The following is a 115,077-nucleotide window of genomic DNA, read 5'->3' on the forward strand; positions in this document are numbered from 1 at the left end:
TCATTCTCCTTCCCAACCGTTGCCACGGCTGGATTAGCGATGGATCAAATACTCTAAGGACTCATCTTTCTGCATTCGTCCCCATTTTGAATCACAGGGCTGGTTGAAGCTGCAATCAACCAGTCGGTTGACTGTTTGGTCCATTAGATAAAGAGGAGGCCGACCCTCATTAGGGATTTCATCAATAACCACCGCATCCTCCAAACACCCGCTCAAGGGTCCTAAAAATTTACTGCACGTTTACATCGATCCCAAGTTTTCTTAACTTCAGTACAGTTAGATTGATGTTCCTGATCACTACTCTCTCTGGAGGAACTCCCACGATGAAGTCGAAGCACACTTCTCTCTCTGCCATAGCCCTTGCTTCAACCGTCCTTCTTACTTCGTGCGGCGAGCCTGCGTCCGACCAAGAAGATTCACAGGCAACCAGCGATTCAACCTCCATAACCGTCTATACCTCCGAACCAGAAGAAAAGGTCGATGAAATCAATGCGGCCTTCAATGAGGAATACCCCGATATCGAGGTCAATGTATACCGCGCTGGCACTGGTGATTTGAACGCCCGCATCTCTTCAGAGAAGCAATCTGGCGACATTGAAGCAGATGTTTTCTGGGCGGCCGATGCGCCTACCTTTGAAAATTACGCCGAGGATGGCGACCTCATTGAGCTGGCCGATGTCGATTCCGATGGCATCATCGACGAAGCCAAGGACGACGAGAATTTTTATGTTGGCACGCGCATAATCCCTACTGTAATTGCTTATAACACCGACGAAATCGCAGAAGGGGATGCCCCGACCTCGTGGGCGGATCTCACCGATCCGAAGTACAAGGACAAACTCGTCCTGCCGAACCCAGCGGTCTCAGGTGCAGCGGCTTTCAACGCCTCTGCGTGGAAGAATAATTCGGATCTCGGAGAAGCGTGGATCGAAAATCTGGGCAAGAATTCCCCGATGATCGCAGAGTCCAATGGCCCTACCTCCCAGGAAATCGCCTCCGGTTCCAAGCCCGTGGGCGTGGTCGTCGATTACTTAGTCCGCGACCTGGCGGATAAGGGGTCCCCAGTTGCCCTCGCCTACCCCACCGAAGGATCACCGTATATTTCTGAGCCTGCGGGCGTATTCAAGGACTCCAAGGAACAAGAAGCAGCACAGAAATACATCAACTTCCTGCTTTCAAAGAAGGCACAAGAAATCGCCGTCGAGCAGTCGTACCTCCCGGTGCGTGAGGACGTGGGAACCCCAGCAGGCACCCCTGAACTCACAGACATTGAGCTCATGGACCAGGACTTGGGGAAAATCACCAAGGATAAAGACGCCGCCGTCGAGGTATTCCAAAAGGCAGTGTCTTCCTAGTTCTTGGTGGCCCACTTGTTGAAAAATCCCTCCGTATCCGCGCTACGCGTTGGCGTGTGGCTGATTGCCATTGGCCTGTTCATCGCGCCTTTGACCCTTGTTGTCTCCCTTGCACTGGGCGGAAACCAAATTCCCGTCTTGCTAGAGCAAGGGCTCGGCATCGCCACATGGAATTCGTTATTTACCACGGCGCTTTCGGCTCTCGCTGCCGTCATCATCGGCACCGTTATTGCCATCGCGCTAGACCGCACAGATATCTACGGCTCTTCGGTACTGCGCCTATTCTTGCTTTCGCCTCTCTTGGTTCCGCCATTTATCGGAGCGATCGCCTGGATTCAACTCTTCGGCCCGAATCAGGGCTTGAATAAGCTTTTTGAGTTCGAAATATGGAATATCTACGGCGCAGACGGGGTCATTGCGCTGATGACTATCCATTCTTTTCCCACGGCATATGTCATCATTTCTTCAAGCTTGCGCTCCATCTCCCCCGATTTTGAGCTAGCCGCCCGAGTATCTGGGGCTTCCGTGATGACAGTTCTGCGCACGGTCACCCTTCCACTCCTGCGCCCCGCGCTATTGTCCGCGTTCACTCTCACAGCAATTGCTAATCTGGCTGATTTCGGCATTCCCGCTATTATCGGCTCGCCGGCTCGGTTCGAAACGCTCGCGACGATGATTTACCGGTTCATTGATTCCGGCACCGTATCCAACCCCTTACAAGTGGTCTCGACCATCGGCGTTGTCCTCTTATTTTTGGGAATCGGCGCAGTAATCATGGACTATCTCACCTCCCTGAAAAACTCGTCTTCTACACATGACTCCGGAAGTCCGGCGCGTTTCGCACTGCATTCGGCGCGCTGGCCGGTCACGATCATCATGTGGGTGTGCGGGCTCGCCATTTCCATTGGCCCAATTCTCGGTTTGGCCTACCGCGCATTGCTGCCAGCTCCTGGGGTTCCATTTACCTTAGAAACCATCTCGCTGGCGAACTTTAGCAGCGCTTTATCCAACCCGCGCGTCATCGACGGACTCAGTAATTCCGCATTTCTGTCAATAACCGCCGCGATAATCTGCGGGGTTCTTGGTTGGGTCATCGGAATTCTAGTGACCCGGACTCAGGCACGAGGAAATACGCTTTTAACCCTTTCTGCGCTGCTACCGAGCGCGCTGCCTGGGCTTATCATCGGTGTCGCCTGGCTGATTGCCGGGCGCTATACCGGGCTGTATAACACCATTTGGATAATCCTTATCGCCTACGTCTGTGCTTTTACCGCACTCGTTGTCCAGGCCGTGCGTGCCCCGCTAATAAGCACCCCGGTCACCGTGGAAGAAGCAGCGCGCATTTCCGGCGCCACGCCGCTTAAGGCGCTATTTACTACCACCGGCGCGATGACCATTCCAGCGGCGATATCCGGTGCGGTGCTCGTAGCGGTGACCGCGATTCGAGAACTTACTATTTCCGTACTCCTCGTCGCACCCGGAACGACAACACTGGGTGTCCAAGTCTTCAACCTGCAACAGGCAGGAAATTATAACCAGGCATCGGCACTCGCCCTGCTCTTTGCGCTACTTGGCATCATTGCCGTCGCACTGACTATCCGTGCTCCCAAGGTAAGGACTTAATAATGGCGAAAATTGCAACTTCCCACCTCACGGTCACTTTTCCGGACGGAACCACCGGCCTGCGCGATATCAACCTCTCCATCGAACCTGGGGAACTCATTGCACTCGTTGGCCCGTCAGGCTCCGGTAAAACCACGCTCTTGCGCACCATCGCTGGTTTTATTTCTCCATCGTCAGGTGAGCTTTACATAGATGGCCGGCAGATGACTGCTATTCCTCCCGAGAAACGCAGCATCGGCATGGTCTTCCAACAGCACGCGATCTGGCCGCACATGTCTGTTAAAGACAATGTTGGCTACCCGTTGCGCCAGGCGAAAGTAGCAAAGCCCGAGCGCGAAGAGCGCATTTCTGAGACTTTAGCTCTCGTGGGCCTGCCAGGATTCGAGAACCGTACTCCGGACAGCCTTTCTGGTGGGCAGCGCCAGCGCGTTGCGCTGGCCCGGGCGATCGTTGCTAATCCCAAGGTTTTATTACTGGATGAAGCTCTTTCAGCCCTCGATGAACCATTGCGCGATAATTTGCGCCGCGAGCTGGTAACCCTGACGCAAAAGCAACGCCTAACCACGGTGCACGTCACCCACGATCGCGCCGAGGCGCTGGCAATCGCAGATAGAGTCGTGGTTCTAGATGGCGGCGAAATCCAGCAGATTGCTACCCCACAACAGCTGCTGGAAAATCCCGCAAGCCCGCTGGTCGCGGGATTTATTGCGGATGCCACAATAGTCCAGGCCGCTATCTCAGGAGGCCGCGTCGAGTGCCCAACCCTTGGCATTTCTTGGCCATTGAGTGAAGTCTCCGTGCGGGGCGAAGGCACTAAGGCCGCCATCTTACCGCACCACGCAACAATCGTGGAGGAAAACCATCCAGGTGCCACGGTTCCAGCAGTAGTTGACTCTGCCATTTACGAAGCCGGCCACTACTCCGTTACCGCCACCCATGGATCGGGAACCACATTCCGCACCACCGCGGACGATAAGCCAGCGATGGGACAAACGGTGCGCATCCGCTTCGCGCCGCCCTTGGTTTTTTAGATCACCACCCCGCAAGAACTATGACCAGCTCAGCGATTGCACGGTGCCGCCGTTTTGCAGCGGTTACACCCGCCGTCTTAAGCATAAAATTTTAGGCTAATACCGATCACAGCCGACACGGAACGCTGGTTATCACACCCATCTTCATCACCATGCTCTCGGAAGGCAGTGTCGTATATTGTCTGAATCCGCTTGAGCTCTAAGCCATAAGTGAGAGCACTAAGCAATCTTCCATTGACCTTAACGGCGTGGAAATTTCGGTATATCCGCGCCTTCAATCCGGATGACGCCAGCATCCCGCTCGTCCGCCGGGAAAGGCTAGTTATCGTTGGAGGGGCACATGCTGGCGGCCGTCGCGGGGTCTTCCGAAGTGGAGGCAGACGTCGTAACATCCCAGCGCGCGGAGCCAGAGGCGTTTGACGTGCACGTAGAGGGCGACCGCATAAACGAGGATGGCGCATCACGCCTGTCGGAGGTGCGAGTGGGCTTCGATCTATCGTTCCCGGATACGCCGGAAGGCAACCAAGCGCGCAAGCTGGTGGACAATCTGATCCGCATCTCCCACGAGTAGGACTGCACGGTATCGCGCACGGTTGAGAACCCCACGCGAGTGCTGTTTAGCAATGACTCGAAATAGCTCCCTCAAAGTAAATGTTCGACATGCGGTTTCACTCCGGGGATAATTCCAGACCCCTTGCTATGGTGCAGTTGTTAACTACTGTGACAAATGTGATTACTGCAGGAGCTCAACATGTCACCATCTTTCTCCCGTCGCGGCCTATTTAAGGCCGGCGCTCTCGCGCTGACCGCAGGCGCCATCGGTTCTGCTGTTCCGAATGCAGCGGCACTCGGACCGGTGCGCGGCACCATCATCGATTTCTCCGCCGGCGTACCTTCCCCGCAGGCAATTAAGAATGGCGGCCATATGGGCGCAATCCGGTATGTCTCCGACAAGCGCCCCGGCGCTGCGTGGATGACCGGCAAGCCGGTAACCCTCAAGGAGACTAAGGCCAATGCGGCAGCGGGTCTGCCCACTGCGTCGGTATACCAATTCGGCCGTGCGGAAACCGCCGATTGGAAGCAGGGCGCAGCGGGCGCTGCAATTCACGCACCGAAGGCGATTGCGCTGCACAAGAAGGCAGGCGGTCCTACCAAACGCCCGATCTACATCGCGATCGACGATAACCCCACCCGCGAGCAGTACACCCGCCAAATCCGCCCCTACCTGCAGGCATTCTCCAAGACGCTAGAGCTGGCCGGCTACCAGACGGGCATCTACGGCAACTACAACACCATCGAGTGGGCGATACAGGATGGCATCGGCAAGTACTTCTGGATGCATGACTGGGGTTCCAACGGCAAGATTCACCCGCGCACCACTATTCACCAGCTGCCGCACGGCAAGCAGCAGACCATTGGAGGCGTCATCGTTGACGTCAATGAGGTCTATGCCGAAGACTGGGGACAGTGGACGCCTGGCAAATCCGCGGCACCTGCACCGGCAAAGAAGCCGACCACCAAGAAACCACAGCCAAAGCCGCAGCCGCAGACCAAGGCCCCAAGCAATGGCTCGTCCGACCTAGTCAATCAGCTGAGCTCACAGCTACAGAGCAAGCACCCAGAGCTACCGGAACTGCCCCAGGTCACCGCCAATGGCGTGACCTTTAATGGCAAGACGTTGAGCAACGATCAGGTTCGCCAGCTGGCGAAGATCGTCGCAGAAACGGTCTCTAAGGCGCGGTAATACTATTTCTTAGAGGGCTCGGAGGTTTTCTCCGAGCCCTTCTTTTTGTCTGCGGACTTCTTTTTGGACGTGGTGGATTCGCTAGTGGGCTCCTTGGATGAGGTCTTGTCCTTCTTGTCCTTCTTGCCCTTGCCGGATTTCTCGTCCTTGTCTTTCTTACTGGAGGAGGTAGTAGAGGTCTCCGAGGTGGAAGTCTCAACCGGTGGGACGTCCTCGCCATCTTTGTACTTGAGGAAGCGCTCAGTGGCCTTGCCCAGATTCTTCCCCGTCACCTCGTCCTTGACGTAGTCGGTGAGGTCATCGGATGAGCCGGTGATAGAGGCTGCGGCGACGAAGTTCTCACCAAAGGAGACCGAGGAGTTAATGGACTTGTCATTGGACCAACCCCACTTGCTGCCCACCACGTTGGAGAGCTTGGCGGTGCCGTAATCCTGGCGGTAGCCGTCCTCTGAGATGGGATCGGCATGCGCCATGGCTACGAGCACCGGGTGGGTTTCATCGCGGTCAATGAGCTGCGAGATGAAGCTGGCTACGTCATACGTGGAGGTTTGCGAGTAGCCCCACTTCTCGCCGGCCTTGGTGGATTCGAGGTTGAATTCATCGGCAATCACGTCGATGGAATCCGGGTACTTGTCAAAGAGGTCTTCGGCAGACTTATCGGAGGAGCTGGCGATCATATCCAGCGCCTCATATTTGTCCTCGTACTCGCCCTTTTCCATAACGTAGGTGGCGATATAGAGCTTGATGAGGCTTAGCGCCGGGCGGGCCTCGTGCTCCGAGGCAGAGCCCATGTGCATGCCATCATGCAGGCGGATATAGGTAATTGAATGACCCTCATCGCCCTCCAGGAACTCATTGGTTTCCGGTGGGACATCGCGGTTGGTGTCTGGTGCGGCCGAGGGGGCGTCGGCAAGCGCGTCGCTTTCACGCTCGCTATTGCTGCACGCGGTGGTGGTCAAGGCGAGCATACATACGGCCAAAGCGGCACCAGCCTTAACTGATGCCGCCTTGCGGGTCACAGACGTTCTAAGCACGTCCAACCACATTACCGGGTCTGTGCACTTTTCAAGCAATTAATGCTGCACGGGTGCCTCCACGCCCACGCCAGTAAGGGAGCGAACTTCCATCTCTGCGGAAAGCTCCTCAAAGTTATCCGGCTTGGTCATGATGGACACCAACCAGCCAACGAAGAAGGACAGCGGAATGGAGACCAAGCCCGGCGAGGAAAGCGGGAAGATGGCCCAGTCCGCGCCTGGGAACATGGAGCTCTCAGAACCGGAGACTGCCGGGGAGAAGAAGATGAGCACCAGGCAGGACACCACGCCGGTGTACATGGAGGCCACCGCGCCCGCGGTATTGAACCGGCGCCAGTACAGGGAGTACAGGATGGTCGGCAGGTTGGCGGAGGCCGCAACCGCAAACGCCAGGGAGACCAAGAAGGCCACGTTCTGGGTCATGGCCAGGATGCCCAAGATGATGGAGACGATGCCAAGGATCACCACGGTGGCCTGAGAGACGCGAACCTGCTCAGCCTCGGTGGACTCGCCGCTGCGGATAACCGCGTGGTAGATATCGTGCGCAATGGACGCAGAGGCGGTAATGGCCAGGCCGGCAACCACAGCGAGCACGGTAGCGAAGGCCACGGCGGAAATAATCGCCATGAAGATAGAGCCGCCAATCTCCATTGCGAGTAGCGGTGCCGCAGCATTGGCTCCGCCCGGCGCGGCCAAGATACGGTCCGGACCCACCAGCGCAGCTGCACCGTAGCCCAGGACCAGGGTCATGAGGTAGAAGGCACCGATGATAACGATGGCCCAGGTAACGGAGCGGCGCGCCTCGGTGGCGGTGGGCACGGTATAAAAGCGCATCAGCACGTGCGGCAGGCCACCCACGCCGAGCACCAGGGAAATGCCCAAGGAGATAAAGTCCAGCTTGGTGGCGGTGGTGGCGCCGTACTTCAGGCCTGGGGCCATGATGTCTTTAGCCTCGTAGCCCTTCTCCTTAATCAGCTCGGAGGCGGCGTGCATGTCGATGGCGTTATTAAACAGGGTGCTGAAGCCGCCGCGCAGGGCGATGAAGACCAAGAAACACATGATGACCACGCCGGCTACCAGGAGCACGGCCTTGATCATCTGCACGTAGGTGGTGCCCTTCATGCCGCCGACTAGGACGTAGACAATCATGAGCACGCCCACGATGCCGACGACGAGGGCCTGCCACTTGAAGTCGTGAATATCTAGCAGCACGGCCACCAGCGAGCCGGCGCCGGCCATCTGCGCGATGAGGTAGAAAAGCGTGACGAAGAGGGTGGCGATAGACGCCGCCACGCGCACGGGCTTCTGCTTCAGGCGGAAGGACAGGACGTCCGCCATGGTAAAGCGGCCGACGTTACGCATGGGCTCGGCAACGAGCATGAGTGCGACCAGCCAGGCAACGAAGAAGCCCACCGAGTACAAGAAGCCGTCGTAGCCGTTGAGCGCCACCGCGCCGACGATGCCCAGGAAGGAGGCGGCGGAGAGGTAGTCACCGGAGATGGCCAGGCCGTTCTGGCGTCCGGAGAAGGTGCCGCCGCCGGTATAAAAGTCCGAGGCCTTCTTCGTGGTCTTTCCGGCGCGCAGCACCACCGCCATGGTGATGATGAGGAAGATGGCGAAGATGGAGATATTCAGGATGGGGTTGCCGGCGGAAGTCTCGGCGGCAAGGGTGGTGGTAGTCATTAGTTGCCCTCCAATTCTTCACGGATGGCGGCCGACTTCGGCTCGATATTCTTATTGGCGTACTTCACGTAAATCCACGTGATGATGAAGGTGGTAAGGAACTGAGCAAGGCCAAAGACGAGGCCGATGTTCCAGCCACCGCCGAGCTCGGTTGCCATGAAATCAGGGGCAAACACGGCGGCAAGAACGTAAACCACGTACCCCACGAAGAAGGCCACGGTCATAGGGAAGGTAAAACTCCGGTAGGTGCGGCGCAGCTCGCCGAACTGGGCGGAGTCGCGCATCGCGATGAACTCGCTGCCAGTGGGTTCACGGCGCGAGACAGGAGTTGCAGCTACGTCACTCATAGAGCATCGTCTCCTTGGCTGAGAGGAACTTAGGTCACACGAGATAGTGTGTTACTGCTCACTATCCACGTTGATCTGTAAGTTACAGAACATTTTCTGCAAGGTTGTAAACTCTGCCAAGAAAACCTTCCACTCTCCCACCCTTTTAACCCCATAGGCTTCACTGAACTGGAATAACATCTTTAGCAAACTACCCCCGAAGGAAGAATTTTTTACCCCTTGTAAAGATTGTTAACAGCCGCTTGGCAAAAGAAAAAGCCCCCGTGAGGGGGCTTAATCTGCGATTGATGTTACTCTTCGTTGCCTGGGAATTCGCGCGGGTCATTGAACATGCGGCCAAAGCCCTCCTGGCCCTCAAGGGCGTCAATGGCGGATTCCTCCTCCGCGGTGAGTTCCAGCTCGGTGGCGGCCAAGTTTTCCTTCAGGCGCTCGGTGCGCGCGGACTTCGGGATGACGGAGATGCCCTTAGACATAAGGTACGACAGTACTACCTGTCCCTCGGTGGCCTCGTGGTCAGCAGCAGCCTGCTCAATCACAGGGTTATTGAGCACAACGCCGCGCGCCAGCGGGGCCCATGCCTCGGTAACGATGTCATTATCGTGGTGGAAGGCGCGCAGGCTGGACTGGGTAAAGCCCGGGTGGATCTCCACCTGGTTGAGCACCGGAGAAATGCCGGTGGTGGAAATTAGGTCCTTGAGCACGTCCTCGTAGAAATTAGCCACGCCGATGGACGCAATCTGACCCATACCCTGCAGGCGGGCGATAGCCTCAAAGGTCTCGTTGTACAGGCCACCCTGCGGCCACGGCCAGTGGATAAGATACAGGTCGAGGTAATCTAGCTGCAGATCCTTCAGCGACTGCTGGAATGCCCCTTCCACCTTGTGCGCACCGTGGTGGGAATGCCATACCTTGGAGGTAATAAAGAGCTCATCACGGGTGACGTCGCCGGCATCCATTGCCTGCTTCAGGGCGGTGCCTACCGCCTCTTCGTTCTTGTAGAGCGTGGCGGTATCGAAGTGGCGGTAGCCCAAATCGATGGCCTCGCGGATGACGCGGATGCATTCCTCGTCATATAGCTTGTACGTACCCAAGCCCAGCTGGGGCATTTCGCGGTCATCATTGAAAGTTACGGTTGGCACTGTCATGCCCTCCATTGTGCCGCAGTTTTTCTGACCGCGCCGAAAACGACGAAACCCCAGGGCAAACCCTGGGGTTGAGCGCTTTTAGTCGGCGCGGATGAGGTCAATAATGAAGACCAAGGTGCGGCCGGACAGCGGGTGCGCACCACCGGCGGGGCCGTAGGCCTTTTCCGGCGGGATGATGAGCTTGCGGCGACCGCCCACCTTCATTCCCGGAATGCCCTCTTGCCAGCCGGCGATGAGACCGGTCAGCGGGAACTCGATGGACTGGCCACGGTCCCACGAGGAATCGAATTCTTGGTTGGTCTCGTATTCAGCGCCGACGTAGTGGACCTCCACTACGGCACCAGGCTGCGCCTCAGCACCGTCGCCGACGACGATGTCTTCTACGACAAGGTCGGTCGGCGCTGGGCCAGACTGGGCTTCAATAACAGGCTTATCCATGGGGATTATTCTCCTTGGGAAATCTAGTTTGTTCGTGCGGTCGCATTAAAAACCGAACCGAGCTGCACCTATTATAGGTGCTACCACCCGATTCGGCTTAATTAGGCTGACCGCGGAGCGCTTTAACGCTCGCTACGCGGGGTGACCTTACGCAGGGACTCGCCGGTGTAAATCTGGCGCGGACGGTTGATCTTGGTGTTGATTTCCAGCTGCTCGCGGTACTGTGCAATCCAGCCTGGCAGACGGCCGATAGCGAAGAGGACGGTAAAGAAGTCCGTCGGGAAGCCCATAGCGCGGTAGATCAGGCCGGTGTAGAAGTCCACGTTCGGGTAGAGCTTGCGGGAGACGAAGTAGTCGTCATTCAGCGCAATATCTTCCAGCTTCATGGCCAGATCCAGCATTGGGTCGCCGCCCAGGTGCTCAATGATCTCGTGCGCGGTCTCCTTAACGATGGCCGCGCGTGGGTCGTAGTTCTTGTACACGCGGTGGCCAAAGCCCATGAGGCGAACGCCCTTTTCCTTATTCTTCACGCGGTTCATGAAGTCGGTAGCGTCACCATCGTGGTTGTTCTGGATATCTTCCAGCATCTCCAGAACGGCCTGGTTTGCGCCGCCGTGCAGCGGACCGGACAGGGCGTTGATGCCGCCGGCGATGGAGACGAACATATTGGCCTGAGCGGAACCAATCATGCGCACGGTGGAGGTGGAGCAGTTCTGCTCGTGGTCAGCGTGGAGGATAAGCAGCTTATCCAGGGCCTTAGCTACAACCGGGTCCACCTCGTACTCCTCGGTGGGGTAGCCGAACATCATGCGCAGGAAGTTCTCGCGGGCGTTCAGGCTATTATCCGGGTACATATAAGGCTTACCCTGAGAAGCGCGGTAAGCATACGCAGCCAGCATTGGAACCTTGGCCAGAAGGCGGACGGTGGCCTTATCCAGCTGCTCCGGGTCCAGCGGGTTGAGCTGATCCTGGTAGTACGCGGAAAGGATGTTAAGGGAGGAAGCCAGCACGGCCATTGGGTGCGCGTTGCGCGGGAAGATATTGAACGCGGCCTTGAAGTCCTCATCCAACAGGGTGTGGTGGCGGATTTCGCGGTTAAAGTGACTGAGCTCTTCCTCGTTAGGCAGATGACCCTTGATCAGCAGGTAAGAAACCTCATTGAACGTGGCGTTTTCCGCCAGGTCCGCGATATCGTAGCCGCGGTGGCGCAGGATGCCCTCTTCACCGTTAATGAAGGTGATCTTGGACTCGGTGGAACCGGTGGAGGTATAACCAGGGTCGAAGGTAACGAGCCCGGTCTCGTTACGGAGCTTGGAAATGTCAAAGCCGGAGTCGCCCTCGGTGGACTGCTTGATGTCCATCTCGTACTCGCCGCCTGGGTACTGGAGTACTACCTTGTTGTCTTCAGAAGCCACGGAAGTTCCTTTCTCTATGTGAAGAGTCACTATTAAGCACTAACTTAAGGAAGCTAGCTTGATACCTCTTCACACTTTAGCAAACTTTGTGACGCCGCCAACAGGATTTGGCCGGCTAAAATAACTGCCGTTCGACCGGAACTGTTCTACACTGACTTACATGAGCACACCCGAACTTACGCTGCCTGCCGACCTCCTGCCTGCCGACGGCCGCTTTGGCTGCGGCCCTTCCAAGGTTCGGCCCGACCAGCTTGCGGCCATTGACCCCGCGGTCATGGGCACCTCTCACCGCCAGCCGGCGGTAAAGAACCTCGTAGGTTCGGTGCGAGAAGGCTTAAGCGCTCTCTTCTCCCTGCCAGAGGGCTACGAGATTGTCCTTTCCCTAGGCGGCGCCACCGCCTTCTGGGATGCTGCCGCCTTCGGGCTTATAGAGCGCCACTCCGCCCACCTCACCTTTGGCGAGTTTTCCACTAAATGTGCCAAGGCCGCCGCGGGTGCACCCTGGCTCGATGCCCCATCCATCGTGGAGTCCCCCACGGGCACTGCGCCCGACCCACACGAACTCTCTGCGGAAGCGGACGTCGTCGCTTGGGCACACAATGAAACCTCCACCGGCGCGATGGCAGAAGTCACCCGCCCGCACCCCCGCAATGATCAGCAGCTGGTGGTCGTGGACGCCACCTCCGGCGCGGGTGGTCTGCCCGTGCACATCTCCGATACGGACGTCTACTACTTCTCGCCGCAAAAGTGCTTTGCTTCCGACGGCGGCCTGTGGCTCGCCGCCATGTCCCCCGCCGCACTGGAGCGGATTGAGAAAATCAACGCCTCCGAGCGCTATATCCCCACCTTCCTCAACCTGCAGACGGCAGTAGATAACTCCCGCAAGAACCAGACCTATAACACCCCGGCAATCGCTACCCTGCTCATGTTGGATAACCAGCTCCAGTGGATGAATGCCAACGGCGGCCTGGACGGCATGGTTGAGCACACTACGGAATCCTCCACCACGCTGTATAGCTGGGCCGAATCCCGCCCGGAGACCACTCCCTTCGTCGCGGAGCCGGCGTCCCGCTCGCTCGTGGTGGGCACCATCGACTTCGCCGAGTCCGTCGACGCCGCAGCGCTCGCCGCCACCCTGCGCGCCAACGGCATCCTGGACGTGGAGCCGTACCGCAAGCTGGGCCGTAACCAACTGCGCATCGGCATGTTCCCGGCTATTGAGCCGGCCGATATCGCCAAACTGACCCAGTGCATCGATTACGTCTTGGATGCGAATTAACGCATCACCCCCAACATGCCCCGCCGCCTCGCAGGCCGCGGGGCTTTTTCGCGTTATAGTTGAATGCATCACAGATATGTCCGCCGTCGATAGGCAAAAGGAGCGCCCTATTATGCGCGAGCTGTTCCCAGTTGACAGCGAGTCGACCGAAACCTCTTTGGTGCTGCGCACCGAAGACGGCGAAGAGTTTTTCCTCTCCATCACCGATGAGCTGCGCGAGGCCCTGCAGAGCGAGCAGGAGGAAACCCCCGAAGAGGAACCGGCGACTCCGGCCATCAGCCTGGCCAAGCCCACCAAACCGGAACCGGTGGAAGAGACAAAGATTCGCCCGGCGGAGATTCAAAACCGCATTCGCGCCGGCGCCTCCGCGGCGGAGCTGGCGGAAGAAATGGGCGTGACCGAATCTCGCATCGAGCCTTTCGCCTACCCGGTCATGCTGGAGCGCAATCGCATCGCGGAGATTTCCAAGCAGGCACACCCCGTCCGCGAGGACGGACCGGCCAAGCTCACCTTGTGGGAGGTTCTGGCCACCGCCTTTGCCGCCCGCGGCCACTCGCTCTCCGAGTCCACCTGGGATGCCTACCGCCACCAGGGCGAGGCCTGGATCGTGCGCGTGACGTGGAAGGCCGGCCTGTCCGAGAACGAGGCCGAGTGGTACTTCAAGCAGTCCATGTCCTCGCCTGCCACGGTGGAGGCTCGCAACTCGGTGGCCGCGGACCTGACGGACCCCGATTTCGTGCAGCCGGTGCGCTCGCTGACCTCGCTGGGCAGCGGCCGCTATGACGAAGCTATCGACGGCGACCAGCCCAGCAACGTCACGGACCTCACCGCGCCGACCACCCCTCCGGAAGAGCCGGAGGAAGAGGAGTTCCTGCAGAACCCCTCGCCAGAAGAAAAGCCCACCAAGCGCCGCCGCAAGGCCGTCACCCCGCATTGGGAGGACGTGCTGCTCGGCGTTCGCTCCAATACCAAGCGCCCTAGGGACTAATCGTGGACATCTCTCACGCAGTACTTACTCTCTGGTACATCTCTCAGCCCAATGCGGAAGAGGTGTTAAAGACCGAACCCAAGGCGGATCGGGGCTTTGGGCGGAAATTCCTCGCCCAACTGGACCCGACCTTCCCGGTCACGCCGATTGGGCAATTCCCGCTCAACCGCTCCGCACAGACGGATCCGAACGAGTACTACATCGGCGGCTACCCCGGCATCACCGTGGTGCAAACAGTCTGCGAGGGGGATTCTGTTCTCCTTTCCCAACTGCCAGAAACGCTCCTGAATGCGGTGCCCGCCCAGCGCGTCATTGCGCTGGCGAGCAATGAGAAAGAAGGCTACGCCGGCTTCGCCCTGTGGGAGGGCGGCGATCTCAAGCGCTGCCTGTGCGCTACCCGCGAGCACCTCTACGAGGACACCGGCCTGCCCGAGCCCTTCGAGGCGCCCTACTGGGCGGGCGAAAAGTATGAGCCGCTGGGCGGAATCTCCCTGCCTTTCGAGCCGCAGGGCATCATGGAAGCGGCCCAGGAATACTGGCTCGGCATCAAGGTGGGGCACGATGGCCCGGACCTAGACGTTGTGGGCTACGCGGTCGACGGCCGCCCAGAGCCAAAGATCGACCCGCCGAAACCCAAGCGATCCGTGGGGGAACTAGCCGCACAGTCGGCCAATAAGCTGGGCCTGAACGACTATGACGACTACGAGGACCACAGCGCCGAGCCGGAATCCACCGGCGAGGAAATCATCTCCACCGCCAAGCACTTGGGATCGCTCATTGGCAATTGGAGCGCTCAGACGTTTAAGTCGCTCAAGGAGCGCTGGCGCTCATAAAAGGAAATGGCGGCGGCGGTCGCCACATTAAGAGAATCGGTGCCAGGGGCCATCGGTATGCGTGCGCGTATATCGGTGGCCTTCATTGCGTGTTCGGTAAGGCCGGGGCCCTCCGCTCCGACGAGCATCGCCACCTTATCCAGGCCATGCATGGCCTCGGCCAAGTGCACCGCCTGGGGGTTGGGGGTTAAGGAAATGAGGGTAAAGGAGGCGTCGGCAAGCGCCTGCAAGGAACGCTGCCAGGTAGTAAACCCGCCCTCTAAATGGACAAAAGGCAAGCGCAGCACGTGCCCCATGGACACGCGCACCGAGCGACGATAGAGCGGATCCGCCGCACCGGAGCCCAGCAGCACCGCATCCACGCCCATGCCGGCGGCGTGCCGGAAGATGGCGCCGATATTTTCATGATCGCCCACGCCCTCGAGCACGGCGATGGTCTTTGCGGTCTCTAGAATCTCGCCCACCTCCGGCTCCGGGGCGCGGTCCGCGGCGGCGACCAGCCCGCGGTGCATATCGAAGCCGGCCACCTCCGCTAGGGTCTCGCGAGAGACCTCGTAGATGGGGCACTCGGGTTCGCCGTACTCGGAAAAATAGGCCTCCACCTTTTTGGGAAAGCCTACGAGGCAGCGCATGGGAAACCGGGACTCGGCCAGCCGGGAGACCACCAGCGGGCCCTCAGCAATGACGAGACCCTCGCCGGACTTATCGGATTTGTTGAGGTTCCGAATATCGTCTAGGCGAGGGTCTGCGGGGTCAGTAATCAGCATGCCCTTAGGCTAGCCGATGGCATTGGAAATCGGATCCATGCCAAAGAAAATCACGAAGAGGCCTGCCAAGAGCCACATGATCCAGTGCACGTCCTTGGCCTTGCCGGCGAAGGTGGACATGAGCGCGAAGGAGATGAAGCCCACGCCGATGCCGTTGGCAATGGAATAGGTAAACGGCATGGTCACAATGGTCAGGAAGGCGGGGATGGCGATCTCCATCTTGGTCCAGCGGATCTCGGTCAGCTGCGCGGCCATCATTACGCCGACGATGACGAGTACCGGGGAGGCGGCCTCGATGGGCACGATCTCATAGAGCGGGGTCAAGAACATCGCGGCGAGGAACAGCACGCCGGTCATGAGGTTGGCCAGGCCCGTACGGGCGCCATCGGCAATGCCGGCGGAGGAATCCGCAAAGACGGTATTGGAAGAAGCAGAGCCCAGGCCGCCGGCCACGGCGCCGAAGCCTTCGACGACGAGGGCCTTTTTCATATCGGGGAGGTTGCCGTCGGCGTCGACAAGCTTGCCTTGCTTGCCCAGGCCGGTCATGGTGCCCATCGCATCGAAGAAGTTGGTAAGCAGCAGGGTAAAAATCAGCAGCACCGTGGAGACCACGCCGATCTTGGTAAAGGCGCCCACCAGGTTCACATCGCCCACGATGGACAGATCCGGAATGCCGCCGAGCGCCTCCGGCTTCACGGGCGCGGCCATGCCCCAGTCCTCGGAGCCGGTAAACGCCTGGATAATAAACGCGATGATGGTGGTAAGCACGATGGCGATAAAGAGCCCGCCCGGCACGTTCCGGATGACCATGAAGGAACAGATAATGAGGCCGATGACAAAGACCAGCGCGGGCCAGGTAGAAATCGAACCATTGATGCCCAGCCCCACCGGCACGGTGGTGTGCGCGGCGTCCGGCACGCGGGTGACAAAGCCACCATCCACGAGGCCAATCATGGCGATGAACATGCCGATGCCCACGCCCATCGCCGCCTTCATGGACTGAGGGATGGCGTCAAAGACGGCGGTGCGGAAACCAGAGATGGCCAGCAGGACGATAATGATGCCCTCGATGACCACTAGGCCCATGGATTCCTGCCAGGTCAGCCCGCTAGTGGCGACCATGCTCACGCCCACGAAGGTATTCATGCCTAAGCCTGCGGCCATGGCGAAGGGATACTTGGCAATGGCGCCGAAGAGAATGGACATGACGCCGGCGACCAGCGCGGTGGCGGCGGCGACCTGTGGCACGCCCAGCGCGTAGCCTTCTGCGTCCTCGGTTGTACCGAGGATGAGCGGGTTCAAAAGGATGATATAGGCCATGGCGAAGAACGAGACCGTTCCCGCGCGTAGCTCGGTTCCAATGGAGGAACCACGTTCAGAGATATGGAAGTAGCGATCGAGAGTGGCTTTCAACGCCTGCGCCTTTCACGTACAGCGAGTCTTACGCCATAAGTGTGCTGCCTTAATCCTCGATTTCAAAATCCTGGAAGATGGGCTTTTCATCATCGAAGGCCACTTCCGGGGCCTTTTCTTCCCGCACGCGCGTCTGCGAATGTGCACCGCAGCCATAGCGCGAGTGCACCACCCGGCCATCCGCCGAGTACTCATTGGCGCAGACGCCATAGTTATCCAACAGCTGCACATAAAACGCACAGGTGCGGCATTGCAGGCGCGCCTTGGCCGCCATATCCGTATTGGGGCCGAACTCGGTGCGCCAGCGCTTCTTGGCGTCTTCCAGGCCGGATTTGGACAAAGTTTCCCCATCCAGGCGGGAATCATCCACGGCCGGTGGCATTAGGTCTCCGGGCCCGAGGTCGCCTGGCCGCACACGGTCCTCATAGGGCACCCATTCCGGCGGCTGCAGGGCCTCCCCTCCCGGCACCAGCGCCACCTCATTGACGGTGACGTAGCGCGATCCCTCCGCGCAGGCGAGCACCGCCTGCCATTCCCAGCCAGGGTAGCCAGGCATTTCTGCTTCAAATCGGTGGGTAGCAACGTTTCGGCCCATCCCGGCGACGCCGATATGCTTGCCGACGCCCCCTTCCCCCACCTCATCCAACGCCTCGCGCGCGATGCGCACGGCGCGGGAATCGATCAACGGATTTGCTTTTCGCTTACTCACGCCCCTCATTATTCATTATGGAGCGCACGCGGTGGTACATATGGTGCATGTCGTTTCTTTCCCGCGCCGCCTGCATTCTCCTCCCCTGCACGCTCGCCGCCTGTTCCTCTACACCAGCAGAACCCGAAGTAGAACACCTCTCCGTCGAGGTTCTCGGCACCGCTTCCCTGCCGCCCAACTCCTTTACGCAGGGCCTCGAAACCGATCCGGACGGCAACCTGCTCCTGGGCACCGGCCAATGGGGCGAATCCCGCCTGGAGCGCTTCTCCCCCGAATCCGGCGAAACCTTGGCCGAAACGCGCCTGGATAGCCGCTACTTTGGCGAGGGCATCACCCAAGCCGGCGATTCCATCTGGCAGCTGACTTGGAAGTCCGGCCAAGCCCTGAAATACGACCGAGACCTACGCCAGGTAGATACCGCCACCTACTCGGGCGAGGGCTGGGGCCTGTGCAATACCGGCGAGGAGCTCCTCATGTCCGATGGCTCCGCGACCCTGCGGCACATGGACCCAGAGACCTTCGCGGAGCGCTCCACTACCGACGTCACCCTGGAGGGAAAGCCCCTCGAAGACATCAATGAACTCGAGTGCGTGGGCGATGCCGTCTACGCCAATGTGTGGATGGATGACAACATCTACCGCATCGATCCCTCCACCGGCCGAGTAACCGCCGTCATCGCTACCGACGCGATTGATAAGTCCCGCTATACCGACCCCGATGATGTCCTCAACGGCATCGCACACATCACAGACGATGAGTTCTGGCTTACCGGCAAGCGGTGGGAAGAACTCTTCCACGTTCGAGTAAGGTAAAGGCCCATGGCAACCCGTAAGGAAGCAAGGAAAAAGTCGCTGCTGCAGATCTTGGCCCTCATCGTGGTCGTGGCGGTCATCGTCGCCGCCGTAGTGATCTTCCAAAACTGGTGGAACCAGCGCCCGGGTCCCGATCCCCGCGACATCAAGGTCACCGCCTCCGTGGGCGATAAGTCCATCGACGTCGCCCCGTACATTGCTTGCGAGCCCGGCTCCGAGTGCCCGGAAGGCGAGGTCCCGAACCTCACCGTGGGTGATGATGACACCCTCAAGCTGGATATCCCCGAAGAAATCTCCGACCACGAGTGGAAGATTCTTTCCATCTACGATGACCCCGCCGCCAACGATGAAACCGCGCACGGCGCGAACGAAACCACCGAGGTCTCGATCCCCGGCTCGGTAGACCCCATCAAGGCCTCTACCGGCAAGCGCCCCCGCCTCAAGGTGGTGGAGATTTCCTCCATGATGATCGGCACCGATGACAACGGTGACGAAACCCCTTTGGCCACCGTGTGGTCCCTGACCACGATGACCGATAAAGAACGAGAAGCCTCCGCGGAGGAATCCACGAAGGCTTCTAATTAGCTATCCAAATCCTTCGCGATTGCGCGGAGGATTTCTGCTACCTGGCGCCCAGTCTTGCGCTCCGGGTAGCGGCCGGAATTGAGCACCGGCTGAATCTGCGACTCCAGCAAGGTCATCACGTCAGAGACCATGCTGCCGAGTTCTTCCGGCTTGCGGGCCGGGGTGCGGCGACGCGGCTTATCCAATACTTTGACCCGCAGCGCCTGCGGACCGCGGCGCCCGGCCGCGAAATCGAAGTCGATGCGCTGGCCGGGGAACAGTTCCTCTACTCCCTTGGGCAGCACGTTGCGGCCAACATAGACGTCTTCATCGCCCGGGTTGCTGACGAAACCGAAACCTTTCTCGGCGTCATACCACTTCACTTTGCCAATAGGCATAGGTACCCACCTCTTCTCTAGGGGAAAATCTTTATTTTAGCCGCCTGGTCAAAACAACAGAAGTCGCGCACTCTGCCGCGACACACCCGCGTTACATGACATAGATCACAGATTATTGCTTACCTGGGAAAATGTCCCCTCACCCACCACATTTGTCCCTTTTCTTTCCCGTTTAGTGCCCATAACGTGACACTTTCGTTATAAACCGCTACGCTGTCCCCCAGACACTTAAGAGCCGTTAAGAAAGTTGCCCTCGCCCGCCCTTTCTTTTTGGTACATATTCTTTGCAGTTAATGCGGGCACACAGAGAGGACTAACTACATGGGACGCCACTCCGCTAAGAACCGTATGGCCGCTAAGTTCACCGCCGGCACCGTCGCCTTCGGCGCCGCCGCTGCCATCATGGCACCGACCGCTTCCGCTGCTCCGGATTCCGACTGGGACCGTCTGGCACAGTGCGAGGCCGGCGGCAACTGGCACATCAACACTGGCAACGGCTACCAGGGCGGACTGCAGTTCAACCCGCAGACCTGGCAGGCCAATGGCGGCGGCCAGTTCGCTGCTACCGCTGACCAGGCTACCCGCGAGCAGCAGATTGTCGTCGCTGAGCGCGTGCTTGCTTCCCAGGGCTGGGGTGCATGGCCGGCTTGCTCCGCTTCCCTCGGCCTGAACTCCGCTCCGACCCAGCGCACCGCTCCGTCCGCTGCCCCTAAGGCTCCGGCCCAGGCACCGGCTCCGGTCAAGCAGGCTGCCGCTCAGAAGTCCGACGAGCTGGCTGTTGATGCTCTGTACAACACCATCAAGAACGCCGCTAACTCCTACGGCTTGGCACTGCCTGCACAGTTCACCGAGCTGTACAAGGCTAACCGCCACGACTTCAACAACTTCTACTCTGCCAACCGCAACATCATCGACCCGATTGCGCAGATGATTGAGAACATCACCCGCTAAGACATAGCGATAAAGGGCCCATTGCAATAGCAATGGGCCCTTTTTGTATGAAAGAAAAATCCCCGCACCAAGGCGGGGACATACTCTAGCGATTGATGCGAGTATAAGGGTGAACGTAGTTCAGCTTCTCTGCCGGCATCGGCAAGATCAGAATCATCGCCGTAGGGGCTGGACGCACCAGCAAAAGGCGCAGAGATTTCCGTGATTGCGTGCTCGCGATTTTCGTTCTTCGGCCAAGCCGGGGAAACGTGACCCTTCTTCTGATTCGACATAGCCCTTATTATTTCAAACCTTGCGCAAAAACGTAACTCAAACGATAACTAAACTGGGGTGACATCATGACTCAGTCTTCCCACCTCCCGCATTTCCGCACGTGGCTCGCCTCCCTTGAGGAAGAAGAGCTCGCCACCATCCTCCGCAACCGGCCGGATGTGCTCAATCCGCTACCCCCGAGCATCGCCGCGCTCGCTACCCGCCTGCTACTGCGCACCTCTATCGCGCGGGCGCTCATGAACTGCACTGCACGGCAGCTTGCGGAAATCGAAGACATCGCGCGCCGCGGAGGGGAACTCGAAGAAGTAGAAGACCTTAATCCGGATATCACCCGCCAGCTCAAGGAGCGCGGCCTAGCCTACGGCAACATCCTCATCCCGCCCGAGGTCATGCCTGCTCTTCCCACGGGCTGGTCCCTCCTCGACCAGGTCCAGGTTAGCCTGGAGGACATCGCCGAGCTGCCGGACGAAGAGCGGAAGGTCCTCGAGACCCTGTCGCGTTCCAATGGCCTGGGCACCACGCGGGATGCGGCCATCGATGCGGATCCGGCCCGGCCGATTCCGCGGCTCATCGCCAAGCAGCTGCTCCAACGCGTGGACGCCACCACCGTCCGCCTGCCGCGCGCCGTGCACCTTGCGCTCAACGGCAAGCCCACCGCACCGATCCCGGTGGAGGGAGTCACCGAATCCCCCGCTCCGGATTCCAAGGCCGATGATGCCGGTACCGCGGCCGGCCTTTCCGCCGTGCGTGGCATGCAGCGCGTGATTGACGCGCTAGGCGCGCGGCCGATAGAGCTCCTCAAGGACAAGACCGTCGGCGTTCGCCAGCTCACCAACCTGAGCAAAACCCTCACCATCGATGAAGGAGAACTGCGTCGCCTCATTGAGCTCGGCATGAGCGCCCGCCTGCTCAGCCGCGGCGAGCCGAAAAACTTCGAGGGCAATTTCCTCGCGCCGACGGAGCTCGCCCAGGCTTGGCTTGATGCAAACCTCGCCGAAAAGTGGCAGGTCCTGCTCGAGGCCTGGACTGCTTCCCCATGGACAAAGGAAGGCCGCACGCTAGCGCACACCAATGACCGACTTCCTGGCTTCAGGGACAAAGTCCTGCAGGTCTACCTGCGCGGCGCGAAGCCCACCTTCGAGGAGTCCCTGCGCTTCCACTTTCCGCTCTTTGCCACGCACACTTCGGACGAGACCATCGCCGAACTCCGCGCGGAAGCCGAGTGGATCGGCGCCATTGCCCTTGAGCGCCCCACCAGCGTGCTTATCGACGCCCCCGACGCCGCCGCCCGCCTCACCCCCGACACGGTCGATTACTTCCTCATCCAAGCAGATATGACCGTCTTGGTTCCCGGCCCGCTCGATCCGGAGACCCACCAGCGGCTCGAAGCAGTCGCTGACCTCGAATCCCCCGGACTGGCCAGCGTCTACCGCATCTCGGACGCTTCCCTGCGCCGCGGGCTCGATCGTGGCATGACTGGGGAGGAAATCCAGGCCTTCTTCGCAGCCCACGGGGAGGTACCGCAGACGCTGGAGTTCCACATCGGGGACGTCGCCAAGCGCCATGGCACCCTGCGCTCCGGCCCGGCGCTGTCCTACCTGCGCAGCGAGGACCCGGCTCTCCTCCAGATTGCGCTCAAGGCAGCGCCCTTGCGCCTGCTCGCGCCCACCGTCGCGGTGTCCCAATTGCCGGTGCATGACCTGCTGGAGCGCCTGCGCGAGCACGGACTTTCCCCTGCCGCAGAGGACGAAAGCGGCGCCAGCCTGAACGTCGCGCCCGAACCAGCTACCCTGCCGACCCCGACTGCCCGCCGAGCTACTGCCTCCCCGGATATTGCGAAGGCCATGCGCACCCTGCGCGACGACGCCGCCCCTACTACTCCCAGCCTCGACATAGTCCACGCCGCCGCGCGCACTGCCCGGCCGATCACCATCGGCTATGCGGATAAGAACGGCAACGAAAAGAAACGCACCGTCACCCCGCTGACCGTGGCGGGCGGGCAAATCGACGCTCGCGCGGCCGATGGCTCTACCATCCGGTTCCCCTTGCACCGAATCACCTCCGTTACGCTGGAGCCATGAATGGACCATTGATTGTGCAGTCGGACAAGACCGTCCTGCTCGAGGTGGATCACGCCCAGGCCGCCGAGGCCCGCGCCGCGCTCGCTCCCTTTGCGGAGCTGGAGCGCGCCCCCGAGCACGTGCACACCTACCGCATCACCCCGCTCGCGCTGTGGAATGCCCGCGCGGCCGGCCACGACGCCGAGCAGGTCGTCGACGTCCTAGAAAACTACTCCCGCTTCCCAGTCCCCCAAGCCCTGCTTGTCGACGTCGCCGAAACCATGTCCCGCTACGGCCGCGTCCGCCTCCACGCCCACCCGGCCCACGGCCTCATCCTCGAGTCCGACGATCCGCCCATCCTGGAAGAACTTACCCGCGGCGCTACCGGAAAACTCCTCGGTGCTCGCATCGATGAGAACTCTATCGCCGTCCCGCCCTCCGAGCGCGGCCGCCTCAAGCAGGCCCTTCTCAAGGCCGGCTGGCCGGCCGAGGATCTCGCCGGCTACGTCGATGGCGAGTCCCATCCGATCGCCCTCAATCACGACGGCTGGCAGCTGCGTGACTACCAGCAGTACGCCACCGAGGCCTTCTGGTCCGGCGGCTCCGGCGTCGTCGTACTCCCATGCGGCGCTGGCAAAACCATCGTCGGCGCCGCTGCAATGGCCAAGGCAGAATCCACCACGCTCATCCTGGTTACCAATACCGTCGCCGGCCGCCAATGGCGCGACGAGCTCCTGCGCCGCACCACCCTGACCGAAAACGAAATCGGCGAATACTCCGGCGAAAAGAAGGAAATCAAACCCATCACCATCGCCACCTACCAGGTGGTCACGCGCAAAACTAAGGGCGAATACCGCGCCCTCGAGCTCTTCGATTCCCGCGACTGGGGCCTCATAATCTACGACGAGGTGCACCTCCTTCCCGCCCCGGTGTTCCGCATGACGTCGGATCTTCAATCGCGGCGTCGACTAGGGCTTACCGCTACCCTCGTGCGCGAGGACGGCCGCGAGGGCGACGTCTTCTCCCTCATCGGCCCCAAGCGCTACGACGCCCCGTGGAAAGAACTCGAAATGGCCGGCTATATCGCCACCGCCGAATGCATCGAGGTCCGCGTGGATATGGACGCCGAGGAACGCATGCTGTACGCCACCGCCCAACCTCGCGACCGCTACCGCATCGCCGCCCAAGCCGCCGCCAAGCTCCGGGCAGTGGATAAGATCCTGGCCCGACACCCACAGCAGGCGCTCATCATCGGCGGTTATGTCGACCAGCTCAAGGAGCTCGGCGCGCATCTCGACGCCCCCGTTATCGACGGCTCCACCTCCACCGCCAAGCGCGAACGCCTCTTCCAACAATTCCGCGAGGGCACACTTCCTGTTCTCGTGGTGTCCAAGGTGGCCAATTTCTCCATCGACCTTCCCGAGGCAGCCCTAGCCATCCAGGTCTCCGGCACCTTCGGCTCCCGCCAAGAAGAGGCCCAACGCCTCGGCCGGCTGCTTCGCCCCAAGGAAGAGGAAGCCCTCTTCTATTCGCTGGTCACCCGCGATAGCCTCGACGCGGACTACGCCGTGCACCGCCAGCGCTTCCTCGCCGAGCAGGGATATGCCTACCGGCTTATCGACGCACTAGACTTGGAACAATGAAAATCTTCAAGTTCGACGTAGACGAGTCCTTTGCCAAGGCCAATAACGAGCTCTTGCGCGATTCCAACCGCCTTCGCATCTCCGGCCTCGTGCTGGGCATCCTGCTCATCATCGGCGGCGCGGCCATCTGGTGGGGATTTTCCTGGGGCATTACCATCGGCCTCGGCATGATCCTTTTCGGAATCATGGTGGCTATCGTCGGCTTCGCCGCCGCACGTAAAGTTGGCACCGCCCAACAGCTCTATGACTCCTATCCCCTTGCTCCGGCTGTCATCGCTGAGGTCAACGAACGCGACATGGTCCTGCTCGCCCTAGTCAATACCAATGTGGATCCTTCCCTGCCTCCCCGCTGGGCCGCTTGCCTGCGCACCGTGACCGCTATTCCCGGCACTCAGCGCACCGTAGGCACCAAGGTTCCCGTCGCCGCTGTGTCCGGCCGCGCGGACAACAACCACTGGCAGCAAATCACCCCTATGCCCATCGCATGGGGCACCCCTGACGCCGAAACCGTCACCATTGCCCGAAAGTCCATCCCCCAGGAGGAATGGCAGCGCCTCGAGCGCGCCCGCAAGCGCCTGTCCGACGTGAAGGCCACGAAGTTCGACCTTCTAGTTCTCTAGGGCTCCACAAACCTTTCTGGATACAGCATTACTTCTAGGAGCGGGTCCGGCCACTTGTTGAGAACTATCTGGGCGACCTCTTCCTCCCTTTCGGGGAAATGATCCCTCGCTAGTTCCACCCAGAATTGCCCGCAGGACCGCGCCTGCCAATCTGGTTCAGATTCGGTACCACGCTTCGCGTACTCCCACGCAGCGTCATACTCACCGATTTCTTCTAAGGCTTTAGCTGCCTCTTCGAAATAAACCGCGTAGCTACCCTCAGCCAAGTGTGTACGAATAATTGCTTCGACGTCTTGATCTAAAACCGCAAAGCGCTTCTCCATATACTTACGGCGGATAACATCTGCGTTTTCCGCCCAAGCGCGCACCCGAGCCAGGCCGTCTTCTCCGAGGACCGTTGAATATGCAACAGGGTCAAGATCGAAGTAATCAACCTCGTTGCTCTCATGGAAATCAATGAACCACTCGGCCAGCTCCCTTGGCGCAGGCTTGGCGCGCTGTGCGCTCTTAGCGTGGAGCTCGATAAGCTCTTCAACAACCTCACTTAACATACCAAGTGAGTCATCCGCATTGGCTATCACATCTACGGCAATCTTCAGCGCTTCTTGCACAACCGAGAATACTTGGGCTGGATCCTCCGAAGGGTCCTCCACGGCAAAATCGAGCACGCCAATTCCATCTTGCATTTTCAGTGCACGTCTAGCTGCCCGATCCTCATCAAGAAAGGATCGGGTCCTACTCTGAAAAAATGGCAAGGCGATGGCAGCCAGTGAGCTCATCAGTTCGGCCTCCTCGGTAGGCTGTCAGCCCATTTTAACGGCGTCCCCTACCCTTTGGAGGTCTTCCTTTCTGTTCGTTGTTGTTGGTGTGTGAGGTATTGGGCTGAAGCGTCGGGCCTGACCCCCGGAAAGTGGACACGTCGGGGGTTAGCTATGCTGCTCTAGTCAGTGTAGCTGAATTCTCGGCTTCAAAGACGTCAGGAGCTGAAAGATTGCACCAGGAGTGCCGTCGGCGTGTGTTGTAGCGCATGCACCACCGGAAGACTTCTTGGCGGCAGGAGATCGGATTGTCAAAGACTTTCCTGTCACGCAAGATTTCCCGCTTGAGCGTGGCGTTAAACGATTCTGCTAGGGCGTTATCAGCACTCGTTCCTACCGCTCCCATAGACTGGCGCACACCCAACGACGAGCAATAGTTCCTAAAGGCTTGTGAGGTGTACACGCTGCCGTGATCAGAATGGAAAATTGCCCCTTTAAGGCTTCCGCGGACTTTCCTGGCATGGGACAAAGCTTCGATAACCAGTGATACCCGCATGTGATCGGCGAGTGCATGTCCGACAAGTTTGCGCGAGTAGACGTCGATGACCGTGGCCAGGTACATGTTCTTGCCGCCCTTACACGGCAGGTACGTAATGTCGCCTACATAGACGTGGTTTGGCCTGTCAGCTGTGAATCTGCGGCCTACTAGATCTGGCATGACGCGGTGACCAGGCTTACGCCTGGTAGTGACGCATCGGCGGCGTTTGGTAAAGCCTTTAAGTCCCATGGATTTCATGATTCGTGCGACTTTCTTGTGATTTATCGGGCCAAAGCTCGTATCGGCTTTAAGGCTTGCAGCGATGCGTTTAGCACCATAAAGCCCGTATTCATCATCGAAGATGGTCTTGATTCTTGCACCAATAAGAGCATCCGAACACGTCTTTAACCTGCGTTCTTCGCGGGTTTGCACCCATTTGTAGAACGAGGAGCGATTGAGCTTTAACACCTGGCACATCCGCTTAACCGAGAATTCGGTTCGGTGGTCATAGACAAACTGGAAGCGGATCACCAGTGAGTCTCTTCGGCAAAATATTTCGCGGCCTTGCGCAGGATGTCACGTTCTTCGCGCAGCTTTGCGTTCTCTTTTTCTAACTGGCGGATCCGTTCGGAATCATTCGCTGCTTGGACCTTGTCGCGCATGCTTTTTGTGCGGGCACGTTTGCCGGTGCCGTACTTCTTGATCCAAGAATGCAGCGAGGCACGGTTGATACCGAGCTCTGCTGATGCTGAGTTCAGTGAGAGGTCCTCATTGTTTTCGTAGAGGGCCACGGCATCGCGTTTGAACTGTTCGGAGTACCTGGACATGGTGGTAGATTACCTTTCTTCCAGCCCGACTGGGCTGGATATCAGGTGTCCACCAAACAGGGGTCAGGTCCGTCCTGGGTTTAGTTCCTACCTCAGCTAAGGAAGGATTGAACTATGCCTAGAAAGTATTCCGTCGAGTTCAAGGAGAAGGCGGTCCATCAGATCATCGAAATGGTCCGCCTGGAGTCTTGCTCACTGCAACGCGCCTACACAGAGGTCGGTGAGCTGCTTGGAGTATCTCACCACACGTTGCGGGCCTGGTACCGTGACAGCGCCTCAGTACGCGATAATTCTGACGCTTCAGGCGGCGAAACAATGGAAGAAGAACTCAGGCGTCTGCGCCGCGAAAACCGCGAACTGAAACGAGCAAACGGGATTCTTAAAACTGCTTCGGCTTTTTTCGCAGCGGAACTCGACCGACCCACGACCAAATGATCTCCTACATCGACGCGTACAAAGATCAATTTGGGGTCGAGGCCATCTGCCGAGTCCTTAAACAAGCAGATCGTGGATTCATTACTTCACGCGGCTACCGCAAAGCCACCACACGTGTTCCCAGCGCAAGAGCCTTAAGCGATAGCCTGCTCATCCCAGAGATACAGCGTGTGCATGCGGAGAATTTCTCGGTCTACGGCATCCGCAAAATGTGGCACGCGATGAACCGCGAAGGCTTTCATATTGGTCGCGACAAGACCGCACGTCTGATGAAACTTGCAGGTGTTTCTGGCCGCAGACGTGGGCGAACCCCAATAACAACGGTAAGCCCGAAGACACCGGATCATCGCCCGGACCTAGTGCGCCGAAACTTCCGTGCGCAGGCACCAGGCAGGCTTTGGGTTGCCGACATTACCTACGTTCGCACCCTGTCAGGATTCGCCTACACCGCGTTTGTCGTGGATGTCTTCAGCCGAAAAATTGTTGGTGTTGCTACACGCTCGACAATGCGCACCGATGCGCTGCCCATGGAGGCATTGGAACATGCGTTAACGACTGCAGGACGAATCCATGGAAACCAACTAATTCACCACAGCGATCGGGGCAGCCAGTACGTGTCACTGAAGTATTCCACCGCGCTAGCTGAGTCAGGAATCCGCCCGAGTGTGGGAACAATCGGCGATTCTTACGACAATGCACTAGCCGAAACAGTCAACGGTCTCTACAAGGCGGAACTGATTCATGCCCAGGGCCCGTGGACGTCGGTCGGAGAAGTCGAACTGGCCACCTTGCGGTGGGTGCATTGGTGGAACACTAAGCGACTTCACGAAGCATTGGACTACGCCACCCCACAGGAAGTAGAAACCGAGTACTATCTCACCCAGCCCATCAACACAGGGCCGTAAAAGAAGCGGAACTAAACCCAGGACGCTTCAAAGCGACTAAACATATCGCAGCCAACGCTTGCCCGATGGATTAGGCAAGCGGAAGATGAGATAGAATACAAAGAACGAGGGTAATCCATTCTCCAAAATAGTGAAATCCTGTTCAAGGCATACTTTTACGCGATTGAACTAGATCCAATGTTCTATTAGAACTTGGCTATTCTTTCAGTGTGCAACCACAGGTTATTCTATTTAAAGGGTTACTCAGGAAATGAAAAATAGCTCCTCAAGGGGAGTCGAGGAGCTATTTGTTGTTCATATGTTTACCTTTGGAAACTACTACCTAGTAAGAAGTAGATTCCCTTACTTCAGCGCTTGCTCTTGTTCGGAATATCTCCAATAACACTAGTAAGAAATGCTAGAGCTAGTACAACAAGGGAAAGTGTAGGGAAGCCAACGTGGGCTATCGCCAACACGATGCATATTATGCAAAGCGCAATACTTATATATGTTGAAGCTTTCTTCATGGAGTACTTTTAGCACTTCTCTTGCGCAGTGCCGATTCCCGTTAGCTCTGCGGCTAGGGAGAGTAAGCCATTTTTCATAGACTCAGCCTTAATGGAGGCCCCCTTAGTGGCCACGATCTTCCTGATGCCACCAGCCTCTGATATTGCTTTGCCGACTTTGCTTGCGCCGCCCAATCCGCGTACAAGCTTAGCGATCTTAACCGCTTTCGATATTGGAACTATTGTGCCGGCAATGATTAGGGTGATGGCTCCTGCACATTCCCAGGCATTATAGGTGGTGACGGGAGGGAAGTACTCTTTCGGGGCATGGCTAGCGATATAGGAGGCAAGATCCCTGTCGTTCTTTTCCCTAACCACGTCTTCAGGAAGTGAATCAACGTAGCTAATTAGCTCCTGCATCGATTCCTCAGTTACTGATTCGGAAGCAGAATCAGCGGCGGCACGAACGGTTGGTTCGGTAGACGCAACTGCATTAGGAACTGCGGAAAAGGCGGTGAGGACAACCAGAGATGCTCCCCAGAGGGGCTTTTTAAATTTCATCATCTTCTCTTTCGGGGGCTGGAGTGGTGAAGCAAGCGTTTAGTACCTGCAAGCATAAATATTACATAGAGATTTACTATTTTTCTATCTGAAATATCGTGTAAAACTCAGGGATTGAGTAGGTTTACCTAGGAAAGGGTCTCCTTTAGCTGTTGGCTTGCTTGGCGCTTGTGGGCTATTGACAGATCCTTTACTGAGGATATGTTCTCTGAACTCCTTTGGCATGACCTGTTCGATCCTGACCATTTTTCGACGAGTGTCAGATCCCTGTTTATTTGGACGGGCCAGACTATGGAAATTTAGCCTTCAGGATGCTCTTTTGTACCCTGCTTCTAATCTGTAGATTAACCTGTATAAATGTAGAAGTGTATAGCTGTAAATATGTAAAGTGACAGATGTAAGGATTTGTTTATCTAGGAGAAGCCATGATCATTACTGCCATTAACGTCAAGGGTGGCGTTGGCAAGACCACTACAACGATGTTTCTCGCTACGGTTTTCGCCCACCGAGGAAAGACCGTGACAGTCACAGACTTAGACCGACAGGGCTCAGCTCTGGAATGGTCGGAACGCGCGGAAGACGGAGGCGACCCTTTACCGTTTGAGGTCGAGCTGTCCATTCCCAAGCGCGTTGATAGGCAAGCAGCACTCGTCGGAGACGATGAGTTCATGTTCATCGATGTACCGCCAGGAGACGAGAACGCTATCGAAGCAGCAATCGCTGTCAGTGACCTCATCATTCTTCCGACCCGTTCTGCTGCCGCTGACCTTTCCCGCGTGTGGGAACTGCGCGACGCAGTTAGCGGAACACCACATGCAGTCCTGCTGACGTTTGCCAGGAAAGGCACCAGTGCCCTTGATGCTGCACGAGAAGCGCTTGATGCAGAACAAATGCCCCACTTTAAAACCGAAATACCGCTACGCGAGGACATGCACCTAGCCTTCGGTTACTGCCCAGGCCCAGACATGCACGGCTATGAACAGGTCGCAGACGAACTCATGGAGATGATGAAATGAGCACCAGCAAAGAACGCGCCAGAGCACAGCAAGGCCCGCGAACCTCGACAAAGAAAACCGCAAAGCCGACCCCGGCAGTGGAGAAGAAAACAGTACGAGGTGCATTCCACCAACCCACCGGCCGCGACTACGTCAAGAAGATGACCGTCGAAATTGACCGAGAACTTCACTCAGAACTCAAAGTCATCGCCGCGCAAAAAGGAGTGACCATACGCGAGATTGTCAGCAACTACCTCGAAGAATACGTGCGCAACAATAAATAAGGGTTTACAGGAATACAGGTTATGTAAAGATGTATTCCTGTAAACCCAGCAGTTCCACATGCGTCATCCCCACCGCAGTGACGGTAAATATGCGCACGAGAAAATGGGGAAGTAGATCTGCAGACGAAAACAGTTACACATGGAAAGCCATGCGTAACTGCAGGTAAAAGGCACATTTTTCGCGTGTCATGACTACTAAATGACACTGGTGTCATTTAGAGTCGGTGGGAGACAGTGAAAACGAAGAAAGCCACCGGGCGGCAACCCAGTGACTTTCGCTTATCACCCAGCTCATCTCTGGGAGAAAGCATGGCCATGAGTCTACAGGCTTACGCGCAAAACGCGCACATTAAAACACCTACCCGTGTCGAACCAGATCGTGGCGGGCTGGATAACACCCCAGCATCCGCCAGTGACCGCGACTTGCTCCGCGCGCATTTAGGCCGCGAGGTGCTCCACGGGTCTGTTGGACGGGATTTTTCCAAGTCTTATATGCGTAATGCTGACGGTACGAACTCGCCGCGCATGTATCGCTTCGACACTGAGGCTTTAGGACGGTGCGAGTACGTCATGCTTACCAGTAAGCAGTATGCCGCCGTCCTGGTTGTTGACGTTGACCAGATAGGAACAGCCGGTGGTGACCCCGCAGACTTAAACCCTTATGTACGTAGTGTGGTGCGCTCACTTATTTCGCACACCATCGGGCCGGCTTGGGTGGGAATCAACCCGACTAACGGGAAAGCTCAGTTCATTTGGCTTATTGATCCCGTCTACGCTGACCGGGGTGGTAAATCAGCGCAGATGAAGTTGCTGGCAGCAACCACACGCGTACTAGGTGGGACCTGGCCCCCGTTAGGTAGACACCTGATATCCAGCCCGGTTGAAGCGTCCTGGGTTTAGTTCCTACCTCAGCTAAGGAAGGATTGAACTATGCCTAGAAAGTATTCCGTCGAGTTCAAGGAGAAGGCGGTCCATCAGATCATCGAAATGGTCCGCCTGGAGTCTTGCTCACTGCAACGCGCCTACACAGAGGTCGGTGAGCTGCTTGGAGTATCTCACCACACGTTGCGGGCCTGGTACCGTGACAGCGCCTCAGTACGCGATAATTCTGACGCTTCAGGCGGCGAAACAATGGAAGAAGAACTCAGGCGTCTGCGCCGCGAAAACCGCGAACTGAAACGAGCAAACGGGATTCTTAAAACTGCTTCGGCTTTTTTCGCAGCGGAACTCGACCGACCCACGACCAAATGATCTCCTACATCGACGCGTACAAAGATCAATTTGGGGTCGAGGCCATCTGCCGAGTCCTTAAACAAGCAGATCGTGGATTCATTACTTCACGCGGCTACCGCAAAGCCACCACACGTGTTCCCAGCGCAAGAGCCTTAAGCGATAGCCTGCTCATCCCAGAGATACAGCGTGTGCATGCGGAGAATTTCTCGGTCTACGGCATCCGCAAAATGTGGCACGCGATGAACCGCGAAGGCTTTCATATTGGTCGCGACAAGACCGCACGTCTGATGAAACTTGCAGGTGTTTCTGGCCGCAGACGTGGGCGAACCCCAATAACAACGGTAAGCCCGAAGACACCGGATCATCGCCCGGACCTAGTGCGCCGAAACTTCCGTGCGCAGGCACCAGGCAGGCTTTGGGTTGCCGACATTACCTACGTTCGCACCCTGTCAGGATTCGCCTACACCGCGTTTGTCGTGGATGTCTTCAGCCGAAAAATTGTTGGTGTTGCTACACGCTCGACAATGCGCACCGATGCGCTGCCCATGGAGGCATTGGAACATGCGTTAACGACTGCAGGACGAATCCATGGAAACCAACTAATTCACCACAGCGATCGGGGCAGCCAGTACGTGTCACTGAAGTATTCCACCGCGCTAGCTGAGTCAGGAATCCGCCCGAGTGTGGGAACAATCGGCGATTCTTACGACAATGCACTAGCCGAAACAGTCAACGGTCTCTACAAGGCGGAACTGATTCATGCCCAGGGCCCGTGGACGTCGGTCGGAGAAGTCGAACTGGCCACCTTGCGGTGGGTGCATTGGTGGAACACTAAGCGACTTCACGAAGCATTGGACTACGCCACCCCACAGGAAGTAGAAACCGAGTACTATCTCACCCAGCCCATCAACACAGGGCCGTAAAAGAAGCGGAACTAAACCCAGGACGCTTCACAAATCAATAGATTTGGTTGCCACCAAAACGCCCCACCCGTGATATGAGACTTCCCTACTTAGAACCTAAAAGTACTCACCCAAATAAACAGCTCTCAGTAACTGGCAACTCAACAGTGTAAAAACTCTGAATTTAGTTCATTATCACATTGTAAGTTTGCTCTCTTCTTATCTTTCCTAACTAGATCTAAAATCAAAAATGTTTGTGGACATCACCTTTAGAAAGGAAAACAATGAGAAAAACCGTGGCGTTTTTGGTTGCCGCACTCCTTAGTTTTACCGGCGTAGAGGCTCACGCGACACCGGCTCCTATGACAGCTCAGTCAAAGCATCAATCTGTGCCCAAGAATTCTGAAGATACTTTATTTTCCGAAGGCTCTAAGATTCAAAGGCTTTCAGGAAGTCAATTCCAAGTATCGACCCCAGATCATCAATATCAAGTCACGGTTGATAAAGCTGCAGGCACAGCGACCGTAATCGATGAAAACAACAATGAACAAACATTTAAGATTCCAAATACGCGAGGAAATTCGGAACAGGGAAAACCTGTTGTTACTCCATATTTTAATTGGTCCTCGGTGCCTTGTGCGATGCTACTTTGGGCAGTAGGAATAATTCATCATGTCGGTTGGACAGCAGCAGCGGGAATAATCGCAGCCGAGGGACCTGCAGGGGCAGCACTAGCCGCCGCTATTTGGGCTTATGGAGTCGATGCTTTCTTCGCTCTTGTGGGCAGCCAGTGCTAAAAGCAAGTGCTTAATTTTGGAAAAGAGATCATGCACGTCACTCGAATAGAACTCGGCATAATAGTGTCAGCACTAACATGTGTTTTCGCGTTTTTTCGCCAACTTCCTTTGAGTATTGGAATCGCAGTCATTGGTGCCTTGCTGCTTGTTCTCCTTCCAGAGAGACAAAGATTAGATCGAAAAGCTCAGCAACGGGGAATACGCCGGTTTGGTTTATTCACAATGTGGATTGGACTCTGCTTTAGCATCGCAATCTTTGTACATGATTTTTTACTCACACAGGATGTGTATTTTCCCGCGCTAGTAGCTACGCTAGCTGTTGCAGCGGCAGGAGGCTCTCTGGTACGCACGAAGAAACTTCTGTAATGAAATAAAGAAATCCATTCTTGAGCTCACTACCGCATGGCCCAACGCCGGCATTACAGCAGACACGAACGGTGTGACAGTCACTAAAACCGCCCCATCAGTTCAACAGAAACCACCACGCCCCGAACTCGACTAAACCGAACACGAAAGACTAGCGCCCTCCGGGGCGCTTTCTTTTTACCCCAAAAGCAAGCTGCGCATATTTACCGTTAAAGGGCTAGTTACCCACAGGGGTTTACCTGCGGGTTTCTCTATTTTCCCAGGTGGCTTATAACTATATCCCTGTAGATCTATATCCCCAGCCGATCAACCAACAAAACCGTTCACTACGGGTTACGGTTTATGCTCCCGCCTCGCCTGACGGCTCGTTGGGCTGCCGCCCAAATCAATAGATTTGGTTGCCACCAAGACACCCCACCGCAACTACACACCTTATTGCCCTTACGGGTAACCCCACAGTATTTACAGTCAGCACCCGTACCTTGCGCGAGAGGACCTGACCCCCTGGTGGTGGACACGCTGAAACCAGCATGTCGCTGGGGAAGTGAGGTACCTTTCCACCATGCCACGCAAGACCTACACCGAGCGGTTCAAGCGTGACGCAGTCTCGTTGTACGAGTCGACTCCCGGAGCAACGATCAACGCGATCGCCTCCGATCTCGGGGTCAACCGCAACTCGCTGCGCAGCTGGCTCGATGCCTTCGGCACACGCACCAAAACCAATGCCAACGGTGAGAAAGTCGCCAGCCTCATCGCCGCGTCGGACTCCGCCACCGCTGCCTCAGGACTGTCGGACGCCGAGCGCATCCGCGTACTGGAACGCGAAAACGCCAAACTCCGCGAGGAACGAGAAATCCTTCGTAAGGCGGCCAAGTATTTCGCGGAAGAGACGAACTGGTGAACCGCTTCCGGTTCGTTGACGACCATCGAGACCTCTACGAGGTCAAGCGGTTATGCCAGGTCCTGAAAATCAATCGGTCCTCTTACTACGCCTGGAAATCAGCTGCCCCTGCTCGCCGGCAACGCCTCGTCGATGACGCGGTGCTGGGAGCGCAGATCAAGACCACCTTCAACGCCGAGAACGGCTGCTACGGCGCGAAACGAGTGACTGCGGCGATCAACTCCGATCCCGTCAACGACCGGGGCAAGGGCGGCCGTCTCAATCACAAGCGCACCGCCCGGCTGATGCGGCAGATGGGCCTTTTTGGTTTCACCAGGAAACGCCGGGTGAAAACGACGACGTCGAGTAAACGGGCCCCGAGGTTTCCGGATCTGCTGCAACGCCGGTTCACTGCGGACAGGCCGAACGCGGTCTACGTCGGCGACATCACGTACCTGCCGATCGCGGACGGGTCGAATATGTACCTGGCCACGGTTATCGACTGCTATTCGCGGCAGTTGACGGGGTTTGCGATCGCTGATCACATGCGCACCGAGTTGGTTGAAGAAGCCCTGACGATGGCCCGGAAGGTTCGCGGGAGCCTAGACGGGGCGATCTTCCACTCGGATCACGGCAGTGTTTATACCTCTGATCAGTACCGGAGACTATGCGTGCGCTTCGGTGTCACCCAGTCGATGGGCGCGATCGGGACGAGTGCGGACAACTCGTTGGCGGAGTCGTTCAACGCCTCGTTGAAGCGGGAAGTCCTGCAGGATGAGTCTGTTTTCACTAGTCAGTTGGCCTGCCGCCAGGATGTGTTTCGGTGGTGCACGCGGTACAACACCAAACGATTGTATTCATGGTGCGGTTACCGCTCACCGAACGCCTTCGAAGACGCCGGGTTAGCTACACTTACTATCGCATCGTGATTAAATCCCCGTGTCCACTTTCCGGGGTTCGGGCCCATTGAGGGAGATCCCCGCGTCGTTGAGCGCTGCCCGCCCGGCGGGAGTGAGACGCACGGCCCGGGTACGACCCCTGCGGGAAAGCCATTCCTTATCCAGCAGAGTCTTGCAGATTCCCGTGCCGAGAGGGCCGGCGAGGTGGAAGCGGCGTTCGGTGGAGTCCATGCACGACCTGCCCGTGTCGAGCATCTTCGGGGGCACACCCCACTGTATGAACAAGCGATGACCTTGATTAGTGACCTGACAGTGCGAGTCGATGAACTCGTGCTCTTCCAGTTGTTCAGCCAGGCGCACCCCGAGCTTACCGGCGAGGTGCTGATAACAGGTGCGGCCTTCACGTAGGTTCGCATTCGCCCGTGACGCGCTGAGGCTGTGAGGAGTGGGCAGGGGCGAGCGGGCGACCACGCCAAGGCTCTCGACCACTCGTGCGATGTCTTCCCCGGCCAGGCGAATGTAGCGGTGCCGGCCCTGCCGAATGTCGTGGACGAGACCGTGGGTGACGAGCACGTCAACATGCTCGCTCGCCGTCGACCGGGCCAGGCCCGCGTACCTGCCCAGTTCACCAACCGTCCAGGCCCGCCCGTCCATGAGCGCAGCACACATGGCCGCCCGCGACGAGTCAGCCAGAGCCGACGCGACTGTCGAGATATCCGGGACCGCTTCAGGAAACACGCGCGCAACCATGCCTCCAGTGTGCACCCGGAACTGTTCGGTGACGACCGAACAATCGCAGGCGTAGTCTGAACTCACCAGATTCATTGCATCAGGAGGCGAAGGGAGCGATCGCGATGAACGGGGACCGCCAACGGCTACGCGGGCACTTCGATCTGGTGCTGCCGACACTGCTGGACCGGTCCTACCGGACCTGGGATCAAGACCTGAGCAAGCGCACCTACTTCGGCCACCCGCCCGCCGAGGCTTCGCTGGAGTCTCGCGTATGACCGCGCATCGGCTCACGGCGCTGGTCGCGACCCTCCTCGGTTTCTTCATCGTCATGCTCGATACGACCATCGTCAATGTCGCCCTCGCCGAGATCGGCACTGACCTCGACACGACGGTGGGCTCACTGCAGTGGGTCGTCGACGCTTACACCCTCGTGTTCGCCGCGTTCCTTCTCACAGCTGGGGCCGCATGCGACCGTCTCGGGGCCCGCAGGGTCTACCTCGCTGGCCTGGTGGTCTTTGCTGTGCTCTCGGCCGTGTGCGCCCTCGCTCCCACAGGCGGGTTCCTCGTCGCTGGTCGCGCCGTCCAGGGCGTGGGCGCGGCAGCGATCGTGCCGGGCTCTCTGGCATTGCTGTCGGCTGTGTACGACGATCCGAAGGAACGAGCACGCGCCATCGGGCTGTGGGGCGGCGCAGGAGGTGTTGCCGCCGCGATCGGACCGGTCCTGGGCGGAGCGCTGGTGTCGACGATCGGGTGGCGGGCGGTGTTCTGGGTCAACCTCCCCATCGTCGCTATCGGCTGTCTGCTCACCTTGTGGGCAATTCCCGCGCTCACGGGCAGTCGCGCGAGACGGGTGGACCTACCCGGACAGGTGCTCTCCATGCTCACGCTGGTGGCAGTAACCTATGCAGTCATCACCGCAGGCGAACACGGATGGTCACCCTGGCAGGTAGCCGCGCTGATCGCCGGGGGCGTCTTCCTCGCCCTGTTCATCATCGCAGAGCGACGACACCCGGACCCGATGCTGCCGATGGCCTTGTTCACTCGTGCCCGGTTCTCCGTGGCCGCAATGGTAGGGCTCGCGCTCAACATCAGCTTCTTCGGACAACTCTTCGTGCTCTCCCTCTTCTTCCAGCAGTACCTGGGATACGAGCCGTGGCTGGCAGGCCTCGCGCTGGCACCACAGGCGTGCAGCGCCGTGATCGCGTCACCGCTGGGCGGCCGTGCCGTCGCCCGGTGGGGCGCGTTCCCCACCATGCTCACCGGCCTGGTAGTCGGCACGATCGGCTTCAGCAGCCTCGTGCTGCTCACCGCAGAAACCCCTTACGTGGTGGTCGCGGTGTTGACCTTCACGGCTGGATTCGGGATGGCCTTCGCGATGCCGGCCGCGACCTCGGCCGCAGTGGCCTCGGCCCCGCCGGAACATGTCGGCATTGCAGGAGGAGTCATCAATGCCGCCCGCCAGACCGGCAGCGTCGTCGGCGTCGCAGTCCTCGGCGTAATGGTCGCCAGTGGAGCGTTCCTCACAGGCTTCCACACAGCCGTCGCGGTCGCCGGTGGAGTCTTCGGTGCCGCAGCGCTCGTAGTTGCTGCCACCATCATCAGTCACCTACAGGAGCCAGTTACACCTGAAGTTTAGAATCATTGTGTGATGAAGCACCATCGGAGGAGGTCGAAGAAGCCGCCAGTCGAACGCGTACTGTGCTCCGAAACTGGTAAACGCGAACACGAGCACTATGATGACGCCGTGCATGTAGCACTGAAACGGTCGCGACGGGCAGGGCCGCTGCGGATCTACGAATGCCCTCGTGCGGGTCGTGGCACCTAACCAAGCGCCCTGACTGGGGCAAACCACCGGCGAACTAATGACACTGTACGGGTCTGTCTCGGCGAGGAACGCTCCGGAGCGCGTCTTTCCTGGACGCTCCAGGAGTTTCGTTCTCATGCATAGGCAGCCGAGGCGCGCTGCAAGGCTTGTAGCCCTGAGGCCAGTCGCCTAGGGCTTTGTACCATGAAACTAGGCGCGCCAGCGACCATAGGCCATGGTCAGAGAGTATGAACACCGGTGACCAGATAGCAGGTCGCTTGTGTCAGGCAATGCGCCGGCGCATTGCCTGACCAGTATGAGCAACAGAGCGCGCTCAAAACGTTAGGGCGCGCACGCGCAAAAGAGAGCAGTCCCTTTTCGTAGTCACCTATGCTCCTCAGCCCACCGGGGTATGCACACAGCGCTCATACACTAAAAGAGTCACACCGAGAGAAAGGACCACTGTGACGACAGCAGTTATTTTCAACCCCACCACCAATGAGGAGTACTTCACCACTCCATGCTTCAGGACTCGCGCCGAAGCCTGGGCATGCGCAACCGGGTTCATCTTGGCACGCTATAGCGGGGAGTAGGACGCCGCAGTAAGAGGCAACCTCGCAGACGCCACGCTGAACAAGGAATACGAGTTTTACTCCACGATCGACCTACGTCAAGCATCGCTCTACGGCCCTCCAGTCTCGATCGTTCTCAACGACTAACCCCAGCAAGACAAACAAAGGCGGCACCCTTCGAAGCGAGTTCCTTTTACCTAAAGCACCTGCGCAAACTTACTACTTATTGCTTAATTGATGAATCTCAGTTCCTTTGCCATTAGCATTGAAGGCGAGCAACTTAACTACGATGCCTAGTCGAGGTGGCCAGTGTGAAAGTCCGCAATTTAATCACCGCTTCAATGGCAGCTTTCCTTCTCTTGTCTCCGAATTCAGCTGTTGCTGCAGAACCTGCCCTATCTTCTGCTCAACCAGTAGCTGCAATCCCTTATGGGTGGACAAAGGTCGATGGACATCCAGACGGCACGCCCAAAAAAGAGTGTGGTCCATCCAACGATGGGGAAATGGTTGAAACCGAAGACGCCGAGGGAGGACGACGATTCTGGTCGTGCAGGCACATAAACCCCATTTTCAAGGATCCGTACTGGGAGTGGAGCGAAACTGTATTACAGTAGAAAATTAACTTAACCATGGAACTAACACCTAGGGCACAAGAATGCTTCGCGGTTGCCGCTTCAATCGCAGAACAAGCTGGTGTAGACAAAATAGGCGCCGAGCATCTGCAACTAGCTCTCCTACAAGATGAGGACTCAATTCCTTATCAAGTTCTTGACGCTGAATATGATGCTGACATGTTCCGGAGAAATCTATCCTCCTACTTAGAAAAGGAAGGATATAAACAACCGACTAATCGCGCTTCTTTTCTTCCACGTAAAAACTAATTTGATCATTGATCAAAACATGATCGCCACTAACTTCGCCACCAAAGCATTAGACTCCACCCAAGGAATGGCAGGAGTGGCGGCTGTAGGCGGTGTGTCTATAGGTAAATATTGCGCCGGTGGCCGACATCGATGATGTTAATGATTACGGTGTCTTCGTGGATAGAGGAAATTACTCGGTAGTCTCCTACTCTCCACCGCCACAAGCCGGACTTGTCTCCAACAAGTCCCTTACCGCGTACATGTGGATCGTCTAGCTCTGCTACCTCGCGGAGAAACTTACTGATGTGTTTTTGTACAGGCTTATCAAGCTTCCGGAAAGATTTCGCAGCACGCGGAGTAAACCTAATCGACCAAGCCACACTCGTCCTCTAGTTCCTGGAGCGAAATTGTCTCTAGCTCGCCGCGTCGAGCTGCCTCAGCTTCTGCTTCAAGAATGTATACGTACTCAAGTTGATCTAAATAGGAATCAAGAGCCTTGCGAAGATAAAACGCCCCAGATCGCCCTGTTCGAGAAGCAAGCGCATCAAGGCGCTCCTTTTGCTTGGAATCAACGCGCAAGCTAATTACCGATCCACTCATGTAAACATGTTTACACCAGGTGAAACGATTTGTACACCTGTAGCGCTATTTTTCAAAGTAAAGTCCACCACGCTAGGAATGTCCCCTTTTCCAAGAAACCCCCTTCGGCCCCCCAAAGCGCCTTCGCAGAACTGTACTCCCCCTTTCACACGCATGGTGGAGAACGCGCATATCACGCTTGCAGGGCGTCTCTCATTCCTTGATTAATCTAGAACCCGCAGGTAGAACTACACGAAGGTCTCAGTGCGGCTGTCCGTGATTGTTTAATGGGGTATGCGTTTTATACATCTCGTCTAAATGTAAAAATGCGCCAAAATATCTGAAATCTATAGATGCAGGTGAAGGACTTTGATAGTCTGTGGCTGACTAAGGGAAAATCCCTATCATTTGCATAGCAATTTCGCGGCGGATAACCCTTACCCTTCTTGCAACCGCTCTCCTACTTGAAAGGTCTATCTCTATGAAACTTACCTCCACAGCTCGTTCAGTTTTAACCGCAGCAGTCGTCTTGGCGTTGCCATTTGGAATGGCTCCAGTTGCTCAGTCACAAACTCCAAGAGTGGAAGGAACAAACACTGCAACGACGGAATCCCCGCTTAGTGACGCAAAGCAGGAAGCAATTTCCCAAGAGATTTCCCAAGGATTCGAAACCCTTTTCACAGAGGTTGTTTATGAGAATGCTCCGGGTTCTTGGTCCGTCGACCATGCCGCAGCTGAACGGGAAGGGGTTTCTCTAGAGGAAGCGGAAGCCCTAGCAAAAATCATGGAAGCTCCGGTGCCAAGCGAAGACGAACCATCTGTTTCGACTCGCAGCCTGAAAACATATGCGGAATGTGTGGTGTGGAATTTTGCTCCGGTTCCTATGTCCCCGCAAGATGCATCGGCCATTGGAGCTTTGTTGAAAAATAAACAGTGGAAAGCTGCTGCGGACAAGATCGTCCAAGTAGCCTCTGTTAATGGTGCAACGGCCGCCCTTGACTACGGAATTAGTGCAATTGGTGGGCCCGTAGCGTGGGTTGGAAAGATTGCACTTTATGCGGGGTCTTGTGCTGTCAGCGAAAAGTTGGGCTAGAAGGAGGTTATAATGGGCTTCGGAGGGGCTTTACGTAAAACCCAGAAAAATGGAAAACCGTGGATACCTCCGTGGTGGTTTTCCTTTATTGTACTACCGCTAATGGTTATCGCTGGCTTCTACGTAAGCCAAGTGACCGGTTGGCGTGGAGTGTCCTCATCAAGCGTAGAGGGGGTTTCATGGAGCGAAGTAAGTTCTGACGGTATATTTCTTCATGTAGTGGGGTATATGACTTTTTACTTCGTTTTAGTGTTGCCTATCTTCTTGATTCGTAGATATTTATGGGAGAAACAGCGAAGGCAGGGGAGCATACAAGACGAGAATAGGGGAAATGGGCAACTCTAGCTAGAGGTGGATAGGTATAAACCTATTCCTATTGATGAGTCTCTCTAGCTAAATAAGCCAAAGAAACTTATTTCCTTGCAGCGAAAGGACATAGTCCCCAGTGCGGGAGTATTGCGAAACCTCCGCGCGCGCATTAGCCTAAAACACGACAGCACAGTTCACCTTTGAATTGCCGCTGCACAATAAAAAGGGCCCCCAACGAGTGCCAGCTCGTTGAGACCCTCGGGTCTAAAGACCCACGTGAAGCATCACCGCGATGAGCCTCACGGTAGCGGTCACAACGTTGAGGACTCCGCTCACCAAGTTAAGGATTGCAGCTCCTTTGGTGGCGGGGTCTTTTCTCTTGTGACCGGGTGTATCCAATGAGTGTTTACCCATTGTCTACCTCCCTTTACGTCGTAGGGTTGTCCGCTCGCCTGAAAAAAGGGCGCGCGGGACAGCCCACGTCACGCGCGGGCCTTACCGCGCACCGACGAGGAAGCCACGCACACACCCCACCACAGGTGGCGGGGCGTGATTGTGAACCAGAAATAACGTTAGCAGCCGCACCTGAGGGGGCTCAGTAGCGTAATTCCGCCCTCCCTTGTAAAAGTCGCTCATGAGGGGAAACACACAACGAGATACACGTATCCGTATGCTGTTTCATCAATCTTGCTGCACAGAAATATGAACGCAGAGCAACTTTGCCCAGTTCATACTGTGTCCACTCCTGCGTTCACCACTATGTCTGCGTATTGCTTAGAACAAAGGAAAGTTGAACGGTGACGGCTGATAAAGCGAGAATGCTAAACCATTTGTGGCAGGAAGAATACTGGTCTCTTACCAAGACGCCTCAGAAAGCGGAAGCTTAGTCCCTTGTCAAAGTAGTGAATTATGTCTATGACTATGTCCAACATCAAGGTACTTGAGAATAGTCAAGTGTTGAAGTGTCCCGGGTTTTGTTCCTAGGCATTTGCCTTGATTTCCATTATTTCTTGGGCCGGGTTGGTTTCCCAAAACTCTGACTCAACCTCAGCTGGCGTGCGATAGCCGAGACTTTGGTGAAGCCGTACCTCGTTCCACCAATTAACCCATTCAAACGTCGCGATCTCCACGTCAACTACGCTGTCCCACGACCGCCGATGAATCAGCTCATTTTTGTAGGAACCGTTGACGTTTTCGGCCAAAGCATTGTCATAGGAATCTCCTACTGTCCCGGTAGAGGCAGCAATTCCATACTCAGCCAGCCGTTCGTTGTAGACAATGCTGACGTACTGTGAGCCATGATCTGAATGATGAATCAGCCCCGTTGTTTCCTTCGCGCTGACAATCGCCTGATTAAGCGCCTGCAGCGGCAGCGCCTCGGTACGCATTGAATCAGATAGTGCCCACCCGACGATCCTTCGGGAGAACACGTCGGTAACAAAAGCGGTGTACACGAATCCTTTTCTAGTGCGCACATAAGTAATATCGGCCACCCACAATCGGGCCGGTGCCGGGGCGTTGAACTTGCGATTAACTAAATCAGGACGCAGATCTGGTCCCTTCGGCTTGCGGGTAGTAATAGGAGACTTACCTTTACCTTTGCCTCTGACTCCAGCAAGACGCATCAGGCGTGCGGTCTGCTCACGGCCAATGTCGATTCCTTCACGGCGCAGAGTATGCCACATCTTACGGATGCCGTAGACGCTAAAATTTTCTTCATGGACCTCGGCGATGTGCGCGACTAGAGCAGCGTCACGAAGACTGCGGGCACTCATACCACGGGCTTTTGATTGGCGGTATCCACGGGACGTGATGAAACCGCCAACACGGTGGGTGTTTAACGTCTCGCAAATGAACTCGATGGAGAAACGATCCCGATACTCATCGATGAACCGGATCATTTCCGACGTTTTGGGTCGAGTTCCGACGCGAAAAAAGCCGAGGCAGCCTTCAGTAGCTCATTGGTGTCGCGTAGCTCTTGATTTTCACGGCGTAGCCTCGCGTTTTCCGCGGCCAAGTCTTCAGGCACAGGTTCTGGGATGCTTCCCGCACGACGGGCCTGCTGGGTCCACTGACGAGCCGTGTGCCATGAAACCCCCAACTTTGGAGCTACTGCCTTGCACGCGGCTTGCATCGACATATTTTCCGCCAAGATACGGTCCTCTACAAGACGGACCACACGGTCCTTTGCATCCTGGTCAAATTTTCTTGGCATATTCCAGATTTTCCCATCTACTCAGACGGAACAAAACCTGGGACACTTCAGGTTTAGTGGATACGAACTTTATTGGCTCGACTACGGGAACTATCGTAGACGACGGTAAAACTTACACTGCGACTGTTAACACTAAACCGTTTAGAGAAGCATGCAAGGTTTAATAGGTAGAACTTCAGATAACAGCAACCAGGCTAGAATCTTTGTGCTCTTTGCGCGTACGGAAGCTACGTATGACGAGGAATTCGTCGGAATAGCTTTAACTAGGGAGCAGGAGCGTGCCATGGGCGAGCATGTTGATTCTTCAGATATAACCTGTTGGACTGAAGAAGTTCCCCTTCAAGGCTGGAGAGGGAAACTAAACAAGGGTCATTTCCCGAGACTTGTTTATCTCGTTTTTAGGGAAGGGTATGCGCAACATTCCTCCGTGCGCCACCAGGAAATAAGCCCAGATATACTAGCTGCGTTTACCACGCGTGAAGCAGCTCAAGCTGATGTCGTTTCTCGGCAGAAAAAGGAGCCTACATTCCTGCCGAGTGAGTTTCATATATGGGAAGTCGAATTCGGGTGCTTGACCGAAAACTTCCGTGGCCAAGGTCCAGAGATCCCCATGTACTGAGCAGTCCGTCTCAGCGGCTTTAGACTCTGTTGCAGGACGGTTTTCCGCCTTCCACTGCTCAACGTGGGAAATCCACCGGAGTTTGAATTCGGTGAGGTTGTGGCGAATGGTAGCGCGGTCAAAAACAGTCGTAGGGGCCATAACCACTAAGCATATAAGCCTACGAGCTGCCTGCCCGGGCAAGCAGGCACTGTAGACCACTTTCCCGCCCGAGAGGCTGCATGCCATCTACCGCCTATGGCCCCTGATTCCTGGGAATTGCAGCTCAAAGACCGTGCACACCCTCCCGATAGGATAAGCATCAACCCCAAAAAGGGAGAAGAGGAATGTACACGACCCTCGCCCTCGCCGCACTCGCAGTAGTTTTAGTCCTAATCATCCAGGCCATCCGCCGCGAACAGCCACAAGACCGTATGTATTACGCCGCGCTTGGAGGCAGCATAAGTGCAGCAATAATCCTTGTCCCCTCTTTCCTTTTGCCCACGCTGGACTCTCGTAGGAACTGGTGGTACCGCTCATTTCCTTTGGTCTATTAATCCTGTGGACTAGCATTTTGGGGTCCGGTTCAATGCAGGAACCAGCAGGTAAAACTGCATACAGTCGGACATATGGAAGGGCTGACGACTGCGTATAAGTTTACTGCCTTGACGACAGCAAATTTCAGCTTTACTTTAGTATAAGTAAGGTGTTTCTTATGGTTAGGAAAACTGTGAATAAGACTAAGATGTTGAAAACTGCCGCTTCCCTTCTATCTGCCTTGGCTATCCTTCCTGTCTTGTCTGGAACCGCTCAAGCAGAAACGACACAAGGAAAGCAGGAAGAGTCCCAAACGATTATGGGCGGAAACTACCAAAGTACTGATCCAACGGCCTACAATTACCTTCCTGAAGGAAGTGATCCAGTTCCGAACACTGCGGATAGATCAGCATTCGGATCGGCCCAAATCAGCGGCTTTGGATTTACGTTTCAAGGGCATGACTTCAAAGTTCCCGTAGTGAATCTTGAGCATGCAATTAAGGGTAAAGGCGGTCACATAGACTCCGAAAGTGCATCCGTGACGTTCACTAACGGAACGCTGTGTAACTGGAGAGTGGACTACCAAAATAGAGACGAGAATGGGATTCATGCAACTCGTAAGGGGGCAACCCACAATGATTGCTCTCTTGGGCATGCACATGATGCCGGATTCAAAAACTTCGATGTTAAAAGCAATGCTGAGTGTGCACGTCTATTTGTAATGGGAGAATTTAAGGGAGAGCAGTGTCACGCAATTCATCCCTAGTAGCTCTGATGAAGATTGCGATTTTTATATCGTTATCGCTTTGTCTCGGGTATCTTATTGGCGGTTTAAATGCGATACACGTTGCTAAGGCTTTGGCTGAGGGGAATTCAACCTCATTAGCCGATATTTCTCGTAGATTAGAAAATGGTTTTTTCTACTTTAGAATCGCTGGAGTCTTTGCCGTCATTTTTCTCGTCGGAACTTATACGGTTTGGCGCAGGACCAAAGTCTCCCCTTAAATGAGATCTATACGGGCATCAGTTATTTATCCTATTTGGGTATGTGTGACACATTCGTGGGCCTTATCTTAGGCCTCAAATTCCCCTTCTGAATCGAGCAAACGAGGGCATTCCCGCTGGTGGGAGTGCCCTTTCCTATTTATTACTGCTGTCGTTTAGACGTAGACAGTGCGGGTAGTGGCGCATTCTCGGAAACATATATTTTCTATGTGCTTAGCCATATGTCCTGCCATACGGCAGGCACCGTGGGTGCGCAGATTTACCCTCACGCCGCCGACGCTTAGACGTTCTTCAACGCCCGATACACCGTAGGACGAGTGACCCCGAATTCCCGCGCCAAGGCTGCTTTCGACTCCCCCGCCAGCACGCGCCGCTCAATCTCCGCCACCTGTTGTGGGCTAAGGGCGGGTTTGCGGCCTTTGTACTTGCCAGCTTTTTTCGCCAACGCAATCCCCTCCGCCTGGCGCTCGCGGATAATGGCCCGCTCAAACTCCGCGAAGCTACCGAGAATGCCGAGCATTAAATCCGCGCGCGGATCTGTGGTGTCTTTCGCAAACGCGAGATTCTCATGCAGGAAAGTAACAGTCACACCTTTGCCGGTGAGTTCATCAACAATCCCGCGCAGATCTGTCAGCGAACGGGCGAGGCGATCAATCGACGACACGACGAGTTCATCACCGTCGCGCACATAGGCCATACACTCGCCAAGCCCAGGGCGCGCGGTCTTGGTGCGTCCGGAAATCTTATCCTCAAAGAACCGGTCAATCTTGCCAGAAGCATTGAGTAGTTCTTTCTGGCGCTGATTGTTCTGCTCCACCGTGGAAACTCGGATATAGCCCACCCGCTGACCATGCGAACCAGAGTCATTGCCCATTAGTCTTCGCCCCGCGAAGGTTTAAAGGCAGCATTCTCTTGTTCTATGACCGCATCACGATACGACTCAACCACCCGCGCCAAGTCAGACAACTGCGCCCCGTCGAGACCATCAGCGTCAGCAAGCAAGGATTGCACAATCTTGCCCAACGCCTGCTGCCCCGACGACAACCCACCATGCAGATCTTTCACCCGTGTCGATTTGGGGTAGTTGGTACCGCGAGTCTGCGTAGTTGGTACCGGTGTTCCGCGTACCCGGTACTGCAAGGGGTTTTCTTTCATAGTTGATGTTGGCGACACCACAATCCGCTGGTGTTGCGTCAACTTCTACTTGGAAGGAGCCGGTCCTTGTGGCTAACTTCAAACAGATCATCGCGATGTGCCTTGATGGTGCTAGCTACGCGCAGATCACACATGCATTGGGATGTTCACGACGAGAAGTATCCCGAGCAAAGAAAGTCATCAACGATGAGGCACTAACTCCAGAGCGCTTCCGTCAGCTCCCACCGGGATGGTTCGATGATCGATTCAGTGATGGCCGGAGTAAGCGGACGCTGTCCTACGACCAGCCTGATTTTCATGCTCTTGCACGCAAGCTGAAAAGTACGAAGCATGTGACCAGGCATAAGCTGTGGATGGACTACGTGTCGAAGCCTTGTCCGACGGATAAGACAAAGTACCAGTACTCCCAGTTCTGCAGTGGGCTCAATGAATTTCTGCGTGCCAACGATCTCGTCGAAGTTATCACCCATGAGCCAGGCCAAGAGCTTTACGTTGACTGGGCCGGTGACAAAGTGCCTGTAGTAGATCAGGCCAGTGGTGATACCGTGTTCAAGGCGTCATTGTTTGTCTCGGTCAGCCCGTACTCAGGGCTGATGTACGTTACTGCTGCTGCGAATGAGAAGATGTCGGCGTGGATTGAGTGCCATGTTAAGGCGTTGAATTATCTTGGCAAAGTACCAGCAATCATCGTGCCAGATAATGCTTCTACGGCGACTTATCGGCCGAAGAAGACCTCTACATACCGGATGGTCACTGACCGCTACGCAGCGTTTGCTGACTATTACGGGGTCACGATTGTGCCGACTAGGCCCGGCAGGCCTCGTGACAAGGCAGCGGTAGAGCGTGCCGTGAAAATCGCCTACACCAAAATCCTGGGTTACTTTAGCAACGAGGTCTTCTATAACCTTGATGAGCTTAATGAGGCGATCGCTTGCCGTCTTGCTGTTATCAACGGCGCAATGACGCGGCCTGATGGCTCAACACGGCAGATGCGCTTTGATAAAGAAGAAGCACCAATGATGCGGGATCTTCCGCCGACGCCGTTTACGGAAGTGTCTTATAAGCGGCTTAAAGTCGATCGCAACTGGCACATCACCTGTGACTACCAGTACTACTCAGTGCCATTTCAGCTGGTAGGAGAGTCGGTAACAGTCAGGCTCACCCCGCAACTGGTGAGCGTCTTCAACGGGGAGCAGCTTGTTGCTGAACACACGCGCCTTCACGGATTCAAATACCGGTATTCCACCAACCCTCAGCATGGGCCGCGTGGCGATGATGAAGGCCACAAGGCGCTTACCCGTGATGAGCTTTTGGCCTGGGCCTCGTCGTTTGGGGCAGCAACGCACGCAGTCATAGCGATGATCCTCGACCGCAATAGTGCCGCCGTACCCCGCGGACTCATCCAGGCACGCAACGTGTTGGCCAACCTGGGCAAAAAGCACAACAAAGCCACCCTGGAACCTGCCTGCCAGCAGGTCGTGGACAAGAAGCTGGCCCCAACGATGGCAGTGATCAAACGCCTCCAGACTGACATTGCCCACGCCCAACAACATCCCGGGGAACCAGGGCCAAAAACACAGCCTGTGGCCAAGCGCCAACCACGCCCAAGTACCCCGCTTACCGGCGACGTGGCCGATGCCGTCTTTATCCGGCCTGCTGACCACTACGAAAACTAGAAGGAGTGTGAAAAATCATGAGCAGCATCGACGACGAGATTGTGCGGGCAAAAATGCGCAAGCTTCGTGTATCAACCTTCGCTGACATCTTCTACGAGGTTGTCAACGACGAGGCCTATGCGGATGCGCTACCAGAAGACATCTTCCTCGCCGCAGTCGAAGAAGCCTACACACAACGCCAACAGCGCAATATCGCCAAGGCCATCACCCAGGCACAATTCCGATACCCGGATGCAAGCCTGGCTGAAATCACCCGGGCAGAACAACGTGGTATCAACATGCGCCAGCTGAAACGAATCGCAGCAACCAACTGGCGGGAAAACCCGACCAACATACACATCCTCGCACCGACCGGAACAGGCAAGACATACATTGCCTGCGCCATCGGCATCGCCGCATGCAAAGCCGGATATTCCGTGGCGTACTACCGGCTGGATCAACTTGTAGACATGCTGGCGGTCTTCTCACCGACTGACCAAAACTACCTCGATAAGATGCGGAAACTGATCAACGTCGATGTCCTTATCATCGACGACTTTATGACCATCAGCATCAACCAGCGCGGGCAAGAAGACCTAGCCAAGATCATATTCGACCGCGACGGAAGGCTCCCAACACTGATCTCTTCCCAATCAGCTGCCGCCTACTGGGTTGAAACACTGCCAGACAGAGTCGGAGCCGATTCACTCGTAAGCCGCCTCAACAACGGCCACCGAATCCATATCGGAGACTTCGACATGCGTAAAGCCACCGCCCCGACCACCCCAGACGACTAAGACTAACGGCCCGGGCCGACGTACCCCTCGGCCCGGTACCAACTACCCGGAACACGACAGTACCGAGTCCCCAGAACACCGGTACCAAAAACTCGCATCTGACAACCCGCGCCAACGCGGGCACAGAGTCAATATGACTTTCAATATGGAAACCATCAGACGATAACACCACACTCACCACTTTCTGTAAACATAAGGCCTAGACCCCGCTAGACACGTGTAAAACAATGCTAGGAACGGCCCTATTTTACAGGAAACATTCTTCCTGAGACTGGCGTAACAATAGGGTGTACCCCAGGTGCCCCTACCAGCGCCCGCAGTTGAAGGCTTCACCTACCAAATGGTAAAGTTAGCTATATGCGAACCAGTCAGCGCTCCGAGATCCTGGAAGCTGCCCTCCGCGTCATGAACGCAGCGGAGGGTGGCGACATTACCCTTGACGCAGTGGCCCACGAGGCCGGGCTCACCAAACCGGGATTGCTATATCACTTCCGCAACCGCGACGTACTGCTCGCCGCGATCGTCGACCACGCTGCGGCTAACGTCGAGAACGACATGACTGCCACCCTTGGCAAGCCCCTCGAGAACGCCAACGCCACCGAGCGGCTCCTGAGCTACGTTCACGTCGCCGCCCACGGGGTCGCCAAGCGCGCCGAGTTCATCATCTGGGGCCAAGCGACGTACCGGCCCGAACTCACCGAACCGTGGACTACGCGGATGGGCCGCTGGCTCGAACTCCCGGACGATCTCGACGCCGCCACCCGAGCCAGGCTGACCACCGCCCGACTCGCCGCCGACGGACTCTGGGGCGCCCAGGCCACAGGTGTGTCCACCCTCCACGGCGCGGATCTCGAAGCCGTCGTCTCCAGCATTCGCTCCCTGATCGAAGGAACAACCCCATGAAGCAGTGGTTCCTGCTCGCTGGTGCCATCACTACCGAAGTGGCGGCGACGCTGTCTCTCAAGGCGGCGCTCAATCACCCATCCTGGTACATCGTGGTTGCTGCCGGATACATCGGCGCTTTCGTCTTCCTCACCTTCTGCCTGCGCGAAGGAATGCAGATCGGCGTCGCCTATGGCATCTGGGGAGCCAGCGGGGTCGTGCTCGCCGCTGTGCTATCCGCCGCGATTTTCGGTGAACCTCTGACTGCTGTGATGGGTCTTGGAATGGTTGCGATCATCAGCGGTGTCCTCACCGTCGAACTCGGCTCCCAGAAAGCTCAGCAAACCGCAGCCCAGGAAGCAGGAGTCAACTCATGAGATGGATCTTCCTCGCAGGCGCCATCTTGTCCGAAGTCGTCGCGACCATGTCGCTACGAGCCTCCGACGGTGGCCGGGTGAAGAAATGGTTCATCGGCGTCATCGCGGGGTATCTCGTGGCGTTCGTCGCCTTAAGTCTCGCCTTGGCCGACGGCATGGCCCTTGGCGTCGCCTACGGCATCTGGGCAGCATCCGGCGTAGCTCTCACCGCGATCCTCGCCCGGGTCATCTTCCACGAACCCCTCACCCGAACCATGGCCCTCGGCATCCTCCTCATCGCCGTCGGAGTTCTCACCGTTGAACTCGGCGCCAACTTGGCGAACTGACGCATTTCCGCAGGTAAACCAGGCAGATTGGTGTGCCCCAGGTGCACCACGAGGCGCACAGACAAAGGCTCCCCAATGAGCGCCTGTGGGCCTAGCGTTGTGGATGTGATCACCTGTGTCGTCCACTACACCATCGACCCCGACCAGATCGCAGCCTTTGAACAGTTCGCCCGCGCTTGGATGCGGCATGTCGACGAACACGGCGGCACCCACCACGGGTACTACCTACCCGCGGAAGGTGTGAGTGACCGTGCGGAATCCCTGTTCAGCTTCCCCAGCCTGGCTGCCTACGAGCAGTACCGCACCTTGTTCGGCACCCACTCGGACTTCATCGCCGCTGACCGGATTCGAGACGAGTCCGAGTGCGTCCTGCGGTACGAGCGCACCTTCATGCGGCCGCTCCTACCCCAGGGACACTGAAAGGGACTCCGGCAGCACGCTCGGCACAACCCACAACGCCGCAGGTCAGCGCGTACAGATGGGTGTACGAGGAGATACATGCTAACGGATTTCTTACGAGATCAAGCATTCGCGGTCGCCTGGTTGTCCATGATGGCCGCTGCATGGCTCGGGTGGTCCCAGGAAGACCCCAAACCTCGGCTCCGAGGCGCCCTCGGTACGGGTTCAGTGCTGGGAATGCTTATCGCGATAGCTGCCGGGCTCCTCGTATGGCGCAATTGGACAACACCAACTGCTCTCGAGGGTCGCTATTGGGTGTTTGGTCTCATTGTTCTTGCTGAAGCTGTGCTCATCGGTGTCGGATGTATTTTTCTCGCCCGGCGGGGATTGACTCGCTGGTACGGGTGGTGGATCGGGATATGTGTGGCGTTGCATTTTATTCCCCTGGCATGGATATTCGAAGACTGGTCCTACCTTGTGCTCGCTGTTGTTCAAGTCGCCGGTCTCGTCACCATGTTTCCACCTCTGAAGCGTGGTACGTATGCGACCAGCCGCTGGGCATGCCCCTGGATTGCTTTGACGTTTCTCGTCTTCGCGATTGCGTCCGGAATCATCTTGCTACTTCGCTACGGATACCCCGTGTAAGGCAGTCCTGTACCCGTAAATGTGCAAGACGGCTCCTAAGACTTCAACCAACTTTCCAACTCCGGATCCCACAAGACCGCCGATGACTGTGTGAGAGTCGTTGTCTCGCCCCCAGAAGGCCGAGATCGTCTTTGACACCGTCGTTCGACCGAAGAGAGGTAGACCATCATGTCAGCCCTGGCCGCACCTGGCCTCAGCGCTATCCGTGACTCACTCCGGTGCCCGATCTGCGCCGGTCGCCTCGAACTGACACCGGGGGCACTGCGTTGTCGTCAGCGACACACCTTCAACATCGCTCGGCACGGCTACGTCAGCCTACTGTCTGGGACTAATGCGATCAGCGGGGATGATGCGCCGATGATCCAAGCTCGAGAACGTTTCCTCGCGACCGGCGCCTACGAGCCGATACGCCGGGCCGTCTCGACGATGGTGTCTCATACGATCCCTCGTGATGGCATAGTTCTCGATGTTGGCTGTGGTACCGGCTACTACCTCGCCGGTGCGCTCGACAAAGTGACCGGGGCTCGCGGCCTGGGGCTTGACTCCTCGGTGCGTGCGCTGCGGGTCGCTGCGCGCGTCCACGAGCGAGCAGCCGCAGCGAGCTGGGACGTGTTCCGCCCGTATCCGTTGGCCGACCAGTCGGTGGATGCTGTGCTGAACATGTTCGCTCCGCGCAACCCCGGCGAGTTTCACCGGGTCCTCCGCCCGAACGGCAGCCTGATCGTGGTGCGTCCGACGGTCGACCACCTGGCCGAGTTGCGCCGCGATGTGCCCGACTCGGTGACTATCGATGTTTCCAAGGAGCAACGCCTGCATGACGCCCTGGCACCGTTCTTCGAACAGGAGCGAGATCAACACGTCGGCTACATCGCAGAGATTGAACCGCAAACGGCTCGCGATCTGCTCGGAATGACGCCGAGTGCGCGGCACATCACCCCGGCAGAGGTCTCGGACGACGACCTGCCCGAGCGAGTCACCATATCCGTGCTTGTCAGCTCATACCGGCTACGGGAGACTTGACTGGTGGCAGAGCGATCCCGTCGCATCGGGATGGCACCTTAGCGCGGTTATCGAGATCGCCGTGAGGCGCATGTCTCACGGATCATCAGGAGGGCGCAGAGAACGTAGAGCGCTGCGGCGCAGATCCAGAGGGTGCCGTCTGCATTCGTTCGGGTGAGTGCGAAAATGCCGGTGAAGGTGACCGGGCCGATGATCGAGGTGAGGCTGTTCAGGCTTGCAAGTGTTCCCTGCAGGCGTCCCTGCTGCTGCTCGGGCGCGCGTCTCGAGAGCAGCGTCTGCAGTGCGGGCAACGTGATGCTGCCGAGTCCGAGCGCTGCGAGGATCGGTAGCATCGCCCATGTGCTGGCGATGAGGGCAAGGCCGATGAGCCCAATGGCGTCTGCGGCGATACCGACGAGGATCGCCCGGGTCTCGCCGATCCGGGACACGATGCGTCCGGTCAGTGCCGCCTGCACGAATACTTGCACCATTCCGAAGATGGATAGCGAAACGCCGACTTCGACGGGGTTCCAGTCGAGGCGCTGCTGCGTGAAGAGCACCCAGGTGGAGCCTGGTGCTTGGCCGATGAACTGCACGATGCCGAAGACTGCGAGAAGGTTAAGCATCCCCGGCACTGCGGTTCGCTTCGCCGTACCGGGTTGCTGTGCGTGCGAGCCGTTGCTGCCCGGTGGCCGCGTCTCACGCAGAAGACTCGCGCTGAGTACGAGGGTGATTCCGGCGAGCGCGGCGGCGACGAGGAATGGCAGATGCGGTGAGACCCCGCCGAAAAGACCGCCAATGGCGGGACCCGCGATCATGCCACCGCCGTAGCATGCGCCGAGCCACCCGTAGCGTTTTGCGCGCTGATCCGGCGGAGTAATGTCGGCGATCACCGTCGCGGTGACGGCGTTCGTGGCGCCGGTAATGCCTGCAACCGCGCGGGCGAGGTAAAAGACCCACAGCGTGTCCGTCAGTGCGAGCACGAGGTAGTCGATCGTCGCGCCTGCGAGGGAGGCGACAAGCACGCGGCGGCGTCCGAAACGGTCAGAGAGTCGGCCAAGGATCGGGGCGCAAAGAAACTGCATGATCGCATAGAGCGCTGTCAGTAGTCCGACGTGCAGTGGGATCATGTCGTCGGGGGCACCGACCTGGTCGAGAAGGGTAGGCAAGATCGGCATCACGAGGCCCAGCCCTGCAGCATCGAGGGTCGCCGTGATGAGCACGGCTGTCAGGATTCCACGATGAGAGTAGCGAGCAGTCAGATGAGAGTAGCGAGCAGTCACTTTATCTAAGATAAAGTTATCGATGATAAAGTGCAACTATGACTCACCACCGGAAGCGTCTCGACCGCACGTCCGTGTTGCTCGGGGCCCGGCAGGTGCTCGACGAGACTGGGCTCGATGGCTTCACCACTCGCGCGCTGGCGGCTCACTTACAGGTACAGCAGCCCGGCCTCTACTGGCACTTCCGCACGAAGGCCGAACTCCTCGCAGCGCTGGCGAGCGACGTGCTTGACCGAGAGCATCACGCTTCCTTCCCCGAGTCCGACGAGAAATGGGACGCATTTCTCTTGCGAAACGCAAGAAGTTTCCGCCACGCACTACACGCGGTCCGTGACGGTGCGCGTCTCCACGCTGAGCACCACCGCAGACCATCCGGCGACGACACCGACGAAGGAGCTGAGGCTTCCGGTCAGCAAGTCGGGCTTCTCGTGTCTCAGGGATTCGATGAACAGACAGCCATCAGCATGCTCATCGCGGTCAGCCGATACACCGTCGGTGTCGTACTGGAGGAGCAAACCGCAGAGGTCGGCAATGCGAGCGTTCCTGAACGCGACCGGGAATTCGATTTCGGCCTGACAGCACTGATCGACGGATTCTCTCACTCCCGCACAGCGTCATTGACCTCGAGCGAATCGTGACCTCATTCGACGCTCAGCGGGTTCGCGCGAGACGGGAAAAGATCCCGTCCACCATAAGCGCCAGACCGCGCTCATAGGCACGATCAAGATCGAGGGCATAACCGGGTTAAGGGTCAAAAAGTGTGTCCGGAATCGCGGATTTTCACGGATTGACCTGTAGGTTTCCGGAAAGTATATGCTCCGGAAGCATATATCTAGCCCCCGACGGGAAATCCTCGGTGTGGCAGCCGTGATGTGCTATGCGCGGCGTGGTGTGGTGTCGCAATGTCGAAGAACCAACCACGCTGCCACTGCGGCGGTGAAATGAAACGCAACGGCACCACCAGCAAAGGCACCACCAGATGGCGCTGCAAACAATGCGGCGCCTCCAGCGTCAAACGTCGAAACGACATCACCAACGCGGCAGTGTTCACCCAGTTCATCGAGCATTGCACCACCGCAATATCACTCGACGACCTAGCCAAACGAAACGGTGTTAGCCGCGCCACCATGAAGCGGCGCTTCAAGTGGTGCTGGCTCGTTGATGTGCCTGACCCCACCGCCGGCCACCACAAGCGGATCTACGACCAGGTATTTCTCGATGGCACCTACACCGCCGGTGGCTGCCTGATCGTCGCGGCGACCATCGACCACGTGATCGCCTGGCACTGGTGCAAACACGAAACCACCCGCGACTACCAACTGCTGCTTGAACGCATCGAAGCCCCACTCATCGCCGTCATCGACGGCGGCCAAGGCGCATACAGCGCAATCAAAAAGTGCTGGCCGACTACGAAAATTCAACGCTGCCTCGTCCACGCCCAACGCGTGGTCCGCCGCTACACCACCACCAACCCACGCACCGATGCCGGGCGCACCATCTACCGACTTGCGCTGAAACTGACCCGGATCACCACACTGGATGAAGCCGCCGCGTGGGGTGTGCAACTGCACGAGTTTTCAACGATCTACCGGGAATGGATGAACGAGAAAACCATGATCAAAGACCCCAAAACAGGTGCATGGACCCGCGTGTGGACCCACCACAACGTGCGCAAGGCCTACAACAGCCTCAACCATCTTTGGCGGTCCGAGATGCTGTTTGTCTACCTCAACCCGCCAGCAGGAGTCCTTGCGCCCGAGCGGATCAAATCCACCACCAACAGCTTAGAAGGCGGCATCAACGCCCAGCTCAAACTGCTCGCCAGAACCCACCGCGGCAGATCAGGCGAACGACAACGCCGCATGCTGGATTGGTGGCTCTACTTAAAAACGGAACTGCCTGACGATCCAGTACGAATCGCCAGGCAGTCCGACTGGGGCCAGGGCCAACTCGCCAAAGTATCCACCCTGACCCAAACCGAGAACCAAGCCGACCACGAAACAGGACGCCCAGCCCTCTACGACAACGCTATCGACACCGACTACACCCACTCAATCGGCATTCAAAAAGGCCAAATCTAACCCCCGCGACACGCCGAGCCAGACACACATTTTGACCCTTAACCCTTTAAATGGATATAATTAGACCCATGTTGATTTCAGGTACCGCTTTCTTGCGGTTGCGCACCAACCGCTAAGGCGGTTTCCTACCCCGTAGGTTAAAAACCGCTCCGGTCCTTTAGCCGGGCGGCTATTTGTCATGCCCGGCTCCCTTTCAAATCCAAGGAGCACACCTGATGTCTGCATACGGACACGGCCGTCACGAGCATGGCCAAAATTTTCTCACCAACCACAAGATCATCAACTCCATCATCGACCTTGTGAAACAAACCTCCGGCCCCATCATTGAGATCGGACCAGGAAGCGGTGCCCTCACTCACCCGATGGCCCACTTGGGGAGGGCGATAACGGCAGTTGAAGTGGACGCAAAACTAGCTGCCAAAATCACACAAGAAACCTCCTCGGCGGCGGTCGAAGTGGTCCATGATGATTTCCTTAACTTCCGGTTACCCGCCACTCCCTGCGTCATTGTGGGAAACATTCCCTTTCACCTCACCACTGCCATTCTTCGAAAGTTGCTGCATGCGCCAGCATGGACTGACGCTGTACTCCTCATGCAGTGGGAAGTCGCTCGCCGCCGGGCCGGGGTAGGCGCAAGCACGATGATGACGGCTCAGTGGTCCCCATGGTTCACATTTCACCTGGGTTCTCGGGTACCAAGGACTGCTTTCCGGCCACAGCCAAACGTTGACGGGGGGATCTTAGTGATCCGCCGGGTGGGTGACCCGAAGATTCCGATAGAGCAGCGCAAAGCCTTTCAGGCGATGGTGCACACCGTTTTCACTGCCCGGGGACGCGGGATAGGGGAAATTCTCCGAAGGGCAGGGTTGTTTTCATCACGTTCAGAAACACAATCATGGTTGCGCTCGCGAGGAATCGACCCCGCGACCCTACCTCCCAGATTGCACACCAACGACTGGATCGATCTCTTCCAGGTGACTGGTTCCTCTCTACCTCACCATCGACCCATTTCACCATCGGGAAGTAGTCAACGACCTCCTCAACGGAAAAACCGAAGCCGGCGGCGTTAATCCCCACCAAAACCGAAATCCACCAGTAGTACTAAAAGGGCTCTTCCGGTTTTAGAGTGCATTGATTAGTTCGCCGGGGGTTCGGGCGTGGCACAAGATATTGGGGTCCTTGGCTTTGTAGGAAAAAGGTATCTAATCCATCCGTACAAAACTAAGGACCTACTGTGCAGCCTAACGGAAATGTCATCGTCGATACCATCTGCCGCACCGCAAAACTAGGAACTACTATCACCGGTGCCACAGAAAACGGTGACGTCACTGTTATTGAAGCCGAACCCGTCGAGCCGATCAATGAATGCCCTACCTGCGGGCAGCCTGGAGTATTCCGCGACCACGTCATCCGCAGCCTGGTCGATCTGCCCATCGTCGGCCACCCAACAACTTCATGTGCGCCTTCCACGCTACCGGTGCACCAACAAGCGTTGCTTGCAGAAGATCTTCCGTGCTGGCCTTGCCTGCGCGCCCGACAATTCAAAGACCACGGACCAGGTGACCCACTGGATCCTGCAACGACTCTGCCTAAATCGGATGAGCGTTGCCGCTGCACCCAAGTCATTAGGCCTGGGGTGGGATATGAAGTGTCCCAGGTTTTGTTCCGTTTGATGAAACCCGTTTTTGAAACAACGTACGGAGCACAACGCACGCCGATGCCAAAGCTTCCGCAACATCGACTACCTCATCAAACCCACGACAGTGGGATTCGGACCTGGCCCCCGTTAGGTAGACACCTGATATCCAGCCCGGTTGGGTTGGGAAGAAAGGTAATCTACCACCATGCCTAGGTACTCCGAACAGTTCAAACGTGATGCTGTAGCCCTCTACGAAAACAATGAGGACCTCTCACTTCACACGGCTTCAGCAGAGCTAGGAATCAATCGTTCTTCACTTTATTCCTGGCTTAAGCAGTACGGCACCGGCAAACGTGCCCACTCGAAAAACATGCGTGATAAAGCTCAGGCGACGACTGATTCTGAGCGGATCCGCCAGCTAGAAAACGAAAACGCAAAGCTGCGTGAAGAACGCGACATCCTGCGCAAGGCCGCGAAATATTTTGCCGAAGAGACACGCTGGTAATCCGCTTCCAGTTTGTCTATGACCACCGAACCGAGTACTCGGTTAAGCGGATGTGCCACGTGTTAAAGCTCAATCGCTCCTCGTTTTATAAGTGGGTGCAAACCCGCGAAAAACGCAGGTTAAAGATGTGTTCCGATGCCCTTATTGGTGCAAAAATCAAGACCACTTTTGATGATGAGCACGGGCTTTATGGTGCTAAACGCATCGCTGCGAGCCTCAACAGTGATACGGATTTCGGCCCGATCAATCACAAGAAGGTCGCACGCATCATGAAATCCATGGGGCTTAAAGGCTTTACCAAGCGCCGCCGATGTGTCACTACCAGGCGTAAGCCTGGTCACCGCGTCATGCCAGATTTAGTGGGCCGCAAATTCACCGCTGACAGGCCAAACCACGTCTATGTTGGCGACATTACGTACCTGCCGTGTAAGGGTGGCAAAAACATGTACCTTGCCACGGTCATCGACGTCTACTCTCGCAAACTTGTCGGTCATGCACTCGCCGATCACATGCGGGTATCGCTGGTTATCGAAGCTTTGTCTCATGCCAGAAAGGTCCGCGGAAGCCTTAAAGGGGCAATTTTCCATTCCGATCACGGCAGTGTGTACACCTCACAGGCATTTAGGGACCACTGCGCTCAGCTTGGTGTGCGTCAATCCATGGGAGCAGTGGGAACGAGTGCCGATAATGCCCTAGCAGAATCCTTTAACGCCACCTTAAAGCGTGAAGTACTGCGTGATAGGAAACTCTTTGAAAGTCCAATCAGCTGCCGCCAGGAAGTCTTCCGATGGTGCATGCGCTACAACACGCGCAGACGGCACTCCTGGTGCAACCTTCTAGCCCCCGATGACTTCGAGGCGCTTAATTCAGCTACACTGACCCAAGCAGCATAGCTAACCCCCGACGTGTCTACTTTCCGGGGGCCAGGCCCTTCACACCCTCAATCCCCACGCGTGCAAAACCATACCGCCTTACAGCGCGCCCGCAACCGGAGCGAAAAATAGGACAAACAATTACTTGCTTTGGACATAAAAAAGCTCCCAGGCATCCCCGGGAGCTTGTCTCGGGCATCCCCGAGACGTCGGAATAACCGAAAGGAATCAGTTAAACACTCGACACGATTGATCGTAGAAAACGTAGCCGAAAAAAGCAACAAACTCCCACGTGAGACGTAAAATCAAAGCTCCCAATTAAACATATGCCAAGACATATGTTTAAGCATATGGCTTAACATATGGCAGAACATATGCTAATATGAAACCCACAGCTCAAAGGACACTTTGAGAACACAACACTCGACACCTAAAAGGAGCAGCCATGCCCGTAATTTCCTGCCTCAACGCCAAAGGCGGAACCGGAAAAACCACCAGCGCAATCAACCTCGCCGCCGTCGCCGCCTACCGTGGATACACCGTCCACGTCCTCGACGCCGACGCCGAACAAGGCACCGCCTCCGAATGGATCGAATACGCCAACGACGCCTTCGAAGAAAACCCCAACGCCCCCCACGTTGACGTCGAAGTCGAAGCCGTCAACCGAGGAATCCTCGCGCGCAAGGTAAAAAAATACAGCGACGACCTTGTCATCATCGACGGCCCACCCAGCAATCACAGCATGTCTGAACTCATCATCGAAAACTCAGACTTCGTCGTCATTCCCACCACCGGCACCCACACGGATATGGCACAAACCTGGAAAATCATCGACGTCATTCCAGAAGGCAAACACTACGCCGTACTGCCCACCATCTGGGACAAGCGCAAAAGCACTGCCGACCGCGCCCGGAAAGTCCTTGAAGACGAAGGAATCCCAGTCATTTGGCCCGGCGTAGAATCCCGCGCCTACTTCGACCGCCAATTCGGACACTGGCCCCGCAACAGCGCCAAAGAACTACACGGCTATCCCGCAATCTTTGACAAAATCATCGCCCAAATCACCAACTAACCACACCTTAAAAAGGAGCAACCATGAACGACACCCCAGGACTGGCACGCCCGAAAAAGAAGCAAACCGACGCCCAAGGAAAACCCACCCTCACCAAAGACACCGGACTTAATACCACCAAGGTCACAAAGGCCACCAAGAAAGAAAAGCCCCACCGCACCACCGTCAACCTGCCCTACTCCATCTACAAAGAACTACGCAGAAACTGGGCAGAAACCAGCACCCCTATCTACCGCCAACTTCTAGAAGCCTGGGAGCTAATCACCGACCATGGTGCGGACTACCAGCCCGCAGACGCGACCTATAACACCGACGAGCTCACCCGCACCACCACCGTCTACATCCCCAAAGACACTCTCAAAGCCATGCAAAAAATCCGCAGCAAGCATGGAGCCTCCATCGCCGACCAACTCATCTCCTCCTGGGCTCAACAAACCGGCTGGGAAGGATAACCACCCGCGACGGACCTGACCCCTGTTTGGTGGACACCTGATATCCAGCCCGGTTGGGTTGGGAAGAAAGGTAATCTACCACCATGCCTAGGTACTCCGAACAGTTCAAACGTGATGCTGTGGCCCTCTATGAAAACAATGAGGACCTCTCACTTCACGCGGCTTCAGCAGAGCTTGGAGTCAATCGTTCCTCGCTTTTCTCCTGGCTTCAGCAGTACGGCACCGGCAAACGTGCCCGCACGAAGACCATGCGCGACAAGGCCCAGGCGACGACTGATTCTGAACGGATTCGCCAGCTAGAAAAAGAAAACGCAAAGCTGCGCGAAGAACGCGACATCCTACGCAAGGCCGCGAAATATTTTGCCGAAGAGACACGCTGGTAATCCGCTTCCAGTTTGTCTATGACCACCGAACCGAGTACTCGGTCAAGCGGATGTGCCACGTGTTAAAGCTCAATCGCTCCTCGTTCTACAAATGGGTCAATACCCGCGAAGACCGCAGGTTAAAGATATGCTCTGATGCTCTTATTGGTGCAAAAATCAAGACCATCTTCGATGATGAGCACGGGCTTTATGGTGCTAAACGCATCGCTGCAAGCCTCAACGACGATAAGGACTTTCCTCCGATCAATCACAAGAAGGTCGCACGCATCATGAAATCCATGGGGCTGAAAGGCTTTACTAAGCGCCGCCGATGTGTCACTACTAGGCGCAAGCCTGGTCACCGTGTCATGCCAGATCTAGTAGGCCGTACATTCACAGCTGACGAGCCGAACCGCGTCTATGTAGGCGACATCACCTACCTGCCGTGTAAGGGCGGTAAGAACATGTACCTTGCCACGGTCATTGACACCTATTCACGAAAACTTGCAGGTTATGCACTCGCAGACCACATGCGTGTCTCGTTGGTCATTGATGCTCTAGCCCACGCACACGGTGTGCGTGGCAGTCTTGACGGGGCTATTTTCCATTCTGATCACGGCAGCGTGTACACCTCACAGGCTTTTCAAGACCACTGTGCCCAGCTTGGCGTGCGCCAATCCATGGGAGCAGTGGGAACGAGTGCTGATAATGCCCTGGCAGAATCATTTAACGCCACCTTAAAGCGTGAAGTCCTGCGTGATCGGAAAGTCTTTGACAGCCCAATCAGCTGTCGCCAAGAAGTCTTTCGATGGTGCATGCGCTACAACACCCGCAGACGGCACTCCTGGTGCAAACTTCTAGCCCCCGATACCTTCGAAGCACTCACATCAGCTACACTGACCCAAGCAGCATAGCTAACCCCCGACGTGTCTACTTTCCGGGGGTCAGGCCCACGTCCAGCGCAACACTTTCGCTGATATCAGCCGCAACCCGATTCACCCAGCCCATAAAGCAATCCGGAAACTGGGCTACATGCTCGTCCAGGTACACAACCGTGAAGATGCTGCGCGGTTTACTGCTGCAGTCCACCACACCCGCATCACCTTTGCTGATTGGCTTAAACAGCGCACCTACCGCAGTGCTATACCGGCAGGCCAAGTACCGAAATGGGTCAGCCCCAACCAGAAATGGTGGTACACCCACCGCAACGCCCGCAGGGCTCTAAAACGGCTAGAAAAACTCATCCACGCAGGACACCTATTTACCTTCCTTGACCCGCCTGAAGGTGTCACACAGGACTTAAAAGCCACCACAAACCTGCTGGAAGGCGGCATCAACAAACAGCTCAAAGACTTAGCAGGAAACCATCGTGGCATGTTCGATGAGCATCAGCGCATCACCATGGACTGGTGGCTCTACACCCACACCGAAGACCCGGTAGCGCCACTGGAGTTAGCCAAACAACAAGACTTCGGACGCCAAGGAGAAAAAGCCGCACGCGCAGCCTGGGCACAAGAAGAACGTAAACGACGCGGCCACCCCGACGGGCGACCTGCCACATACGACACCGGCATCGACAACGAATGGAACCCCAGCTTAGGCATAAGAAAAGGATGGGCCGGACGCTCCTAAATCCACACGAAATGTCCCTTAACGCGACACGCCGCAAATCCACACGAAATGTCCCTTAAGCCCATAAACTAAACGCTGGGGTCAATGCGGATACCGACGCACCTTTCTGTGCTCGAACCAGGCCCAAATCAAAGAAGCCAAGAACAACAGTGGCGTAACCCACGCCAGACGATGCCACCAATGTGCTCCAAAGTATGATTCATCAGCACTTAGGCCTGCTAGATAATTGATTACAAGCGTTGCGATGAACAGCACTACAACGACAGTAACGCTCCACCAGTAGGCTGCACTTTTCTGTTTACGCCTCAATGCCGTCCTCCTCAATACATGTTTGCTGTTTTAGCGCGAGTTTGTGTGGTTAGTCGTCTCCCCCACCCGGATTGCATCGTGCGGCTATTGTTCTAGGAAGTCCAACATCCGGGCGCCAATCCTCCAAGTTCCAACTAGACTTAACTCGGGCGACTTGAGATAGCGGGTGACACACAAACTGGTTGTGGAGGCTTCCGGTATCCGCAACCCCCTTGGATTTTGCTTCATTCCAACCTGTAGTTTCAGGGATTGGTGACCGCATTGCCCTTCCCAAGACCGTAGGAAAGACCTTGTATCGCGTACCTTCGGGCTGTTTTACAATGTCCACACGGTCGATTAGGGACAGTCCAAAAGCAGCCCTGATTGGTTCATCATTACTTTCGGCGGCTGCACGCTCCGCAACTTGGTTGGAGGGAAGATCAACGACCGTCACCACAGTGTCTTCGACCTCAAATTCAAGGCCAGCTGGTGCGACTGCGTAGAGCCCCACTTCACCGCCAGGTTTTACTACTTCAAGGAAGTTGGAATCGCCCAGCAGGTTTACTTTGGTTCCGGCTGGCCCCTCAATGCGAAAGCTATCCCCCGCCTTCAGTTGCGCCTCTGTTTCGCCACCACTGGAATCGGTGTTAGCTCCAATCACTGACACATCGCTCCCCTCTACGGGAACGTATTTGTTTACCTCATCTGCGGAAGCCTGCACTGAAAATGTCGAACTCAGTGCAAACAATGCCGTGGCGCTCACGCACGTCAGCCCCTTTTTTAACATGATGACCTCTTTTCCAGATTTCCAAGATGCCCGGCTCGTCACCGGCTTACCTCAAACCTACGGCTAATGAAAAATGTAGTCAATAACTATTTGCTAACAATGATCATTCATCTGCATAAACATCATCTGCATAAACACTGGTCACGCTTTTGTGACCTAATTCATTTTCGTAAGCATTAGTTCCACTTGTACATGGAGCACCGTTACGCATCCGTACATTCGTAGAGGGGAGTGGATATCGAATTGGGGCGAGTGGCAGCCTTTTGAGGTGGGCCTGACCCCCGGAAAGTAGACACGTCGGGGGTCAGGCCCCTCCGAGACTTCGGGACGTTCAGTAAACTCCCCGACCTCTAACTCCGCCGCCGCTTACACGGCGGCTTACACGTTTTCCATCGCTTCCTTACACACCCCGCCACGCACCCCGCCACGGAAACCCGTACCGACCCTCGCCCCGTCTTCCGCCTCGACAACCGCACCGAACCCCGCAACGCACCCCGCCCCGAGGAAGTCTCCTTCCTTGGGCAACGACTACCGCGTTTTACAGACCCGTTCCGGCCCTCGTCCCGAAAGATCTGAACCGCCTCTCGCGCCACGCCCACCGCCTCGGAACCCCGAAGCGCACCCCGCAACGGAAACCTCGTATCGAGCCCCGCCGCGACTTCCGAACCGGACCCCTCAACGCGCCTCGCTACGGAACTCGTACCGAACCTCGCTACGGGAACCCCGAAGCGGACCTCGCTACGGGAACCTCGGGGCGAGACCCGAACCGCTAACCGTCACGTTCTGCGTCACGCTTACCGCCTCGAAAACCCGCAGCGCCTACCGACTCCCGTACATCACCCGCTACCGGGAACGTTGTTTTACCCCGGATCGGCGTAATGGCATGCAGGTGTTCTCTTACAAACCCCGCGAGGGTGCGGAGGAGGAAATCTACGCCGCGATCGCCGACATCACCCTGTCCATGCGCACCACCGACTACCTGGATTTGCCAGAGCTGACGGTCACCACCCAGGAGGTGGACCTGGCCCCGGCCGAGCGACGGGTGTACGACCAGATGGTGCGTGACATGGTGCTCGACCTGGACGGGCAGGTGGTGGATGCCGTCAACGCCGCAGCCCTCTCGGGCAAGCTCATGCAGTTGGCCTCCGGCGCGGTTTATGACGACGCCGGGGAGAGCGTGGAGGTTCACGCCCGCAAGCTCGACGCTTTGGAGGACCTTGTTGAGGCTGCGAACGGGCAGCCGCTTCTGGTGGCGTACCGGCACAAACACGACGCCCAGCGAATCTGTCAGCGCTTCCAGCAGGGACGTATGTTGACCACCTCCGACGACTTCACCGCGTGGAACGCCGGCGACATTCCACTGGCGTTGATCCACCCCGCCAGCGCGGGGCACGACTTGAACCTCCAATCCGGTGGGCACCTGCTGGTCTGGTTTTCGCTCACCTGGAGCTTGGATCTTTACCAGCAGACGAACGCTCGGCTGCACCGGCAAGGCCAAACCCAACCCGTCACCATCACCCACCTCGCCACCGCCGGCACCATCGACGAGCAAGTCCTGGCAGCCCTGGAAGCGAAGAACACCACGCAGGCCGCGCTGATCCAGGCCGTGGCCACCACCCTCAACCCCGAAAGGAAGTAACCCTCATGCACGTGATGAGCAAATACATTGACACCTATCGTGCGACGGTGGCCGCATTGGAGGACTACGTGGCCATGCAGCACATCCTTCAGACCACCGACCAGGCCATCAAGGACAAAGCCGAGAAACTCTACTGGTTCAACATCCCCGCCCCGGAAGGGATGCCGCCGGTGCGAAACCCCAAGGCTGGTGAAGACCGCATCGCCGCTGGCACGGACCGGGTGGATGCCTACCAGCAGCGCTACGCCCAGGCACGGGAGTACATGGACTGGTTCCTGTCCTCATGGGGCACATTGGGCGAGGATGACAGGTTCGTGTTGGACACGTTCTTTTTCGCTGCCGACGATGTCTCCCAAGAGGATCGGTTGCGGGCGGTGGCTGACCGGTTCTTTGTGGAGCGCACCACCGCTCACGCCAAGAAGTCTCGCGCGGTACGCAGACTCGCCTCCGCACTCTACGGATGAACCCACGCGTTTGCGGGTATCGCAAAGAGCGGATAATTTCGACGCTTGCACCCTCTACTGTGGTAAGCAGTCGGTAATCAGGTCAAGCCCCCAGTAGGATTCTGTTGAGGGCTTTGCCATGCATGCGAAGGGTGGTGAACAATGTCGAAGTGTCCAGCAAAGCCGTGCCGGTATCCCGGCTGCCCGCAGCTCACCCACGAGCGCTACTGCTCGGTGCACGCGAAAGTTGAGACTGCACGCTATCGCAAGTACCAGCGCGACCCAAAGATTAACCGCCGCTACGACAAGGCGTGGAAGCAGGTACGCAAGCGGTATCTCGCGGCCCACCCGTTGTGTGAGGACTGCCAGAAAGCAGGGCGGGTCACGCCATCGGCCGAGGTGCATCACATCCAACCACTCTCGAAGGGTGGTACGCATGATGAGAGCAACCTTAGAGCGTTGTGTAAGCCCTGCTACTCTAGGCAGTCCGCGGTGGATGGTGACCGGTGGCGGCAAGCCCCACGCGTCTACACGCATTAGCAAAGTGTGGCTCACCACACATTGTCAATAGGGGTGCGATCTGGCAGATACTGTGTTACGGTTTTGTCATGGTGCAATCTCAAGCAAAAGATCCTACGTTAAAACGCACGCTCCGAACTCCGATTGTCATCACCGCCTTGGCTCTCACGTTCGGCCTCGGCACAACACCAGCATGGGCTGAAGAAACACAAGATGCTAACACGCAACCCACTTCAGCAAGTTACTACTTGACCACAGACCAGCTTCAGAGGTTCAGCCTTGACGCTCTTGACGTCGGCGAGTCGCAACCTGTCCGACCGGATGAGTTCACCACTTACGGATACTATCCTGGTGGGCTGAACGGTGCAGAAGCTAGGTTCTGCGCGCAACCCTGGAACATGGGTAAATGCGCATCCGCTAAATCGGCAGCAGATGATGCACTTGCAAGATCCCAGGCCAAGTTCGGCAGGGATTCTCTGTATCAGGGTAAGGGTGACGCTTACCGCCACTGCTATTGGAGTGCCAGAATGACCATCGACATGGGCGTGGGAGAAGCTCAGGGGTTCGGTGATCGCCATGAAGCTGAATCTTCTGGCCGTGATAAGGAGATGGATCTCGCTAACAACGCAACTGGTCGATCAGTTGGTCAAAGCTATCGCACCTATGATAGCGCCTCCAACCGTTGTGAATGGCTTGCACGCAACAACCGGTTGGTGACGTTACGGTAGCTGACCAGAGTCCAATGAGCCGTGACAATTGGGAAGCCTTGCACCAGAGTGGTTCTAAAGGATTACTCTGGCGTAAGGCTATGTTTGTTTGCGGGATTGTGTTGGGCTGCTTTTCCTGTATTGTGGGGCTATTCCCACAGTTTGGGGTTGCCAGATCGTTGAGCGTCTACCCTCCCTTCGCTCAGGTGCTAGCTTTCCCGCAAGCACTGGGGCTGGTGATACTACTCCTTGGCGGGTGTGCTACCGGTGTCGGTTGGCGGAGGCGATGGTCAAGACTTGCCCTAACTTCTTGTTTAGTGTGGATTGTCGCGGGAGCAGGATTTTTGTTCGCTCCGAATGGTATCCCACATCAGGTCAGCGGCCAACAACATTCCACCGTTACAGAGGGGAACCTGACGGTCGTTACGTTTAATACGGGATCAATGCTGACCGCCAGCGATTTCCAACAACTTGTCAGTACATGGGATCCCGACATCATTGTTTTGCCCGAAACGTCCGGCTATGAGCTTCGTGAAGCGATAGAAACGTCAAAATATGACGGGCAGCTCTTTGAAACTCGTAATGATGGTCTTCCGAACACTTATACAGGGCAAATCGCCCCCACGTCAGTTGTAGTAAATAAAAGGCTTGGAGCAGCGCACTTTACACGAGGCCCGGTAACATCATTCGGAACAGTTGCCATCGAGTTTGACGATGCTCGGCTTCCTGTGATTCTAGGGCTACATACAGCACCACCGTTGCCTAGACTTATGAATCAGTGGCGGGATGACATCAATCGTGTCGTTGAGTTTGGTAACTCGATACAAAAACCGCTTATAATCGCGGGCGACTTTAACGCCACTCTTCGCCACGGTCCTCTTGCCACTAGAGGCAGGCTTATTGATTCGCAAGAGCTCTGTTCAACCACCCCCACTGGTACTTGGCCAGCTGGTGCGCCCAACCTTTTAAGATCACCCATCGACCATATCTTCGTAACACAAGGAATAACAGCCCACTCCTGTCAAGTGCAGCAGATTGGTTACTCCGATCACCTCGCTTACAAAACTCAAGTAGCTGTTCAGTGAGTGTTTTAGCACTGCTTAAAGTTGATGCCTCTAATCATTTCCGCAGCGTAAAACGCGTTGCAAGCGATTCTGAGCGCCTTAGGTTCTCGGTGGCGGTTTGAGTCGTTTTTCTTCTGTTCGACGCTCTGCGGGGCCTACAGACCCCGCAGGGGGCATGAAATCTCTAGTGCCTAGGCTATGGGCTGGCGGGCTAGGCCCTCCGCGCACAAAAGTCCCGAATCAAACCCCGGACTGACCTATCAAACCCAGGAAGGAGGTGGGCTCGCGGCCAAGGACGGTACCAACTGCGGCGGCAGACGCGTCCGCGCCGGCGCGAAACCCAATCCCCTCAAGGACAAGCTCGAAGTCGGCAAACCCGCCTCCAGGCTGCTCGAACCCGCCGACCTGGACCCCTTCGGCCTGGACGGCGTGGACATGGGTGAAGGCGCTGTACTCGACGGGGAATACTATGCCCGAACCTTCCGCCTACCTGTCCGCGACACAGCGCTCCCGCCCCGAGACTCGTCTCGGTGTCCGGTGGGGTTCGCTTCGGGCATCGTTGCGTTATTCGGCCCGGGTGCCGTTTCGGGCACGTCCTCACGCTTCGGAGTCCGACACGTTTGCCGGAGCGCCCACCGACACGGAAGCGGGGTGCGGGTCGAGGCGGGGTGCGTTGCGGAGGTCGGGGGCGCGGCGAGGGACGTTGAACGTCCTGCGTGCCTGGTGTCTTTCTGCCTTCGTCAGCCCTTGTCGTGGCGTTCGAGCTCTTCTTCGCACCGGTCGCCCAAGTCGGTAAACGTTTCGATATGTGCCGAAACGAGGCTTGTTGTGACGAGCGCCGACTCGAACAAGTCGCGAAGGGTCTGCGGCTTGCCCATATTCCACTGGTCGGCAAGTGGGGCCTAACCCCCGACGTGTCTACTTTCCGGGGGTCAGGCCCAATCTAGCCCGCCTGGGGTGTGCACACCCCACCGATACAATCAGAACCGTCCTCGAAATTTCAGCCGAAAGGAACCTGCCATGGTCTTGCAATACGCCCTCGCCCTGTTTGTCGTCGCCGCTTTTCTGGCCCTGATCGTCCTCGCCTTTAGCGAGCCTGGCGAGCGCAAACCGACCGCGCTTATCGGCCTGGGGGTCATCATTGCACTATGGGTATTCCCCACCCCGTGGTTTATGGTGGCAGGCTTTTCTTTCCCCGCTATTGCCGCCATTATCGCCCTAGCAACGGTGACTTTCTGGGCTCTCGCGGCCACAGATCAACTTCGCCAAGCATTCGCATAGGCGCAGCTTATAGACTATAAATCGCACCGCCCCTCCTGACATATGCTTTAACATACGCTAAAGCATATGTCCTAACATATGTCTGGACATATGTTAAACTAAAGGTGCGCCGCACGGAAGAGACATCTTCCACCACACACGCGGCACCACTCGACACCAACCGAAAGGAACGCCAGACATGGCAACCCAAACCACCACCTTCTACACCCCACAGCAACAGCTCCACATGGACGCCTTCGAATGGTGGAGCAAAAAGAACCACGGCTTCGTCGTCGACTACGCCTACATCGACACCACCGCGCCCACAAAGCACATCCGCCACGAAGCACGCGCCTACCTCGGCGAGATCACCATCAACGACCACCAGGCCGCCGAAATCTGGAACGAACTGCAAAACTGCCGCGCCACCCACCTAGAGCACTTGGGGTTGCCCGCAAATCGTGGACACGTAGTGGGGCTACCTAGTGCTTAGGCAGCTATTTCTTTTCTACTGGTGGTTAGACCAATGTGGTTTTCGAAGTCGACGGGACTGACCATTCCTAGTGCAGAGTGCCGGCGCCGACGGTTGTAAACGACTTCCATCCAGTAGGCAACGGCCTTGCGCGCGGCATCACGGGTAGGCCAGCGCTTGCGGTCGTAGAACTCGGTTTTAAGCGTCGACCAGAACGACTCAGCCATCGCGTTATCAAAGCACACACCAGTACGCCCCACAGACTGAGCAATGCCCAGGTTATGGCAGACTTCCCAGAGCTTCTCGCTGGTAAATTGCGTTCCGCGGTCAGCGTGGAACACCAGCCCATCAGGAACGTCACCGCGCAGTGTATATGCCATCCGCAGGGCCCGTTCGACCAGGCATGTATCTTGAACGCTATCCATCGCCCAGCCCAGCACCCTGCGGGAATGGCCGTCGCGGACCGCACACAAGTACAACCATCCCTCGCTGGTGCGTAGGTAGGTAATATCCGACATCCACACTCGGTTGAGCTCACCAGTATCAAACACGCGCTTGACCAGGTCAGGAAGAGCTGACTTACGCTTGGATTGAATCGTTGTCACCGGGACAAAGGCACGCGGTGAAATCCCTTCAATGCCCATCATGCGCATCCGCTTAGCCACAGTCTTGCGATTCAGGGTGATCCGGTAACGCTCGGTAAGTTCTGCGGTGATCCGGGGAGCACCATAAACCTCATCGGAGTCTTTCCAAATCTGATGAATCTTTCGGTCAACGTCATCGTAAAATGTTGCACGATTATCTTTTCCGGATAGTCGTTTCTGCTGCGTATCAGCCCATTTGTAGTATCCAGACCGAGACACTTTTAATAGCCGTGCCATGCGTTTGATGCTGTAGTTTGCCTTCTCCTGCTGCATCAATTCGAACTTTTCTGCTCGCGTTGCTTCGCGGCGAAGAAGGCTGTCGCTTTTGACAAAAACTCATTATCCATCTTGGCTTCCGCCAACTCACGGCGCAGACGAGCATTCTCAGCACGAAGATCCGCCTCACTCATCCCATCCGAGGCCCCTCGGCGTTCACGCTCGAGTTTGACCCACCGGCCTAAAAGCCCGGCGGAGACGCCAATCTCCTTAGCCACATGAGCGATCGGGCGCTCTGACTCGATTACCAAGTTCGCGGCTTCACGCCGGTACTCCGGCGTGTACTTCTTGCGCTGTTGACTCACAATGAACATCCTCTCCTACGGACACAAGATCCGTACAAATAGGGTGTCCACTAAACGAGGGTAACCTCAGTGGCGCTATCGCAGGTTAGCGTTAGTGTGGTGGTGTTATCGGGGTTGTAGTTGATGCGCAGTCGTGGTTCGGGTTGTTGTTCTTTGTCTTCGGGGCGCAGGTGGGTGTCGATGAAGGTGCGGATGAAGCGGCGAAGGTCGGCGTCGGTGGGGACGGTTTGGTTGGGTGTGGTGGGGGTGAGGAAGTCTGCGAGTGCGGCGTCGATGGCTTCGAGGTGATCTGGATTGTTGTCTAGGCGGGTGAGTTCGCGGTCGATGATGCGCAGTTTGGTCAGGTCGAGTATCCAGTGCTGGCCTTGGACTTGCGTAACGAGGGGTAGTTGGCGCATGCGGAAGTGAGCGCGCAGGAAGCCTAGGAGCTTGTGGTAGGAGATGCCGAGGTCTTTGGCGAGGCTGGTGAGGCTCAGGTCGACGTCGTCGTCTAGTTGGGGGAGGATGGCGCGGTAGAGGAACCAGGAGGTTTTGCGTGTGTAGGTGCCGGCTTTGCCGATGTGGTTGCCGGGTGCGTTGGTGGTGTAGAACGCTTCCGGCACATCACCATCGTCTAGGGCCTCGGTGTCGGGGTGGTCACCTATGAGGAGGGTGTCTGGGTAGTCGAGGGTGGTATCTGGTTCGGGCGGGGCAAGTGTGGCAGTCATAAGCAGGACACTCCAGAAGAGAAGAACAGAGTTCGTATATGTTTTCTAACGAGTGCCTTCATAGTATCCCGACTGGTGGACATGTGACCCCTGTGGGGGTGTTTGTGTTCGAAAAGGGTGCCCTAAATCTGCAGGGATCCCCAGAGTCACACCACAACCGGCAGCGGGGGTAAAAGCAAAGGTTTAGGGTTGGGCGGCGTCGGCAAGCTGGTTGCGAATTTCAGGGCAGTCAGCAAACTTCCGCTGTAGGCGATCTAAAAAGTCCTCAAATAAAGCCGGCTCAGCTGCTTTCTGAACTTTCCCGAGCAACTCATACGCTTGGTCGCGACCATAGACATCTTGTGTTTCCAGCTTGTCCTCAATGAGTTGCATGAGAACGGGAACGGTCTGGTCCGGCAGGTGCGGAAGAAGTAGTTCTGCCACATTGCGTTGGAGCCCGGCGTCCGAGGCTGTCGCCCATGCTCGTTGCGGATCGCGTAAGCACTGATACTGAAACATTGCAAGATCCCAGGGCTTATCGCGCAGCCGAGCCTCGATGTGCTCCACTGCGCTATCCCCCACCGCCGCAAAAAGACCTTCCGCTGTCGAAAGCCATGGAAACGCGTCGAATACTCGCTCATTGACGTAAGGGCTGCGGTGAGGAAAGTGGACGTCGGTAATCGCGGCCCAACCACCAGCAATGTTGAACGTTTCCTCAGCGGGGAGGATTCGCATCGCGTCTTCCGAGTACGCGTAAGCAAGGTCGAACCGGCCGATCTCCGAAAGCCCGCTAATGAGCTGCTCGTATCCGTCCGTGTGGGTACGAAATACCTCCTCGACAGAACCGGAAAGCACCGCTAACCGACGACCGACATACTCACCCTGCGCACGCTCGCGCAGCTCTTTGAGGCCTTCAGGTCCTAAAGCCTCCGCGTACTGTACGGGGTCGATATCAACCTGCTCCGCATACGGCGACTCAAGAACGCCCAAGAGCCACTCGGCTAAGCGCAGCCCGTCAACCTGGGCCAATTGGGCGGCCGGAGGTAGTTCCTGGGCCAAGCGCCCCGCGCACCAGACCACGGACCCAACCGGATCATTAACCAGCGGCAACTGTAGCAGAACCTCTTCTAGCGCCCGTTGCGCGACCGGAAAGACGTCGCAAGGCTCTATTGACTTGACGCCTTCGCTGGTCAGGTGTTGAGGCTCATCAATTGCCACATTCAAAAGCACACCCGCCTGCCACACCTGGTCGGCATACGCCCGTGAATCGTCGGGGTCAGTCAGATTCAAACCTGAGGGGTTTACAAGGCTGTTGGTTGCTTCGTCAAGCGTCTGCACTACTTCTGGCATTCCTTTAGATCCGCGAGAAACTCCTTTAGCGTTTCCGTGAGCTCCCATATTTGGTTACGCTCCTCCTCAAACATGCGGTCAACCAGGAAATCCACGCCGGCCAAATCATCCGGATGCAGGCTGTCCAAGTAAGCCAGCAGCTTATCGACGCCTTCGAGGCCAAGAATTCCTTGCTCGACCTGGTCCGCCACATAAGAAATTTGCTTTTGGTCCATGGTGAGGAGAATAGCAAAACACAAAAAGAAGGAGACGGTGTCTAACCGTCCCCTTCTTAGTGTTGGTGTATTTAGTTATGTTTTTGTTGTTTGGTGTCGGCGGTGACTTACTCTCCCACAACCTCCCGGTTGCAGTACCATCAGCGTGTGCAGGCTTAGCTTCCGGGTTCGGAATGGGACCGGGCGTTTCCCTGCAGCTATTGACCACCGACAAACATACGAAGCAAAAATACCCTTTTTGGGTGCCCTTTTGCTCTGGGTGTTGTGTCAGATACTGCATAGTGGACGCGGTCACGACAGTGACTGTTTCTTCTTCTCTTGTTGTTTTGCCAGTACACGAATGTGTGTTGGTGTTTGTTGTGGTCAATTAGTACCAGTAGCCTTCACACCTTACAGTGCTTCCAGGTCTGGCCTATCTACCCTATCGTCTTTAGGGGACCTTAACGAAACCTCATCTTAAAACAGGCTTCCCGCTTAGATGCTTTCAGCGGTTATCCCTTCCGTACGTAGCCAACCAGCGATACCCCTGGCGGGATAACTGGCACACTAGAGGTACGTCCGTCCCGGTCCTCTCGTACTAGGGACAGCTTTCTTCAAGTTTCAACGCGCGCGGCGGATAGAGACCGAACTGTCTCACGACGTTCTGAACCCAGCTCGCGTGCCGCTTTAATGGGCGAACAGCCCAACCCTTGGGACCTACTCCAGCCCCAGGATGCGACGAGCCGACATCGAGGTGCCAAACCATCCCGTCGATATGGACTCTTGGGGAAGATCAGCCTGTTATCCCCGGGGTACCTTTTATCCGTTGAGCGACACCACATCCACAAGTAGGTGCCGGATCACTAGTCCCGACTTTCGTCCCTGCTCGACATGTCTGTCTCACAGTCAAGCTCCCTTGTGCACTTACACTCACCACCTGATTGCCAACCAGGCTGAGGGAACCTTTGGGCGCCTCCGTTACATTTTGGGAGGCAACCGCCCCAGTTAAACTACCCACCAGGCACTGTCCCCAACCCAGATCATGGGCCAAGGTTAGATGCTCAATCCGATCAGAGTGGTATTTCAACAACGACTCCACCACCACTAGCGTGATAGCTTCCAAGTCTCCCACCTATCCTACACAAACCGAACCAAACACCAATACCAAGCTATAGTGAAGGTCCCGGGGTCTTTTCGTCCTGCCGCGCGTAACGAGCATCTTTACTCGTAGTGCAATTTCACCGGGCCTGTGGTTGAGACAGCAGAGAAGTCGTTACGCCATTCGTGCAGGTCGGAACTTACCCGACAAGGAATTTCGCTACCTTAGGATGGTTATAGTTACCACCGCCGTTTACTGGGGCTTAAATTCTCAGCTTCGCAGTCAAAGACTACTAACCGGTCCTCTTAACCTTCCAGCACCGGGCAGGCGTCAGTCCATATACATCAACTTAACGTCTTCGCATGGACCTGTGTTTTTGATAAACAGTCGCTTCCCTCTATTCTCTGCGACCCCACAACGCTTCCAGCCGTAAAGACCTTCACGTCGTAAGGCCCCCCTTCTCCCGAAGTTACGGGGGCATTTTGCCGAATTCCTTAACCACAGTTCACCCGAACGCCTTAGTATTTTCAACCTGACTACCTGTGTCGGTTTAGGGTACGGGCCATACACACACATCGCTAGAGGCTTTTCTCGACAGTACAGGATCACCACCATCAACCCCAATGGGTCTACGCATCACGTCTCAACCACAATGTGCGGCGGATTTACCTACCACACGATCTACACGCTTACACCACCAATCCAATAAGTGGCGTGGCTACCTCACTGCGTCACCCCATCACTTGAACCACACATCAGGCCCCACGACATCAACACCACCAACACTCAAAGAGTCTTAGTAGTGCATCCGCGGTGGTTAGTATCAGTGCTTTATCATGGGCGCGCATGTACGGGTACCAGAATATCAACTGGTTATCCATCGACTACGCCTGTCGGCCTCGCCTTAGGTCCCGACTCACCCTGGGAAGACGAACTTGACCCAGGAACCCTTAGTCATCCGGCGGATAGGATTCTCACCTATCAATTCGTTACTCATGCCTGCATTCTCACTCGCACACAGTCCACGCCTCCTTACGGTAACGCTTCAACCCATGCACGACGCTCCCCTACCCAAACAAAAATTGTTTGCCGCGGCTTCGGCGGTGTACTTGAGCCCCACTACATTGTCGGCGCAGAACCACTCGACCAGTGAGCTATTACGCACTCTTTCAAGGATGGCTGCTTCTAAGCCAACCTCCTGGCTGTCTTCGCGATCCCACATCCTTTTCCACTTAGTACACCCTTAGGGGCCTTAACCGGCGATCTGGGCTGTTTCCCTCTCGACTATGAAGCTTATCCCCCACAGTCTCACTGCCGTACAACACAATTAGTGGCATTCGGAGTTTGGCTGACATTGCTAAGATTGTAGTCCCGCTCAACCAACCAGTCGCTCTACCTCCACCAAGCTATAATACGACGCTGCACCTAAATGCATTTCGGGGAGAACCAGCTATCACGGAGTTTGATTGGCCTTTCACCCCTACCCACAGCTCATCCCCGCAGTTTTCAACCTACGTGGGTTCGCGCCTCCACAACCTCTTACAGCTGCTTCACACTGGCCATGGGTAGATCACCCCGCTTCGGGTCCAGGACATGCCACTATACACCCCATTAGGATTCGGTTTCCCTACGGCTACCCCACACGGGTTAACCTCGCGACATGCCGCTGACTCGCAGGCTCATTCTTCAAAAGGCACGCCATCACACACAAACGGTGCTCTGACGGATTGTAAGCACATGGTTTCAGGAACTATTTCACTCCCCTCCCGGGGTACTTTTCACCATTCCCTCACGGTACTCATACACTATCGGTCACACTGAGTATTTAGGCTTACCGGGTGGTCCCGGCAGATTCACAGCAGATTCCACGAGCCCGCTGCTACTCGGGCAACCCAACAACCCACATGCCATTGTCTTCAACTACAGGACTCTCACCTTCTCCGGCAGGCCATTCCAAACCACTTCACCTAACAACAACACACGAGCGGACCATCAGTAGCTAGTCCACATTGGGGCCCACAACACCGCACACACAACCCCTACCAGGTATCACATGCACACGGTTTAGCCTCATCCACGTTCGTTCGCCACTACTAGCAGAATCATTATTATTTTCTCCTCCTACGGGTACTGAGATGTTTCACTTCCCCGCGTAAACCCCCACAACAGCTATGAATTCACTGAAGGGTAACCCCACATAACCAGGGCCAGGTTTCCCCATTCGGACATCCTCGGATCAACGCTCAATTGACAACTCCCCGAGGCTTAACGCAGCCTTTCACGTCCTTCATCGGCTCAGCATGCCAAGGCATCCACCATGCGCCCTTAATAACGAACACACAAACCACCACACACAAACATGCGGGTGGCCACACAAGTGAACTTGACAAAAATTGATTAAAGAAAAAAGAAATCACACAAACACACACAAACAAACCACAAAAGCAGCCTATCTAGTGTGTTTAATGCTCGCGTCCACTATACAGTTCTCACACAACACCCCAACCACACCCTGCCAACACAAAAAATGTCAACAAGCCTTATGGTCAGGCACAAAAAAGGGGATAATGCCCCAGACACCCAACAATGCACCAACATACAAACAACAATTACTTTTCACTGTGCACGGACAACGTGTGTCACAAAGCGCCATTCAAACACTTAGTTCGTCTCTTGAGCGTGTGTTTCACCCGGACAATTTTCAATAATAAAAGTTGGCAGCATGACACTCGCATACTCAACCAACCACAGGGTGCAACTGCACCCGAAAAATAAAAGCTCCTTAGAAAGGAGGTGATCCACCCGCACCTTCCGGTACGGGTACCTTGTTACGACTTCGTCCCAATCGCCGATCCCACCTTCGACGGCTCCCTAACAAGTTTGGGCCACCGGCTTCGGGTGTTACCAACTTTCATGACGTGACGGGCGGTGTGTACAAGGCCCGGGAACGTATTCACCGCAGCATTGCTGATCTGCGATTACTAGCGACTCCGACTTCATGGGGTCGAGTTGCAGACCCCAATCCGAACTAAGGCCGGCTTTCAGCGATTCGCTCCACCTCACAGTGTCGCTGCGCGTTGTACCGACCATTGTAGCATGTGTGAAGCCCTGGACATAAGGGGCATGATGATTTGACGTCATCCCCACCTTCCTCCGAGTTGACCCCGGCAGTCTCTCATGAGTCCCCAACCAAATGCTGGCAACATAAGACAAGGGTTGCGCTCGTTGCGGGACTTAACCCAACATCTCACGACACGAGCTGACGACAACCATGCACCACCTGTACACCAGCCACAAAGGGAAAGACTATCTCTAGCCCGATCCAGTGTATGTCAAGCCCAGGTAAGGTTCTTCGCGTTGCATCGAATTAATCCACATGCTCCGCCGCTTGTGCGGGCCCCCGTCAATTCCTTTGAGTTTTAGCCTTGCGGCCGTACTCCCCAGGCGGGGCGCTTAATGCGTTAGCTACGGCACGAAAGTCGTGAAAAGACCCTCACACCTAGCGCCCACCGTTTACGGCATGGACTACCAGGGTATCTAATCCTGTTCGCTACCCATGCTTTCGCTCCTCAGCGTCAGTAACTGCCCAGTAACCTGCCTTCGCCATCGGTGTTCCTCCTGATATCTGCGCATTTCACCGCTACACCAGGAATTCCAGTTACCCCTACAGTACTCAAGTTATGCCCGTATCGCCTGCACGCCCGGAGTTAAGCCCCGGAATTTCACAGACGACGCGACAAACCACCTACGAGCCCTTTACGCCCAGTAATTCCGGACAACGCTCGCACCCTACGTATTACCGCGGCTGCTGGCACGTAGTTAGCCGGTGCTTCTTATCTAGGTACCGTCACAAAAAGCTTCGTCCCTAGCGAAAGGAGTTTACAACCCGAAGGCCGTCATCCCCCACGCGGCGTCGCTGCATCAGGCTTGCGCCCATTGTGCAATATTCCCCACTGCTGCCTCCCGTAGGAGTCTGGGCCGTATCTCAGTCCCAATGTGGCCGTCCACCCTCTCAGGCCGGCTACCCGTCGCCGCCTTGGTAGGCCATTACCCCACCAACAAGCTGATAGGCCGCGAGCTCATCCTACACCGAAAAAACTTTCCAACCATCACACTAAAAATGGCTCCTATCCGGTATTAGACCCAGTTTCCCAGGCTTATCCCGAAGTGCAGGGCAGATCACCCACGTGTTACTCACCCGTTCGCCACTCGAGTACCCTGCAAGCAGGGCCTTTCCGTTCGACTTGCATGTGTTAAGCACGCCGCCAGCGTTCGTCCTGAGCCAGGATCAAACTCTCCACAAAAAAATTTCAGAACAAAAATCCGAAACAGGCCGTGAAAAGCCCGAAACCCAACAAAAGAACAAACCACCACAAACCACAAAGCACAAACACTTCGCAATCCATGCTGGCGTCCAAAAAATTACTACAAAGAAAAAATAAACAGTTCCCTCAACCCGACGGGGTCAAAAAGAGGAAACCAAAAAGTTGAACACAATCACATGCCAACCAATCCATCTCAATGCAGCCGAAACACCAAACAGCATTCAAAAGAGTACGTGTTCCACATACCCAACCGGCACACACCAACCAACAAACCACTAAGCCTGCTGGCAGACAAACCAATCAACACACAACCATGCACACTAAAAATAAAAAGTACATTGGCACACTATTGAGTTCTCAAACATCATCCGCACACCACAAGAAAATTAACCTACCGTTAACCTCTCGTTGGCGGCTCGTACAAACTTACTCAACTCAATGAACACTGTCAAATCCTTGAACAAAGTCCGTACGAAATTCGCTCAAAAGTAACCAACCGGCTACCTCGCGGCGACTTGGATTAATGTAGTCCAACCCCACCAACAATGACAAATCCCCAGCACAGTCCGGATTTCCCGCACCACATGCCAGAGCAACTCCGCGCCCGAAGGCAGGATTCGGTGGGCAACTTAAGCTATATAGAAAGCCCCCAACTCCACTGCGAGACTGCCTCCTCTCAGTGCCGCAGGAGAGGGTTCGCAGATCTAAAAGCCATTGCATGGAAAAGGCCCCCGATTTCTCGGGGGCCTACCGGTGGAGCTGCCGGGAATTGAACCCGGGTCCTTCGTCACCTTGCCAGGGCTTCTCCGTGCGCAGTCCGCACAGAATCTCTGCTCGGCCCTCCGGATCGGGCGAACACGTCCGGATGATGGGCCCAGTCACCAGTAAGAGTCCCGACTGGTCCTGATGACCCGGCCAGCCGGCTAGTTCCTTAGTCGATGCCAGGTTCTAGGTCAGGAACGAAACCTAGGCTGACAGACACGCGTCGCTGTAATTAGGCAGCGAGGGCGTAGTCACGCTGAGAGTTCTTCTCTGCGTTTATTGGTTGCTACGACGCTTATACGGTGGTCGTTAGCCTGCACCGGCACGCTTCCCCTGGCGCAGTGCACGAAGTCGAAACCAAATCAACCCCATGCTGTAGGGACGGGATAGTGCATCTTCCCTACGGTTCGTTCAACACTACCCCACCCGCTTTTATTTCCTCAAGTGCTCCTCTAACCACTCCTTGAGGACCACCGCATGGTTGACCGTGCGGTTGGCGGCGGCGAAGAGGAGGGTGGCGTCGGCAAGCGCACGCAGCTGGGCGAGCTCGTCGGAGTCATTGTTATCGAGCTCGGCCTTGTAGCGGCGGGCAAACTCGTCGAAGCGATCCTCGTCGTGGTTCCACCACTTGCGCAGCTCGGGGCTCGGCGCGACGTCCTTGAACCACTCGTCGTAGGCTAGGTCGCTCTTGGCGACGCCCCGGGGCCACATCCGATCCACCAGCACCCCAGTGCCTTCGATAGTGTCCTCGCCCTTGACTACGTCGTGAACCTTCGCCGTCTTAAACATTGATCCCCTTTACGCGGCGGCCGAGCTCGCGGGAGATTTCACGGTCTTGGTCGCGGCGCTTAATATCCTCTCGCTTGTCATAGTCCTGCTTACCTTGGGCCAGCGCGAGCGAAAGCTTCGCGTAGCCATTCTTGAGGTAGACCTTGAGCGGGACCAAGGTCTTATTGCCGTTGCGCACCTGCCCGTAAAGCTTGTCGATCTCGCGGCGGTGCAGCAAAAGCTTGCGGGTGCGCCGCGGGCTGTGGTTCGTCCACGAGCCCATGGAGTATTCCGGGATGTGCAGGTTGCGCAGGTATACCTCGCCATCATCGATGGTGGCGAAGGCATCATTGAGCGAGATTTTTCCCTCCCGCAGGGATTTGATCTCGGTGCCGAGCAGGACGATGCCGCACTCGTATTCCTCGAGGATCTTGTAGTCATGCCGGGCCCGGCGGTTAGTAGCGAGTGTTGCCTCGCCGGACGCCGCCTTCTTATTCTTCTTGCCCTTCTTAGCCATAATTATGGCAGTGTAGTGCCCTTTTAGCCGGCCCGGCAAACGGGCTATTTGCGCACATAGGACCGCAGGGTGATATGCGCCGTGACGGCGGTAACCACCAGCGCCAGCAAGGCCACGAGAGGCAGGGCAATCCAGAGGTCGCCGGACTTCATGGGGGCGAGCAGCTGGGATTCATACAGGCCTTGCAGGGATGGGTCCACCACTTGGGATTTTCCTAGGAAGATACCGGCACCACCCAACACCACGCCGATGAGCGAGGCCAGCACTGCTTCCACCACGAACGGCGCCTGCGTCATCCATCGGCTCGCGCCCACCATGCGCATGATTTCCGTTTCGCGGGTGCGGTGGAACGCGGCGATCTGCACCATGTTGGCCACCAAGAAGATGGCAGCCACGGACATCACGACGGCCAGCACAAAGGTGGCATTGCGGATGGAGTCCAGGTTGCTTGCGGCATCGCGCACTTCCTGCTGCTGGTCGACGACATCCTCTACCGCCGGATTATCCCTAATCGCATCGATCGCAGAAGCGTCTTCTGGATCCTTCAGGCGCACGTGGAACGCTGCCGGCAGTGCGTCGGGCGAGGTTTGTTCCACCATGACGGGGTCGGTGTCTTGGAAAAGCTCCTTGAACCGCTCATAGGATTCTGCACGGTTGCGGTATTCCACGGACTCGACGGAATCATCCGCCTCCAACTGATCCTTGATATCCGCGCAGGCCGGACTCGTACAGTCCGGGTCGCCGGCGGAAATGTCCTCATTGAGCTGGACCATGACCTCGACACGGTCGAGATAGATCTCCTTGGTGTCCTTGGTCAGGTTGGTCACCATGATGCCGGCGACAACGAGGCCTACGGCAATGGCGGTGGTGATGATCATGGCGATGGTCATGGTCAGGTTGCGGCCAAGACCCTTGGTGGCCTCGCGGAAAATAAAACCTAGCTTCATGCTTCCCCCTCGTACATCGCCTCGTGCTCGTCGCGCACGAGGACTCCATTGCGCAGTTCCAGCACACGCTTGCGTGCCCTATTGACGGCGCGGGCATTGTGGGTGGACATGACCACGGTGGTGCCACGACGGTTGATGCCCAGCAGCAGGTCCATGATCTCGTCGGCGGTGGAGGGATTGAGGTTGCCCGTGGGTTCGTCGGCAAGCAGGAGCTTCGGCCGATTGACCACCGCGCGCGCAATAGCCACGCGCTGCTGCTCGCCACCGGAAAGCTCGTGCGGATACGCATCGCGGCGATCCTCGAGGCCCACCAGGTCCAAAACCTGCGGGACCGAGGTAGAGATCCGGTACTTGCTCTTGCCAATAACCTCCAGCGCAAAGGCCACATTTTGATATACCGTCAGCTTGGGAAGCAGGCGAAAGTCCTGGAATACATAACCAATGGACTGGCGCAGCGCGTTAATCTGCTTGCCCGAAAGCTCGTTGACGTGGAAATCATCGAAATAAATATCGCCCTTGGTCACGTTGCTATAGCGCACCATAAGCTCCAAGAAGGTGGACTTACCGGAGCCGGACGGACCAATGAGGAAGGCGAATTCACCATCCGCAATCTCGAAGGACACCCCGTCGAGCGCTGGGCGAGACGCGGCGGAGTAGGCCTTAGTCACGTTGTCGAATCTAATCACGCGAATCACTGTAGCAACTAAAGTTGACACCACGCTGTGAACTGTATTTAAGTAATGTGGTCTAAGACACTAATTTGTTCCGAGCGATCGACAGAAAGTGCCGATACAATGGCCGAAACCGAAACTAAAGAAAAACCACGTTCTGCAAGCGGCTTCCTGGGCACTGTAGAAAAGATTGGCAATAAGCTGCCGGATCCATTCTGGCTCTTCGTCATCCTCGCAGCCATCGTCGCTGTGACTTCTTGGCTAGGACACCTCGTCGGCATGACCGCCGAGGACCCCAAGACCGGCGATACCATCGAAGTCGAATCCCTGCTGACCACCGAGAATATCTCGCGCATGGTTACTGATGCAGTGGAGAACTTCACCAGCTTCCCGCCGCTCGGCGTCATCCTTGCCGTAATGCTCGGCGTGGCCGTGGCGGAGCAGTCTGGACTGCTTTCCGCGTTGGTGCGCGCGATGGTGACCAAGGTCAGCGCCAAGATGCTGACCTTCGTTGTCGCCTTGGCCGGCGTGACCGGCTCCGTGGCCTCTGACGCCATCTACGTCATCCTGATCCCGCTGGGCGCAATGGCCTTCCACGCCGTGGGCCGCTCCCCCATCGTGGGCGCGATGGTGGCCTTTGCGGCATCGTCTGCTGGCTTTAATGCCTCGCTGATTCTCAATATCACCGATCTCCTGCTGGCGGGCATTTCTACCCCGGCCGCACAGTTTGTGGACCCAGAATATGAAGTCAGCCCGCTGGCCAATATCTTCTTTGTCATCCCATCCGCCATCGTGCTCTCGCTCATCATTACCGCGGTCACGGAATTCCTCATGGTCAAAAAGGCCCGCGAGCTGGTGGACCACGACCACATCAATTACGAAGAGGTGTCCTTTTCCAAGGCCGCCGGTGGGGCCGGCGCGAATGCAGAGGAGGATGAGGAGTACGACTTCACTGATGATGAAGAGGCAATGCGCATCAAGCCCAACGAGCAGCGCGGTTTGGTTGCTTCCGGCATCGCGCTCGCGCTCTTCCTTGCCGCCTTCTTTGCACTCCTATTTATCCCTGGCTCCCCGCTGGCGAGCCAGGAGGATAGCTTTATGGAGTCGCCACTCATTAGTGCCATCGCGGTGCCGATTGCCCTGGCTTTCTTGGTGTGCGGCATCGTCTACGGCCTAGCGGCAGGCACCGTGAAGTCTTTTGCTGATGTACCGGAGTTTATGGCCAAGGGCATCGAGACCCTTGTCCCCATGCTGGTCCTCTTCTTCGCGGTGGCACAGTTCCTCGCCTGGTTCGAATGGTCGAACTTGGGCGTATGGACCGCCATCAAGGGTTCCGAACTGCTCCAACACTGGTCCTTGCCACCGCTAGTCATGTTTGCGGCACTGGTGGCCATGGTCGCACTGCTTAACCTCTTCATCACCTCCGGTTCCGCCCAGTGGGCGCTGATGGCCCCGGTCATCGTACCGATGATGATGTATGTGGGCGTCTCACCTGAGGTTTCCCAGATGCTCTTCCGTATCGGTGACTCCCCGACGAATATCATCACCCCAATGTCGCCCTACTTCGCCTTGGCTCTGACCTTCCTGCAGCGCTATTACAAGCCAGCAGGTGTGGGTACCTTGATGTCACTGGCGCTGCCCTATTCTCTCTGCATGATCGTGGGTTGGTTCGCCTTCTTCGTCATCTGGTATCTCATCGGCATTCCGCTGGGACCAGGCGCGCCGATGGACTACGCGGGTTAGGTCCATAGAGATCAGGCCGAACTGAGGAGATTCTCCCCTCAGTTCGGCCTTTTCGCGTTCAATTCAGCCCGATCAGTATGGACCTAAGCTTGATCTTCTTGTTGCTGCATACGCCAGCGGATACCGGATTCAAGGAAGCCATCGATATCGCCATCGAGCACCTTGGAGGGATCGCCCACCTCAAAATTGGTGCGTAAGTCTTTGACCATCTGGTACGGGTGCAGCACGTAGGAACGCATCTGATTGCCCCAGGAGGCGTTGCCACCGGCGCCCAACGCATCGAGCTCAGCTTGTTCCTCTTGGCGCTTGCGCTCCAGTAGCTTTGCCTGCAGCACGCGCATGGCCGAGGCCTTATTTTGAATCTGCGACTTTTCGTTCTGGCAGGTCACTACAATGCCGGTGGGAATGTGAGTCAAGCGCACCGCCGAGTCGGTGGTATTGACGGACTGACCGCCCGGACCAGAAGACCGATAGACATCGACGCGCACGTCATTATCCGGGATATCGATGTGGTCGGTCTGCTCCACCACCGGCAGGACTTCTACCTCGGCGAAGGAGGTCTGCCGCCGGCCCTGGTTATCAAAGGGCGAGATGCGCACTAGGCGGTGCGCACCCTGCTCCACGGAGAGCTGGCCATACATGTATTCTCCGTGGACCACAAAGGTCGCAGACTTGATGCCTGCTTCTTCCGCATAGGAGATGTCATAGACATCCACCTTGTGACCGTGCTTTTCCGCCCACCGCGTGTACATGCGCATGAGCATCTCGGCCCAGTCGGCCGCGTCCACACCGCCGGCACCGGAGCGGATATTAATAACCGCCTCGCGCGGGTCATACTCACCAGAAAGCATGGTGGTGACCTCAAGGGATTCAATGGCGGATTCCAGGGAATCGAGCTCATCGTCCGCCAGCGAGGTATCCCCTTCTTCTTCCGCGAGTTCGTACATCACGGGCATGTCCTCCAGCCGTCCGCGCAGCGATTCCAGCTTGCGAACCTTGGCCTGCGCTGCGGAAAGCTCGGAGGTGACCTGTTGCGCGTGGGCGGGGTCGTCCCACAAGGACGGGTCGCCGGCCTGGGCCTCTAGTTCCCGAATTCGGGCAGCCAAAGCCTCCGGGTCCATGACCTTCTCGATGGTGGTCAGGGTGGTTTCCAATTGCTTGAGCCGTGCTGTTACTTCGGGACGCATAGGCCCCAATCCTACCCACCCGGCCGGCATAATTAGCCATCGGCCGCGTTTAGGGTGACAATGGTGGGCATGGATCAAAAGCCGAGCTTGCAGGAGATGATCGACGCGGTCATCAAGACCTTCATTGTCGCGCACGCGGATGACGGGGATGCGCACCTAGCGCAGGCCCTTGTCTATAACGCCGGCCGCCTGGCCTGGCGCCTGCGCGAGATGGGCGTCGACGTAGAGCAAAAGACTTCTATCTCGGACGTGGTTACGGATGCAGACAGGGCGGCCGAGCGCTTCGTTGCGGGCGTGCTCGAGGCAGTGCGCCCGGAAGACGGCATCCTCGGCGAAGAGGGTGCGGCCCGCGAGTCCCAGTCCGGCCGTACCTGGGTCATTGACCCGGTCGATGGCACCTACAACTTCTCTTCCGGCTCCGATTATTGGTGCTCTGCCCTCGCGCTTACCGACGCCACGGGGATTACCCTCGGCGCCGTCCACCGCCCCGCCATGGGGTATACCTGGTTCGGTGGCCGGGACTACCCCACTTCCCTCGACGGCAAGGAAGTAGCTCGCCTGCAGGAGAAGCCGGCCGACGAAATTTCACTATCCACGTATCTGCACCCAACCTCGCTGGCGGATGAGGATATCCGCGGGGCATGGCAGCGCGTGGCGGAAAACTTTGCTACAGTCCGTATGCTCGGTGCCGGTTCTGTTGACCTGTCCTCCGTGGCCGATGGCACATGGGGCGCATGGATGCAGCATTCGGTGGCGGATTGGGATTGGTTCCCCGGCAAAGCCCTCGTGGAGGCAGCCGGCGGTGCTGCCCGCAAGGTAGAAGCCGGCGGCGTCGAATGGTGCCTGGCCGGCAATAAACAGGTAGTGGATCAGATGGAGGATTGGCTCCGTGGGTAAGTTCAAAGAAGACTTGGGCCTCGCGCTCGAGCTGGCCGGCCATGCCGATGTAGTGACCATGCATCGTTTCGAGGCCTCGGACCTTTCCGTCAAGGAAAAGCCAGACATGTCCCCCGTATCGGATGCGGATCTCACTTGTGAGAAGCAAATCCGCGAATCCCTCAAGCGCTCCCGCCCGCGCGACGAAGTGTTGGGTGAGGAATACGGCGGCGAGGCCTGCTATAAGGGCCGTCAGTGGGTCATCGATCCCATCGACGGCACCAAGAACTTCGTGCGTGGCGTACCCGTATGGGCCACGCTCATCTCCCTTTTGGAAGATGGCGAACCAGTAGTCTCGGTGGTTTCCGCACCCGCCCTGCGCCGCCGTTGGTACGCCGCCAAGGGCGCTGGTGCCTTCCGCGTTTTCGGCGGCGAGCCGAAGCGCTTGGGCGTATCCCACGTGGAAAAGCTCGCCGATTCTTCGCTGGCCATGAGCTCGCTAACCGGATGGGCCGAACGCGGCCTGCGCGATCAGTTCCTCGCACTCACGGACAAGACCTGGCGCCTGCGCGGCTATGGCGATTTCTGGTCCTACTGCCTCGTGGCCGAAGGTGCGGTAGATATCGCCGCCGAACCCGAGGTGTCCTTGTGGGACCTCGCCGCGCCCTCCCTCATCGTGACCGAGGCCGGCGGCACATTCACGGATCTGGACGGAAACCCCGGCCCACACGGCGGATCCGGCGTCGCCTCCAACGGCCTGCTCCACAAGCACGCCCTAGCCGCACTACAGGGCTAGGAATTTCTGCGCAGCTGAAGTAACACGCACCTGCCACCCTGCGGCCGATCTGTACGCATACACTCGGATTTTTCGCATCCGGGTTAGCGGCGGATGCGTGTCAATAAGGACGGCTGCACTATCGCGCGGCTCTCTGACTGGCTTCTGAATATGGCTCGCAAGTAATTCACGCTATACCCGATTGGCTGTGGTTTTAGCACCAGCCAAAGATGCACAAAGCCCGCTCCCCCAGGCTGGGAAAGCGGGCAAAGGTTTGGCGAGGCTAGTCCTCAGGCAATGTAAAGCCAGCACCTACGCCACCGCGACGGTTCATATCCGCCAAGACTGCATCCATGGTGTTTGCGGCGGTTGGGTTATGAACCGGCCCCTGCAGCGGGGTGCGGCACGGGAAATTCACCGGCAGGAAACCGCCGGTAATCGAGCCAATGAGGCGGCCGTTGGCCAACAGCGGTGCACCGGAATCGCCCATCATGGCGCATACCTGGTTAACCTGAATCTTCTTTGCCTGCTGATAGGTCACACCGCAGGTCTTTCCGGTGGCAACGCCCTGCTTGCACACCTGCTGGCCCGGCTTAACGCCGCCGCCCAACTCATTGACGGTTACGCCATTGTAGGAGCGGGAGACCTTGGCCTTAGAGCCGAACTCAATGACGGCGTAATCCAGGTCCTCATTCTTGGACACCACGGTGCCCGTCGGGCCAATCTGCTCCGAATCGGCGGAGGTGACCGAATCCCCCACGTTGCCGCAGTGCGCAGCGGTAAGCCCAACCTTGCGGCCAGCATTATCGTTGCCCGCCACAGTCAGGGTGCACATCATCTTCTCATCGACATAAACCGGGGTGCCGGGGCCATAAAGCGACTCGCCCTCATTCATGGCCGCAACAGATTCTTCTGGAATGCGTGGGGCATCAAAGAACGAGCCCGGCACGCGGTGCAGCACGTAGTCAGCCTGTGGCTTGCCCGCAGCTACCTTGGAAAATCCATCATTTTTCCACTTATAGTTTGGATTGGTTCCCTGCGGTTTAAACTCCGGCTGGGTGGCCCGCTCCGCTAGGCCGATGGGATTCGGGTTAGTCATCGGCTCCGCGTACTGCGCCTCCTGCACCGTGTGCTGCACGGCTTGCTGCGCGTTGCGCACAGAGGAATCCACGGCGTCGGTGACGTTCTTATCCACCTGCGGGGTTTGGATGCCTACCCCAGCCAGGCCATCTCGGACTTGGTCAATAATCCCTGCGGAATCGAAATCCGGTTGGGGCAATTCCTGGGCGCCTGCGGCCGGGGATCCCAGGAAAACGCACCAGCGAAAGCCGAGCCCACCAGGACTTTCTTAAGGTGCGGAATGCGAAGCATCAAGGTACCTACTTTCAGTTGTCAACATCGTGCAAGCTCGATACTGGCACGAAAAAATTGTGGAATCAGCAAACTCCTGTGACTGTGTCCAAGCCGTTATATTTCTTCCAGAATTCGGGGGTAATCACCCCTCCCCTATCATTGGGCGCATGGCCACACCGCTGTCTTATTCCGATACTTCTGGCTTCCCGCAGCTGCACATGTCACGAGTCATCGACGCTGATTTTGATACCGCCGCACACCGGCTATTCCGCTGGTCAATCCAACGCAGCGGCCTTTTCCGCGTGCACCCCACCCATGAGGTGGTAGAGCTCGGTGCGGAAGTCACCATGGGCCTCGGCCCGTGGGATTTTCGCTGCCGCGTGGTCGATGTCTTCCACGAAGACGGCCGCTGCGGGTTCACCTACGGCACCCTCCCTGGGCACCTCGAGCGCGGCGAGGAAACCTTCACCCTTGAGCGCCTGCGCGATGGTCGCACGCTTTTGCTTATCGACGCCGCCTCCGAGCCCTTCCTCCCCTTCCTGCGCCCACTTGTGGACGTGCCAAGGTGCCTGCTGATTAGCCGACTCTACCTTCACGCCTTGGACGATTAGCAGGATTGTATATACGACAAAAGCCGCCTCCCCGACCCCGGGAAAGCGGCTTAGACTCAGCGCTGGTTAGTTCTTGCGCTTGTCCTCAATAGACTCGCGAGCATCACGGACAGCGCCCTTGACGCGGTCAAAGAAGCCACCCTTCTTCGTGGACTCCTCTTGGTACTCGTGTGCCTTGTCCTCTACGAAGCCCTTAGCGCGCTGGAAAGCATCGCCGACGGCGCTACCAGCCTCAGATGCCTTGCCCTTTAGCTGGTCCAGGCGCTCAGAGGACTGCTGACCGTTAACGTTGTCCTGGTTCGGCGCAGTAGCAACGCGCTCTTCGTTTGCTTCACCTACGATGTGCTGGCTTGGCGCGTAGTCCGAGTTATCCTCGTCCAGCTTCTCCTGCAGGTCCGGCTGCTGCGGGGCGGAGCCGATGTGCTCTTCCTGTGCCCCACCTACGATGTGCTGGCTCGGTGCATAGTCCGAGTTATCCTCGTCCAACTTCTCCTGCAGATCCGGCTGCTGCGGAGCCGAACCAATGTGCTCTTCCTTCGCGCCGCCTACAATGTGCTGGCTTGGCGCGTAGTCAGAGTTATCCTCGTCCAGCTTCTCCTGCAGATCCGGCTGCTCGGAGGCAGAGCCTACATGCTCTTCGTCGGCGCCAGCGACAACGTGATTCTGCGGCTCGTACTTGCTGGCGGTGGATTCTGCATTATCCGCAGCCTGCTTGCCTACCGGCGTGGATAGGCCCGCTGCGCCCGCGGCGCCTGCCGCTGCAACACCTGCACCCGCTGCAGCCGCGCCGGACTGAGCGGAGGCGCCCGACTTAGCTGCCGAAGACACAGTGTCCTCAGATGCCAGGTACTTGTATTCGTTGCGGTCCAGGTCAACTTCGTGGCCTAGGTTATTCGCCATTGCTGCGTACTCCTTTAAATAGATTTATCTTCTCCCCTCTAGGGTTCCAGAAAATTCAGGAGCGTGCACGGAAATGGGTATGGGAAAGCGTCGACCGGTGGAGGGATCAGTCATCTCTAAACACTCAACATGGAAGGTTTCGCGTACGAGTTCAGCAGTCATCACCTCCTCGGTGACCCCTTCGGCCACAATGCGTCCCTCACGCATGGCTACGATTCTATCGGCGTAACGCGCGGCGTGGACCATATCGTGGACCACCATGACCACTGTGGTCCCGGCACCATTGAGGTCTCGGATGAGCTCCAAGATGGACAGTTGGTGCGCAGGGTCGAGGTAAGTAGTCGGCTCGTCAAGCAAGGTAATTGGTGTTTCTTGGGCCAAGGTCATGGCGAGGAAAACACGCTGGCGCTGACCGCCGGAAAGGTTTGCGGCGGAGGCATCGAGAAGCTCGCTCACCCCAGCACGCGAGGCAGCACGCTCAACCGCTGCATGATCTCCGGCCCGCATCGTCGCTAGCGCTCCTGTATAGGGATAGCGGCCGTAACCGATGACGTCGCGCACTAATACCCCTTCCGGGGCCACGGGATGTTGTGGCAGAAAAGAAACTTCACGGGCAAAGGCACGCGAGGAATACTTGCTGATATTTTGGTCCGAGAGGTACACCGCACCTGCGCTGGGCGTAAGTTGGCGGCCCAATGTCTTGAGAAGCGTCGACTTGCCGCAGCCATTCGGCCCGATCAGAGCGGTTACTTGACCGCTGGATAAGTGAAGATTTACGTCCTTGACCACATCGGGTCCACCGTAGCCCACGGTTAATCCGCTGCACGTCAGTGTCATGTCTAGCCTCCGTTTCGCACTCGGGTCAGCCGAGTCAATAGGAAAATGAAATACGGTGCACCGATCAGCGCGATGAGCGCGCCTACGGGGATTTCCGTGGGGGCGAAGGCCCAGCGACCGAGCGTATCGCATGCGGTCACAAGGACCGCGCCGCCTAGGGCCGCCACGGGTATTTGCCAGCGCAGGTTCGCACCAACAACCAAGCGAGCAGCATGGGGGACGATGAGTCCGGCGAAGCCCAAGACCCCGGCCGCGGCGACTCCCGCGGCACCGAGGATGACGGCTAAGGCTACTGCTATCAGGCGCCATATCTTGGTGCTCACGCCGATGCCGGCCATGGTGGAATCATCCAGCGCGAGCATATCCAGGTGTTTTGCCACCACCATCGCGACGGTTAGGGCGAGAAGGATAAAGGGGGCGACAATGGTGGCATCGCCAAGCGAGCGGGCGTAAAGCGAACCTTTCAGCCATGTCATGGCCGCTCCTGCCTCTGGCGCGGCGCGCACCAAGAGCAGTTCAGTGATGGCACCCAGCCCGAAAGATACCGCCACCCCGGTAAGGGGCAGGCGCACCGGATCGCTTACCCCGCGTCCAGCAAAAAGGAGAACCATCCCAGTTCCAGCCAACGCGCCGATAAAGGCGATAAAGGTCAGCAGGTGGGCCGGCAGGGCGCCTGCTCCCATGAGTACCGCAACGGCCGCGAGTCCACCGCCGGAGGTAATACCTACCGTATCTGGTGCGGCCAAGGGATTGCGTAGCGCGGATTGCAATAGACAGCCAGAAACAGCCATGGCACTGCCCGCGCAAATACCTACCAAGATCCGCGGTGCGCGGTACTTCCAGATGAGCGGATCTCCGGTAAAGAAGCCAGTGGTCACCTCACCCGGCGATTTCATCACCGCACCGACGCCCATGCCGATAACTGCGCTCAATACCAACGCCAGGATGAGTCCTACCAGAACCCCTACAAATCTCTTATGCCGCATGCCTCCCCCTCCCTAGAGCATGGACGGACCACAGCACTAAGGGCATGCCAGCCAAAGAAGTCACGATGCCCACTGGGGTCTCGGCCGGCGCCCAGATTGCCTGCCCAACCGAATCTGCCACCAGAAGCACCGCTGCTCCTACAATTCCAGCCACACACAGCCCCATGCGGTGGTGCGAGCCGCACACTCGCCACGCTACGGTCGCGGCCATCAGCCCCAAAAATCCAATCGGTCCGGTTGCGGCTACCGAAGGAGCAATGAGCACTACCGCCGCCGCAATGGCAGCCAACCGAATGCGCTCCGGCTTCGCCCCCACAGCACCGGCCACGGCATCGCCGGCTACGAGCAAGTCCAGCGTTTTCCCACCGATTAAAGTCAAGGGAACCACGATCAGCACAGCGACCAGCGCGGGCATAATATCGCTTAGGCGTACACCGGCAAGCCGGCCAGAGAGCCATGACATCACCGTCGCCAGTTGAGCTTCATCCACCACCAGGAAAATGGAGGTCAAGGCGCTACACAGTGCGGAAACGGCAACACCAACGAGTACCATGCGCTGGATCGCACCGCTCTTGCCGACGCCCACCGTCACCCCCACAGCAATCCCCGCACCCAGCAGCGCACCGGGCAGCTGGTCAACGCTCGAGGTTTCGCTTCCTAAAAACATTGCGGTTGCGACTGCACCGAGTGCCGCACCGGAGTTCACACCAGTGATGGACGGATCGGCGAGCGGATTCGCGGTTGCTGTGCGCAGCAATAACCCACCTACACCTATTGCAATACCGACCACCGTGGTAGCAAGGAGACGGTCAAAAGCCACGCTATGCAGCTCTTCTTCTAACCACGGGGTATCAACTGGCACCTGAACATGGCGGAGCCGCCACCACCACACAAAGGCAGCGGCAGCGGTTGCAAAGACCAAGCAGACGCTGGCTTTAGTTCGAGGTGCCACTACTTTTCAGCGGCGATAATGTCATCGAGCATATGCTCGGCAGACAATGGCCCGCGGGCGCGCGACCAGATATCTTGGTCCACCTCTACGATGTCACCGCTGCCCTTGGCATAGGGCGTCTTTTTAAACGCTTCGACGTCCTTGTACATAAAGACTCGGTCAGCCTTCATTCCAGGGAGCTTATCGCCGGTCAGTTCCGCTACATCAGTCTTAGATTCGATAGAAGACTTCTCGCCTTCGAAGGCATAGTCATAGCCCACTTTACTCAGTAGCGACTGAGGGAAAGAGGGGTTGACCCAGGTATAGAGCATCTCGCTAGACCAGCCAGCCACGACAGCACGACTCCCCGGCTTTACCGCGTCCTTGGTCTGAGCAATCTTGTCCTCGATGCGCTGACGGACTTCTTTAGCCTTTTCCTCTTTGCCGAGTTTGGCCGCGATCTCATCCATCGAGTCCAGCACGTCCGAGTAGGTTTCATCTGGGTAGGATTCCGTCTGCGCAATCTCTTCCAGCTGCGGCATGATATCAGCTTGACGGGTAGGGCTAGCCAAAATCAGATCTGGTTCCAAAGACTGGATAACCTCCAAGTTCGGCTGCTTGGCTTGGCCCACGGAGGTCGCCTGACCTAACTGGCCCTTCAAAGTAGTTGGTGCCTCCGACTTGCCGATTTCTACGATTCCCACAGGGTCCACATCGAGGGCCTTGAGAATTTCCTCATAGCGCCAATCGAGCGCCACAACTCGCTCGATTTTCCTATCTTCACCCAGTCCCTGAGAAGAATCAGAAGAACACGCGGCAAGGCCCACGCCTAGGGCTAAGGTGGCTACGAGTGCGATAACCGCACGCGTTTTAGTGAAGTCTTTCTTTTGCATAGGCTTACCTTAGCTTTATAAGGGTTTACTGTCTAGAGCCTGATTGCTTCCCTCTCCATGACAGACCATGCAGCCACAGGATGAGTTCCATGAGGGATAGCGGTGAGGAGCGGAAACCGAAATCCGCTCTAGCCACGATCATCTACAGCCTCTGCGAACGAACTCCAAACTGCGGTCTTTGGTGTTCATCTTTCGAATGCTCTAGCCCTTGAGCACAGCGCGGGAAACGATGACGGGGGCGTCGCTGAAAGGATCGTCCCAGATTTCTACATCGATACCGTAGGCTGCGGCTAAAATATCCTTCCGCAGTGCTTCCTTGGGAGTCCCCCGGGCTATGACCTCGCCGTTGTTCATAACCGCCCTGGTGTCGGAGTACTGACCAGCCAACATGTGGTCGTGCAGCACAACAACGACTGCCTTACCAGCGCGGGCTTGCTTGCGAACGGGCTCCAAAACACTAATCGCGTGGGCGGGATCGAGGAAGGTCGTAGGCTCGTCGAGCAGCGGCACCGGCGCGCCCTGAGCCAGAGCCAGTGCAAGCCGTGCCCATTGGCGCTGGCCGCCGAAGAAAACGAAAATGGCCCTCATCGGCGAATGGGGAGCAGTTCATCAATCTAGAGGGGCTAACTGTAATTGGCCTTACAACCGTTCCATATCTATAGGCTATGCGAAGTTTCCATAGCCAGAAATGGTGCTCACCCATAAGAACGCGGATACGACGAAAGCCGCGGCGAATGTGAAGGCAAAAGCACGCCATGATCGGTCGCTAAGCCGATCCTTTTTCAACATGTAGACAGATATGGCTAATACACCCAACACCACCAATGAAGGTAGAGGTAGCCCATAGAAAACGAAAGGTATTGGAAGCCATGTGGACAGGAGCACTCCGCCATGAAGGGTTACGACACCCAAGACAATTCCAAAAAGTATTCCCGGAATGATCGTTCTTTCTTTCACAACAAATTCCTTACCAATCAGTTTATCTTGATCAGGCCACCGTTTTTAGCCTGCGCATGACATTCATGGGCCTGACCCCGGAAAGTAGACACGTCGGGGGTCAGGCCCCCAGTTTTCTATCTCCAAAGTAAACAGAACCAAACCGCTTTTGAGTGGCAGCTAGATGATCGGTGATTGTGAATTGTCGAGCCAGGCCACGATGTGGTTTTCGGCTTGTCTCGCAGACGGTAGTTTGTCGAGGTGGCGGTCTCCGTTATGGTTCGTGAGAAGAAGCGGGAAGTAGTTTCCCTTGGCATTGAACTTGACCTGGAGGGTCTCGCCTTGCGAATTCTGGTACGTAACGAAGCCAGCGGACGGAGTCTCCGACAAGTGAGTCAGCCACTTAGGTACGGCTTTGGCAGAGGCGTAACGTTGCTCGCCCAATACGGTAGACGAGGTGGAGATGTCAGTGGTTTCGTCGCCTTCCAAGATCGGAATGCCCAAATGCGGGACCGAAATGGCGATGCCCTGGTGGAGGCCGAGCGCTGAAAGTTTTCGGGCGTCGCTCGAGAGATTTTCCGTGGGGATGTCGATTTTGGCTTGGCCGGGAGCTGGTGGTTCAACCTGCGCCAACTGCGCAATTGCGTCGAGTGCCGCCGTAGACTGAGGTGTATCTTCGAGGGCGATGATGGCCAAGTTGAGAGACTCGCGCTGCGACGTACTCGCCGTGTACAACTCGAGCGAGTCGGACTGATTCACTGAATCCAGCAGGATGCCGAGTATTTCGCCTTGGTAGGCGTAGATGGCCTCATCGATGGCGGTGGTGTCATGAATATTGCTCAACAGATGGTGGAGGTGCTCGGCGGCATCCGAGTCCATGGATTGGTCGTAAACTTTCGCATACAGTCGTCCGATGAGCAGCAGTGCGGAATCGCTATGCATAGTCTTTCGCTCCGTAAAAGTCGAAGGGGTACGGGTGGCTGGTCTTCCCGGCGAGGGGGTTTCGATCCTTTGGAGCGGAAAGCCATCCAGTGATGGCGCTGAGCACTTCGGCAGGCAGGCGCACTTCTTCTCCTTCTGCTGCAGCGAACCTGTAGCTGAGGGCGCCGGTTTTGTCAGCGTTTCCGTCAAGTCGCTCGGCCAGCTCGAATATTGTCAGCGCAGTGATATCTGCAACGAATCTGATTGCGTCATCAGATGACAGGGGCCCTGTTTCCTGGATTCGCGTGTGAAGCTGTTCAATGGTTGGCGTGACGACGTCTTCGAGGTCCGATTGAAATTGCGTCAGCTGTTCGTTGGTGGGCTGCGTTAACACTCTTATAACACTCCAGGGTTCCACGGGATATTTGTAGGTTGAGACAAGCCTTGTTGCTTGAGCTGCTCGATACCATAATCGGTTAGTGCTTCCGCTTCAGATTGGCTGAATCCGACCGAGGTGTGTGCCTTTACCTCGATGGCTCTCACGTCGTTCCAAGTATAGGTATCGACGTCAGGATCGAAATTCTTGGCAAAATCATCATATCCGCGTCGTTGTACTGCAGTGATCTCTTTGTGAAGCGCAGATCCGGTTGCGGGATTGCGCGGTGCAGGATTTTGAGCCTAGTGCACCAAATGGCGATTTCAGCATAAAACGAAAGAGACCCCTACCAGCGTTTCCACTGGTAGGGGCTTGGAAGTTGGTAGCGGGGGCAGGATTCGAACCTACGACCTCTGGGTTCTCACCCTCATGTTCGAGCCACCTGCAGTTATTGCCCTTTTACCTGCTGTTTAGAGAGGTATCAGTATACTGGCGCCTACTGGTCTTTACCGCAGATTACCAACTCTTAAGTCCCGTTTTGAGTCCCACTTTCTTCACCGAGATTCAAGGCGCCCCGCATAGCGTCTACATCAGTCCAATCCGTGTAGTTGCGCGCGTTCACGTCGACGTCATGCCCGAAATAGGCTGCACGCACCTGGGCGGGTACCCCTCGCGCGATGGCCCGGTGGACCTGACCCCTGTTTGGTGGACACCTGATATCCAGCCCAGTCGGGCTGGAAGAAAGGTAATCTACCACCATGTCCAGGTACTCCGAACAGTTCAAACGCGATGCCGTGGCCCTCTACGAAAACAATGAGGACCTCTCACTGAACTCAGCATCAGCAGAGCTCGGTATCAACCGTGCCTCGCTGCATTCTTGGATCAAGAAGTACGGCACCGGCAAACGTGCCCGCACAAAAAGCATGCGCGACAAGGTCCAAGCAGCGAATGATTCCGAACGGATCCGCCAGTTAGAAAAAGAGAACGCAAAGCTGCGCGAAGAACGTGACATCCTGCGCAAGGCCGCGAAATATTTTGCCGAAGAGACTCACTGGTGATCCGCTTCCAGTTTGTCTATGACCACCGAACCGAATTCTCGGTTAAGCGGATGTGCCAGGTGTTAAAGCTCAATCGCTCCTCGTTCTACAAATGGGTGCAAACCCGCGAAGAACGCAGGTTAAAGACGTGTTCGGATGCTCTTATTGGTGCAAGAATCAAGACCATCTTCGATGATGAATACGGGCTTTATGGTGCTAAACGCATCGCTGCAAGCCTTAAAGCCGATACGAGCTTTGGCCCGATAAATCACAAGAAAGTCGCACGAATCATGAAATCCATGGGACTTAAAGGCTTTACCAAACGCCGCCGATGCGTCACTACCAGGCGTAAGCCTGGTCACCGCGTCATGCCAGATCTAGTAGGCCGCAGATTCACAGCTGACAGGCCAAACCACGTCTATGTAGGCGACATTACGTACCTGCCGTGTAAGGGCGGCAAGAACATGTACCTGGCCACGGTCATCGACGTCTACTCGCGCAAACTTGTCGGACATGCACTCGCCGATCACATGCGGGTATCACTGGTTATCGAAGCTTTGTCCCATGCCAGGAAAGTCCGCGGAAGCCTTAAAGGGGCAATTTTCCATTCTGATCACGGCAGCGTGTACACCTCACAAGCCTTTAGGAACTATTGCTCGTCGTTGGGTGTGCGCCAGTCTATGGGAGCGGTAGGAACGAGTGCTGATAACGCCCTAGCAGAATCGTTTAACGCCACGCTCAAGCGGGAAATCTTGCGTGACAGGAAAGTCTTTGACAATCCGATCTCCTGCCGCCAAGAAGTCTTCCGGTGGTGCATGCGCTACAACACACGCCGACGGCACTCCTGGTGCAATCTTTCAGCTCCTGACGTCTTTGAAGCCGAGAATTCAGCTACACTGACTAGAGCAGCATAGCTAACCCCCGACGTGTCCACTTTCCGGGGGTCAGGCCCGCCCGGTTATTGAGCACCGTGCGCCAGTCATGGGATCTCATTAAAGCGATGTGGTTTTCCTGGAGCTGCGCGCCTACATCTTTAAACAGAGCCGCTGACGCTTTCACGGCGTTGTCGGTGCGCCAGTGCGCCTTCTTGTCTCCTGGCGAAGGGATCAGTGGATCGGTCGTTTCTAGTCCGTCGAGCCGGTTTAACCAGAACTTTTCGACACGCTTGTCCAGGAACGGGATAGAACGGCCTCTGTGCGTTTTGGATTGCTCAGATGTAATGCTGATAGCGATCTGCCCATTAGCGACTTTTACAGAATGCCTCGTCACTGCCAGTGCCTCGGAGATGCGAAGTCCCGTCCCCGCTTGCAGTAGTGCCAGCGCGACCACGTTGTCATGTTTTGCGATGGAGCTTGCTCGTCTGTCCGTGCCCGGTGGTAACGGTCTGGCGGTATCGCGTGCAATGAGATGGTCTACAACGGCGTCGTATTGGGCGTTCGTCAGGGCGTGACCACCTTGTGGTTTATTGCCCTTCTTGACCTCGCCGAGGTCGATGCTGATTCCGCGTAACGGGTTGTGGTCGATAACACCCTCGCGGATGAGCTGATCCAGAATGTACTTGCTCACGACGGTGCGGGCCTGCCGTGCAGATTCCGACCCGTTTGCGGTGGCGATGGCCTGCAATGCGTGTTCGAGAGTTCGGAATTTCACAGCTTCGCCAATGGCGTGTTTTCCTAGCTGTGCTTCGGCCTGCTTTAATGCGAGCTCATACCGGGCGCGCGTGTTCGGTCGCAGACGTGCCGCTCGGATGGCCGGCTTAGAGACGTCGGTAATGAACGCCGAGAAGTTCTTGCTCTTATCCCAATTGGTCCACGTCGAGTTGAGCTTGCTATCCCGCTTCTCGACGGCAATTCGCCGGAATTCCCCCTTTGTCCTTGCCCGGATTGTCGGGCGGTAAGTCGTTCCGTCCCATAGTCGGACCGTGATTTTCGCTTCGTATGGACCTCGCGGCGGTAAAGCATCAACGACGCGGTCGATGGAATCTTCCCCAAGGCTTAGTTTCGTTCTGGCGGCACGTATTTGCTTGGACATACACACCACTATAGACCCACTTTTGCAATAGGTTCGAATTTGTTATCATTGCTGGTATGGATCCTTCAGAACGTCTTCCAATTTGGTCTACCGATGACGTCGCGCGCAGACGCCAGGAAGTGTTGTGCACGTTGGTTGACGATAATCACCCGCTTTATGTTGACGCTCGCGAATTGTTCACTCCCCCACTTTCCCGCGAGGAGGTCACACAGCTCTTGCTTACCGCCCTTGAAACCTACTGTGAAATCCGCGCGGTAGCTCGTGAACTAAGGTATCTGGACCCCATTGTGAAAAATGATACGAAAGGTCGTCAGAAGCGACACCCGCGTCTGCACGCTGTCCGCAAACACCTCCAGGCACGACTCGAGTTTCTGGAGAACGAAGCTGATCGAACGTTGCCGTTCACCTTTTATCGGCCTAACGCAGGACGACGCTTCGCCGCAGGTGAAGGACTGACGATGGATCTTATCGACCCTGTACCGGACAGTGTCGTGGCTACGATGTTTCCGCCGGTCTTTGATTTTCCCTCACAAGTAGGCTAAAATATAATCAGCCGTACCTGCGACGGTTGGCCACCGAGGCACCGGGTAGAATAAGAACCCAAGGTTTGCAACTCGGATATGCAGGCCCCCAAAGCGGATAACCGCTAGGCCGGGGCCCTTTCAGCATGTCTGGAGCAAACCTTGAAAGGCGTTTCTAATTTAAAACTGGTCGATCATGCCGAGCCTATTGCGGTTAAAAGTTCGGTAGCGGCATCCCTGATCGGAATTGCCCCTCAAACTCTCAACAACTGGCGTGTTCAGGGCAAAGGGCCCAGATACGCCAGCGTGGGTACCAACCTCGTCGTCTACAGAATCGCTGATATTGAGGCGTGGCTAGATGAGCATGTTGTCGGTGGTGAGAAGCCATGACAACAGCGAACGAGGCGTGGAGCATAGAGATCTCCCCCAAGGACGCGCCCGACACGGTGCGTCACGAGCATGAACTCATCGAGCTTGGCGTGAATGGCACCGAGTGGCAGTCACGCCTCGTCGACACTTCCGTCGACGTTCCTGGGCGTTCTGCCCCGTCGTACTTCACTGTTTTGGTACGTCGTGAACCTCGATCTGTGGCTAAGGTCTCCGAGACCTTAGCCACGATTTCGGGCTGTTCTGCGGACGTTCCTGCTGGTCAAGACCCTAATGTCAATTCAGGCCAAAAACCCCTAGGGGAGAGGCAGAATGGCCGGACCGGAGAGTCCGGCCATCGTGACTCCGGCCACCGTGACTCCGCAGCAGCAGCAGCGGTGGAAGCCGCTGCGGTTGCAGGGGTTGATGCCGGTGTCGATGTTAAGAGTTTCGGCCAGCTACCAACTGTGAGGTCGATGGGTAGTGGCGGTCGCCGGGCTCAAGTGATCGGGTTTGATACTGAGTTCACCTACCGCGAAGATGACCCCGCTAAGCGCGTCATCGATAGCTATCAGTTCGCCTGTACTGATGCTCTCGATGATGGTGTTCTCGTACAGGTGGTTGTGTTGCCTCTGGCGGGTGATCGCATCTACCTTGAGGATGCTCTCTACATCGTCAGTCTTGCAGCTGGTCTGCATGTCCTGTCACCCTCTCGGGAGCCTATCGATCCTCGTGGCGTGCTCGTCCGCGATGTAAGGAAACTCAACCCTCTGGGGAAATTTGACTACTCCGCCACGCGAGATGCGGTGTTCAAGGCTCGCATTGCCGTCGTCCTGGCGTGTCATTTCGGCAACGCCGATCTGACCGCTTTTCGCCGCCCTCCCGAGCAGCGCAATGGTGGGGAAAAACATTATGACATCCTCCGTCGTGTGACCTCTGCTTCGGGGGGCTTAGTTTCGCTGCAACCTGCCCGCTTCATGCGCAAGTCTGGCAAAGGCTCCAACAGCTATCGCTGGTTACCGTTCTCTGTGACCGTTCGTGACACGATGTGTCAGGCTGCACCCGGTCATAAGAGTCTCGCTGCTCTTGGCGATGTTTGCGGTGTTCCCAAGCTTGATGTTGGTTCCTCAATCGAGAATATGACCTCAATGCGTCGTGACGATCTGACGACGTTCCTCGAATATGGGGTGAATGACGCTGTCATCGTTGTTGAGTACCTGGCGTTGCTGTGGGGTCTCAACATCGTTCCGCCTGTCACCCTTTCGGGTGCGGGTGCCAGTGCTGTCCGCGACGGAATCATGCGTTACATGGGCGACAAGGCGTTGAAGGACTTCCTCATCAACTTTCGTGGTCTCGTGCGGTTGACGGACCCTGAACCGTTTTTAGACCATGACCATCTTTCGTATTACACCACACGAGAGTTGGTACCCGTGGACGGCGATGCCAATCAATCCCACACTGCGTGGAAAATGGCGTTTCACGGTGGCTGGAACAGTTGTCTGTCTCCTGGTCATCATCCTTACCCGACCTTCGATCACGATATTCAATCTGCGTACCCGTCTGCGATGGCATCGGTGATTGATGTGGATTATGTGGGCGGTTGTATCGAGGAGGTTGTGAAGGACCGGGTACTTACGCTGGACGACTTTCCGTTAGGTCCCATTACCCCGTTGGTTGCCTACGTGAGTTGGAAGTTCCCGGATGATGTTGTTGCGCCTTGCTTGCCGGTGGTCGTCGGTGACTGCGTGTTGTATCCACGAACGTCTGCCGGTGCTGGAGCCGCGCAAGGTGACGATGTTGGGGGGTATGACGGGTTTCATGGTGCTTGGTGCGCTGGACCTGAGTTGTACCTTGCGTTGAAGCTGGGGGCGACGGTGCGTGTTCAGATTGGCTATCGCATGAGGTTGCGTATGCATTCTGGTAGTACTCCGTCCCGATCACTGCGCTTCGCCCTCCGACAGATGGTTGAAGATCGTGCGACTGCGAAGAAGATCTTCGGCAAGGGGTCGCTGGAAGAGCAGACTGTCAAGGTTGCGACGAACTCCGTCTACGGGAAGCTGGCTCAGGACGTCTCCGAGCGTAACGGGTGGGGTGCATGGGCTGAGGAGATGGAGTCTATTGGTGGGTCGTCCGTAACCTCTCCCTATCACGCGTCGATGACAACGTCGCTTGTTCGCGCTCTCCTTCTGGCGATGGCCAATACGATTCCGATTCTGTCTGTCACGACTGACGGCTTCATCACGCCTGTTGAAGAGATTGAGCACTTTGATTGCTTTGGCATCGCGAATGTGTTCCGTGCCGCCCGTCGTGCGTTGGTAGGTGATCCGACGGTCTGGGAGATCAAGCACTACCAGGACGATCTAGTGAATTTCTCGACGCGTGGCAATGTGTCCTTGCTGGAACACGGTGTGCTCGCTAAGGCTGGGTTGAAAGTTCCTGAGGAGGTTGAACGTGGGACCGTCGCGGAGCGTCGCTGGTTTCGCGATACCGCTCTTTCACTCCTGGGAAAGATACCTAACCCCTACACGTCTTTCCCAACATTTCGGGAGTTGTCGCGGTCCGTAAACCGGTTGGACTTCCACCCGGTGGATCGCACGCCTGAGGTCTCAACGGTGGACTTTGACCTAAAACGGCAGCCTCTACGTGGCACGCTCCGGGTTGATGTGATTGACGGCAACGAAATGGCGGGGTTCGACACTTGCGCGTGGGACTCAGTCGACGACTATAAACATGCACGTGGGATCGCTGGTCACATGCAGTTGGTTCGGTATGGGACCACAGGTGTTGACCGTCCTACTGGGTGTCTGCGCACGGGTCATGATTGGGAGACCTGGTTTAAGCGTTTTGAGTCTGCTCGGGGTCGTCGTATCCGTACGGCTGACAGTGCCCTACTCACCGAACTCGTTGCCGCGCATAAGGCTGGTCTTGTCGTCGTTGACCGTTTGGCTGTTCGCGTTTCCGTGGCTCAGAAGGTGGGTTGGTTGTCCTCTTTGGGGATGGGTGAATTCACCCGGGCGCAGTGGGATCACATGAGCAAGAAGGTTCGGCGTTCGACGGTGCTACGCGATGCCGATATGGATGCTGTTCGTGCCTTTGCCGATGAGCTGAATCGCGGTGATGGCTATGTCTAGCACCCCTCCCCCTAGTCGGTTTGGTATGAAGCTTTCTCGCGGCCCTCCTATAGGCACTTTTATCGTCACAGAGACGCTAACCATGCAAGCAACAGCACCCCAGCTAAGTCTTGAACCATCGGGTGCTTAGACCGAGTTCCCGATGGCACCAATACACCGCAACCCAAGATAAGGAGGAACATATGGAGCCACAATCGCCCCGAGCACCACGGATGCCGAGCGCCCCACGAGCGCCGCGCAGTGGAGCTAAAACAGGCGCGGAAATGGAGGAGAGCAGGTACGCAGCGGAGGAGTCTGCGAAGGGGCTTATCGCCGGTTTGGTTGGTCTAGACCGCGCCGATATTATCCGTCGTTCCAACCGAGTCCAGGAGATTCTGGACGATTTTGCCCAGCACGCCCCAAAAGAAGAAGTGTCTTTGGAGCAGCTTAAAGCGGAGGGAGAAAAGGTTGACGCTGAGCTTGATCAGCTAGAGCAAACCCTCGATGAGCGCGCTCAGTCGCGGCGGAAAAAGCAGAATCAAGGTGGCTACCCACCGCAGCCGCCGCGGAAAAAGAAGCCTCGTGTCCCTCGGGTCAAAAACCCGCGATTCACCCCACTTTTCCAGAATGAACCAGAAGCAAAAGACACCAGTAAAGGATGGGAACCAGAACTATGATTACGAAGTCTCAGACCGCTTCGTCGGTAAAAAAGATTGAAGCTCTCCGCCAGGAGCGGGAGCAAAAAGAAGCCGAAGAAGCCAAGAAGGTTGAGGAGTTTAAGCGTCAATTAGGCGAAGTTCTCTACGCCTGCGCTTATGAGCCTTCAAGCAAGTGGTCCAAATTTCGCGGCGGTTCCGTAAGGGAACTGTTCGCAGAAATCGGTATACGGGAGGCCCCCTCCCGTGAAGCGTCCGAGGGACACGAGGGCGCACCTCGCGGCGGAACGCAGGAGCCGATAAAGGCTCCGCAGTCGATTCAGAGGACTCCACAGAGTCAAATGAATCCCGCCGCAGGCCCGAAGCACGCGGGCCAGAATGGCCCGCAAGCGTAGGGCCAGAGGGTCGAGGGAGAGAATCTCCCTCGCCAGCGCCACGAGGCACCGGAGGTGCCCGAGTGGCTTGCTGGCCGCCTGTTTGTGAGGGCCGTCTTTGACGGTGGCGAGTACGCCTGAATCTGCCCCGCAGATTCAGGGGGCCGACACCGGAGAAGCGTGACCCTTACAAACAGACTGTGGCCCTGGCTGCATCAGCAGTCGGGGCCACCCTGCCACAGTAAGCACAATGAGTAGGAGGTGGATATGCGAGACAAGTTCTCGACATATTCGCGCACCACCGTGCGCCTCGATAAGGATTTAGACCGATTTGTCGAGGAGGTCGCACGGGTTGCAGGTGTTCAAAAAGCCGTCGTTTTCCGGGAAGCTCTCTACGTCCTCGCAAAGGAGGAGAGCGTACTAACGCAGAAGCGTTTGGCCCCGGACACGCTGCGCCGCCTGGACGAGATGAACGATCAACTGCGCCGGATTGGTGTCAATCTAAACCAGTTGGCTCGCCGCGCGAATATCGACGGCGTTGCACCCGTGTCTGAGTCTGTAGAAACCATTGCTGGCGAGGTTTCTTCTCTTAAAAAAGAGGTGAAGGACTTTGTCCACAATCAAAATTAACTACAGCCAGGACATCCGCGCGGCAACGGTCTACGCCGTCTATGGAACGGCAGACAATGCCCGCAAGGGTCAGGTGCGAGCTGATGCTTTATGTACGGTTCAACCAGGCGCTGAATCGTTTTCGCCACAGGCTACAGCTGGCCGTTGGTCGGGTGTGGACTTCATGGAGGCCAGTGTGGAAGAAATGGAGCGTTATGCTCCGGCTCAGCGCACCGATGAAGCAATTATCTATATCCAATCGTGGGCTAGAGACGAGCTAGATAAAGACGATCCAGCGGATGTAGCTCGGGCTAATGCAGCAGGCTCTGAGTTGGCGATGCGGCTTACGCGGGACACGGGAGTTCCGTTTACCGTTGCCACGCACACCGACAGTAAAAGCGGCTGCGTCCATAACCATATTGTCTTTGCCAACCATGACACTCGTACAAAGAAGGCTGCGCCGAGGGACATGCGTAACTGGTACAAGTTGCGCAATATCAACGACGAGTTGATGCGCGATTTGGGGATGCGTGTCTTAGAACGTGAGCCAGAAATATCGCTACTTCCTGCCGAGCGCAGGGCACACAAAGAAGGCAAGTCCACAGACTCGACCAGCTTGAAGGTGGATGAGTTGACCGCAAGCACGTGGGCGGATTTCGCGCGTAAGCGCATGGATGAACTGTGCGCGGATGAACGGGTGGCCGATGCTAGCGACCCACTGGAGAAGGCGATAGAGGTTGCTGGCGATTACAACCTGTCTCTAAAAGTGCAGCCCAATTCAAAGGCTGAAGGCGAGTCGTTGACCGTGGCCCTGGTCGGCGATGACGGCGAGGATGCCTACTTCACGAACACCACGAAGGCCGGGCGTACTCGAAAGCGTAAGGCAGCTAAAGCTGGCTCAAAATTGGGCCGCAGCTACTCGCTAGAGGGCGTGACCGAGCGCGTTAACGAGGCTCAAGCAGCCCTTCTTGCGCGGCAGCTTGCAGCACTTCAAGCCAATTCAACTGATGATGACCTGGAGGCGAAATACGGCTCCAGCCTTCTCGATGACGAGGAGGAAAACTATTACACCCAGGAGGTATTAAATCATGGTCTCAGTGACCCAGATGACGGAGTTAGCCCAAGCAGCGGCGAAGGGCAAGATGGAAAACGTCTTGAAGGTTCTCAGCCCGCGCCTGGACAAGGCGGAGAAGGCTATCAAGACGCTGCAGGAGAAACTGAAGAGTCTGCCGGAGGATACTGGGGACATTCTCAATTCTCTGCCCAGCGACTTCTCGACGAGGTTGACGCAAGCGGAAAGCGAATTAAGGAACGTAAAAAGCAATCTCGCCGCAAACAAGAACTACGTGAGCAGCAGTCACTTCCAAGTAACGATGATGGAAGTGCAGCAGATGATCACGGGTCTGATCAAGAATATCGAGGATCTGCCCAACGGCCTGGAGGGTGTGAAAGGGTATCTAATCGAGATAAGCGAGCAGATGTCGCGCCTGACAAGGATGCAACGACTGGTGCTCAAAGCAGCCGAAAGCCCCATCCATCTCGACAAGGATTCCAGCCAAGCAGTAGCCCAGAGCCTGAATGCTCAGATGACTTCGAGCCTGACTTCTAGCCTGGAACCGCTGGTAGAGGTGGCTGTATCTGAGGCAATGTCGAAAGAGTCTGAAAGCCTGCGCGAGGCAGCAAAAGCCTCTAAGAAGGCTCGCAACGCTCTGCTCCAGGAGAAGGAGGCCAACGAAAAGCTGCTGGAGGAGATACGCGCAGAACGCAAGCAGTATAACGACGACATGGAAAAATCGAACACGAACTTTATTAAGGCCTGCCAGTCTGCCTCGTGGATTGCAGCCAGTGTCCTCGTCGTTGCTATCGCGCTCGTTGCCGTTGGAGCCTTGGGGAAGGGGCTACTGAGTATGCTCGGCATACCCGACGGCGTGTCTGCCTTGTGGGGTCACGTCCAGGAGGCCAGCGGTATTGGCCCAACACTGGGCTGGTTGGCTCTCACCCTTCTCGTTATAGGGCTTGTCGTAGGGCTTATGGGCTGGATGTTGTCTCAGGCTGCGCCGGGTATTGCTCACTTGGTCGAGGAATACCGTCGCAATCACCCGAGGAAAGAAACGAACCACTAACTAGAACACGTGCACCGTAAAAAAGTTAAAAGCCCCACAACACAGCGTAGCGGTTAACCGCTACGCTTCTTTTATGCTCTCTCTGGCGCTGTTGCAAAGTTGGGGTAGTAGGAAGGGCGACGTGAAATAGTCACAGCCATGGGTGTCTTCTCCGGTTGTCATTTCCCCTCGTGGCATCATTCTGTGGGCGGTGCGGTGGTACTGCCGCTACGGGGTGAGCTACCGCGCTCTGGAGGAAATGATGACCGAGCGGGGCGTGCCAGTCGATCACACCACGATCTGCCGCTGGGTCCAGAAATACACCCTTGAGCTGGACAAGCAAACACGGTGGTACCGGCAGGTGAAATACCTCAACAACATCCTGGAAGGCGACCATGGTCGGCTGAAGCGGATCCTCGGGTCGAAAGGCGCGTTTAAGAACCGGACATCTGTATATCGGACGTTGAAAGGGATAGAGGCGATGCACTCATTGCGGAAAGGGCAAGACGCGATGTTTGCCAACAAGCAACCGAACCCGGACGCGGTGATCGTCAACCGAGTCTTCCAGAATATCTAAGCAGGCTGGACCATAATGCTGGCCAGGCGACGAAGAAAGGAGTGTTCGCGGTTCTCCACCCAACTTTGCAACAGCACCGCTAAAAACAATCGCGAAGCCTACAGCTTCACCTGGGATATGATCGCCGACAACTTTTCGACAAAAAATCGACTACTGCGGTAGAGCGAAGAAACTTACGCTGTCAGATGCGAGTTTTTGGTACCGGTGTTCTGGGGACTCGGTACTGTCGTGTTCCGGGTAGTTGGTACCGGGCCGAGGGGTACGTCGGCCCGGGCCGTTAGTCTTAGTCGTCTGGGGTGGTCGGGGCGGTGGCTTTACGCATGTCGAAGTCTCCGATATGGATTCGGTGGCCGTTGTTGAGGCGGCTTACGAGTGAATCGGCTCCGACTCTGTCTGGCAGTGTTTCAACCCAGTAGGCGGCAGCTGATTGGGAAGAGATCAGTGTTGGGAGCCTTCCGTCGCGGTCGAATATGATCTTGGCTAGGTCTTCTTGCCCGCGCTGGTTGATGCTGATGGTCATAAAGTCGTCGATGATAAGGACATCGACGTTGATCAGTTTCCGCATCTTATCGAGGTAGTTTTGGTCAGTCGGTGAGAAGACCGCCAGCATGTCTACAAGTTGATCCAGCCGGTAGTACGCCACGGAATATCCGGCTTTGCATGCGGCGATGCCGATGGCGCAGGCAATGTATGTCTTGCCTGTTCCGGTCGGTGCGAGGATGTGTATGTTGGTCGGGTTTTCCCGCCAGTTGGTTGCTGCGATTCGTTTCAGCTGGCGCATGTTGATACCACGTTGTTCTGCCCGGGTGATTTCAGCCAGGCTTGCATCCGGGTATCGGAATTGTGCCTGGGTGATGGCCTTGGCGATATTGCGCTGTTGGCGTTGTGTGTAGGCTTCTTCGACTGCGGCGAGGAAGATGTCTTCTGGTAGCGCATCCGCATAGGCCTCGTCGTTGACAACCTCGTAGAAGATGTCAGCGAAGGTTGATACACGAAGCTTGCGCATTTTTGCCCGCACAATCTCGTCGTCGATGCTGCTCATGATTTTTCACACTCCTTCTAGTTTTCGTAGTGGTCAGCAGGCCGGATAAAGACGGCATCGGCCACGTCGCCGGTAAGCGGGGTACTTGGGCGTGGTTGGCGCTTGGCCACAGGCTGTGTTTTTGGCCCTGGTTCCCCGGGATGTTGTTGGGCGTGGGCAATGTCAGTCTGGAGGCGTTTGATCACTGCCATCGTTGGGGCCAGCTTCTTGTCCACGACCTGCTGGCAGGCAGGTTCCAGGGTGGCTTTGTTGTGCTTTTTGCCCAGGTTGGCCAACACGTTGCGTGCCTGGATGAGTCCGCGGGGTACGGCGGCACTATTGCGGTCGAGGATCATCGCTATGACTGCGTGCGTTGCTGCCCCAAACGACGAGGCCCAGGCCAAAAGCTCATCACGGGTAAGCGCCTTGTGGCCTTCATCATCGCCACGCGGCCCATGCTGAGGGTTGGTGGAATACCGGTATTTGAATCCGTGAAGGCGCGTGTGTTCAGCAACAAGCTGCTCCCCGTTGAAGACGCTCACCAGTTGCGGGGTGAGCCTGACTGTTACCGACTCTCCTACCAGCTGAAATGGCACTGAGTAGTACTGGTAGTCACAGGTGATGTGCCAGTTGCGATCGACTTTAAGCCGCTTATAAGACACTTCCGTAAACGGCGTCGGCGGAAGATCCCGCATCATTGGTGCCTCTTCTTTATCAAAGCGCATCTGCCGTGTTGAGCCATCAGGCCGCGTCATTGCGCCGTTGATAACAGCAAGACGGCAAGCGATCGCCTCATTAAGCTCATCAAGGTTATAGAATGAAGCGTCCTGGGTTTAGTTCCTACCTCAGCTAAGGAAGGATTGAACTATGCCTAGAAAGTATTCCGTCGAGTTCAAGGAGAAGGCGGTCCATCAGATCATCGAAATGGTCCGCCTGGAGTCTTGCTCACTGCAACGCGCCTACACAGAGGTCGGTGAGCTGCTTGGAGTATCTCACCACACGTTGCGGGCCTGGTACCGTGACAGCGCCTCAGTACGCGATAATTCTGACGCTTCAGGCGGCGAAACAATGGAAGAAGAACTCAGGCGTCTGCGCCGCGAAAACCGCGAACTGAAACGAGCAAACGGGATTCTTAAAACTGCTTCGGCTTTTTTCGCAGCGGAACTCGACCGACCCACGACCAAATGATCTCCTACATCGACGCGTACAAAGATCAATTTGGGGTCGAGGCCATCTGCCGAGTCCTTAAACAAGCAGATCGTGGATTCATTACTTCACGCGGCTACCGCAAAGCCACCACACGTGTTCCCAGCGCAAGAGCCTTAAGCGATAGCCTGCTCATCCCAGAGATACAGCGTGTGCATGCGGAGAATTTCTCGGTCTACGGCATCCGCAAAATGTGGCACGCGATGAACCGCGAAGGCTTTCATATTGGTCGCGACAAGACCGCACGTCTGATGAAACTTGCAGGTGTTTCTGGCCGCAGACGTGGGCGAACCCCAATAACAACGGTAAGCCCGAAGACACCGGATCATCGCCCGGACCTAGTGCGCCGAAACTTCCGTGCGCAGGCACCAGGCAGGCTTTGGGTTGCCGACATTACCTACGTTCGCACCCTGTCAGGATTCGCCTACACCGCGTTTGTCGTGGATGTCTTCAGCCGAAAAATTGTTGGTGTTGCTACACGCTCGACAATGCGCACCGATGCGCTGCCCATGGAGGCATTGGAACATGCGTTAACGACTGCAGGACGAATCCATGGAAACCAACTAATTCACCACAGCGATCGGGGCAGCCAGTACGTGTCACTGAAGTATTCCACCGCGCTAGCTGAGTCAGGAATCCGCCCGAGTGTGGGAACAATCGGCGATTCTTACGACAATGCACTAGCCGAAACAGTCAACGGTCTCTACAAGGCGGAACTGATTCATGCCCAGGGCCCGTGGACGTCGGTCGGAGAAGTCGAACTGGCCACCTTGCGGTGGGTGCATTGGTGGAACACTAAGCGACTTCACGAAGCATTGGACTACGCCACCCCACAGGAAGTAGAAACCGAGTACTATCTCACCCAGCCCATCAACACAGGGCCGTAAAAGAAGCGGAACTAAACCCAGGACGCTTCAGAATGAAGCGTCCTGGGTTTAGTTCCTACCTCAGCTAACGAAGGATTGAACTATGCCTAGAAAATATTCCGTCGAGTTCAAGGAGAAGGCGGTCCATCAGATCATCGAAATGGTCCGCCTGGAGTCTTGCTCACTGCAACGCGCCTACACGGAGGTCGGTGAGCTGCTTGGAGTATCCCACACACGTTGCGGGCTTGGTACCGTGACAGCCTTCAGTACACGATAATTCTGACGCTTCAGGCGGCGAAACAATGGAAGAAGAACTCAGGCGCCTGCGTCGAGAAAACCGCGAACTGAAACTGAACTTGCCCCCGAAAGTTGGACTAGGGGTAATCCTACCCGGCTAACGTCTTAAGGGCCTTATCCCGGTATTTCATCGGGGTGCAACCATCAAGTCCCAGCTGGAGTCTTTCCGCGTTGTACCAGTCGATGTACGCGTCTACCGCAGCGGTAAATTCTTTGACAGACCCGAACTTCTCACCGTGATACATCTCGGCTTTCAAGTGGCCAAAGAAGTTTTCCATCACGGCATTGTCATAACAATTACCTCTCCGCCGGGGAACCATTTCGCAGACACTGCGCATATTTACCCTCACTCAAAAAGAGGATGCGCATATTTACCCTCACCGACCCAGTTATCCACAGGGTTTTACCTGCACGTTTATCTATTTTCCCAGGTGGCTTATAACTATATCCCTGTAGATCTATATCCCCACAGGGGATCCATCAACCAACACCGCCAGAAGCTTAAGACCGAAAGGCTCCCGCCTCGCCTTCGGCTCGTTGGGCTGCCGCCCAAATCGCAAGCGATTTGGTTGCCACCAAAACACCCCACCACAACCGCAGTCCTATGACCCTCCACGTATCCTTGTGTCTTCTAGACTGTCTTGGAAAAGAAAAGAGCGGCAAAGAATCAGAAAAGGTAACTAAGTGCCCCAGGGGCGCTACACAGAAAACAGTGCTGCCGTTATGTTCGATAGCGTTTAGGCTTCCATGTCGGTATGGGCCTCTAGGCTTGGGGCCATGGGCTTTTTAGAAAACCTCCTCAACCGCTATACCCCACGTATGTCAGGCAAGCCGGTCTTTGCCGTTATTGACACCGAAACCACCGGCTTTAACAAGCGCTATGACCGCATTATTGAACTTGCTGCCGTGCGCGCAGACGCATATTTCAACCCCGTCGACTCCTGGCACACACTACTGAATCCTGACGGCAAAGCTATTAAAAACTCCCACATTCACGGCATTACCAACGACATGGTGGCTACTGCTCCCACGTTTAATGATGTGTATGGGGGCTTCACTAGCTACATCGACGGTATGCAGCTATTTGCCCACAACGCCCCGTTTGACTCGAAAATGATAGTTGCTGAGTTTGACCGTATGTCCGGCGTCGACGATGATGAGGGCGAGGACGAGTTCTTTCCGTTCATTGACACCATTGACCTTGCCAAGCAAATGCTTGACCGTGGCCCCTACAACCTGCCCGCACTCCTTGACCGCCTGGGACTGGACAATCCGGACGCGCACGCGGCAGTAGCCGATGCGACCGCCACGGTGAACATGCTCCACTCCCTGTTCGGGTTCAAACGCGGCGAAATTGGACGCAAGATTTTGCGCCAAGGTCAAGCATTCCGCGCCACCAACACCTGGCGGGTAAGCCACGCCGCCCCACTGCTCCCCCGCGAAATATAGAGCACTCACCAGCACACACCAACCATGGCAGTCCATGCGGGTGGACATATGCTTTAGTATATGGCGGAACATACGCTATAACATATGTCCCGCCATATGGCAAGACATATAGCGGATCTGATGTGTGCGCTGATCTACCATCATTAGCCGATCAACCAACACAACTATCAAATACGGGTTGCGGTTCTTGCACCCGCCTCGCCTTGCGGCTCGTTGGGCTGCCGCCCAAATCAATAGATTTGGTTGCCACCAAACAGGGCGGTTTCAAGTGGTGGATGCATCACTTGAATAGTTCTTGTATCTTCTCTTCGGGTTTATACCAGTCGAGGACTTTTCTAGGGCGCCCGTTGAGAAGGTCTTGAATATGTTGGACATCCTTGTCGGTCAGAGTACTAAAGTCGCTTCCTTTAGGTAGGAAGTCTCTGACTAGCCCGTTGGTGTTTTCGTTGGTAGGTCACTGCCACGGCGAGTGCGGATCGCAGAAGTAAACGGACCTGACCCCTGTTTGGTGGACACCTGATATCCAGCCCAGTCGGGCTGGAAGAAAGGTAATCTACCACCATGTCCAGGTACTCCGAACAGTTCAAACGCGATGCCGTGGCCCTCTACGAAAACAATGAGGACCTCTCACTGAACTCAGCATCAGCAGAGCTCGGTATCAACCGTGCCTCGCTGCATTCTTGGATCAAGAAGTACGGCACCGGCAAACGTGCCCGCACAAAAAGCATGCGCGACAAGGTCCAAGCAGCGAATGATTCCGAACGGATCCGCCAGTTAGAAAAAGAGAACGCAAAGCTGCGCGAAGAACGTGACATCCTGCGCAAGGCCGCGAAATATTTTGCCGAAGAGACTCACTGGTGATCCGCTTCCAGTTTGTCTATGACCACCGAACCGAATTCTCGGTTAAGCGGATGTGCCAGGTGTTAAAGCTCAATCGCTCCTCGTTCTACAAATGGGTGCAAACCCGCGAAGAACGCAGGTTAAAGACGTGTTCGGATGCTCTTATTGGTGCAAGAATCAAGACCATCTTCGATGATGAATACGGGCTTTATGGTGCTAAACGCATCGCTGCAAGCCTTAAAGCCGATACGAGCTTTGGCCCGATAAATCACAAGAAAGTCGCACGAATCATGAAATCCATGGGACTTAAAGGCTTTACCAAACGCCGCCGATGCGTCACTACCAGGCGTAAGCCTGGTCACCGCGTCATGCCAGATCTAGTAGGCCGCAGATTCACAGCTGACAGGCCAAACCACGTCTATGTAGGCGACATTACGTACCTGCCGTGTAAGGGCGGCAAGAACATGTACCTGGCCACGGTCATCGACGTCTACTCGCGCAAACTTGTCGGACATGCACTCGCCGATCACATGCGGGTATCACTGGTTATCGAAGCTTTGTCCCATGCCAGGAAAGTCCGCGGAAGCCTTAAAGGGGCAATTTTCCATTCTGATCACGGCAGCGTGTACACCTCACAAGCCTTTAGGAACTATTGCTCGTCGTTGGGTGTGCGCCAGTCTATGGGAGCGGTAGGAACGAGTGCTGATAACGCCCTAGCAGAATCGTTTAACGCCACGCTCAAGCGGGAAATCTTGCGTGACAGGAAAGTCTTTGACAATCCGATCTCCTGCCGCCAAGAAGTCTTCCGGTGGTGCATGCGCTACAACACACGCCGACGGCACTCCTGGTGCAATCTTTCAGCTCCTGACGTCTTTGAAGCCGAGAATTCAGCTACACTGACTAGAGCAGCATAGCTAACCCCCGACGTGTCCACTTTCCGGGGGTCAGGCCCAACTGCTAGTCCACGTGCGATGCTCAGCTTGTCGACTTGGGCTAGTTCTACGCCTTGGTCCCAGGTCAGCGTTTTGGTGATGTTGCGTATTTTGCCGGTAAACATCTCGATCAACTTATCGACAGTCGTGGCGGAATCATGAACATCTAGTTTGCGGATCATGGTGTAGCGAGTACTGCGTTCCACACAGGTTACGAGTGCAGTTGTGCCTCCTTGGCCGATGATGAGATCGCCTTCCCAGTGTCCTGGAACAGCGCGGTCTTCAACGCTGGCAGGGCGCTTGCTGATGCGATAGTCTTCACCAATCCAGCTTCGATTACCGCGGGCTGGCAGGCGTGATTGTGGTTTTCGTCCGGTACGCCCAGAACGCAGGGCTTTTTCTACCTTCAATTCCTGGCGTAAAGCGCCTTTGGCTTGGATGTAGAGAGCTTGGTAGATGGTTTCATGGCTAATTGACATATCCCCACCTTTACCGAAGCAGCGGGCAAGATAGTTCGAAATCTGCTCAGGTGACCACTTCGTGTTCAATCCCTCGATGACCAAGGCACGCAACTGCGGGTTGGTATCGAGTTTGCGGGGTTTAGG

General features: G+C 56.6%; 105 protein-coding genes, 3 rRNA genes, 1 other RNA gene and 9 pseudogenes (1 of these 118 running past the window's edge). 68 read left to right on the forward strand and 50 right to left on the reverse strand.

What is annotated here, in order from left to right; all coding sequences use genetic code 11:
• The first annotated feature begins 323 nt into the window (after positions 1-323).
• The 5 genes from ACKFRY_RS10815 (at position 324) to ACKFRY_RS10835 (ending at position 5,753) form a co-directional block, all read left to right on the forward strand.
• Positions 324-1,355: an ABC transporter substrate-binding protein gene (locus ACKFRY_RS10815; protein ID WP_408922844.1), complete on the forward strand. Its 1,032-nt coding sequence runs from the start codon at positions 324-326 to the stop codon at positions 1,353-1,355.
• Positions 1,356-1,361: 6 nt separating this feature from the next.
• Complete coding sequence (locus tag ACKFRY_RS10820) at positions 1,362-2,978, forward strand: ABC transporter permease (protein ID WP_408922845.1); 1,617 nt, start codon at positions 1,362-1,364, stop codon at positions 2,976-2,978.
• Between the two features lie 2 nt (positions 2,979-2,980).
• The gene (locus tag ACKFRY_RS10825; RefSeq protein WP_408922846.1) at positions 2,981-4,009 is read left to right on the forward strand and encodes an ABC transporter ATP-binding protein; all 1,029 of its coding nucleotides are present in this window, start codon (positions 2,981-2,983) and stop codon (positions 4,007-4,009) included.
• 328 nt (positions 4,010-4,337) lie between these two features.
• The gene (locus ACKFRY_RS10830; RefSeq protein ID WP_408922847.1) at positions 4,338-4,580 is read left to right on the forward strand and encodes a hypothetical protein; all 243 of its coding nucleotides are present in this window, start codon (positions 4,338-4,340) and stop codon (positions 4,578-4,580) included.
• A 180-nt stretch (positions 4,581-4,760) separates the two neighbouring features.
• A complete protein-coding gene (locus tag ACKFRY_RS10835; RefSeq protein ID WP_408922848.1) occupies positions 4,761-5,753 on the forward strand; it encodes a DUF1906 domain-containing protein in 993 nt (330 codons plus the stop codon).
• A 2-nt stretch (positions 5,754-5,755) separates the two neighbouring features.
• Here ACKFRY_RS10835 and ACKFRY_RS10840 read toward each other — a convergent pair whose 3' ends face one another.
• The 6 genes from ACKFRY_RS10840 to ACKFRY_RS10865 form a co-directional block, all read right to left on the reverse strand.
• Positions 5,756-6,799 (reverse strand): hypothetical protein, encoded by a 1,044-nt coding sequence (locus tag ACKFRY_RS10840; RefSeq protein ID WP_408922849.1) that lies wholly within the window; start codon positions 6,797-6,799, stop codon positions 5,756-5,758.
• A 27-nt stretch (positions 6,800-6,826) separates the two neighbouring features.
• Positions 6,827-8,470: a cation acetate symporter gene (locus ACKFRY_RS10845; protein ID WP_408922850.1), complete on the reverse strand. Its 1,644-nt coding sequence runs from the start codon at positions 8,468-8,470 to the stop codon at positions 6,827-6,829.
• A complete protein-coding gene (locus ACKFRY_RS10850; protein ID WP_408922851.1) occupies positions 8,470-8,817 on the reverse strand; it encodes a DUF485 domain-containing protein in 348 nt (115 codons plus the stop codon). The genes ACKFRY_RS10845 and ACKFRY_RS10850 overlap by 1 nt, the downstream gene beginning before the upstream one ends.
• Before the next feature lie 290 nt (positions 8,818-9,107).
• Positions 9,108-9,971 carry an aldo/keto reductase gene (locus tag ACKFRY_RS10855; protein ID WP_408922852.1) on the reverse strand — a complete coding sequence of 288 codons (864 nt, stop codon included), beginning with the start codon at positions 9,969-9,971 and terminating at the stop codon, positions 9,108-9,110.
• 69 nt (positions 9,972-10,040) lie between these two features.
• Positions 10,041-10,400, reverse strand: coding sequence for an FKBP-type peptidyl-prolyl cis-trans isomerase (locus ACKFRY_RS10860; RefSeq protein ID WP_005323855.1), 360 nt, complete (start codon positions 10,398-10,400; stop codon positions 10,041-10,043).
• A 122-nt stretch (positions 10,401-10,522) separates the two neighbouring features.
• Positions 10,523-11,815: a citrate synthase gene (locus tag ACKFRY_RS10865; protein WP_302259433.1), complete on the reverse strand. Its 1,293-nt coding sequence runs from the start codon at positions 11,813-11,815 to the stop codon at positions 10,523-10,525.
• 160 nt (positions 11,816-11,975) lie between these two features.
• Between ACKFRY_RS10865 and serC the strand changes: the two genes are divergently transcribed.
• From serC to ACKFRY_RS10880, 3 genes are all read left to right on the forward strand, one after another.
• Complete coding sequence (serC, locus tag ACKFRY_RS10870; RefSeq protein WP_408922853.1) at positions 11,976-13,094, forward strand: phosphoserine transaminase; 1,119 nt, start codon at positions 11,976-11,978, stop codon at positions 13,092-13,094.
• A gap of 112 nt (positions 13,095-13,206) precedes the next feature.
• On the forward strand, positions 13,207-14,082 hold the full coding sequence (gene sepH, locus ACKFRY_RS10875) for a septation protein SepH (RefSeq protein ID WP_200436235.1): 876 nt from the start codon (positions 13,207-13,209) through the stop codon (positions 14,080-14,082).
• A gap of 2 nt (positions 14,083-14,084) precedes the next feature.
• Complete coding sequence (locus ACKFRY_RS10880) at positions 14,085-14,915, forward strand: DUF6928 family protein (protein WP_250413511.1); 831 nt, start codon at positions 14,085-14,087, stop codon at positions 14,913-14,915.
• Here ACKFRY_RS10880 and ACKFRY_RS10885 read toward each other — a convergent pair.
• Genes ACKFRY_RS10885 through ACKFRY_RS10895 form a run of 3 tightly spaced genes read right to left on the reverse strand, consistent with a single transcriptional unit; the run spans position 14,876 to position 17,813 of the window.
• Complete coding sequence (locus tag ACKFRY_RS10885) at positions 14,876-15,682, reverse strand: RNA methyltransferase (protein WP_200436233.1); 807 nt, start codon at positions 15,680-15,682, stop codon at positions 14,876-14,878. The two genes, ACKFRY_RS10880 and ACKFRY_RS10885, sit on opposite strands and share 40 nt — an antisense overlap.
• Before the next feature lie 9 nt (positions 15,683-15,691).
• Positions 15,692-17,095: an NCS2 family permease gene (locus ACKFRY_RS10890; protein ID WP_005328366.1), complete on the reverse strand. Its 1,404-nt coding sequence runs from the start codon at positions 17,093-17,095 to the stop codon at positions 15,692-15,694.
• A gap of 49 nt (positions 17,096-17,144) precedes the next feature.
• Complete coding sequence (locus ACKFRY_RS10895; RefSeq protein ID WP_150851076.1) at positions 17,145-17,813, reverse strand: DUF3027 domain-containing protein; 669 nt, start codon at positions 17,811-17,813, stop codon at positions 17,145-17,147.
• 38 nt (positions 17,814-17,851) lie between these two features.
• Between ACKFRY_RS10895 and ACKFRY_RS10900 the strand changes: the two genes are divergently transcribed.
• Together ACKFRY_RS10900 and ACKFRY_RS10905 are read left to right on the forward strand one after the other, a co-directional pair.
• Positions 17,852-18,616, forward strand: a complete 765-nt coding sequence (locus tag ACKFRY_RS10900; protein WP_200436232.1) for a glutaminyl-peptide cyclotransferase — start codon at positions 17,852-17,854, stop codon at positions 18,614-18,616.
• Positions 18,617-18,622: 6 nt separating this feature from the next.
• Positions 18,623-19,201, forward strand: a complete 579-nt coding sequence (locus ACKFRY_RS10905; protein WP_150851075.1) for a DUF2771 domain-containing protein — start codon at positions 18,623-18,625, stop codon at positions 19,199-19,201.
• Here the strand turns inward: ACKFRY_RS10905 and ACKFRY_RS10910 are convergent.
• Positions 19,198-19,578 (reverse strand): cold-shock protein, encoded by a 381-nt coding sequence (locus ACKFRY_RS10910; RefSeq protein WP_005323875.1) that lies wholly within the window; start codon positions 19,576-19,578, stop codon positions 19,198-19,200. The genes ACKFRY_RS10905 and ACKFRY_RS10910 overlap by 4 nt on opposite strands.
• A gap of 321 nt (positions 19,579-19,899) precedes the next feature.
• Between ACKFRY_RS10910 and ACKFRY_RS10915 the strand changes: the two genes are divergently transcribed.
• The gene (locus tag ACKFRY_RS10915; protein ID WP_005323876.1) at positions 19,900-20,529 is read left to right on the forward strand and encodes a resuscitation-promoting factor Rpf1 domain-containing protein; all 630 of its coding nucleotides are present in this window, start codon (positions 19,900-19,902) and stop codon (positions 20,527-20,529) included.
• An 85-nt stretch (positions 20,530-20,614) separates the two neighbouring features.
• On the opposite strand, the pseudogene ACKFRY_RS10920 reads toward ACKFRY_RS10915, so the two are convergent.
• Positions 20,615-20,801 (reverse strand): annotated as a pseudogene (locus ACKFRY_RS10920) (hypothetical protein).
• Positions 20,802-20,867: 66 nt separating this feature from the next.
• On the opposite strand from ACKFRY_RS10920, the gene ACKFRY_RS10925 reads away from it, so the two are divergent.
• The 3 genes from ACKFRY_RS10925 to ACKFRY_RS10935 are packed head-to-tail and all read left to right on the forward strand — an operon-like array spanning position 20,868 to position 25,125.
• Positions 20,868-22,883 (forward strand): helicase-associated domain-containing protein, encoded by a 2,016-nt coding sequence (locus ACKFRY_RS10925; RefSeq protein ID WP_408922854.1) that lies wholly within the window; start codon positions 20,868-20,870, stop codon positions 22,881-22,883.
• Positions 22,880-24,505: a DNA repair helicase XPB gene (locus ACKFRY_RS10930; RefSeq protein ID WP_408922855.1), complete on the forward strand. Its 1,626-nt coding sequence runs from the start codon at positions 22,880-22,882 to the stop codon at positions 24,503-24,505. The genes ACKFRY_RS10925 and ACKFRY_RS10930 overlap by 4 nt, the downstream gene beginning before the upstream one ends.
• Entirely contained in the window at positions 24,502-25,125 is a 624-nt protein-coding gene (locus ACKFRY_RS10935; protein ID WP_150851107.1) for a DUF3239 domain-containing protein, read from the forward strand. The genes ACKFRY_RS10930 and ACKFRY_RS10935 overlap by 4 nt, the downstream gene beginning before the upstream one ends.
• On the opposite strand, the gene ACKFRY_RS10940 is transcribed toward ACKFRY_RS10935, so the two are convergent.
• Together ACKFRY_RS10940 and ACKFRY_RS10945 are read right to left on the reverse strand one after the other, a co-directional pair.
• Entirely contained in the window at positions 25,122-25,904 is a 783-nt protein-coding gene (locus tag ACKFRY_RS10940) for a DUF6880 family protein (protein WP_408922856.1), read from the reverse strand. The two genes, ACKFRY_RS10935 and ACKFRY_RS10940, sit on opposite strands and share 4 nt — an antisense overlap.
• Positions 25,905-26,055: 151 nt before the next feature.
• A protein-coding gene (locus ACKFRY_RS10945; protein WP_100067808.1) for an IS3 family transposase occupies positions 26,056-27,248 on the reverse strand; the annotation gives its coding sequence in 2 pieces (ribosomal slippage) (positions 26,056-26,969 and positions 26,969-27,248; 1,194 coding nt in all).
• A 114-nt stretch (positions 27,249-27,362) separates the two neighbouring features.
• Here ACKFRY_RS10945 and ACKFRY_RS10950 point away from each other — a divergent pair.
• Positions 27,363-28,588, forward strand: a protein-coding gene (locus ACKFRY_RS10950; protein WP_100619247.1) for an IS3 family transposase whose coding sequence is annotated in 2 segments (ribosomal slippage) — positions 27,363-27,642 and positions 27,642-28,588 — 1,227 coding nt in all. Because the reading frame shifts where the segments join, the coding sequence is not laid out codon by codon here.
• Between the two features lie 515 nt (positions 28,589-29,103).
• Here ACKFRY_RS10950 and ACKFRY_RS10955 read toward each other — a convergent pair.
• Positions 29,104-29,637: a hypothetical protein gene (locus ACKFRY_RS10955; RefSeq protein WP_150851487.1), complete on the reverse strand. Its 534-nt coding sequence runs from the start codon at positions 29,635-29,637 to the stop codon at positions 29,104-29,106.
• Positions 29,638-30,059: 422 nt separating this feature from the next.
• Between ACKFRY_RS10955 and ACKFRY_RS10960 the strand changes: the two genes are divergently transcribed.
• The 6 genes and pseudogenes from ACKFRY_RS10960 to ACKFRY_RS10985 all read left to right on the forward strand — a co-directional run bounded on the left by ACKFRY_RS10960 (position 30,060) and on the right by ACKFRY_RS10985 (position 36,020).
• Entirely contained in the window at positions 30,060-30,650 is a 591-nt protein-coding gene (locus ACKFRY_RS10960) for a ParA family protein (protein WP_150851486.1), read from the forward strand.
• Positions 30,647-30,913, forward strand: a complete 267-nt coding sequence (locus ACKFRY_RS10965) for a hypothetical protein (protein WP_150851485.1) — start codon at positions 30,647-30,649, stop codon at positions 30,911-30,913. The genes ACKFRY_RS10960 and ACKFRY_RS10965 overlap by 4 nt, the downstream gene beginning before the upstream one ends.
• 525 nt (positions 30,914-31,438) lie before the next feature.
• Positions 31,439-31,750 (forward strand): annotated as a pseudogene (locus ACKFRY_RS10970) (replication initiation protein); the annotation flags it as partial.
• A 93-nt stretch (positions 31,751-31,843) separates the two neighbouring features.
• Positions 31,844-33,069, forward strand: a protein-coding gene (locus ACKFRY_RS10975) for an IS3 family transposase (protein WP_100619247.1) whose coding sequence is annotated in 2 segments (ribosomal slippage) — positions 31,844-32,123 and positions 32,123-33,069 — 1,227 coding nt in all. Because the reading frame shifts where the segments join, the coding sequence is not laid out codon by codon here.
• A gap of 263 nt (positions 33,070-33,332) precedes the next feature.
• Positions 33,333-33,845 carry a hypothetical protein gene (locus ACKFRY_RS10980; protein WP_147761269.1) on the forward strand — a complete coding sequence of 171 codons (513 nt, stop codon included), beginning with the start codon at positions 33,333-33,335 and terminating at the stop codon, positions 33,843-33,845.
• A 928-nt stretch (positions 33,846-34,773) separates the two neighbouring features.
• Positions 34,774-36,020 (forward strand): IS3 family transposase gene (locus tag ACKFRY_RS10985; RefSeq protein ID WP_200436337.1). Its coding sequence is split into 2 segments (ribosomal slippage): positions 34,774-35,098 and positions 35,098-36,020, totalling 1,248 coding nucleotides; the frame shifts between segments, so codons are not numbered across the junction.
• On the opposite strand, the gene ACKFRY_RS10990 is transcribed toward ACKFRY_RS10985, so the two are convergent.
• Positions 36,021-36,815, reverse strand: a complete 795-nt coding sequence (locus tag ACKFRY_RS10990; RefSeq protein WP_023025228.1) for a helix-turn-helix transcriptional regulator — start codon at positions 36,813-36,815, stop codon at positions 36,021-36,023.
• A 178-nt stretch (positions 36,816-36,993) separates the two neighbouring features.
• On the opposite strand from ACKFRY_RS10990, the gene ACKFRY_RS10995 reads away from it, so the two are divergent.
• The gene (locus ACKFRY_RS10995; RefSeq protein WP_200436336.1) at positions 36,994-38,358 is read left to right on the forward strand and encodes an MFS transporter; all 1,365 of its coding nucleotides are present in this window, start codon (positions 36,994-36,996) and stop codon (positions 38,356-38,358) included.
• Between the two features lie 1,369 nt (positions 38,359-39,727).
• The gene (locus tag ACKFRY_RS11000) at positions 39,728-39,979 is read left to right on the forward strand and encodes a Clp protease N-terminal domain-containing protein (RefSeq protein WP_080970062.1); all 252 of its coding nucleotides are present in this window, start codon (positions 39,728-39,730) and stop codon (positions 39,977-39,979) included.
• Between the two features lie 98 nt (positions 39,980-40,077).
• On the opposite strand, the gene ACKFRY_RS11005 is transcribed toward ACKFRY_RS11000, so the two are convergent.
• Entirely contained in the window at positions 40,078-40,341 is a 264-nt protein-coding gene (locus tag ACKFRY_RS11005; RefSeq protein WP_150851199.1) for a type II toxin-antitoxin system RelE/ParE family toxin, read from the reverse strand.
• The gene (locus ACKFRY_RS11010) at positions 40,325-40,561 is read right to left on the reverse strand and encodes a ribbon-helix-helix protein, CopG family (protein WP_150851200.1); all 237 of its coding nucleotides are present in this window, start codon (positions 40,559-40,561) and stop codon (positions 40,325-40,327) included. Before ACKFRY_RS11010 ends, ACKFRY_RS11005 begins: the two co-directional genes overlap by 17 nt.
• A 460-nt stretch (positions 40,562-41,021) precedes the next feature.
• On the opposite strand from ACKFRY_RS11010, the gene ACKFRY_RS11015 reads away from it, so the two are divergent.
• Positions 41,022-41,633 (forward strand): hypothetical protein, encoded by a 612-nt coding sequence (locus ACKFRY_RS11015; RefSeq protein WP_150851201.1) that lies wholly within the window; start codon positions 41,022-41,024, stop codon positions 41,631-41,633.
• Positions 41,634-42,922: 1,289 nt separating this feature from the next.
• On the opposite strand, the gene ACKFRY_RS11020 is transcribed toward ACKFRY_RS11015, so the two are convergent.
• Positions 42,923-44,157 (reverse strand): IS3 family transposase gene (locus ACKFRY_RS11020; RefSeq protein WP_179387020.1). Its coding sequence is split into 2 segments (ribosomal slippage): positions 42,923-43,869 and positions 43,869-44,157, totalling 1,236 coding nucleotides; the frame shifts between segments, so codons are not numbered across the junction.
• Between the two features lie 1,328 nt (positions 44,158-45,485).
• Between ACKFRY_RS11020 and ACKFRY_RS11025 the strand changes: the two genes are divergently transcribed.
• Positions 45,486-46,058: a hypothetical protein gene (locus tag ACKFRY_RS11025; RefSeq protein ID WP_150851540.1), complete on the forward strand. Its 573-nt coding sequence runs from the start codon at positions 45,486-45,488 to the stop codon at positions 46,056-46,058.
• 519 nt (positions 46,059-46,577) lie between these two features.
• On the opposite strand, the gene ACKFRY_RS11030 is transcribed toward ACKFRY_RS11025, so the two are convergent.
• Complete coding sequence (locus ACKFRY_RS11030; RefSeq protein ID WP_200436346.1) at positions 46,578-47,171, reverse strand: recombinase family protein; 594 nt, start codon at positions 47,169-47,171, stop codon at positions 46,578-46,580.
• A complete protein-coding gene (locus ACKFRY_RS11035; protein ID WP_408922857.1) occupies positions 47,171-47,362 on the reverse strand; it encodes a hypothetical protein in 192 nt (63 codons plus the stop codon). Before ACKFRY_RS11035 ends, ACKFRY_RS11030 begins: the two co-directional genes overlap by 1 nt.
• A gap of 158 nt (positions 47,363-47,520) precedes the next feature.
• Between ACKFRY_RS11035 and istA the strand changes: the two genes are divergently transcribed.
• The 8 genes and pseudogenes from istA (at position 47,521) to ACKFRY_RS11075 (ending at position 53,553) form a co-directional block, all read left to right on the forward strand.
• Positions 47,521-49,128: an IS21 family transposase gene (gene istA / locus ACKFRY_RS11040; protein WP_408922858.1), complete on the forward strand. Its 1,608-nt coding sequence runs from the start codon at positions 47,521-47,523 to the stop codon at positions 49,126-49,128.
• A 17-nt stretch (positions 49,129-49,145) separates the two neighbouring features.
• Positions 49,146-49,904: an ATP-binding protein gene (locus tag ACKFRY_RS11045; RefSeq protein WP_150851610.1), complete on the forward strand. Its 759-nt coding sequence runs from the start codon at positions 49,146-49,148 to the stop codon at positions 49,902-49,904.
• Between the two features lie 357 nt (positions 49,905-50,261).
• Positions 50,262-50,807 (forward strand): TetR/AcrR family transcriptional regulator, encoded by a 546-nt coding sequence (locus ACKFRY_RS11050; RefSeq protein ID WP_144013056.1) that lies wholly within the window; start codon positions 50,262-50,264, stop codon positions 50,805-50,807.
• Positions 50,804-51,163 (forward strand): multidrug efflux SMR transporter, encoded by a 360-nt coding sequence (locus tag ACKFRY_RS11055; protein WP_003849971.1) that lies wholly within the window; start codon positions 50,804-50,806, stop codon positions 51,161-51,163. The genes ACKFRY_RS11050 and ACKFRY_RS11055 overlap by 4 nt, the downstream gene beginning before the upstream one ends.
• Positions 51,160-51,489, forward strand: coding sequence for a multidrug efflux SMR transporter (locus ACKFRY_RS11060; protein WP_003849969.1), 330 nt, complete (start codon positions 51,160-51,162; stop codon positions 51,487-51,489). Before ACKFRY_RS11055 ends, ACKFRY_RS11060 begins: the two co-directional genes overlap by 4 nt.
• Before the next feature lie 105 nt (positions 51,490-51,594).
• Positions 51,595-51,909, forward strand: a complete 315-nt coding sequence (locus ACKFRY_RS11065; RefSeq protein ID WP_174232238.1) for an NIPSNAP family protein — start codon at positions 51,595-51,597, stop codon at positions 51,907-51,909.
• A 792-nt stretch (positions 51,910-52,701) separates the two neighbouring features.
• Positions 52,702-52,842: pseudogene (locus ACKFRY_RS11070) on the forward strand (putative RNA methyltransferase); the annotation flags it as partial.
• Positions 52,843-52,890: 48 nt separating this feature from the next.
• Complete coding sequence (locus tag ACKFRY_RS11075; RefSeq protein ID WP_197077863.1) at positions 52,891-53,553, forward strand: methyltransferase domain-containing protein; 663 nt, start codon at positions 52,891-52,893, stop codon at positions 53,551-53,553.
• Positions 53,554-53,600: 47 nt separating this feature from the next.
• Here the strand turns inward: ACKFRY_RS11075 and tet(Z) are convergent, their stop codons facing one another.
• Positions 53,601-54,794 carry a tetracycline efflux MFS transporter Tet(Z) gene (gene tet(Z), locus ACKFRY_RS11080; RefSeq protein WP_306588996.1) on the reverse strand — a complete coding sequence of 398 codons (1,194 nt, stop codon included), beginning with the start codon at positions 54,792-54,794 and terminating at the stop codon, positions 53,601-53,603.
• A gap of 59 nt (positions 54,795-54,853) precedes the next feature.
• Here tet(Z) and ACKFRY_RS11085 point away from each other — a divergent pair, with 59 nt between their 5' ends.
• The 10 genes and pseudogenes from ACKFRY_RS11085 to ACKFRY_RS11130 form a co-directional block, all read left to right on the forward strand.
• Positions 54,854-55,453 (forward strand): TetR/AcrR family transcriptional regulator C-terminal domain-containing protein, encoded by a 600-nt coding sequence (locus tag ACKFRY_RS11085; RefSeq protein WP_010889966.1) that lies wholly within the window; start codon positions 54,854-54,856, stop codon positions 55,451-55,453.
• Positions 55,454-55,717: 264 nt separating this feature from the next.
• Positions 55,718-56,896, forward strand: coding sequence for an IS256-like element IS1249 family transposase (locus ACKFRY_RS11090; protein WP_005323424.1), 1,179 nt, complete (start codon positions 55,718-55,720; stop codon positions 56,894-56,896).
• A gap of 68 nt (positions 56,897-56,964) precedes the next feature.
• Positions 56,965-57,012, forward strand: coding sequence for an erythromycin resistance leader peptide (locus ACKFRY_RS11095; RefSeq protein WP_011116968.1), 48 nt, complete (start codon positions 56,965-56,967; stop codon positions 57,010-57,012).
• A gap of 99 nt (positions 57,013-57,111) precedes the next feature.
• A complete protein-coding gene (gene erm / locus ACKFRY_RS11100) occupies positions 57,112-57,966 on the forward strand; it encodes a 23S ribosomal RNA methyltransferase Erm (protein WP_005390949.1) in 855 nt (284 codons plus the stop codon).
• 164 nt (positions 57,967-58,130) lie between these two features.
• Positions 58,131-58,548, forward strand: a pseudogene (locus ACKFRY_RS11105) (transposase family protein); the annotation flags it as partial.
• A 192-nt stretch (positions 58,549-58,740) separates the two neighbouring features.
• Positions 58,741-59,933 (forward strand): IS3 family transposase gene (locus tag ACKFRY_RS11110; protein WP_156794336.1). Its coding sequence is split into 2 segments (ribosomal slippage): positions 58,741-59,023 and positions 59,023-59,933, totalling 1,194 coding nucleotides; the frame shifts between segments, so codons are not numbered across the junction.
• Between the two features lie 424 nt (positions 59,934-60,357).
• A complete protein-coding gene (locus ACKFRY_RS11115) occupies positions 60,358-60,984 on the forward strand; it encodes a ParA family protein (RefSeq protein WP_011116990.1) in 627 nt (208 codons plus the stop codon).
• 23 nt (positions 60,985-61,007) lie between these two features.
• On the forward strand, positions 61,008-61,436 hold the full coding sequence (locus tag ACKFRY_RS11120; RefSeq protein ID WP_408922859.1) for a hypothetical protein: 429 nt from the start codon (positions 61,008-61,010) through the stop codon (positions 61,434-61,436).
• 83 nt (positions 61,437-61,519) lie between these two features.
• Positions 61,520-62,712 (forward strand): IS3 family transposase gene (locus ACKFRY_RS11125; RefSeq protein ID WP_408921743.1). Its coding sequence is split into 2 segments (ribosomal slippage): positions 61,520-61,802 and positions 61,802-62,712, totalling 1,194 coding nucleotides; the frame shifts between segments, so codons are not numbered across the junction.
• 37 nt (positions 62,713-62,749) lie between these two features.
• Positions 62,750-63,430, forward strand: a pseudogene (locus ACKFRY_RS11130) (IS256 family transposase); the annotation flags it as partial.
• A 358-nt stretch (positions 63,431-63,788) separates the two neighbouring features.
• Here the strand turns inward: ACKFRY_RS11130 and ACKFRY_RS11135 are convergent.
• The gene (locus tag ACKFRY_RS11135; protein ID WP_408919440.1) at positions 63,789-64,481 is read right to left on the reverse strand and encodes a DUF2599 domain-containing protein; all 693 of its coding nucleotides are present in this window, start codon (positions 64,479-64,481) and stop codon (positions 63,789-63,791) included.
• A 907-nt stretch (positions 64,482-65,388) separates the two neighbouring features.
• Here ACKFRY_RS11135 and ACKFRY_RS11140 point away from each other — a divergent pair.
• The 7 genes from ACKFRY_RS11140 (at position 65,389) to ACKFRY_RS11170 (ending at position 70,630) form a co-directional block, all read left to right on the forward strand.
• A complete protein-coding gene (locus tag ACKFRY_RS11140; protein ID WP_408921745.1) occupies positions 65,389-66,144 on the forward strand; it encodes a hypothetical protein in 756 nt (251 codons plus the stop codon).
• A gap of 5 nt (positions 66,145-66,149) precedes the next feature.
• Positions 66,150-66,608 carry a hypothetical protein gene (locus ACKFRY_RS11145; RefSeq protein WP_121910502.1) on the forward strand — a complete coding sequence of 153 codons (459 nt, stop codon included), beginning with the start codon at positions 66,150-66,152 and terminating at the stop codon, positions 66,606-66,608.
• A 141-nt stretch (positions 66,609-66,749) separates the two neighbouring features.
• Positions 66,750-67,127 (forward strand): HNH endonuclease signature motif containing protein, encoded by a 378-nt coding sequence (locus ACKFRY_RS11150; RefSeq protein ID WP_150850658.1) that lies wholly within the window; start codon positions 66,750-66,752, stop codon positions 67,125-67,127.
• 68 nt (positions 67,128-67,195) lie between these two features.
• Positions 67,196-67,834 (forward strand): DUF6973 domain-containing protein, encoded by a 639-nt coding sequence (locus ACKFRY_RS11155; protein ID WP_150850659.1) that lies wholly within the window; start codon positions 67,196-67,198, stop codon positions 67,832-67,834.
• A 296-nt stretch (positions 67,835-68,130) separates the two neighbouring features.
• On the forward strand, positions 68,131-68,898 hold the full coding sequence (locus ACKFRY_RS11160) for an endonuclease/exonuclease/phosphatase family protein (protein WP_161970719.1): 768 nt from the start codon (positions 68,131-68,133) through the stop codon (positions 68,896-68,898).
• A 999-nt stretch (positions 68,899-69,897) separates the two neighbouring features.
• The gene (locus ACKFRY_RS11165) at positions 69,898-70,158 is read left to right on the forward strand and encodes a hypothetical protein (protein WP_408922860.1); all 261 of its coding nucleotides are present in this window, start codon (positions 69,898-69,900) and stop codon (positions 70,156-70,158) included.
• A 178-nt stretch (positions 70,159-70,336) separates the two neighbouring features.
• Positions 70,337-70,630, forward strand: a complete 294-nt coding sequence (locus ACKFRY_RS11170; RefSeq protein WP_408922861.1) for a hypothetical protein — start codon at positions 70,337-70,339, stop codon at positions 70,628-70,630.
• On the opposite strand, the gene ACKFRY_RS11175 is transcribed toward ACKFRY_RS11170, so the two are convergent.
• The 12 genes from ACKFRY_RS11175 to ftsE form a co-directional block, all read right to left on the reverse strand.
• Positions 70,627-71,843, reverse strand: a protein-coding gene (locus tag ACKFRY_RS11175) for an IS3 family transposase (RefSeq protein ID WP_408922862.1) whose coding sequence is annotated in 2 segments (ribosomal slippage) — positions 70,627-71,582 and positions 71,582-71,843 — 1,218 coding nt in all. Because the reading frame shifts where the segments join, the coding sequence is not laid out codon by codon here. The two genes, ACKFRY_RS11170 and ACKFRY_RS11175, sit on opposite strands and share 4 nt — an antisense overlap.
• A 41-nt stretch (positions 71,844-71,884) precedes the next feature.
• On the reverse strand, positions 71,885-72,541 hold the full coding sequence (locus ACKFRY_RS11180) for a hypothetical protein (RefSeq protein ID WP_234447506.1): 657 nt from the start codon (positions 72,539-72,541) through the stop codon (positions 71,885-71,887).
• 183 nt (positions 72,542-72,724) lie between these two features.
• On the reverse strand, positions 72,725-73,858 hold the full coding sequence (locus ACKFRY_RS11185; RefSeq protein WP_325162627.1) for a hypothetical protein: 1,134 nt from the start codon (positions 73,856-73,858) through the stop codon (positions 72,725-72,727).
• Positions 73,858-74,085 (reverse strand): tRNA 2-thiouridine-synthesizing protein, encoded by a 228-nt coding sequence (locus ACKFRY_RS11190; RefSeq protein WP_150851690.1) that lies wholly within the window; start codon positions 74,083-74,085, stop codon positions 73,858-73,860. The genes ACKFRY_RS11185 and ACKFRY_RS11190 overlap by 1 nt, the downstream gene beginning before the upstream one ends.
• Before the next feature lie 94 nt (positions 74,086-74,179).
• Positions 74,180-74,297 (reverse strand): 5S ribosomal RNA (gene rrf / locus ACKFRY_RS11195).
• Positions 74,298-74,433: 136 nt separating this feature from the next.
• Positions 74,434-77,502, reverse strand: a 23S ribosomal RNA gene (locus ACKFRY_RS11200).
• Between the two features lie 447 nt (positions 77,503-77,949).
• Positions 77,950-79,467: ribosomal RNA gene (locus tag ACKFRY_RS11205) — 16S ribosomal RNA — on the reverse strand.
• The 16S, 23S and 5S rRNA genes sit together here, the layout of an rRNA operon.
• A gap of 772 nt (positions 79,468-80,239) precedes the next feature.
• Positions 80,240-80,620: a transfer-messenger RNA gene (gene ssrA, locus ACKFRY_RS11210) on the reverse strand.
• Positions 80,621-80,682: 62 nt separating this feature from the next.
• Entirely contained in the window at positions 80,683-81,039 is a 357-nt protein-coding gene (locus ACKFRY_RS11215) for a DUF488 domain-containing protein (RefSeq protein WP_150851431.1), read from the reverse strand.
• On the reverse strand, positions 81,032-81,535 hold the full coding sequence (gene smpB / locus ACKFRY_RS11220; protein WP_005322310.1) for an SsrA-binding protein SmpB: 504 nt from the start codon (positions 81,533-81,535) through the stop codon (positions 81,032-81,034). Before smpB ends, ACKFRY_RS11215 begins: the two co-directional genes overlap by 8 nt.
• A gap of 44 nt (positions 81,536-81,579) precedes the next feature.
• Complete coding sequence (gene ftsX, locus ACKFRY_RS11225) at positions 81,580-82,482, reverse strand: permease-like cell division protein FtsX (protein WP_408922863.1); 903 nt, start codon at positions 82,480-82,482, stop codon at positions 81,580-81,582.
• Complete coding sequence (ftsE, locus tag ACKFRY_RS11230) at positions 82,479-83,168, reverse strand: cell division ATP-binding protein FtsE (protein ID WP_408922864.1); 690 nt, start codon at positions 83,166-83,168, stop codon at positions 82,479-82,481. The genes ftsX and ftsE overlap by 4 nt, the downstream gene beginning before the upstream one ends.
• 108 nt (positions 83,169-83,276) lie before the next feature.
• On the opposite strand from ftsE, the gene ACKFRY_RS11235 reads away from it, so the two are divergent.
• The gene (locus tag ACKFRY_RS11235; RefSeq protein WP_408922865.1) at positions 83,277-84,896 is read left to right on the forward strand and encodes an AbgT family transporter; all 1,620 of its coding nucleotides are present in this window, start codon (positions 83,277-83,279) and stop codon (positions 84,894-84,896) included.
• A gap of 83 nt (positions 84,897-84,979) precedes the next feature.
• On the opposite strand, the gene prfB is transcribed toward ACKFRY_RS11235, so the two are convergent.
• Positions 84,980-86,083: a peptide chain release factor 2 gene (prfB, locus tag ACKFRY_RS11240; RefSeq protein WP_239278781.1), complete on the reverse strand. Its 1,104-nt coding sequence runs from the start codon at positions 86,081-86,083 to the stop codon at positions 84,980-84,982.
• Between the two features lie 60 nt (positions 86,084-86,143).
• On the opposite strand from prfB, the gene ACKFRY_RS11245 reads away from it, so the two are divergent.
• A complete protein-coding gene (locus ACKFRY_RS11245) occupies positions 86,144-86,980 on the forward strand; it encodes an inositol monophosphatase family protein (RefSeq protein ID WP_408922866.1) in 837 nt (278 codons plus the stop codon).
• The gene (gene hisN, locus ACKFRY_RS11250) at positions 86,973-87,755 is read left to right on the forward strand and encodes a histidinol-phosphatase (RefSeq protein WP_198492690.1); all 783 of its coding nucleotides are present in this window, start codon (positions 86,973-86,975) and stop codon (positions 87,753-87,755) included. The genes ACKFRY_RS11245 and hisN overlap by 8 nt, the downstream gene beginning before the upstream one ends.
• A gap of 262 nt (positions 87,756-88,017) precedes the next feature.
• On the opposite strand, the pseudogene ACKFRY_RS11255 reads toward hisN, so the two are convergent.
• Positions 88,018-89,105, reverse strand: a pseudogene (locus tag ACKFRY_RS11255) (S1 family peptidase).
• Positions 89,106-89,254: 149 nt separating this feature from the next.
• On the opposite strand from ACKFRY_RS11255, the gene ACKFRY_RS11260 reads away from it, so the two are divergent.
• On the forward strand, positions 89,255-89,698 hold the full coding sequence (locus ACKFRY_RS11260; RefSeq protein ID WP_408922867.1) for a DUF1990 family protein: 444 nt from the start codon (positions 89,255-89,257) through the stop codon (positions 89,696-89,698).
• 66 nt (positions 89,699-89,764) lie between these two features.
• Here the strand turns inward: ACKFRY_RS11260 and ACKFRY_RS11265 are convergent, their stop codons facing one another.
• From ACKFRY_RS11265 to ACKFRY_RS11300, 8 genes are all read right to left on the reverse strand, one after another.
• Positions 89,765-90,598: a kinesin gene (locus tag ACKFRY_RS11265; protein WP_250410760.1), complete on the reverse strand. Its 834-nt coding sequence runs from the start codon at positions 90,596-90,598 to the stop codon at positions 89,765-89,767.
• Between the two features lie 24 nt (positions 90,599-90,622).
• Entirely contained in the window at positions 90,623-91,435 is an 813-nt protein-coding gene (locus ACKFRY_RS11270) for an ABC transporter ATP-binding protein (RefSeq protein ID WP_408922868.1), read from the reverse strand.
• 2 nt (positions 91,436-91,437) lie between these two features.
• Positions 91,438-92,421, reverse strand: coding sequence for a FecCD family ABC transporter permease (locus tag ACKFRY_RS11275; RefSeq protein WP_408919112.1), 984 nt, complete (start codon positions 92,419-92,421; stop codon positions 91,438-91,440).
• Positions 92,411-93,343, reverse strand: a complete 933-nt coding sequence (locus tag ACKFRY_RS11280; RefSeq protein ID WP_408919113.1) for a FecCD family ABC transporter permease — start codon at positions 93,341-93,343, stop codon at positions 92,411-92,413. Before ACKFRY_RS11280 ends, ACKFRY_RS11275 begins: the two co-directional genes overlap by 11 nt.
• A gap of 29 nt (positions 93,344-93,372) precedes the next feature.
• A complete protein-coding gene (locus ACKFRY_RS11285) occupies positions 93,373-94,245 on the reverse strand; it encodes an ABC transporter substrate-binding protein (protein WP_408922869.1) in 873 nt (290 codons plus the stop codon).
• Between the two features lie 201 nt (positions 94,246-94,446).
• Positions 94,447-94,833, reverse strand: coding sequence for a hypothetical protein (locus ACKFRY_RS11290; protein WP_394286743.1), 387 nt, complete (start codon positions 94,831-94,833; stop codon positions 94,447-94,449).
• A 528-nt stretch (positions 94,834-95,361) separates the two neighbouring features.
• Positions 95,362-96,123, reverse strand: a complete 762-nt coding sequence (locus tag ACKFRY_RS11295; protein ID WP_408919114.1) for a hypothetical protein — start codon at positions 96,121-96,123, stop codon at positions 95,362-95,364.
• On the reverse strand, positions 96,116-96,520 hold the full coding sequence (locus ACKFRY_RS11300) for a hypothetical protein (protein WP_250412643.1): 405 nt from the start codon (positions 96,518-96,520) through the stop codon (positions 96,116-96,118). The genes ACKFRY_RS11295 and ACKFRY_RS11300 overlap by 8 nt, the downstream gene beginning before the upstream one ends.
• A 716-nt stretch (positions 96,521-97,236) precedes the next feature.
• Between ACKFRY_RS11300 and ACKFRY_RS11305 the strand changes: the two genes are divergently transcribed.
• Positions 97,237-98,429, forward strand: a protein-coding gene (locus tag ACKFRY_RS11305) for an IS3 family transposase (protein ID WP_100067808.1) whose coding sequence is annotated in 2 segments (ribosomal slippage) — positions 97,237-97,516 and positions 97,516-98,429 — 1,194 coding nt in all. Because the reading frame shifts where the segments join, the coding sequence is not laid out codon by codon here.
• On the opposite strand, the gene ACKFRY_RS11310 is transcribed toward ACKFRY_RS11305, so the two are convergent.
• Complete coding sequence (locus ACKFRY_RS11310; RefSeq protein WP_408922870.1) at positions 98,416-99,546, reverse strand: hypothetical protein; 1,131 nt, start codon at positions 99,544-99,546, stop codon at positions 98,416-98,418. The two genes, ACKFRY_RS11305 and ACKFRY_RS11310, sit on opposite strands and share 14 nt — an antisense overlap.
• 56 nt (positions 99,547-99,602) lie before the next feature.
• Between ACKFRY_RS11310 and ACKFRY_RS11315 the strand changes: the two genes are divergently transcribed.
• From ACKFRY_RS11315 to ACKFRY_RS11355, 9 genes and pseudogenes are all read left to right on the forward strand, one after another.
• The gene (locus ACKFRY_RS11315) at positions 99,603-100,088 is read left to right on the forward strand and encodes a hypothetical protein (RefSeq protein WP_141759381.1); all 486 of its coding nucleotides are present in this window, start codon (positions 99,603-99,605) and stop codon (positions 100,086-100,088) included.
• Between the two features lie 141 nt (positions 100,089-100,229).
• Positions 100,230-100,457, forward strand: coding sequence for an AlpA family transcriptional regulator (locus ACKFRY_RS11320; RefSeq protein ID WP_150850480.1), 228 nt, complete (start codon positions 100,230-100,232; stop codon positions 100,455-100,457).
• Positions 100,454-103,564: a hypothetical protein gene (locus ACKFRY_RS11325; RefSeq protein WP_408922871.1), complete on the forward strand. Its 3,111-nt coding sequence runs from the start codon at positions 100,454-100,456 to the stop codon at positions 103,562-103,564. The genes ACKFRY_RS11320 and ACKFRY_RS11325 overlap by 4 nt, the downstream gene beginning before the upstream one ends.
• Before the next feature lie 263 nt (positions 103,565-103,827).
• On the forward strand, positions 103,828-104,220 hold the full coding sequence (locus tag ACKFRY_RS11330) for a hypothetical protein (protein WP_070769495.1): 393 nt from the start codon (positions 103,828-103,830) through the stop codon (positions 104,218-104,220).
• On the forward strand, positions 104,217-104,594 hold the full coding sequence (locus tag ACKFRY_RS11335; RefSeq protein ID WP_070769496.1) for a hypothetical protein: 378 nt from the start codon (positions 104,217-104,219) through the stop codon (positions 104,592-104,594). Before ACKFRY_RS11330 ends, ACKFRY_RS11335 begins: the two co-directional genes overlap by 4 nt.
• Before the next feature lie 246 nt (positions 104,595-104,840).
• A complete protein-coding gene (gene mobC / locus ACKFRY_RS11340) occupies positions 104,841-105,203 on the forward strand; it encodes a plasmid mobilization relaxosome protein MobC (RefSeq protein WP_070769497.1) in 363 nt (120 codons plus the stop codon).
• Positions 105,184-106,791 carry a relaxase/mobilization nuclease domain-containing protein gene (locus ACKFRY_RS11345; protein WP_408922872.1) on the forward strand — a complete coding sequence of 536 codons (1,608 nt, stop codon included), beginning with the start codon at positions 105,184-105,186 and terminating at the stop codon, positions 106,789-106,791. The genes mobC and ACKFRY_RS11345 overlap by 20 nt, the downstream gene beginning before the upstream one ends.
• On the forward strand, positions 106,769-107,305 hold the full coding sequence (locus tag ACKFRY_RS11350; protein ID WP_246819292.1) for a hypothetical protein: 537 nt from the start codon (positions 106,769-106,771) through the stop codon (positions 107,303-107,305). The genes ACKFRY_RS11345 and ACKFRY_RS11350 overlap by 23 nt, the downstream gene beginning before the upstream one ends.
• A gap of 138 nt (positions 107,306-107,443) precedes the next feature.
• Positions 107,444-107,861, forward strand: a pseudogene (locus ACKFRY_RS11355) (DDE-type integrase/transposase/recombinase).
• A gap of 283 nt (positions 107,862-108,144) precedes the next feature.
• Here ACKFRY_RS11355 and ACKFRY_RS11360 read toward each other — a convergent pair.
• Positions 108,145-108,903, reverse strand: a complete 759-nt coding sequence (locus ACKFRY_RS11360) for an ATP-binding protein (RefSeq protein ID WP_150851610.1) — start codon at positions 108,901-108,903, stop codon at positions 108,145-108,147.
• 17 nt (positions 108,904-108,920) lie between these two features.
• Positions 108,921-109,637 (reverse strand): Mu transposase domain-containing protein, encoded by a 717-nt coding sequence (locus ACKFRY_RS11365; protein WP_408922873.1) that lies wholly within the window; start codon positions 109,635-109,637, stop codon positions 108,921-108,923.
• Between the two features lie 112 nt (positions 109,638-109,749).
• Between ACKFRY_RS11365 and ACKFRY_RS11370 the strand changes: the two genes are divergently transcribed.
• Both ACKFRY_RS11370 and ACKFRY_RS11375 read left to right on the forward strand, forming a co-directional pair.
• Positions 109,750-110,975, forward strand: a protein-coding gene (locus ACKFRY_RS11370; RefSeq protein WP_100619247.1) for an IS3 family transposase whose coding sequence is annotated in 2 segments (ribosomal slippage) — positions 109,750-110,029 and positions 110,029-110,975 — 1,227 coding nt in all. Because the reading frame shifts where the segments join, the coding sequence is not laid out codon by codon here.
• Positions 110,976-111,057: 82 nt separating this feature from the next.
• Positions 111,058-111,231 (forward strand): hypothetical protein, encoded by a 174-nt coding sequence (locus tag ACKFRY_RS11375; protein WP_408922874.1) that lies wholly within the window; start codon positions 111,058-111,060, stop codon positions 111,229-111,231.
• A gap of 109 nt (positions 111,232-111,340) precedes the next feature.
• On the opposite strand, the pseudogene ACKFRY_RS11380 reads toward ACKFRY_RS11375, so the two are convergent.
• Positions 111,341-111,559 (reverse strand): annotated as a pseudogene (locus tag ACKFRY_RS11380) (IS3 family transposase); the annotation flags it as partial.
• 469 nt (positions 111,560-112,028) lie between these two features.
• Here ACKFRY_RS11380 and ACKFRY_RS11385 point away from each other — a divergent pair.
• Positions 112,029-112,700 (forward strand): 3'-5' exonuclease, encoded by a 672-nt coding sequence (locus ACKFRY_RS11385; RefSeq protein ID WP_070769504.1) that lies wholly within the window; start codon positions 112,029-112,031, stop codon positions 112,698-112,700.
• A gap of 280 nt (positions 112,701-112,980) precedes the next feature.
• On the opposite strand, the pseudogene ACKFRY_RS11390 reads toward ACKFRY_RS11385, so the two are convergent.
• Positions 112,981-113,190 (reverse strand): annotated as a pseudogene (locus ACKFRY_RS11390) (IS30 family transposase); the annotation flags it as partial.
• Between the two features lie 71 nt (positions 113,191-113,261).
• Here ACKFRY_RS11390 and ACKFRY_RS11395 point away from each other — a divergent pair.
• Positions 113,262-114,454 (forward strand): IS3 family transposase gene (locus ACKFRY_RS11395; protein ID WP_100067808.1). Its coding sequence is split into 2 segments (ribosomal slippage): positions 113,262-113,541 and positions 113,541-114,454, totalling 1,194 coding nucleotides; the frame shifts between segments, so codons are not numbered across the junction.
• Here the strand turns inward: ACKFRY_RS11395 and ACKFRY_RS11400 are convergent.
• On the reverse strand, positions 114,361-115,077 hold the 3' portion of the coding sequence (locus ACKFRY_RS11400) for an IS30 family transposase (RefSeq protein WP_408922875.1). 300 nt of this gene lie beyond the right edge of the window; only the last 717 of its 1,017 coding nucleotides appear in the window; its start codon lies beyond the right edge, outside the window — the gene reads right to left on this strand; it ends in the stop codon at positions 114,361-114,363. The genes ACKFRY_RS11395 and ACKFRY_RS11400 overlap by 94 nt on opposite strands.

This window comes from Corynebacterium tuberculostearicum, assembly GCF_046097255.1.
Classification (GTDB): domain Bacteria; phylum Actinomycetota; class Actinomycetes; order Mycobacteriales; family Mycobacteriaceae; genus Corynebacterium; species Corynebacterium tuberculostearicum_J.

What these genes read in the sequence shown, in the direction of transcription:
- ACKFRY_RS10815 (WP_408922844.1), top strand. Translation starts at nt 324, where the DNA reads ATGAAGTCGAAGCACACTTCTCTCTCTGCCATAGCCCTTGCTTCAACC.
- ACKFRY_RS10825 (WP_408922846.1), top strand. Translation starts at nt 2,981, where the DNA reads ATGGCGAAAATTGCAACTTCCCACCTCACGGTCACTTTTCCGGACGGA.
- ACKFRY_RS10835 (WP_408922848.1), top strand. Translation starts at nt 4,761, where the DNA reads ATGTCACCATCTTTCTCCCGTCGCGGCCTATTTAAGGCCGGCGCTCTC.
- ACKFRY_RS10840 (WP_408922849.1), bottom strand. Translation starts at nt 6,799, where the DNA reads ATGTGGTTGGACGTGCTTAGAACGTCTGTGACCCGCAAGGCGGCATCA.
- ACKFRY_RS10845 (WP_408922850.1), bottom strand. Translation starts at nt 8,470, where the DNA reads ATGACTACCACCACCCTTGCCGCCGAGACTTCCGCCGGCAACCCCATC.
- ACKFRY_RS10850 (WP_408922851.1), bottom strand. Translation starts at nt 8,817, where the DNA reads ATGAGTGACGTAGCTGCAACTCCTGTCTCGCGCCGTGAACCCACTGGC.
- ACKFRY_RS10855 (WP_408922852.1), bottom strand. Translation starts at nt 9,971, where the DNA reads ATGGAGGGCATGACAGTGCCAACCGTAACTTTCAATGATGACCGCGAA.
- ACKFRY_RS10860 (WP_005323855.1), bottom strand. Translation starts at nt 10,400, where the DNA reads ATGGATAAGCCTGTTATTGAAGCCCAGTCTGGCCCAGCGCCGACCGAC.
- serC (WP_408922853.1), top strand. Translation starts at nt 11,976, where the DNA reads ATGAGCACACCCGAACTTACGCTGCCTGCCGACCTCCTGCCTGCCGAC.
- sepH (WP_200436235.1), top strand. Translation starts at nt 13,207, where the DNA reads ATGCGCGAGCTGTTCCCAGTTGACAGCGAGTCGACCGAAACCTCTTTG.
- ACKFRY_RS10885 (WP_200436233.1), bottom strand. Translation starts at nt 15,682, where the DNA reads ATGCTGATTACTGACCCCGCAGACCCTCGCCTAGACGATATTCGGAAC.
- ACKFRY_RS10895 (WP_150851076.1), bottom strand. Translation starts at nt 17,813, where the DNA reads ATGAGGGGCGTGAGTAAGCGAAAAGCAAATCCGTTGATCGATTCCCGC.
- ACKFRY_RS10900 (WP_200436232.1), top strand. Translation starts at nt 17,852, where the DNA reads ATGTCGTTTCTTTCCCGCGCCGCCTGCATTCTCCTCCCCTGCACGCTC.
- ACKFRY_RS10905 (WP_150851075.1), top strand. Translation starts at nt 18,623, where the DNA reads ATGGCAACCCGTAAGGAAGCAAGGAAAAAGTCGCTGCTGCAGATCTTG.
- ACKFRY_RS10910 (WP_005323875.1), bottom strand. Translation starts at nt 19,578, where the DNA reads ATGCCTATTGGCAAAGTGAAGTGGTATGACGCCGAGAAAGGTTTCGGT.
- ACKFRY_RS10915 (WP_005323876.1), top strand. Translation starts at nt 19,900, where the DNA reads ATGGGACGCCACTCCGCTAAGAACCGTATGGCCGCTAAGTTCACCGCC.
- ACKFRY_RS10925 (WP_408922854.1), top strand. Translation starts at nt 20,868, where the DNA reads ATGACTCAGTCTTCCCACCTCCCGCATTTCCGCACGTGGCTCGCCTCC.
- ACKFRY_RS10930 (WP_408922855.1), top strand. Translation starts at nt 22,880, where the DNA reads ATGAATGGACCATTGATTGTGCAGTCGGACAAGACCGTCCTGCTCGAG.
- ACKFRY_RS10935 (WP_150851107.1), top strand. Translation starts at nt 24,502, where the DNA reads ATGAAAATCTTCAAGTTCGACGTAGACGAGTCCTTTGCCAAGGCCAAT.
- ACKFRY_RS10940 (WP_408922856.1), bottom strand. Translation starts at nt 25,904, where the DNA reads ATGAGCTCACTGGCTGCCATCGCCTTGCCATTTTTTCAGAGTAGGACC.
- ACKFRY_RS10955 (WP_150851487.1), bottom strand. Translation starts at nt 29,637, where the DNA reads ATGATGAAATTTAAAAAGCCCCTCTGGGGAGCATCTCTGGTTGTCCTC.
- ACKFRY_RS10960 (WP_150851486.1), top strand. Translation starts at nt 30,060, where the DNA reads ATGATCATTACTGCCATTAACGTCAAGGGTGGCGTTGGCAAGACCACT.
- ACKFRY_RS10965 (WP_150851485.1), top strand. Translation starts at nt 30,647, where the DNA reads ATGAGCACCAGCAAAGAACGCGCCAGAGCACAGCAAGGCCCGCGAACC.
- ACKFRY_RS10980 (WP_147761269.1), top strand. Translation starts at nt 33,333, where the DNA reads ATGAGAAAAACCGTGGCGTTTTTGGTTGCCGCACTCCTTAGTTTTACC.
- ACKFRY_RS10990 (WP_023025228.1), bottom strand. Translation starts at nt 36,815, where the DNA reads ATGAATCTGGTGAGTTCAGACTACGCCTGCGATTGTTCGGTCGTCACC.
- ACKFRY_RS10995 (WP_200436336.1), top strand. Translation starts at nt 36,994, where the DNA reads ATGACCGCGCATCGGCTCACGGCGCTGGTCGCGACCCTCCTCGGTTTC.
- ACKFRY_RS11000 (WP_080970062.1), top strand. Translation starts at nt 39,728, where the DNA reads ATGGAACTAACACCTAGGGCACAAGAATGCTTCGCGGTTGCCGCTTCA.
- ACKFRY_RS11010 (WP_150851200.1), bottom strand. Translation starts at nt 40,561, where the DNA reads ATGAGTGGATCGGTAATTAGCTTGCGCGTTGATTCCAAGCAAAAGGAG.
- ACKFRY_RS11015 (WP_150851201.1), top strand. Translation starts at nt 41,022, where the DNA reads ATGAAACTTACCTCCACAGCTCGTTCAGTTTTAACCGCAGCAGTCGTC.
- ACKFRY_RS11030 (WP_200436346.1), bottom strand. Translation starts at nt 47,171, where the DNA reads ATGGGCAATGACTCTGGTTCGCATGGTCAGCGGGTGGGCTATATCCGA.
- ACKFRY_RS11045 (WP_150851610.1), top strand. Translation starts at nt 49,146, where the DNA reads ATGAGCAGCATCGACGACGAGATTGTGCGGGCAAAAATGCGCAAGCTT.
- ACKFRY_RS11050 (WP_144013056.1), top strand. Translation starts at nt 50,262, where the DNA reads ATGCGAACCAGTCAGCGCTCCGAGATCCTGGAAGCTGCCCTCCGCGTC.
- ACKFRY_RS11055 (WP_003849971.1), top strand. Translation starts at nt 50,804, where the DNA reads ATGAAGCAGTGGTTCCTGCTCGCTGGTGCCATCACTACCGAAGTGGCG.
- ACKFRY_RS11060 (WP_003849969.1), top strand. Translation starts at nt 51,160, where the DNA reads ATGAGATGGATCTTCCTCGCAGGCGCCATCTTGTCCGAAGTCGTCGCG.
- ACKFRY_RS11075 (WP_197077863.1), top strand. Translation starts at nt 52,891, where the DNA reads ATGATCCAAGCTCGAGAACGTTTCCTCGCGACCGGCGCCTACGAGCCG.
- ACKFRY_RS11085 (WP_010889966.1), top strand. Translation starts at nt 54,854, where the DNA reads ATGACTCACCACCGGAAGCGTCTCGACCGCACGTCCGTGTTGCTCGGG.
- ACKFRY_RS11090 (WP_005323424.1), top strand. Translation starts at nt 55,718, where the DNA reads ATGTCGAAGAACCAACCACGCTGCCACTGCGGCGGTGAAATGAAACGC.
- erm (WP_005390949.1), top strand. Translation starts at nt 57,112, where the DNA reads ATGTCTGCATACGGACACGGCCGTCACGAGCATGGCCAAAATTTTCTC.
- ACKFRY_RS11115 (WP_011116990.1), top strand. Translation starts at nt 60,358, where the DNA reads ATGCCCGTAATTTCCTGCCTCAACGCCAAAGGCGGAACCGGAAAAACC.
- ACKFRY_RS11120 (WP_408922859.1), top strand. Translation starts at nt 61,008, where the DNA reads ATGAACGACACCCCAGGACTGGCACGCCCGAAAAAGAAGCAAACCGAC.
- ACKFRY_RS11140 (WP_408921745.1), top strand. Translation starts at nt 65,389, where the DNA reads ATGCAGGTGTTCTCTTACAAACCCCGCGAGGGTGCGGAGGAGGAAATC.
- ACKFRY_RS11145 (WP_121910502.1), top strand. Translation starts at nt 66,150, where the DNA reads ATGCACGTGATGAGCAAATACATTGACACCTATCGTGCGACGGTGGCC.
- ACKFRY_RS11150 (WP_150850658.1), top strand. Translation starts at nt 66,750, where the DNA reads ATGTCGAAGTGTCCAGCAAAGCCGTGCCGGTATCCCGGCTGCCCGCAG.
- ACKFRY_RS11155 (WP_150850659.1), top strand. Translation starts at nt 67,196, where the DNA reads ATGGTGCAATCTCAAGCAAAAGATCCTACGTTAAAACGCACGCTCCGA.
- ACKFRY_RS11165 (WP_408922860.1), top strand. Translation starts at nt 69,898, where the DNA reads ATGGTCTTGCAATACGCCCTCGCCCTGTTTGTCGTCGCCGCTTTTCTG.
- ACKFRY_RS11170 (WP_408922861.1), top strand. Translation starts at nt 70,337, where the DNA reads ATGGCAACCCAAACCACCACCTTCTACACCCCACAGCAACAGCTCCAC.
- ACKFRY_RS11180 (WP_234447506.1), bottom strand. Translation starts at nt 72,541, where the DNA reads ATGACTGCCACACTTGCCCCGCCCGAACCAGATACCACCCTCGACTAC.
- ACKFRY_RS11190 (WP_150851690.1), bottom strand. Translation starts at nt 74,085, where the DNA reads ATGGACCAAAAGCAAATTTCTTATGTGGCGGACCAGGTCGAGCAAGGA.
- ACKFRY_RS11215 (WP_150851431.1), bottom strand. Translation starts at nt 81,039, where the DNA reads ATGTTTAAGACGGCGAAGGTTCACGACGTAGTCAAGGGCGAGGACACT.
- smpB (WP_005322310.1), bottom strand. Translation starts at nt 81,535, where the DNA reads ATGGCTAAGAAGGGCAAGAAGAATAAGAAGGCGGCGTCCGGCGAGGCA.
- ftsX (WP_408922863.1), bottom strand. Translation starts at nt 82,482, where the DNA reads ATGAAGCTAGGTTTTATTTTCCGCGAGGCCACCAAGGGTCTTGGCCGC.
- ACKFRY_RS11235 (WP_408922865.1), top strand. Translation starts at nt 83,277, where the DNA reads ATGGCCGAAACCGAAACTAAAGAAAAACCACGTTCTGCAAGCGGCTTC.
- prfB (WP_239278781.1), bottom strand. Translation starts at nt 86,083, where the DNA reads ATGCGTCCCGAAGTAACAGCACGGCTCAAGCAATTGGAAACCACCCTG.
- ACKFRY_RS11245 (WP_408922866.1), top strand. Translation starts at nt 86,144, where the DNA reads ATGGTGGGCATGGATCAAAAGCCGAGCTTGCAGGAGATGATCGACGCG.
- ACKFRY_RS11260 (WP_408922867.1), top strand. Translation starts at nt 89,255, where the DNA reads ATGGCCACACCGCTGTCTTATTCCGATACTTCTGGCTTCCCGCAGCTG.
- ACKFRY_RS11265 (WP_250410760.1), bottom strand. Translation starts at nt 90,598, where the DNA reads ATGGCGAATAACCTAGGCCACGAAGTTGACCTGGACCGCAACGAATAC.
- ACKFRY_RS11270 (WP_408922868.1), bottom strand. Translation starts at nt 91,435, where the DNA reads ATGACACTGACGTGCAGCGGATTAACCGTGGGCTACGGTGGACCCGAT.
- ACKFRY_RS11275 (WP_408919112.1), bottom strand. Translation starts at nt 92,421, where the DNA reads ATGCGGCATAAGAGATTTGTAGGGGTTCTGGTAGGACTCATCCTGGCG.
- ACKFRY_RS11285 (WP_408922869.1), bottom strand. Translation starts at nt 94,245, where the DNA reads ATGCAAAAGAAAGACTTCACTAAAACGCGTGCGGTTATCGCACTCGTA.
- ACKFRY_RS11290 (WP_394286743.1), bottom strand. Translation starts at nt 94,833, where the DNA reads ATGAGGGCCATTTTCGTTTTCTTCGGCGGCCAGCGCCAATGGGCACGG.
- ACKFRY_RS11295 (WP_408919114.1), bottom strand. Translation starts at nt 96,123, where the DNA reads ATGCATAGCGATTCCGCACTGCTGCTCATCGGACGACTGTATGCGAAA.
- ACKFRY_RS11310 (WP_408922870.1), bottom strand. Translation starts at nt 99,546, where the DNA reads ATGTCCAAGCAAATACGTGCCGCCAGAACGAAACTAAGCCTTGGGGAA.
- ACKFRY_RS11315 (WP_141759381.1), top strand. Translation starts at nt 99,603, where the DNA reads ATGGATCCTTCAGAACGTCTTCCAATTTGGTCTACCGATGACGTCGCG.
- ACKFRY_RS11325 (WP_408922871.1), top strand. Translation starts at nt 100,454, where the DNA reads ATGACAACAGCGAACGAGGCGTGGAGCATAGAGATCTCCCCCAAGGAC.
- ACKFRY_RS11330 (WP_070769495.1), top strand. Translation starts at nt 103,828, where the DNA reads ATGGAGGAGAGCAGGTACGCAGCGGAGGAGTCTGCGAAGGGGCTTATC.
- ACKFRY_RS11335 (WP_070769496.1), top strand. Translation starts at nt 104,217, where the DNA reads ATGATTACGAAGTCTCAGACCGCTTCGTCGGTAAAAAAGATTGAAGCT.
- mobC (WP_070769497.1), top strand. Translation starts at nt 104,841, where the DNA reads ATGCGAGACAAGTTCTCGACATATTCGCGCACCACCGTGCGCCTCGAT.
- ACKFRY_RS11350 (WP_246819292.1), top strand. Translation starts at nt 106,769, where the DNA reads ATGACTTCGAGCCTGACTTCTAGCCTGGAACCGCTGGTAGAGGTGGCT.
- ACKFRY_RS11360 (WP_150851610.1), bottom strand. Translation starts at nt 108,903, where the DNA reads ATGAGCAGCATCGACGACGAGATTGTGCGGGCAAAAATGCGCAAGCTT.
- ACKFRY_RS11365 (WP_408922873.1), bottom strand. Translation starts at nt 109,637, where the DNA reads ATGACGCGGCCTGATGGCTCAACACGGCAGATGCGCTTTGATAAAGAA.
- ACKFRY_RS11375 (WP_408922874.1), top strand. Translation starts at nt 111,058, where the DNA reads ATGCCTAGAAAATATTCCGTCGAGTTCAAGGAGAAGGCGGTCCATCAG.
- ACKFRY_RS11385 (WP_070769504.1), top strand. Translation starts at nt 112,029, where the DNA reads ATGGGCTTTTTAGAAAACCTCCTCAACCGCTATACCCCACGTATGTCA.